The following is a 102,697-nucleotide window of genomic DNA, read 5'->3' on the forward strand; positions in this document are numbered from 1 at the left end:
TTTTTGGATGATTTTTTGATTTATTTTTGCTCATAATATTTTTATCTTTCTACAAAGTTATCCACATTCCTGCAAAAGCATAGTTTCCTATATAAACAAAAAATCAAACCCAAAGAAAAGATAAAATTTAATATCTCTTCTTTGGGTTCGGGGCTTAAAGTGTAAAATATTATATTTTTATAATTGAATCTGAAATTGTTTTCTCAGTAAATAAAATTCAATTCCATGTCTTTTTACTTCAGCTTCTAAATTATATTCACCTTTTAAATCCAAATAATCTATCATTAAATCAGGAAAAGATTTGTTTTTCAAGTATTTAATTTCATGATTATTTAAATCTGAAGGAGCTCCCATTTTAATCCACTGATCAAAGGCTGAACCAGAATCTCTATTTAAATGATAATGACTTAACTTATATTTCCCTTTAAGACCTGAAAATTTAAATTTGAATTTTAAAGAATCCTTATTTTCAAATACATGATATCTATTATACTCATCAATTATACTGTAATCTCCATTACGATAGCTCTGATTTAAATAAGCATAATTATACAATAAAATCTGAATATCGTCTCCTTTACAGGTTATTATATAATTTTCTCCCTGAGCAATAATTTCATCTCCCAGTTCTGAAAGAATGATATAAGCATAATAACCAGATTTTTTAATCCCTTCTGTATTCATCAAACCTCTGCCACCGAAAAAAGGTAATTCGTTAATTGGCCATTCTGAAATCAAATCTGATAAATTTAAATAGCCAAGTCCATCCAATTCTTCTTGAAGTTTTAAAGCATTATCAATGATAAAATCAGCCATAAAGGCAGTATCATGTACCAATTCTTTTGCATTCCAGCTTACATTCCACCTGGTTGCTATTAACTCTGCTTTCGGATAATATTTTGCCAGTAGATTATTTATTTTTTGAGATATCTTAATTGAATAATCTTTTTCTTTGAATTTAAATTTAATATTTTCCAGAGTGCTTTCTTTATAAAACTTACTTAAATCAGGATCCTCCTCCATAATCGGAACTGAATTGTGATAGAGATTAATATTATAAAAGTCTATTGCAGTATCATTCTGCTCAGCATATTCCAGGAATTTTTCAGAAAGAAAATTTTCTTCAAAAAATGTTTCAGAAGCAGGGCCAACCTTTAGTGATTGAGAAATTGCTTTAATCTTTTCGGCAGTTCGAGCATAAAAATTAAAATACTCTGCTTCGGTTCCCGCCCAGTGAAAGCCACGTACTGGGAATTCAGTCCAGACCTGGAAATACCACTGCTGTACCTCTTCAATTCCATACCTATTAATTAAATGAATAATAAAAGCATCAATTAAATCAAGCCAGGCATTAATGTCTTTAGGAGGAGAAAAGTTAGCCTGATAATAAAAAATTGTTTTATCTCTGTCACTTGCCAGTAATTCCGGCATAAAACTTAAAGTTATAAAAGGTTTAAATTTGTTTTTTAATATAAAATCAAAAATATTATCTACCAGTTTCCAGTTGTAATGAATATTTTCCAGGCTATCCCCTTTACAAACTTCAAGGTCATCATTAAATATCCCTTCAAAACGCAAATATTCAAAGTTAATTTCCTGTTGAAGTTCTACAATTTGTTTTCTAAGATTTGAGTCTAAAATACTTTGAGCAGTACCAGCATTAATCAATTTATTCCAGATTGGATTAAGTGATTGATTTTCACCGCCTGAGTCTAGAATCACTTCTTTTTGTAGCTCATCCTCTATTCTCCTTTTATTTTGCTGGTAAGAATTAATAATTTCTGTAAAATAATCATTAAAATATTTAAGATCTCCAAACTCATTAATTAAGTTTTCCTTTTTTAATTCTGGGTAATTATTTTTTAATTCAACCGGGCTCTGCTTAAACTGATCATTAAAGACTCGATAAAAACTCTTGATATTTTTGAATCCTGATTCCAATGCAATCTGACTAATATTTTTATTTGTATACAAAAGTTCAGCCAAAATTTTTTCCAGCCGCAGGCGATCTAAATAACTTTTGAAATTTACACCTGTTAAACTCTTAAATTTCTCTGATAAATAAGAACTGTTATAATGAAATTCCTCTGCTATTTCTTTTAATGTTAAATTTTCTGCAAATTGTGTTTCCAATTTTTCAATTACCTTAATTACTATATTGTCTTTCTGTTTATTATAGAAATCATCCTGGCGCTGATTATGAATACAGTGATTTTTATTAAGAACTGTCAGTAACTTATCTAACTTAGTTTTTATTTTTTTTGCCAGCTGGTAATTTAAGTAAAAATAATCTTTAGCCATTAAAGCTGCTAAATATTTAAATTCATTCAAATTAGCATCATTATTTAAGTTATATACTTTCTCTTCAAAATCAAAGGAAAAATTATTTAAATAATTATATTTAAAATCAAAAACAAGAAATTTACAACCCCTGGATTTTTTTAGGATCCTAAAAGGAGTATAACTGTTTATTATCTTCATTTCTCCTGCTTCCAGGTTAATTTTATTTTTTGATTCTGTTTTTAAATTACTATTTTCATAAGTTATTCTTCCTTCTAAAAGCCAGATCAACTTAAAACTGCGATTAAATTTCTTTTTTTGATTTAGAGAATTCAACGAAATATTCAGGGACAATCCAAATTTGAAATCTACATTTTCGCAAATCATAGCTATAACTCCTCAAATGTTTTATTAATTGATGATAATCTTGATATTATTATACCATCTGAAGAGAAAAATGTATAAAAACAGTGTCCCTACCGTTTGCAGAACCAATTTTTGGAAGCATAAACGGTAGGTGTAGTATATAAAAATGCACTAAATAAGAATTTTTCTAATTTTAGCTGAAAATAATTCCGAAAATAATACTAATGATAAAATCATCATAAATATTATAATTGCATCAGGCCATTTAAGCCCTAAAATAGCTTCATTTAACTGAAGTCCGATTCCACCAGCTCCTACTAACCCAACAACTGTTGATTCGCGAATATTAATATCCCATCTATAAACAGCTGTCCCAACAAATGAAGGAAAAACCTGGGGCACAACAGAGTAAATTAAAGCGGAAAATTTGGAGGCTCCAGTAGCTTCAACTGCTTCTACCTGTTTTCTATCAATTTCTTCTATACTTTCATAAAGGAGTTTGGAGACAAACCCCACTGATCTTAAAGAAATTGCAATTATTCCAGCCAGCACCCCTGGTCCCAAAATAATTACTAAAATTATTGCCCAAATTAAAGAACTAACTGAGCGAGAAATTACAATTATCAAAAGAGCCAGCTGTCTCAAAAGTGGATGAGGTGAAGTGTTTTCTGCAGCCAAAAAAGCTACAAATAGGGAAAGTAATATGGCGGCCAATGTTCCTAATGTGGCAATAGTTATTGTATCCCAGATTGGTCTTAAAAGATCCAAAAAATAAGTCCAGTTTGGAGGGAACATCCTCATTAGTAATTTTGAGCCCTGTTCAGCCCCATCATAAACAAAGGGCCAGATTGTTCGAGCTGAGATAATATTCCAGCAGTAAATAAAAAGCCAGATACCCGCTGCCCAGAACAAAATTTCTTTTAAAATTCTAAGTGTGCTTTTTAGCTGCCAGTTATAATTTTTTTTAGACATTTTAAAACTCCCTTCTATATTAATAACCACTATTTAATCTTTTTTCTAATAAAAGAAGAAAACAATTCTCCTAGAAGTACAATCGCAATCATCACAATCAAAATAGCGGAAGCAGAATCAAATTCGTAGCGATCAAAAGCGGCATTTAAAGTTGTACCAATTCCGCCAGCACCAACAACACCGATTACAGCCGAAGCTCTAAAGTTAATATCAAGTCTGTAAACCGATAGACCAATAAACCGTGGTAAAATTTGAGGCAATATAGCATAAGTCATTAGCTGCGGCCAGGAAGCTCCGGTGGCTTTAACCGCTTCCACCTGAGTCCAGTCAATATCCTCAATTTCTTCTGCCAGTAATTTTGACAGAAAGCCGATACTGCTGAAAGTTAAGGTTAAAACTCCTGCCATTGGACCAAAACCAATAACTACCACAAAAAAAATTGCAATAACTACTTCCTGAAAACTCCTTGAGATAACTATCACTGCTCGTGATAAGTAATAAATCGGCTTTGGAGATATATTCTCTGCTGCTCCAAAAGCAAAAGGAATTGAAATAATTATACCAAATACAGTTGCCACATAAGTCATCGTCAGACTTTCTAAAATCCCATCAACAATCGAATTCCAGCGGGAGATAAAATCCGGTCTTAAAAAATCAGCAAAGTATTTTTGGCTTCTGCTCAGACCAAGTATAATTCGCTGGGAATCAATTTTCAGAGAAATAAAAGTAAATATTATATAAGCCACAGCAAGTAAATAAATTATTGCTCTTTTGTTTTTATTCTTAATTAGATGTGGACGCTGCCAGCTGTAATTTCCGCTGCTCTCTGTCAGCAAGGTCATTACCTCCTTCAGATGCCAAATTTTCTTGATCTTTATCCTTAAAGTTATTCCAGTCTTCTTCTCCGTAAATTGTAGTTAAGGTATCTTTATTTAAATCTGCTGGACTGCCATCAAAAACAATCTTTCCTTTTTTCATTCCAATAATTCTACTTACATATTCTCTCGCCAAAAGTACATCATGAATATTTATTAAAGCAGCAAGCTCTCTTTCCCTGGCCATTTCAGTAATTAAACGCATAATCTGGCGAGCGGTTTTGGGATCAAGGCTGGCTGTTGGCTCATCAACTAAAAGTAAATCTGGATTCTGCATCAATGCTCTTGCAATTCCAACCCGCTGTCGCTGTCCACCTGACAGATGGTCTGATCTTTTATAAATATGATCTTTTAGGCCCAGCCTATCCAAAATCTGATAAGCCTGATTAATATCTTTTTGTGGGAACTTGCGCAGCCAGGCTCTCCAGAAAGATAAATACCCCAGTCTGCCTGAGAGAACATTTTCCATAACAGTTAATCTTTCAACCAGGGCATATTCCTGAAAAATCATACCCATTTTTCTTCTGGCATTTTTTAATTCTTTTTTATTAAGATGATTAATATCCTGATTCTGTAAAATTATTTCTCCCGCTGTTGACTCAACCAGTCGGTTAATACAGCGAATTAAAGTTGATTTCCCAGCTCCTGATGGACCAATAACAGCTGCGATTTCTCCTTTTTTCAATTCCAGATTAATTCCCTGGAGAGCCAAATCACCTCCAGAATATTCTTTATGCAAATTATTTATTTTAAGCAATTTTTTCACCTCTCTATATAGGTACCGGGTACCTGGGAAAAATATCCAGGTACCCGGTACTGTTTTTAAAAGCAAAAGCAGCTCTTTTAACCACCTCTGCCACCCCAGCAATAATACAAAAACTGTGTCAATTTATCTTCAGTTAATTTCTATTTATATTCCACTCCATTGGCTCTATCTATAGTCCTAATAACTTCCCAGTAAGTCTTATAATCAATTGGAATAAACTTATCATCTTCAAATTCTGCTGCTAAACTTGTTCCTGTCCAGTCAAAGGTAAAGAACGCTTTTTTAATTTTTTGAGCCAGACCAGGATGCAGGTTATTTACATAGGAGTAAGCAGTTGTCGGGAATGTCTGAGATTTATAAATTGTTTTGATTTCTGACATATCAATTGCTCCACTGGCATCCATTCTGTGCATTACAGAATTGGCAATGGCAGCAACTTCGTAGTCACCATTATAAACTCCCATAATTGAGTTATCATGACGGCCGCTAAATGTTGTCTGATAATCTTTACCAGCTTCATAACCCATTTCTGATTTTAAAATTGCAGATGGTGCTTTGAAACCAGAGTTAGATGTTTGAGATACAAAAGCAATTGTTTTACCTTCTAAATCTTCTAAAGTTTCAAGCTCACTATCTTTTTGAGTAATAATTTCCATCTCATAACCAAAACTTCCGTCTTCAGCTGCCATCATTGCAAAAGGAACAACTCCGGCAGTATTTACAGCAAAGGGGACACTACCAGTATTGATACCAGCAATATGAATTCTTCCTGCTCTTAAAGCTTCCAACTGAGCAGCATAGTTTTCAACTGCATAAAACATAACTTCTTTACCAGTCACCTCAGCTAAATAGTCCAAAAAATCTGACCAGGCATTCTTATAGACTGAAGGCTCTTCTACAGGTGTATACGAAAAAATAATTGTATCGGGATTGATCCATTCAGATTCTTCAGCAGGTATGTCGGCAACTAAATCTCCATCAAAGTCAACAAATTCTTCTCCTAAATCACCAAAGTCCATCTCGGCTGCCATTACAAATCCACTAAAAAGAAAAACCAAAAGAATTAGTACGGTAAAAGCTTGTCCAATTTTTTTCATTAATTATTACCTCCAGATTATTTTTGTTTTCCTCTTGCAATTAATATAATGACACATCAAAGTTACAGGAATATTTCCGAATTGTTAAAAAATTGTAACTAATTGTTAAGATGATGTTAAGTGCTTTGTGAATTAATTCTTTTGTACCAGGTACAAAACGGCCATTTTGTACCTGGTACCTAAATACCAGATAAACAAACAAAACCGCTCTCAAGACTGCAGGCTTTATCTAGCCTTAAATCTTTAAGAGCGGTTTTTATTTATTCTTCCAGGTTATCTTTTATTACCTGCTCCCAGGCCTGCATATTATCTAAAAACCAGGCAGCCGAATCTTTTTCCCCTTTTGAATTTTTAAAATCAACTTTTAATAATTCTCTTTTTTTTCTTTTTCCTAAGAAAGAATCAACTCTTTCTATATTTTCAATATCATCTAGGGGTATTACTAAACTTTTTTTGGGCATCCATCTTGTAAAATGTAGTTCATCTGGAGTTAAAAGTAAAGAACCATTACCTCTCACTCGAGTTCTACCAGATGATTTTTGTCCAAAAAAATTAACTTCTTTACTAAAATATATAATTCGATCTTTATGATAGTTTGAAAATAGTTCTTCTGCCCTTTTTCTTTTATAATATTTACTCAGCTTATGAACCATATAACAAAGGACTGCTAAGAGAACAGGGATTAACAAAACAAATGTTTTTTGGTTAAAAAACTGCATAATTTACCTCCCTAAAGAGCTTTTAAAAAATATAAATATAGAAAGATTAAACCTTCTCTTTACTAACCTCATTCTCTAAACTTCCTATATCTTCAATCTCAATTACTATCTGATCTCCCTCTTTTAAAAATATCGGATCTTTGCGTGCAAAACCAACACCCTCCGGAGTTCCTGTTAAAATGACTGTACCCGGTAAAAGTGTCATGTTATGTGATAAATAACTAACAATCTGTTTAACATTAAAAATCATATCTGAGGTTCTAGATTGCTGCATAATTTCTCCATTTAAAATAGATTTAATTTTTAAATCAGCAGGATCTAAATCTGTTTCGATCCAGGGACCTAAGGGACAAAAAGTATCAAATGATTTACCTCGGGCCCACTGCTTATCTATTTTTATCTGACAGTCACGGGCACTCACATCATTAGCACAACTGTAACCTAAAATATAATCATCAACTTCTACAGTTTCAATATTTTTAGCCTTTTTTGAGATTATAACTGCTAATTCAGCTTCAAAATCAACTTCATCTGCGGCTATTTTAGGTAAAATAATATCTGAGTTAGGATCAGTTAAACTATTTGTGGCCTTTAAAAATATCACAGGCCTTTCTGGAATTTCAGCACCCGTCTCTACCGCATGCTGCCTGTAATTTAAGCCAATTGCAATAATGTTTGGTGGATTTATAGGTGCTAAAAGTTCAACATCTTTTAAAAGATCAGTCTTTTCAGCAGGAGAAAATTCAGAAAAAATATCTCCTTGAATATTATATATGTGTTCCCCTTTTAAAATTCCATTTTTTATTTTATTATCCTTTTTATATCTAACTATTTTCATTTTAATGCTCACCTACTTATATTTTTATAAATAAACTTCTTCAATAATCTTTCTTAGTTCAGCTACTAATTCTTTACTCCCAGCAATTATCAATGAAGCTCCTTTAATTTCAGTCTCGTAAAACTCTCCTCCAGCTTCTTCAACTAATAATTTTCCTGCAGCATAATCCCATTCTTTTAACTTAAATTCCCAAACTGCATCAATTTTAGCACCTGCCACAGAAACTAAATCAAAGGCAGCACTTCCAGAACGTCTAACACCTCTTATTTCTTTAAGTATTTTATTAAATGGAGCTAAATTATCAATTTTGGATTCCTTTTTATCATAAGGAAATCCAGTTGCAACTAAAGAATGTCTTAAAGCAGTTTTATATGATATAGTTATTGGAGTTCCAGATTTATATGCACCTTTATCTTTAATAGCCGAATATATCTCATCAAATTCTGGAACATAAATAACCCCCAATACAATTTCATTTTTATATTTCAAGGCAATTGATATGCAATAAATAGGATAAGCGCTTGCATAATTATTACTTCCATCTAAAGGATCAATAATCCAAGTATAGTCACTTTGCTTATCTTCAAACTCATTTTCTTCTCCCATAATATTATGGTCCGGATATTTCTGACTAATTTTAGCTCTTATCATGTCTTCACTAATTAAATCAACTTCTGTGACTAAATCGCTTAATGTACTTTTGGTATTAACTTTAAAATTCTTTTTTTTTAACTTTTGTTTCTGCATATCGCCTACATTTATAGCCCATCTTTTTGCTGATACAACAGCATCTGTTAAATTTATCAAATTAAATATCCCTCCAATAATATTTTAATTCAATTTAATTTTATCAAAAAAATCTTTAAATTACAATTTGTAAATCATCTTATAATGTGGAATATTATCTTCTAAGTATCTATCAGATACAATCTTAAAACCAAGGTTCTGATAAAGACTAAGTACATATTCCTGAGCTGAAATTTTTATTATTTTTGAGTTAGAATTTTCTTTAATAAATGAGATAGCTTTTTCCATCATTTTTTTGGCAAGACCTTTTTTTCTATATTCCGGCTTAACCAAAACTCTACCAATAGATATTTCTGGATAAGATATCCCTGCTGGTATTATTCTTAAATAAGTAATAATTTCATTATCTTTTTCATAATATAAATGAAAAGAATTCTGATCTTTATTATCACACTCTTTATATGGACAGTTTTGTTCTACAACAAAAATATTAACTCTTGCTTCAATTATTTTGTATAATTCTAAATTACTTAGTTCGTTAAATTTTTTGATTTTTAGCTGCATAACTAACTCCTTTTTTTAACTAATTTAAATTATCTTTACCAAAATATTTTTCTACCTCCGATGCATTTTTTGGTTTAGAAAAATAGTAACCTTGGAAGTAATCACAATTATTTTTAATTAAAAAATCTAACTCACTTTGGTTTTCTACGCCTTCAGCTACAACTTCCAGATCCAAATTTTTACCCATAACAATAATTGTCTTAACAATATTTAAGTTCATGTTGCTGTGGACAAATGACTTGTCTATTTTTAATTTATCAATTGCAAACCGATTTAAGTATTCTAGAGAAGAATATCCAGTTCCAAAATCATCTATAGAAATTAACACACCTAATTTCTTTAATTCATTTAAGATTCTAACAGTATAATCAACATCTTTGATTACAGTTCTTTCTGTAATTTCTAATTCTAAATATTTTGCTTCAATTTGGTGTTTAGTTAATAAATCCTTTATTTTGGAAACAAATTTATCCTGCTGAAATTGTTCAGGTGCTATATTAACTGAAACAAATAAATTATCATAACCCTTATTCTGCCAAATTTTTAATTGTTTTAAAGCAGTATCTAAAATCCACTGACCTAGTTCTAAAATCATGCCTGTTTCTTCCGCAATTGAAATAAACTCTTCTGGTGAAATATTTATTTCTTTGAATTTATTGCAGCGGATTAAAGCTTCTACACCAACTACCTTATTTGTTTTACATTCTAATTGTGGATGGTAATGAAGTTTAAAATCTCTGTTGGAAATAGCCTTTCTCAATTTGCTTTCCAAATTTAATTTGCCTGATAATTTTCCTAACATTGATTGATCAAAAAATTTTATATTATTTTTTTGATTCACAAAATGAAGTGCAAGTCTTGATTTTCTAATTAATTCCGAACAATTACAATGTTCTTCATTAACAGCAATACCTAATTTCAAGTTTAAATAAACCAAGTTATTTTTAATATCATATGGTTTTAATAAAACTTTTAAAATACTCTCCGAATACTCTTTAATTTCTTCTTTTGTTTTTGTCGATTTAAAATAAAAAATAAATTCATCATTTTTTCGAGCTATTGTAGTATCTTCAGATAAACTTTTATTTAATCTTTGAAAAAGTTCCTGTAAGATTTCATTTCCTTTTTGATAACCATAATTACTATTAACCAAAGTTAAATTTTCAGTAATTAAAGTGAATAGGTAAATATTTTCTGCTTTGATTTCATTTTTCTGTAAAGTTTCAACCAACTGACTTTCTAGAAAATTTAAATTTGGCAGACCTGTCAAAGGATCATTATATGTTAATTTTTTTATTCTACCTATCATCTGATTAAATCCAGCAGCTAAGCTTCCAAATTCATCCTGACTTTTAATATCAAGTCGATAATTAAGCTGCCCTTTTTCTACTCTTTTAAATGAAGAAAGCAGCCTTTTAAAATTTAAATTTATATATCTTGAGATATCATAAATTATTAAAAATATAACCACCATTATAACAATAAAAGAAATTAATAAAAGATAGATAGTTTTATTCCTAATCTCATATATTTCAGTTAACAGCTGATCAACAATGTTATAATAACTACTTTGATAACCACCAGCACCTACAAACATTTCTGTTCCTTCTATTTTTTTCACATACCCATATTTAGTCTCGACCTCATTTGTTATAGGATTCATATAGGGGTAGCTGATTCTACCACCCCCATTCTTTTTTATAACTGTAATCATTTCTTTTAATAATTTTCTTCCTTCTACCTCTAAATTTTTTCTGTTTGTTCCTTCTAATTCTGGTGTAGGTGGTAAGGAGATGGTTTCCCCTTCTAAATCATAAATGAAATAATACATGTCAGATACAGTTTGGCTTTGATTAAGTTCAGATATTGTATTTCTTATTTCTGACTCGGTCACACTTTTATCTTCTGCTGCTTTTTCTTCTAAGTAAAGGTGGTAGCTTTTAGATAATATCTCAGCCCTTTTTTCAACCAATGTTTGATATTTATCGTATTTTCTTTCTAATAATTCTTTTTCAATCAAACTTTGATTTTCAGCTGATAAGTCATTAAATTGGTAAATAACTATTCCAAGCAGGAAAAACATAGATAAGATAAAAGTTAATCCGATTCCTAACATTATTTTATTTTTTATTGAAAGATTTTTAAATAATTTCATATTTTCTCCTAGGAATACATAATTATAAATCTATTATATCAGAAAAACTTTATATATAAAATTTTATAGCAAAAAAGAAAGCTCTTTCTTAATCTGGAATAGAAAGAGCTTCCTTTGAAAACATATAATTATTTAGTTAATCTTTATTTGTTTAGATTTTAAACATCTTCAAGATTAATTGGCCATATTCTTCTAGATAATTCATTATAATCTCTTTATTTAATGGCTCACCCTGATAAGTTTCATTTATAACTCTTTCTTCTTCAATCAGAGAATAAGTTTTAGAAAAACCTATAGTTGGATCTGAGTTATCTTCCATATAATCATAAGGTATTAGATATTGATAAACATCTGAAGTAGCCATAATACTCAAAGTATTGGCAGCAATCATTGACAAAGAGAATGTAAAAATTAAAACTAAAGTTAAAAATACTATTAAATATTGTGATTCTTTATTCATTTTTATGCTTAGAATTTTGTTTGTTTTTTTCTTTTATAGCCTTAGACATAGTTTTCTTCAATGTTTTCATAATATCTTCTTCGCTGTCAACACCCATAACGATAATATCCGGGCTTCCACCAAAGAAATGATTGAAAATTTCAAAGACTAGAAAACCTATTAATAAAGAGACTGCTGCTGACTCAAGGCCAAATTTACTATAAACAACAGCAAAACTCAAAGCAGAAATAAAACCTATTATATATGATAAATGGTTTCTATGCTGGGTAATAAACAGCGAGAGAAGGTCTTTTAAAACAGCTAGTTTTTTATTAATAATATCACTTCTCCTTTTTCTTTTTGATTAAGTAAATAATATCAGTGTTTAATTTAAATGTCAAAAAGCCCTAATCAGCAAAATTGATAAAAAATAAGCCCAGCTTATAAAACAAACTGAGCCTTTGATCGAACTCAAATTAAATTTAATCTTCAATAAAAAAGATATCATTATAATATTCATCTGCAATTTCTCTTTTGTGTGTGATAGAGTTATTTAAATTTTTAGTAAAGACTGACAGCCATTTTGCATATAATTGATGCATTAATTCTAATTCAACATCTGTCTGCTTCCAAAATTCTTGATGAAGCTGACTTTTATGTTTCCAAATGATTTTAGTTTCTTCTTTTATAGCGCCTGATAAGCGATCACAGGGCATTCTTTCTACAAAATGCTCATTAATTATATCAAAAGCATCTTCTAAATTGAATTCCTCCATATCATCACGCTTTTTTGCTTTTTCTGCTAACTGCTCTGCCTGTGTAGAATAGATATCAAAAAGCAGTTCCTGATCATCATATTTATCCATTAAAGAAGCTATAACAGCTGCTTCTCGACTTTGAGCACTGTTTATTGCAGATTCCAACCAAGGATGAATATCATTTCCTGTAATCAATTCCGCCAGCGGTTTATCTTTTTTCAATTGACCATACTGATAACGGTAAGGAAAGATTATGTTTTCCACCTCAGTTTCCGAATATTTTTCGCTAAATTTTTTAACTATTTCTGCTTCTCTTTTTTCAACTATTTGAATCTGATTATATAACCACATGTGGATTGGACCTAAAAATGCACTCATTATCAAATCTCCTTTTTAATTTATATACTTGATTATTCTTCTCAAGTAATTATAGCATCTTCAGAAAGGAGTTTATATGATATGCATCACAAAAGAAAAGCAATGTTAAAATTAAGACTTAGCTTTAGTCAATTTTAATTACATAGGTTGATTCAAAATTATTTCCAGCTTCTAAAGACATAATTCCTTCTTTTTCTTCAAGCTTGCCACTGCTGTCGACTGAATCAGCAATACCATGCCAGGGCTCAATACAGATAAAAGGTGCAGCAGCTGATTGGGACCAGATTCCTAGATAAGGAAATCCCTCAAATTCCATTTCAACTTTTGCTTCAGACTTTCTACTTTTCAAAATAATTTTTTCTGACTTTATATCTTTAAATACTAAAGCATCATCTTTAAAAGTATCTGCTTTAAGCTCTAATTTTTTTGATTTCTCAATTAATTTCTCTTTTTGGTTGTTCAAGAGTCCTGATTCTAGAAGATATCTACTGGCTGTTTCTGTTTTATTAAATTCTAAATAATAATCTTCTTTATTCTCGTTTTTATTTAAAGGCCAGTAAAAAGCAGGGTGAGCTCCGATGGAAAAAAACATTTTCTTTTGATCACAATTTCTTACCTTATAGCTGACCGCCAGCGAATTTCCTTTAATTTTATATTTTATTTCCAGTCTAAATTTAAAAGGATATTTTTTTAAGCTTGCTTTGTCTTCAGTTAAGCTAAATGTTAAATGATTTTCACCCTGATCAATAAGTTCAAATTCTTTATCTCTAGCAAAACCATGCTGTGTCATTTTATATTCCTGATTATTGTAGACATACTTATCAGCTTTAAGACGACCAACAAAAGGAAATAAAACAGGTGCAGATCTTCCCCAATATTTCGAATCACCGTGCCAGAGATAATCTTTGTTATTCTTTTTTAAAACTAATTTCTTTAGTTCGGCTCCTAAACTATCAGCTTTAATTAGAATTTTATCATTTTCCAGCTTAGAAATCATTTTTAACCCTCCAAAATAATGTTGTTATAAGGTTACTCCATCTTTAAAAATAGCTATTTCTCGATAATCATTAATTTCGTTTTTGGTTTTAGCCTTTTTAGAGGCAAGTCCCAGCAAATATTCAAAAAATTCTTCGCTTAAAAACTCCATATCTCTACCTTCCAGCAGTTCCCCTGCATTAAAGTCAATCCAATTTCTTTTTTTATTATATAATCGAGTGTTGGTAGAAACTTTAACTGTAGGAACTGGCCCACCAAATGGTGTACCCCGTCCGGTAGTAAATAAAACCATATGAGCTCCAGCAATTGCAAGTGCAGTTGTTGCTACTAAATCATTACCAGGGCTTTCCAGCAAATTAAGTCCTTTTCCCGTTACCTGTTCCCCATAGAAAAAAACATCATTTACTATCCCTGTTCCACCTTTTTGAGTACAGCCTAATGATTTTTCTTCTAGAGTTGTAATTCCACCTTCTTTATTTCCTGGAGATGGGTTTTCATAAATTTCCTGATCATGTGAAAGAAAATAATCTTTAAAACCATTTATTAATTTAACAACCTTTTTAAATGTTTTTTCATCTTTAGCTCTGTTCATCAAAATAGTTTCAGCACCAAACATCTCTGGAACTTCAGTTAAAATACTAATCCCGCCATAACTACCAAGTTTATCAGAAATTCTACCTAATAATGGATTAGCAGTTACTCCTGAAAATCCATCTGAGCCACCACATTTTAAACCAATTTTCAACTCAGATACCGGAATTTCTTGCTGTTTGAATTTCTCAGCATAATCAACCAGATTATCTAAAATATTATCTGCTGCTTTTTGATCATCTTCCACATCCTGTAGATTAATAAATTTAACGCGATCAGAATTATAATCTCCTATATATTTTTTAAAATCTTCAATTAAATTATTTTCACAACCAAGTCCTGCAATCATTACCGCAGCTGCATTAGGATGATTAACCAGACCCGCTAAGGCTTTTTGTGTCATCTCAAGGTCATCTCCAAGCTGGGAACAGCCATAAGGATGTGGAAAAGCGTGGATGCTGTCGATAACTTCATTTTCAATCAACTCTGAGTACTTCATCTCAGCTTTTAAAGCAATTTTTTCAACTACTTTATTGATACAACCGCCTGTATTAATAATCCAGATATCATTTCTGATACCTACTTTTCCATTTTCACGTTTATAGCCCATAAATGTTGGTATTTCTGCAGACTTTTCTACTTCTGATAGTTTCGGTTGATAATTGTAATTTAATTTCCCTGAAAGAGCTGTTTTTAAATTATGCGTATGAACCCATTCTCCCTGTTTTATCTCTTCAGCAGCTACACCAATTGGAAAACCATATCTAACTACCTTTTCTCCCTCATTAAAATCCTTTAAGGCAATTTTATGTCCAACAGGAATATCACTAATAACTTTGATTTTCTTATTTTTAACCTCAATTAGCTCACCTGCATTTATTTCTTCAACTGCAATCACTATATTGTCATTTTTATTAATTAATAAAACTTGGACTCCCATGAGAACCTCCCTTTTTATTCAAAATAGCCTGGAATAAAAAGTCCCAGGCTATTTAAATTTATATTTGGTTATTTATAACTATTATATATTTTTAAAGAATAATTCTTTTGGTCCATAATAACTTACATGTTTAACTAAATCTGCTGCAGTACTATATGGCATTCTACCGCGATCAACCTGGCGTCCAACTACATTAGCTAGGGTTCTTCTAAACATTTCAGAACGCGAAGAATAGGACATTAGTTTACGAGAATCAGTTACCATGCCGGCTAAATTGTAGAATAAATCAACATTAGTTACCTGCTGCAGCTGCTTTTCCATTCCATGGGGGTTATCTGTCAACCACCAAGCAGCACCTAAAGAAACATTTGGAAAAGCTCTTGAAATTGTGGATACTGTAAACCAATGAGTTGGTTCCATTGTATATAATACAATATCCAGCTCAGAATCAAATTTATTAACAAAATACTTCAAATTCTCTGCAATCTCAATGTCACTATTAGAAATATCTCCACCTGTATCAGGACCTAACTCTTGATAAAGGCTATCTCTATAGTTTCTTACTGCTCCTATATGCAGCTGAGTTACCCAACCACTCTCTTCATTTAATTTTCCAAATTCAATTAAAGTAAAAGCCTTGAAATCTCTGATTTCTTGAGTGGTTAATTCATTCCCGGCAGCTGCTTTATCATAGATTTCAGCAGCAGCTGATTTTTCTACTCCATAAGAAATTGGCTCTACTATTCCATGATCACTGGCAACACAGCCCATTTCTTCAAAATAATCATGAGATTTTTTAAGCGCTTTTAATAGTCCATCTAAATTACTAGTATCTTGTTCATAAGCTTCACCAAGTTTATCAACATATTCAGTCCAATTTTTGTGTTCGATATTCATTATTTTATCAGGTCGCCAGGTTGGAAGAATTTTTACACCTTCAACCTCTTCTTTTGCCCTTTTATGATCTTCCAGTAAAGAATATGGCTCATCAGTTGTACACATAATCTCTACATTCATTTCTTTTAATAAATTCTGAGGCTTCATTTCGTCTTTAGCCAACATATTTTTAGTTTTCTCCCAAATCATTTCAGCAGTATGCTTAGAAATTGGAGCTTCTATTCCAAACCGCCGCTTCAAATCTAAATGAATCCACTCATAAGTTGGATTACCCGCAATTTCTGGGAAAATCTCCGCTAAAGCTAACCATTTTTTTTTATTAGAAGCATCACCTGTAATTTTTTCTTCAGATACTCCTCTTTTACGCATCAATTCCCAAACATAATGGTCAGTAGCAGCTTCTACTTCCCAAATATCATTCCAGCCCTTATTAGCTAAAATTTCAGATACATCTCCATGATTATGAGCATCTAAAATTGGTAAATATTCAATTTCCTTATATAATTTTTTTGCAGTCTCACCTTCAAGTAAATAGTTTTCATCTAAAAAAGACATTTTATTCCTCCTAAAATTTTATTAATTTTTATAAAAACCAAGTTTATTTAAATGTCTGCCAATATGTCTTTCTAAAGCCCTACGGTATTCCTTATCATACTCATCCCAAAATTTGTATAACTTATCTCTGAAAATATATCTTCCATCTTTTTTATCTTGAAGTATAAATCCATAGGTTATATGCAGCAGCTGTCTAACTTCATTGATTTCTAATAATTCTCCCAGCTCCTGATCGCTCATTCTGGCAAGCTCAGGCACTTTATCTAAATCAGTCGTCACATGATAATATTCTTTAGCCGCTTCAAATTTCTTTAAAGCATAAGCATGAATATCCCTGTATAAAGATGGATTATTTTCAGCAACTACTCTGATTGCTTCCAGCCAGTTAGTTCCTGCAGTTTTTACATGAACTCGACCTTGAGTGTGGCGGCCTATGATTGGAAAGACACTAAATTTATCACTACCTGAGTGAATGCTCAATTTATAACCAAAACGATCCGCAATATCAGCATGAACCTTAAATTCTTTTTCAAACTGTTCTAAATCACCAATATAGTCAATACCCTTTTGAAACTCTCCTACAAAACGAGGTGCCAGAGAATTAACTTCAATATTATTTCTTTTTAATTCATTTGCCACAAAAAAGTGAGCTTCTGGTGTTGTTGGAGTGGATGTCTCATCAATTGAAATTTCAAAATCTACATTTCGGGCTGAAGTTTTTATTAAATGTTGAATTTCTTTGGCAAAATCTAGCATCTTATAATAAATTAAAACTATTTCTTTGAAATTATCCTGATTATATTCTAATTGATAACCGGAGTTTAAAACAAAAGTTTTATTTAAATACTGATTTTCCAGACCATCTCTTAAATAGTCCGGCACTTCTGCATAAGCATTTTCAATCTCAGACTCAGACATCTGATCGAGATCATCATTAATGTAATCTGTACAGTCTAAAGTAAGCATAGTATAACCTAAATCTAAAGCTTCTTTTATATCAGGCTTTTCTTTCAAATGATCAGCATCTGCTGCAAAGCCAGCTTGATAACCTTCTTGAAAAACTGCCCAACTAACATCATCTAAAACAGATTTAAATGTTCTGCCGGTTAAATTCAATTCCCTAACCGATTGCTGTGCAAATACAGGCATGGCAGCACTTTCTTTAACAGCTTCTATATGTCCTGGAGTAGCAATTCCTAAACGATCTCCAAGTCCAATACTTGGCTTCTTATTTCCAAGAGCAGATGGTGCTGTAAAAGGAAAAACCTCTCTCAATATTTCAGCATTATAATGACTTAAAGGCCCAATTTTAGCCTTAAAACCAGCTAACTCTTCTATTCTACCCTGGAAGAGTTCAAAATTTTTGCTTTTATTTAAAATCACTAATTTTTTCTTCTGATCAATCTTTGCCAAAAAGTAAAATGATTTGTCTTTTTTAATAATCGAACGAGGATAAATTCTATAATCTTCAGCGTATTCAGCAACCTTCATAACAGCCTCTTTAGAAGTTCCAACTAATTCTTCTGCAAAATCTTTCCAGGACATATTATTACCTCCTTAAGGATTAAAAAAACGTTTATACTGTGCAAAATCTTAAAATTAAGCTATTTAATTAAATTTCAATCTATTTAATTAATTTCTTCAAACCCTGCTTCATTCCTTCTTTTTCGATTATTTTCAGATTAGATATTAAAGAATTTCTTAAACCTTTCTGTTGATTTAAGTTTCTATCCCAGAAATCCTGATTAGCTAAAACATTCTCTGCTAACTCTGGCATCCCAATCTCTTCAGCTTCATAGCGGCTCCAGAGATCTGCAAAATATTCAAGAGCATCCTTATCATCACGAATTAAGTATTTTTTTCCTTCCCTTTCAGCTTTGAGTTTACCTGCTTCTAATTCTGTTCCGTGGTAAAAATGTATTAATGCTGCTAGAGCAAAGCTTAAACGCTCAGGAACTTTATTATATTCTTCAATATGCTGAACTAATGAAGGCAGCACTCTGGTTTTAAATTTAGAAGTTGAGTTTAAAGAAATATCAAGCCATTTGTGATCGATATATGGATTTTTAAACCTTTCAAATATTTTAGAAGCAAAATCTTCTAATTCTTCTTTATCTGTATCTAAGGTTGGAATTATATCTTCAAATACTGCCTGCTTAATAAACTCACCCACCAGCTCATCATTAACTGCATCTCTTACCAGGTCAATACCCGCTAAATAAGAAATGGGAACAGTTGAAGTATGGGCTCCATTTAAAATTCTAACTTTAGTTGTCCTATAAGGCGTTAAATCATCTACCCATTTAACATTAAGGCCTGCTTTATGAAATGGTAGTTTTTCCTTTAAGCTCTCATCACCCTCAATAACCCAGAGGTGAAAAATCTCGCCTGTATCAAGATTTTGATCATGGTAACCAAGCTCTGCTTCCAGTTCCTCTATCTCATTAAAGGGATAACCAGTAACAATCCGATCAACAAGTGTATTCAAGAAATGATTTGATTTCTTAATCCACTCAGAAAATCCAGCTTCCAGATTCCAGTCTTCTGCTAACTGCAGGATAATTCTTTTTAAATTATCACCATTGCGGTCAATTAGCTCTACCGGAAGGATAACCATTCCCTTATCATGAGCTCCATTAAAAGTCTGATAGCGGTGGTAAAGATAAGCTGTTAATTTACCCGGATATGACTCCGGAGGAGTATCACTTAATTGGTCCTTTTCATTGTAGGCAATACCTGCTTCGGTAGTATTTGAGACTACAAATTCTATTTCAGGGTTTTCAGCCAGCTTTAAGAATTCTTTCCACTGAGCATATGATTCAATACCCCTGGATATAGCGGTCATAATTTCTTTTTTATTTACTTCTTCACCATTTTCAATACCTCTTAAGTAAAGAGTATATAAGCCATCCTGATCATTTAAATTAGAAATCCTCCCTTCTCTTATTGGCTGAACAACAACAGTTCTCCCTTTGAAGATTCCTTTTTTATTCATTGTGTGAAACATCCAGTCAACAAAGGCTCTTAAGAAGTTTCCTTCACCAATTTGCAATACTTTTTCTGGATAATCAAGAATTTCAGCTGGAAAATCAGCTAGTTCAGTTCCTAAGAGTTCAGATTCTAGATAATTACGATTTAAGCTCGGTAAATTATTTCCAGACATTATTTGCCTCCTCATATATAAAATTAAATTATATAAAATTTATTTTTTACTCTTCTTATAAAATTATATAAGAAATATACTCTTGATACAATAAAATTACTTGTTATCTTATGAAAAAAATAGCTGTTTTAATTTTAACTTTAGAAATAATTACAATAATAGACATGAAAAAACAGCACAGTTTATCAATAAACAATAAAAGTGCTGTTATCTAATTAGTATGCATATATGTAATTAGATTTAAATAAATTTTAGTATTAACTAAAGTTTGATCAACTTTTAAATAATATCAGTTGATTTATCTCCTTTAATTAAATTCCAGATAAAAGGTCCAAATAATAAAATTAAAGTTAAAATTAAGAAGAATAAACTAATTGGACGAGTTACAAATGTTGACCACTGTCCATCAGCTAAAATTAGTGCTCTTCTTAAGTTGCTTTCAAATATAGGACCTAAAATCAAACCTAAAACTATAGGTGCTGGAGAAAATCCAACTTTTCTTAAGAAAAATCCAATTAAACCACTGATTAATAATATCCAAATATCAAATGTTGAATTATTAATTGCATAAGAACCAACTAAACAAAAAATCATGATTGAAGGTATTAAATATTGTTTTTTAACTGTAATTAATCTAGCAAAATATTTAGCACCAAATAGTCCAAATACAAGCATAAAAATGACTGAAAGTAATAAACTCAAAAATATTGAAGAAACAAAAGGCATCTGCTGCTTGAAAAGAAGAGGGCCTGGTCTTAAACCCTGCATAATTAATCCACCCATTAAGACAGCAGTCATAGGATCTCCTGGTATACCCAAAGTTAACATTGGCATTAAAGCTCCACCAGTACTAGCATTATTGGCAGCTTCCGGAGCTGCTATACCATCAATAATACCTGTTCCTAATAATTCTGGATGTTTAGAAAATCTTTTTTCCTGGCCGTAGGCTACTAAAGCTGCAATTGAACCACCAGCTGCTGGAATCGCACCAATAATCACTCCAATTATTGATGATCTGGTTATTGTAGGCAGCAGTCTTTTAATGTCAGAAAAAGAAGGAATAATATCTTTTACAGCCTGATCAATTACAACTCCATGTTCTTCTTCAGAAATTTGCATTAACATTTCAGAAATTCCATAAAGACCAATCATTACAGGTATCGAACTAACACCTTCTATTAATTCTGGTTGACCAAATAAAAATCTAGGAAAATTGGTGATAGGATCCATACCAATAACACCAATAACCAATCCAAGTAGACCCCCAATCAATCCTTTTAACATTGATCCGGTTGAAATGATTGCAATAATACTCAAGCCAATTAGAGTAATACCTACATACTCTTGAGCACTAAACTTCAGTGCCACACTTGCTACCATAGGCGCTGCTATTGCTAAAACAAAAACACTTAAAATACCACCAATTGCAGAAGATACAGTTGCTATACCAATCGCTTGACCAGCTTTACCCTTTTGACAGAGAGGATAACCATCTAAACCAGTTGCTATAGCATTTGGTGTCCCCGGTATATTTATCAATATAGCAGCTACCGAACCTCCATAAACAGCTCCTGTATATAAACCTAATAAAAAGGCAAATGAAAGGGTAGCATCAATACCAAAAGTAAAAGAAATAAAAACTGCTATAGTCATTGTTGCTGTTAAACCAGGTAAAGATCCAAAAATTATTCCTATCAAAACTCCAAATCCGGAAAATAAAAACATCATTGGATTTGAAAAGTATTTAAGCCCTTCTAAATATATATCCATTGAAAATAATTCCACTTAACTTCACCTCACATATTTAAATTAGTAATCCTCCTGTTGGAAATGGAATATTAATAAATTCATTAAAAACTAAATAAATCACAATTGTAATAATTAAAGAGATAAATCCAAGTTTTTTAATATTTCTTTCTTCTTTTGAAAAAAGACTATATATCATAATTGATATAAAGATAAATGTGGCTGTTGCAAAACCTAAGTAAGTTAACAGATATGGATAAATAATTAGCATTACTAATGTAACTAAAAATAATTTTAGTGATGAAGTGTTTTTCCAAATTTCTACATCACCCTTATCCTTATAATCTTTAATAAAAGCAGCAATTATTAAAGCTACTGCAAGCACAGCCAATATTATTGCCAGCAGTTGAGGATAAAAGCCTGCATTTAAAACTCTTGGTCTTCCTTCTCTAACCGGAAAAGTTCCAGAATAAAAATATAATATTCCCGCAAAAATCAAAAGAAGAGTGCCAAGTATTTTATCATATTTCTTCATTATTTTACCACCCCGTCTAATATTTAAAATTATCTCATTAAATTTATTTTACAACCAAAACTGAAGTTTTAGCATGACGAACGATCTTTTCTGTTGTACTACCTAATAATTTATCTTTTAGTTTTTTGCTGCCTTTATCAGCTATGACTAATAAATCAAAATTGTTTTTATCCGCATATTCAACAATATCTTCAGCTGGATAATTTCCCTCTTTAACAACTCTTTTAGTTTTTAAACCTTGTTCACCAAGCACAAGTTCACACTGTCCATAAACCATACTGCAGATTTCTAAAGCATTTTCAGTTTCAGCCTTTTTCATTTCTAATTTTTTGTTTTCTGCTTCTAATTTTTCTTTTGATGTTACTAATTTGAAGTCAGGACTAACTATAGTTAAAAAAGTCACATTTCCTTTACAGAGCAGAGCCAGCTCCTGGGCTTTTTGAGCAACTTTAGAACAGCTTTCTGAGCCTTCAATTGCAACTAATATTTTAAGCATTTATATCACACCTCTTTATATCAATAATTAAACATTATAACCCAAAAAATAAAGAAAGAGTTTTTCTATTATCTTATCCCAGTTATATATTCTTTAATTTATTAATAGAAAAACCCTTGTTTAAGATTAATATTTTAAACTGAAACTAATTTTTAATCATCAATAAGTTCTACACCAAGTTCATTTACTAAATAATCTAAACGAGCTTCTGCTTCGTCTACAGTTACCTGAAATTCTTTCGCATTTTTATAAATTGGCTGGAATCCAGCTTTAACTAAGAAGTTTCTAATTTCTGGATCTTCCATTGCCTTTTTAATTCCATTCTCTAATATTTCAATTCTTTCTTTTGGTGTTCCTTTTGGTGCTACAAAACCACTGTAGTTACCAATTGAAAGGTTAATACCTTTTTCTTTTAGAGTTGGTACATTTGGAAAATCTGGATGTCTTTCATCAGCCGCGATAGCCAACATTCTTAAATTACCTGCTTCAACTTGTGGCGCAACATCTGGTAAAGGAATATTTGTTGAATCAACATGACCTCCAACTAATGCTGTAATAGCTTCTGCATAACCAGGATAAGGAACATGATTTAATTCAATACCTGCTTCGTTCTCGAATGCTGCTGCATAAATATGTGCACTCGCTCCTGTACCGGAGTTAGAATTTTTAATTTCTTCAGGATTATTTTTAGCATATTCAATATATTCTTCAATTGTCTGCCATGGACTATCTGCATTAACTGTAACAGTTGCAGGAATTGTAATAACCTGAGCAATTAATTCTACGTTTTCCATTTCTGGATACATTGGTGAAACATATTTAGCTGAAACTGTAGACATCGAAGTAGTTCCTATTGTATAACCATCATTTTTCGCATTTTCAATAAGCATGGAACCAACTACTCCACCACCACCTGGTTTATTTTCTACAACAAAAGCTTCACCATAATAATCTTCTAACCAGTTAGTAATGGGTCTTGTCAATACATCAGTCATCCCACCAACAGACCAGGGAATAATAACTCTTACATCTCGGTCAGGATATTCAGCAAAAGAAACTCCAGAAACACTAAGTACTAAAACTACCATAAGAGCTGCTACTAATAAGGATTTGCTTAAATTTCTTCTCATTTGATCTCCTCCATTTTTTTGTTTAAAAAATTATGAAACTATAAACCCCTGCTTGTTTAATTATCACCTCCTTTATTTGATAATCTTTCCTTTCATATATTTATTCCAAACATTTTCAAACCAATTATCATCCTGAGGAATTTCTTTTACTTGATCCCAATTGAATTCACAACTATTGCCTTCATAAAAAACTCTCTGTATTTTATTATTTAGTTGATCATTTCCTGCTTTAAATCTAAACTTTTCATCTAAGTCATCTATCGGCAGTTCACCATCACTATCATAAATTAGATATGACCCTCTACTTATTCCACCTTTTTCTATATAATCCTTTATTGCAGAAAGATAAACATATTGAGTGATCAACATATCATAATTTTGGAATGCTAAAGACAGTTCTCTAAGTGATGATAATTCACTATTCTTAAATAAATTATCTAAGTCATTTTTACTGTCTCTTATTCCTCTTTCAGCAGATTTTAAAGAACGAATATGAGCTCCAATTTTGCTCATTCTTTGACCAATTTTAGTTTTGATTTCTAAAACATTTGAAGAATCACTTAGATTATTAGCAAGTTTTTCTCCCAAATTTACTTTCTTTACTATTTCGGCTTTTGCCGAATCTAAAAACTCTTCTAATTCTAATGGATCTCCCTGGTAGTTAGCAGTTATATACTGTGCTGCTCTAGTGCTTCCTACCTGACCAGAATTCAAAGCACTTCCTCCAGGTCTATATACACCATGGCTGCCGTTAACTTCTCCAACCGGAAAAAAGTTTTTTAGGTTACTTTCCCACCAGAGATTGGCATGTAAACCACCATTATTATGCTGAGCACAAACTGCAATTTCTAGGTACTCTTTAGTGATATCAATTCCGTTATCTTGATATAGATCAATTGCTGGCTGGTTCATTTTAGCAAGCCTTTCAATTGGCATACCAAAAAGAGAATTTGAATTGTCTAAATATTCATAAGTTTCTTGACCTAAAATTGAAAAATCTAAATTACCTTCTTCATCAGAACTCCAGCTTGGATTTTTCATAAAATCTAACCAAACTCTTCGCCCTTTGATAACTGTTTCATTATATACCAAAATATCAATAATTGAAGAGGCATAATCATGAACTTTCTTGGGATCAAAAGGCCACTGATAACCTTTTAGAAAAATAGCATCCAGCATTTTCCCTGGATCTTCAAAATATTTTTCTAAAAATTCTCTCTCATCATTTCCAGATTGATCTGTAGAAACATATCTCGGCAGTACCTGCTGATAGGTTCCGGATAAATTCCATCTAAATTTAATCGAAGCAATACCATACTGTGATTCAGTAAGATTTTTTCCCATTGCCCCTGCTTCCAGAGCAATACCTGTTGCCCCTGTTTGACTGTCCGGATAAACAGAAGTTGCGTACATACCAGCTGGACCACCAGTTGCATAAATTACATTTTTACAGTTAAAAAGTGTATATCTTTTATTTTTGTCTTCTAAGTTATTTAAGTTTAAGGCTAAAATTCCAATAACTTTTTCTTTATTTTCGTCAGTCAAAACTGATATTACCTGGTAGCCATCAAAAATTTTAATATTTTTTTCTTTAACTACTTCTTCTAAGTTTTCTGTCATCAATTTTGAGGTTAATGGTCCGGCAGATGTTGCTCTCTGTCTGGGATCATGATCAGTTTTATAACCAACATATTCTCCAAATCTATTATGAGGGAATGGAACTCCAATATCTACTAGATGATAAAAACTTTGTGCTGAAAGAGCTGCTTCTGTTAAAGCAATGTCTCCGTCCATACTTCCTCCTGCAAAAAAAGTTTTGGCCATTTCTAAAACTGAATCATTTTCTTCTCCAGCAAGAGTTAATTTATAATATGTTTGTTTGTCAGAACCGGTATTTCTAGATGTTCCTTGGTTAATACCTTCTGTTACAATGGCTATATCTTTTTGCCCATAATTATATAAGCGATCTGCAGCATTAAAACCAGCAGCTCCTGAACCCACAACTATTGTATTGAGATTATAAACTTCTACATTTAAGTCTTTAATCTTAGTAATGAAGAACTGCAATTTATAACCTCCTCAAATGGAAACCGCCATCAACATTAATAACCTCAGCTGTTGAAAAATCAAGCATTCCTGAGCAAAAAACTGATACAGCTTTTGCAATGTCTTCTGGATAACCCCAGCGCTTAATTGGAGTAATACCTTCATCTATTAATCTATCATATTTATCTTTGACCACATTTGTCATGTCTGTATAAATTATACCAGGTCTTACCTCATAAACATTGATCCCGTATTCTGCCAGTCTATCAGCAAATAATTTAGTAATCATACTAATACCTGCTTTTGAGATACAATACTCTCCTCTACCCGGAGATGAAGTATATGAGGATGAAGAAGCAATATTTACAATTTTAGGTTCTATTTCAATTTCATTATCTTCTTTTTCTGCTACCATAATATTTGCAATTTTTTGAGTAAAGAAAAAGGTTCCTTTTAAATTGATATCCATTACAAAATCATAGCTTTCTTCAGTAGTTTCAAGAATATCTTTTCTCACTTTTGGTGCTACCCCGGCATTATTTACTAAAAAATCTATACGTCCATATTCTTCCAGAACTTCTTTAACAAAATTGTTTCTATCTTCTTTATTTGTTAAATCACCCTGAAAATATAATACTGGTATGTTCTTTTCCTTTATCTGAACTATGTTTTCTTTGACATCACTAAATTTGAGAATATCAAAAATAGCTACTGCATAACCATCATCAGCTAATTTTTTTGCAATTCCATGCCCAATACCTCGAGCAGCACCTGTAACTATTGCTACTTTTTTTTCAATCATTTTCAAATTCCTCCTTTGAAAAAATTATTTTTTAATTATTTCTCTTAAAAAAGGCACATAAACCTCAGCATCTCTAACTACACAGCCGCTTGCTTTATTATGTGCTTTTAAATAAGCACATTTACTGCAGCTTACACATACTTTGCTTTTATCTAGGCTATTATTTTTAATAATTGACTTGGCAAAATCAGGATAAGCTAAAGCTAATCTCCCAAAACCGATCATATCAGCCCATGATTTTTCGACAACTCCCGCTGCAGTATAAGGGGCATATTCTCTCAGCCAGCTAAAACCGGTTCCAATTACAAGACATTTATCAACTGTTTCTGAAACGAATTTAGTTAATTTAATTAACCGCTCAACTCCCTCAATTGGAGTTTCGTCAGGTTCCATACCCAAACCACTTGAATTATCATAAGGACGATTTATGTATGGTTTTAAATATGGAGTACTTGCAGTAATATTAATAATTTTAACGCCCAAATCTTCTAGCTCTTCAATTAAGCGCTTTGGTTCACTCAAATCCATATTTCCAAATTCATCAGTTCCCCAGCCATATGGATAAGCAATATCATCATAGACATTTAATCTGACAACTATATCTATATCAACATTTTCTTTTACTTTTCTAATAGTATTTTTTAAAAGTCTGGTTCGATTTTCATAACTGCCTCCATATTTTCCTTCTCTGGTGTGAGCTGCCAAAGCTTCTGAAAATAAATATCTATGACAGGCTTTAATATCTACTGCATCAAAACCTGCTTTTTTAACTAATTTGGAAGCTCTTAAAAAATTATCTTCTACCTGCTCTAATTCTGCATCGGTCATAACTTCCTGATCAGGAGAAATCCCTGCTGATTTATCACTTAATTCGTGGTGAAATAAGATATTATTATTAACTCCATATCTCCCCGAATGATTTAACTGTACTGCTAAATATGGATTAAAGTCATCACCATATATATTTTTTGCTTCATCTCGCATTACAACAGCTAAATTCTTAAAAGAATCAAGATTGTTTTCTTTAATTAATAACTGTTTATTATTTGCTCTTCCATCTTCATCAGCCGCTACAGCTTCCAGCCAGATTAACCCTGCTCCACCTGCAGCAAATCTCTTATATCTTCTTATAGTTAATTTGCCGGGACTTCCATCCTGATTGGCATCTGTTCCTTCCAGGGGATGAACTGCTAATCTGTTAGGGATGACCCTATTCCCAAGCTTAATTTTTTCTTTTAAAATATCTAAATTCTTACTAATTGGAATATCCAAACTAAGTTTATCGATCTTCTTTTCCAATTCTTTCAAGGATTTAAATTTAAACTTATCCTTTTCTTTCATAATCATACCCCCAATCCAATAAAATATAACAATTTTAATTAATAGAAAACAATTTCCATAAACATAAAAAAATCTACTTTTAGTAGTTTTTATAGTTAAGGAAAACAGTTTCCTTTTATACAAAAAATTTATGTTAGTTCAATTATAAACAATATCTTGTTAGTTGTCAAACAATTTAGCCAATTTCTTATTTTAAAATTTTTTAAATAAAATTCAATCAATTATAAGGTTTGTTATTTAAAGAACTATCATTTTCAAAAAAATTAATTATTTCAATCTTTTTAATGAATTTCTCATAATTAATTTTATCTTAATATCTTTAAATTGATAATTGCAGTTTTCATTCAATCTATTTAATAGATATTCTCCAATATTTGTTCCAAGCTGATAGATAGGAATTTCAATAGTAGTTAGTGGTGGATAAGAATATTTAGCTTCTGGTAAATTATCAATCCCAACAACAGAAATTTGATCAGGAACCTTTATCGCTTGATGATTAAGTTCCCACATTGCTCCGAGTGCAGTTGAATCATTGGCTGCAACTACTGCAGTTATCGAATTAATTTTTTTTATAATTTCTAAAGCGGCTTTTCTGCCTCCATTAAAACTAAAATCGCCTTTAAAAATTAAATTATCATCTACAGCAATATCGTTTTTTTCTAAAGATTTTTTGAAACCTTTTTTTCTTAAATAGCTTGTATAAAGTTTTTCAGGACCATCAATATAAGCAATTTTACGATGTCCATATTCGATCACTTTATCTGTTATAACTTCTAATGCACGATCATTACCTAAAATGATATTCTTGATATCAAAAGGGTGAGGGGTGATTCCCAATACCAGCGTATTTTGATTCTGCAGCTGATTAATCATAGAATGCATTTTCTGCTCGTATTTTTTATCCATTAAAGCTCCACCAGCTAAAATAATTGCATCAGCTCTATTTGCCTTAAGCAGATTAAATGCATGCAGTTCTTTTTCGACACTTCGACTTGTATTATAAATATTTACTATGTATTCATGCCCTGAAATAAATTCTTCAATTCCCTTAACCATCTGAGCAAAATAAGAATCACAGATATCGTGAACAATTACACCGATTATATTAGAACGATCACTTTTAAGACCCTGCGCAATTCTATTGGGCGAAAAATTCAATTTTTTTATTGCTGCTTCTACTTTTTCAGCAGTTTCTTTACTAACCGGGTGGTCACTATTATTAATAACTCTAGAAACAGTTGTTGGCGAACACTCTGCGAGTTTTGCTACATCCTTGATTGTAATTTCTTTATTAGCCATAATGAGCTCCTTCCAGTACCTTACAATTAAACTATAAAATAATTCTAACACATATTTAGAAGGCTTTCAATTATTATGGAAAACGTTTTTTTAAATAGTTATAATTAAAATTCTGAAAATTTTTTTGACAAAAGCTGATAAATATAATAAAATAATAGTGTTGGTTGTCTGACGTCTAACCAAATAATATTTATCAGTTAAAGGAGAATCAATTATGACTCAAGCACTATTAGCAGCAGTTTCAGGTTTAATTGTTGGAGGTCTATTTTCTTTCTTAAATCTACCGATACCTGCTCCACCAACTTTATCAGGAGTAATGGGAATTGTAGGAATTTATTTAGGTTTCATTATAATTAACTCTATTTTTTAAAATAGAGCTACAGTTTAAAATTTTACTAAAAAATTTTATTTATTTGAAATATAAAATTTTGCAACTTTTATAAATGATTAAACCCCACTCAAAAATTTGAATGGGGTTTTAACTTCTCCATTCTTAAATAATTGGCTTTTATTTAAAATGAAGATTGTCGAGGGAATTTCGACAAGTTTATTTAATTGTTTTTATCCAAAGGCCACGCTCATAACCCTTTTTATTGTCAGTTTCGAGACAGTTAAAACCGAGTCCCTGATAAAAACAAATTAATTTTTCGTTTTCTAAAGAAGAATAAAGTTGAAGATAAAGAGCGTCAATTTTTCTCAATTTTTCTACTGCTTCCTGAAAAAGCATGGTTCCCAAACCCTGGTTTTGATAAGATGGAGAAACTGCAAATCTTTTCAATAAATATCTTTTATTACTAATCTCTTCTAACCTTAATGAAGCAATGATTTTATCTGAATCAGTTAAAACTAAAACGATATTAGCTTCTAAATCTTTTTTAACTTCTGATAGCTGCTCTCTTAAAGCTGAATTAATAACCTCTTTCTTATTCTTATTTTCATTTTTTCTTTTTGCATAATCTGCAAAAGCCAGCTGCATTAAATTATGTATTTCAGCTGCATCTGATAAAATAGCCTGCCTACAATCATATTTAAGATCTTTACTTAATGCTGTCATCATTTAATCACCCCTATATTGTAGCTGTCATAACAGCTTTAATTGTGTGCATTCTATTTTCAGCCTGATCAAAAACTTTAGAATATTTGCTTTCAAAGACTTCTTCTGTAACTTCCATTTCTTTTAAGCTGTACTGCTCATATATTTTTTTTCCATTTTCAGTTTCTGTATTATGATAAGCTGGTAAACAGTGCAAGAATATCAGATTAGGATTTTCTGCATATTTAATCATTTCCATATTCACCTGATAAGGTTTCAATAATTCAATTCGGTTTTCAAATTTATCCTCTTCTCCCATTGAAACCCAGACATCTGTGTAAATTGCATCAGCGTTCTTCACCCCGGACTCAATCTCTGCCGTTACATTAATTTCAGCCCCTGATTTTTCTGCAAGCTCTTTACACTCTTGCAGCAATCCCTGTTCCGGCCATAATTCCTTAGGAGCTACAACTGTGAAATTAACTCCCATAATTGCTGAACCAATCATCAAAGAATTAGCCATATTATTGCGTCCATCACCTGCATAAACTAATTTAAGTCCTTTTAATTTATCAAAATTCTCCTTTAAAGTTAAAAAATCTGCTAATATTTGAGTTGGATGATAAAGATCAGTTAAACCATTCCAGACAGGAACTCCGGCGTACTCTCCTAAAATTTCAACAGTTTGGTGCTCAAACCCTCTAAATTCTATTCCATCGAAAAATCTACCTAAGACTCGAGCTGTATCAGCAACTGATTCCTTTTTTCCAAGTTGAATATCATTTTTACCTAAATACTCAGGCTTTCCGCCTTCATCTCTAGCTGCAACTACAAAAGCACATCTAGTTCTAGTAGAAGGTTTTTCAAAAATTAGAGCAATATTTTTACCTTCTAAATTATTTCCTTTAATCCCTGCTCTTTTTTTAGATTTTAAATCTTCAGCGAGAGTTAATAAATACTCAATTTCTTCTTTTGAAAAATCTTTTAAAGTTAGAAAGTTTCTCCCTTTTAAATTATATGCCATAATTATCTCCTCCTTGAATACTCACTGACTTAAAAACATTAAAACTACTGGCTGCTAAAATCACTCATAAACTACAAAATCCCCGCACTCTTATCCAATAAGAGACGAGGAATTACCCGTGTTACCACTCTAGTTGTCAATCAATAGACCGACCACTCTATAACTTAACGCGTCTAACGTCTCAACCTACTAAATTCAGCTGAGAACCTCCTGAGTGCGTTTCAAAATAATCCACCTGCTGGACTTACAGCTGTTCCAGCTTGCTAAAAGGCAACTTATTTCTACTCTCTCAATCTAAGGATATCATTTATTAAATTAAAAAGTTATTTTTTATTATTATATAGCTCCTTTGAAGATATTGCAAGTTTTTTAAAAAAGTAAAAATATTCTGATAAATTCTAAACTTCTATTAATTTCCAATTTCCTTTTTTAAATCTATAAAACACATAACTACCACGAACGATCCAATCTATTACCATCGCAGTCCAAGCACCAACTAGACCGAATCCCAACGAATGGACTAAAATATAACCTAAAAATAATCTAAAAATCCAGGTTGAAAGAGCGGTAGAATAAAATACTGCCTTAGTATCACCGGCACCACGCAATGCACCTGCAAAAATAAATTGAGTCCCCATTGGTATTTGTGACAGAGCAATAATTCTTAAATTTAATGCGGCGCGCGCAATAATTTCTGAATCAGATGTATATAAACTAATTAACTGTTCCGGAAGTATTAAAAAGACAAGTGCCATAAAGCCCATTATTAAAGAACCAATTTTCCAGGCTTCAAAAGTTCCTTTTTCTGCACCTCGAGGATTTTTGGCGCCTAAATTCTGACCAACTATTGTTGTAGCGGCAACTGCTATTCCAAAACCAGGCATATAAGAAATTGACTCTGCATTTAAAGAAATTTGATGAGCAGCAAAAGCTGTAGTTCCTAAAGAAGCAATCACTCTGACAAATAACAGCTGTGCCAGTCTTCTTACAGACTCTTCTAAAGCAGTTGGAATTCCTACTTTTAAAACTCTTTTTGTAAGGTCCAGATCAATTTTAAAAAATCCTTTAAACTTCATTTTCAAAGCACTGTAATCAGAAAAAGTTACAGCTAATAAAATTATTCCACCAATAGATCTTGAAATAGTGGTTGCTAATGCAGCTCCGTTAACTCCAAGACGCGGGAAGCCAAAATTACCAAATATGAGCAGATAATTGCCTAAAACATTTAAAATATTAACTAAAATATTAACCTTCATCGGTGTTTTTGTTTCTCCAGCCCCTCTTAAAGCTGCAGTAACTATAAAAGCTAAAACCATAAAAATAAATCCCGGGGTCATTACTCTTAAATAACCTGTTCCTAGTTTAACTACTTCGGCTTCCCCTCCCATAAAATTTAATAAACTTGGAGCAAAAAAATAAAAAATAGAGGCAAAAACTATTGAGAATATAATTGACATCAATACAGATTGCTGTAAAACAGAGGCAGCTTTTTTATTTTGATCTGATCCGGTAAATCTTGAAACTAAGGCTGTTGTACCTACACCAAGGGCAGAAGCTAAAGCCATTGAAAAAAATACAGGCTGCATTGTTAAACCAAGTGCAGCCACAGCAGAAGCACCTAAGCGCCCAACCATCATCATGTCAACAATATGAGTAATTGTTGCCAATGACTGCTCTGCTATTACAGGCCAGGCAAGCTTAAATATCACATTTTTAGTTGAACTATCTTCATTTATAATTGCTTTATTATCGGCTGCCACCTAATCACCTTCATTATTTATTAAAATCATTTAAAATTAACTATCATAATAAAATCAATTATGAGTTACTACCCTAGTAATCTGGGGGTGAAAATAACTTTTTGCACCTGCTTTTTTGTCGAAAAATCTCAAAAGAAAAAATGATAAAAAGAATGAAACTACTGAACCAACAATTCCAGCTACTTCGCTATTTTCAATAAAAATTGATAACCAACTGCTGCCAGCAAAATATCCAGCAATAACAGCAGCTAACGGCAGCAAATAAACTACAAAAGCGGAAAATAGAACTGGCTTTGTTCCCATTTCTAATTCAACCATACTCCCAACCTCAGCTCCAATTGGATCATTAACCAGAACTTCCATTTCCTCCATTTCATGTGAATCTTCAGCCAGCATACATTTTTCATCACAATGACTACAGGCAGAAGTTCGAATTATCTGTACCAGACTCTGCCCATCTTCATTTTTTATAACACGGGCCTTTTCTTTCATTTATAACCACTCTTTCCTTATATAAAATTTTATAATTGATGATTATTACTCTTTTTATTTTAACAAATACTCCTACTAAAATAAAGAGCATTTATTGCACTCAGAACATTTTGTAAATAAATAACTATTACAGCGAGGACACTTAATTGATTTAAATTCCTTCATTTCATAGCCACAGGTAGGACAGACGATTTTCTTTTTTTCTTCTTTTTCAGCATTTAGATCACAGTTATCCATCCTAATCCCCTCTTTCTTAATTAAAAACTAAAATATTTTTCGGAGCTGCTTTAAAAAATAAATAAATTAACAATGCCACCGGTAACAAATGCTGTAATCCAGCTTCCGAACCAGATATAAACAGCTTCTTTAAAATTTCTTTCCTTAACCATAATCATCATCGCCGCAATACAAGGCACAAATAAAGTTAGCGTAATTAGAGAAATTGTCACTTCAGCTGGAGTTAAGGCAATAGCAGTTAAACCAGCAGCTCCGAAGTCACGTCTTATAATTCCCATGACAAAAGCTGTTGCTGTTGCTGCTGGAAGACCAAGCCAGTTAACAGTTATTGGTTCTGCAAATCTGGTAATTAAAGCAAGTAAGCCGGTTTTCTGCATCACAGTAATTAAAGCTGCACCGAGCACAAATATTGGACCTGCTTCTTTAACAAAAGCTATGGTTTGCTGATAAGTTTTATTAAATACATTTTTAAGATCTGGCAGTCTTATTGGAGGCAAATCAATCAATAGATCACTTGATTCACCCGGTAAAACTTTATTTAAAAAAGTACCTGCCAGAACATAAACAGCAAAAATAGTAAGTACATAAACCAATATATAAAAAACATCAAGCTGTGAGATTAAACCTGCTATTACTCCAAGCTGAGCAGAACAAGGAATCGCTAAACCTAGAAGAAAAATAGCAATAATTCTTTCTCTTTTTGTTCCCAATAATCTGGTAGTTATGGTAGCCATAGTTACACAGCCAAAACCTAAAAGCATAGGGATAATAGCCCTACCATTAAGTCCAATTTTTTGCAGCAGTCTATCCATTAACACAGCGATTCTTGGCAGATAACCTGAATCCTCTAAAATAGAAAGCAGCAGATAAAAACCAGCAACTAAAGGCAGCAATAAACCAAAAATGTAGGTTACCGCCATTGTTAAAATACCATATTCTCCTGCTAAAAGCTGACCAAAAAAATTTTCAAACCCAATAGAATTGGCAATTAAATTCCTCATAAAAGGCTCATATAGTCCTGCAAAAAGATAGCCTTCTGTAAATTCAACTACTGTTTGAGCAACAAAAACTCCGATAAATTGATACATTAAATATAAAAGTACTAATAACATTGGAATAGCTGTTACAGGTTTTAGCATATAAGAACCAATTTTCCTTGCAACTTGGCTTGAATTCTGATCATAAGTTAATACTTTAGCTGTAATTTCATCTACACGTCGTCTGCGAGCTGTGTATATTTCTTCCCGCAAATCAGGAATATCTTTAAGTTCAGAATATCTACAGCGAATATTTTCATCTTCTTCTAAAAGCATTAATGCTTCAGCTTCATTTTTGCTTTTTGATTTAATTTTTTCAAATTCGGTCTTTAATTCAGAGTTAAATTCAAAAATATCATTACCACAAACTGCTTTTTCAATAGAATTTTTAACCTGATCAAGCCCCCTATTTTTAGCAGCAGTTGTAGGGATTACCAGAACTCCAAGTTCTTTTTCTAAAGCTTCTAAATCAATAGTAATATTATTTTTTTTAACTTCATCCATCATATTTAGAGCAACAATCATCTTTTTATTAAGATCAATTAACTGCTGAGTTAAAAATAAATCGCGCTCTAAATGACTTGCATCAACAACATTTATTATAATATCTGCAGACATAATAAAATCCCTGGCTACTCTCTCTTCATCATTTATGGATCCGACTCCATAAACACCTGGTGTATCAAAGACAGCTGCATCACCCATTTTGCCGCTGCTGATATCAAGGGTAGTCCCGGGATAATTAGAAACACTGACATAAATTCCTGTAAGATAATTGAAAAATATCGATTTACCTACATTTGGATTACCAGCCAGCACAATTTTTTTATCAGCCTGCAGTTCTTGATCTAAATCAATTTGACTGCAGTCGTTCAATTATATCATTCCTTTTTTCTTAACACTTATTTTTTCGGCAGTTCTGCGACCAACAGCAATTTCCTGTAAATTTTTCTTCAAAATAACTGGTCCTCCTGGCATTGAACCTGCACATTCAATCTCAGAACCTTCGCTTATTCCAAATCTTAAAGCCTGTAAACGAGTGCTTTTATCCTCAATTTTATCTATAATAAATTTATTCCCATGTTTCATATCGGCTAGAGTCATTAATTTTTACCTCCTGCTGCAGTAATTAATTTTTGATATATTATCCTTATATAATTATTATACTGAAAACGATTTTCAAAGTCAACAACTTTCCTTAAATATCAGTAAAATTATCAAGTTTATAAGGAATTATTATTATTAATAAGAAAACTCCTGACAAATTAATAATAAAATGCCAGGAGCTGTAATAAATAATTATAATTTAAGCTGTTAATTTAAGCTAGGTTATTTATTGAATTACCAGGTTGACTAATTTTTTTGGAATATAAATAGTCTTGACTAAGTTACCATCTTCAAGATAAGATTTAATCTTTTCTTCTGCCATAACCTGTTCTTTAACTTCTTCTTCGGAGGCGTCTGCAGCAATATTAATTTTATCTCTTACCTTACCATTAACCTGGATTACAATTGTGATTTCATCTTTTTTAAGTGCTTCTTCTAAATATTTCGGCCATTCAGCTGCATGTACATTTTTTTGATGGCCCAAATATTCCCAGAGTTCTTCGGTAATAAAAGGAGCAAATGGGGCTAATAATAATACAATATTTTCGGCCACTTCTCTAATTAGAGGGGCATTAGTATCTTCAACATTGCGATCATTTAAGTAAGAATAAACTTCGTTTGTTAATTCCATAATTGCACTGATTGCTGTGTTGAAGTTTAATCTGTCTTCCACATCTTCTGTTACCTTTTTAATAGCTGCATGCATTGTTCGGTATAGTGATTTTTCAGCTTCAGTAAAGTTTTCTGAGTCTAAGTCAGAATCAGCATCTTTAATTAACACAAGATTTTCAGTTACAAAGCGCCAGACACGATTTAAAAAACGGTCTGCACCTTCAACCCCTTTGTCACTCCACTCTAAGTCTTTTTCCGGTGGTGAAGCAAAGAGAATAAATAAACGGGCTGTATCTGCACCATATTCAGCTAATATATCTTTAGGATCAACAACATTTCCCTTAGATTTTGACATCTTGGCACCATCTTTGAGCACCATTCCCTGGGCCAGCCAGTTTGTAAATGGTTCGACATAGTCAGTCAGACCCATATCGTGTACAACTTTGGTAAAGAAGCGGGCATATAATAAATGAAGAATAGCATGCTCAATTCCACCAATATACTGATCAACCGGGAACCATTCATCAACATTTTCCTTGGCAAAAGGAAGCTCATCATTTTTAGGATCTGCATAGCGCATAAAATACCAAGAAGAATCAACAAAGGTATCCATAGTATCTGTTTCTCGTTTACCAGGTCCACCACATTCAGGGCAGGTAGTATTAACAAAAGCATCTACCTTTTTCAGTGGTGACTCTCCAGTTGGAGAAAATTTTACATCATGGGGTAGTTCAACCGGTAAATCTTCTTCTGGAACTGCTACAGCTCCACAGTCATCACAATAAACAATTGGAATAGGTGCTCCCCAGTAGCGCTGACGGGAAATTAACCAATCACGCAGTCTATAATTAGTTTCAACCTTTAAAAATCCTTTAGCTGAGAAGTCTTCTGCCATTTTATCAAAGGCTTCTTCAACATTTAAACCATTATATTTACCGGAGTTGATTAAGTGACCATCCCCAGCATAAGCTGTTTCCATTTCTGACCCGACAAGTTCTTCTTTCTGGTCATCAGGCTGAATTACAGCTCTAATTTCTATGTCATACTTGCGGGCAAAATCGAAGTCACGCTGGTCATGAGCAGGAACGGCCATAATTGCACCAGTACCATATCCCATCAACACATAATTTGCTATATAAACAGGAATTTCTTCGCCATTAACAGGATTTTCTGCATAAGCACCGGTAAAAATACCTAATTTCTCTGTTTCGGCTGAAGTTCTTTCCTGTTCCTTTTGTTTTTTAACTTTTTTGACAAATTCTTTAACGTCTTTTTCTTTTTCAGTTCCAGCGGTTAATTCAGAAACATATGGATGCTCAGGAGCCAAAACCATATACGTTGCACCAAATAATGTATCTGGACGGGTTGTAAAGACTTCTAATTCTTTATCAAGTTTTGATATTTCAAAAGTAACTCTTGTACCTTCACTACGGCCAATCCAGTTTTTCTGCATAGTTTTTACTTTTTCAGGCCAGCCTTCTAAAAGCTCATGGTCATCTAAGAGTCTCTCTGCATAATCAGTTATTTTTAAGAACCACTGTTCTAAATCACGTTTATCAACTTCAGTGCCACAGCGTTCACAAGCTTCATTAACTACCTGCTCATTAGCAAGTACTGTCTCACAGCTTGGACACCAGTTAACTGTAGATTCTTTTCTGTAGGCTAAATCATCATTAAACATCTGGGTAAAAAACCATTGAGTCCACTTATAATAGTCTTCAGCTGCTGTTGTTACTTCGCGGTCCCAATCATAACTCAAACCCATTGCCTTCATCTGTTCTTTCATATGGGCAATATTATCCCAGGTCCATTCCTTAGGATGAATATTACCATGTTTGATCGCTGCATTTTCTGCAGGCAAACCAAAAGCATCCCATCCCATTGGATGAAGAACATTATAGCCCTTCATTCTTTTATAACGAGCTATAACATCACCAATAGAATAAACTCTCACATGCCCCATATGCAAATTACCTGAAGGATATGGAAACATTTCTAAAACATAATAATTTTCTTTATCGGGATCATCTCCGGTTTTATGTAAATTTAAGTCTTCCCAATTTTTAAGCCACTTTTTCTCTACTTCTTGAAACGGATAATAATCTTGCAAAGATCTTCACTCTCCTCATTTGATTAAAATTTATATATTATTTATTTCTAAATTCTGCTCTATTACTTATATTACTCTTCTTTTTCATCTGTTCGTAGAATTTTTTCAGCATCTGACCATAATCTTTCCAGATCATAATATTCTCTTTCTCTTTTCTGGAAAACATGAACAATTACATCAGCATAGTCAATTAAAATCCATTTGGCATCATTCATACCCGCCATCTTTTTAGGTTCAATTTCTTTTTCGGATAATTTTTCATCAACAGCTCTGGCTATAGCTCTAACCTGCTGATCAGAATTACCACTGCAGAGCACAAAATAATCTGCAATCACCGTTAAACCCTGAACATTTAAAATTTCTATATCTTCTGCTTTTTTATCATCAGCTGCGTCAGCTGCCATTAATGCAATATCTTTAATACTTAAATCTGACATTTATTTATTCCTCCTTATACAGACTTTTTGTAGCCTGAACCAACTATAACTTTAATATTTTTATTTATATGTTCTCCAGAATCTTCAACATATTCAATCTCCCCACTTAATAACTCAGCAATTTGAGAAGCTGTTTCTTCATCATCTTTACTATAGTATTCTATAATCGAATATTCGTAATTATAATTATCTGCATTACCAATTTCATCAATTTTAAAACCATACTTTTCTAATAACTTGGCTGTATTTGAAGCAGCTCCCGAATCTCCTACCCCATTTAGTACAGTTAACTGATAATCTTTGTTTTTAATATATGATTTATTTCTCACCAAATTTTCTACCATTATATTGGCTTCTTTTAAATCTGGAACCCAATAACTAATTCCATTAATATATTTTGGTTCCCCTGGAAGCATCTTAGTTTCTATTTGACTTAAATCAATTTCTTTTGCCATATTAATAAATGGAGTAATATCCTGGATTGGAATATTAGTATTAATAGTATCGTTAACCTCTTTAATGATACCAGGTATTTTAGTCAAAATAGCAGGTGAAAGAACTTTAGCAAAAACAGCATCTACAAATTTTTGTTGACGCTCAATTCTTCCAATATCTCCTCTTTCATCACGGTATCTAACATACTGAAGAGCTTTTTTTCCATTTAAATTTTGCTGACCTGCAGGGATATTAATATACAGACCACCAGCTTTATCAACATAGTTTAAATGACGAGAGACATTAACATTCACTCCACCTAATCGATCAATTATTTTTTCAAAACCTTTAAAATCTGTTTCTAAATAATAATCTATATCAATTTTCAGCATTTCTTCTATTGTTTTTTGTGTTAATTCTATTCCACCATATACATGAGCTGAATTTAATTTAGTAAAATTTCTTTTGCTTGAGTTAATATAAGTATCTCTTGGCAGAAAAATCAACCCCGCCTCTTTGCTGTCGACATCTAAACTTATCAAAATAATTGTATCTGCTCTGGAGGCGCCATTGATATTTGAATCATACCCAACTGCAAGTATATTTACTTTATTTTCTGCAAATGGTCCTTCTGAAGAAATTTTTGTTAGTTCATCATTCCATAAAAATGCCATGATAACACCAATAATGACCAAAAATATAATTAAAGCAATATATTTCCAGTCAGTTAGTTTTTCTAACATTTATTAATCACTTCTCTTTAATAGTTTATTTCGTAAATCATTTGAATAAGGATGAATAAAATTATCCTGTTCAAGCTGATATTTAATAATATTATTGGTTATTAAATATAATCCTAATTCAAAATCTCTTTCAATTTCTTTTCTAATCGTGTTTAAAATAGGAAACTGCCTATCTTCTGAAATAAAGTCGGCAGCATAAATGACCTGAGCTATTTTTCCCATTTTAGGGTGGCCCAGAGTATGAAAACGTATTGCTTCTAATATTTCTTGATCTTCTATCCCAAACTCATTTTTGGCAATTACAGCCCCAGCTGGAGCATGAAGTATTGGAGTTATAGCAGCTTCTAATTCATCAACATTCCACTGAGAATCCTTTAAGAGCAGCTTTAACTCTTTATCAGTTTTAGATTTTGCAATATCATGCAATAAGGCAGCGATTTTAACCTTATCCTGATTAAGATTTAATTTTTCAGCTAATTTAACTGCTGATTTTAAAACATATCTGGTATGTTGATACCTTTCTTTTCCTAAAATATTTTTAATTTTTTTTAAATCAAGTTTTTCTAATAAATCTTTATTAACTAATGACATTTAATCACCTGTAAAGATTATTTTTTTCAATGTACTCTCTAATTTTATCTAATGTTAAATAACGAATAGATTTTCCTTTTTTAATTTCATCTCTAATAAAAGAAGAAGAAATTTCTATATTTAAACTCTGATATGTAAATATATTTTCTAAATAATCTTCATACTTCTGGTCATTTATAATCTCATTTAAATTATAACCAGGTCGACTAAATACTATAAATTTAGCTTTAGTTAATAAGTATTCCGAATCTTTCCAGCCAAAAATTTCTGCTAAAGAATCTGCACCTATAATAAAAAAGACCTGATCAGCATTAATTTGAGGTACAAACTCTGCTAAAGTTTTTGCAGTATAAGAATATCCATCATTTTTCATTTCCCAGTCTGATAAAGAAAATCCTTGATTATTATCTACAGCAAATTTCAGCATTGTTAATCTATCTTTATTTGGTGAAATATCCCTATCTTTTTTATGTGGTGGCTTACCAGCAGGCATAAATATGATCTTAGATAACCCAAAATAATTTTTAATCTGCTCAGCTAAAATAAAATGTCCTTGATGGGGAGGATCAAAAGTCCCTCCAAAAATAGCCATTCTTTTTTTTGACATATTTTTCACCTCTAATTTCATACACCTTTAATTATAAATTATTTTATCAGTGCTTGCAAGTTAAATAACTATTAAAAAAAGGAGTTTTAATCTTTAAATAGAACTTGTATAGTAATAAATAAAAAATATGGAGGTTTTAAAATGTTATATAAATTTAAAAAGAAAAGTCCTAAAATTGCAGAAAACACTTTTATTGCTCCAGGTAGTCACATAATTGGAGATGTAGAAATAGCTGAACACAGCAGTATTTGGTATAATACTGTTCTTAGAGGAGATATTAAAAAAATTAAAATTGGAAAGTATTCTAATATCCAGGAAAACTCTACTGTTCATGTTGAAAACAATTTAGGTGTTGAGATTGGAGATTATGTAACAATTGGCCATAATGCAGTGATCCATGCCTGCAAAATTGGAAATAATTCACTCATTGGAATGAATGCTACTATTTTAAGTGGAGCTGAAATTGGAAAAGGATCAATTGTAGGAGCAGGTGCTGTAGTTCCGGAAAACACAGTCATCCCGCCCGCAAGTCTGGTTTTGGGCATACCGGCTAAGGTGGTACGCAGCATTACTAAAGAGAAAATAATTGAATTAAAACAGCATGCTCTACAGTATGTTGACCTTGCTGCAGAACAAGAAACCATTGAAAAAATCAAATAAATATAAGCAGCAGGCTGAGATTTTTTATAATTCTACAGCCTGCTTTTTCTTTTTGATTTATTTAAAAATTACATTTTAGATGAGTTTCCATTTTTTAAATTTATTATTCAAAAATCTGTTTGGCAATTTCTGCTGCCTCTTTTGCATCTCTGGCATAAAAATCAGCTTCGATCATATCTGCATAATCTGCTGTCAATACTGCCCCACCTACCATAATTTTCGTCTCTGGACATATTTCACGTACTTTTTTAATTGTTTTTTCCATATTTTTTACTGTTGTTGTCATTAGAGCACTTAAACCTAAAAGTTTTATTTTATTTACCTTTACTGTACTAACTATTTCTTTAATATTAACATTTTTACCTAAATCGATTATCTGATATCCATAATTTTCTAAAACAGTTTTGACAATGTTTTTACCAATATCATGGACATCACCTTTTACTGTTGCCATTATAATTTTTCCTTTAGAAATATCTCTACCACCTGTCCGGGCCATCTCTGCTTTTAAAACGGCAAAAGCTTCTTTTACAGTTTCTGCAGATTGAACCAACTGTGGTAAAAATATTTCTCCTTTTTCATAGCGTTCTCCAACGATATCAAGAGCAGGAATTAAATACTCATTTACTACTTCTATAGCTTTCTTTTCTTTTAATACTGCCTCAGTTAATCGAGCAGCTTCACTCTTTAGTCCCTTAATAATTACCGACTGCAGATCTTTTTCTTCACTCTCGTTTTTTATTTCTTTAGCAGAGTTAGCAGAGCCACTTTTATTTTCTGTTTCAGCCATATACTCAATATAGTCAGCGGCCCCCTGATCAATATTATTTAAAACTGCAGCTGCTTTAACATCCGCCATCATTTCATTATCATTTGGATCAATAATTGGCAAATTTAAGCCCTGGTAAAGGGCCATTGATAAAAAAGTCCTATTCAAAACAGGTCGAGCCGGTAAGCCAAACGAAACATTAGAGACTCCGAGAGTTGTTTTAACACCAAGTTTTTCTTTGACCATATTTAAAGCTTTGAGAGTTTCCTTAACACCTTCCTGCTGGGCGGATGCTGTTAAAGTCAGACAGTCAATAATAATCTTATCTCTGCTAATTCCAAATTCAGCTGCTTTATTAACAATTCTTTCAGCAACTGCAAAACGACCTGCAGCAGTATCCGGTATCCCATTATCATCCATGGTCAGACCAATAACAGCTGCTCCATATTTTTTGACCGCCGGCAGAGTTTTCTCCAGCACTTCAGCCTCTCCGTTAACTGAATTGACAATTGCTGTCCCGTTATAATATCTTAAGGCCGCTTCTATTACCTCCGGGTCACTGGAATCAATCTGTAAAGGAACATCTAAGATACCCTGCAGCTCTTTAATTAATCTAACCATTATTTCCTTTTCATCGATATCAGGTAAACCAATGTTAACATCTAAAATATTTGCCCCTGCATCTACTTCTTCTACAGCAACCTTAAGAATATAGTCTAAATCACCATTTCTTAAGGCATCTTTAAAGGCAGCTTTACCGGTTGGATTAATTCTTTCTCCAACCACATTAACTCCAGCCAGATCGACAGACTGAGAGGGAGAACAGACAAGACTTTCTTTTATAACTTCTCGCTCTTTGACTTTTTTGTTTTTTAAATTCTCTGCTATTAAAGATATAAATTCTTCATTAGTACCACAGCAACCTCCAATAACCGCCAGTCCTTTTTCGTAAAGTCGGGCTAACGGTTTAAAATATTCCGCTGGAGAGATCTTAAATACTGTTTCTCCATTCTCCATTACTGGCAAACCAGCATTTGCCTGCATAATAACCGGAAGTTTAGAATATTGAAGCACCTCTTCAACCAGAGGTTCCAATTTTTCCGGTCCCAGAGAGCAGTTGAGTCCAATTCCATCTACTCCCAGTCCTTCCAGTACAGAAATCATGGAGCGGATACTGCCACCGGTAAAAGTTCTACCGTCTTCTTCAAAAGTCAGGGTACAAAATACGGGCAGATTTGAATTTTCTTTAGCTGCCAGGACAGCCGCCCGGGCTTCATAAAGATCAGCTATTGTTTCTATATGTATTAGATCAGCTCCGGCTTCAACTCCGACCAGTACCTGCTGCTGATAAAGATTGTAAGCCTCATCAAAGGTCAGACTGCCCATTGGTTCTAATAGTTCTCCTAAAGGACCCATATCTAAGGCTACAGCTGCCTCGATTCCTGATTCTACAACAGCTCTGCGGGCATTTTCTACTGCAGCTGAAATAACTTCTTCCACAGAATAATCTATTTCTTCCATTTTTAAGGCATTGGCCCCAAAGGTATTGGTAGTTAAAATTTCAGCTCCAGCCTTCAAATAGCTTTTATGGATCTCAACAATTTCCTTACTTTTTTCTATATTTAATTTTTCTGGCACATCTCCAGCTTTTAAACCCCGCTGCTGCAGTACTGTTCCCATGGCTCCATCAAATAAAATAACTTCTTTTCCCAGTCTATCCTTTAGCTCCACAGTAAATCCCCTTTCTTCTCAGCTCACAGTCTTCGTATAGAAGACAGTTTTGACAGTGTCTTGACTCAAATTCAAGATCTCTCTCTTCTAAATTATCATCTTTTCTAACTGAATTTAAATTTTCTTGACTCTGCTGCTCTTCTTCTCCCTTTTCTGCAATAACTCCGATTATTGCTGTTACTGATTTAGTCGGATGTAACATATTATATTTGGAAGCAGTTAAACCAATTTTTTTTGGTGCATTTAAAATTCTTAAAATTTCTTTTTGAATATCAATTCCAAGGTCTCCATAACCCGGACTGTAGCGAAAAGTTATAGCTTCATTTCCTGCTGCCAGTACTTTTTCTTTGATCTCTTTTTCAACCTGATCACAGCCCGCTTCAATGGCCGTGGTGGCACAGGCATCAAAGATCATCGATTTTGTAACTGAAACTTTTTCATAATAGGAAATTTTTTTATCGACTTGTGCTCCCAGGGTAGCAGCCATTATATATATTTCTTTGGAATTACTCAGATGTTTTTTAATACTTTTCCCTTTCAAAGTCAGAGTTGTACCCCTGACCTTTACTCCATCCTCATTTAGTTTAATCGGGAACTTACGGTAAAGATAACGAAAATTAATCAAATCCTTAATTTCAGCTGTCGCTTCTTTAATTAAACGATTAATATTATCATCTTTTAAATCTTTTGAAGTCTGTAAATACCTTAAAACTTCGGTTCTTTCAATTTCTAATTCCATTTTAATCAGCCTTTTTTCCATTTATATGAGTAATCAAAGATCCAACTGCCTCTTTAATTCTACGGGCAACATAGGGGTTGTTCATTGTATAAAGGTGGATTCCATCTACCTCACTAGAAATTAAATCAACTATCTGCTCGACTGCATAGGCAATCCCGGCATCTCGAAGCGCTTCAGGATTATCCTCGTATTTATCTAATATTTTTTGAAATTTCTTTGGAAAATATGCATCAGATAATTCAATAATTCTTCCTACCTGTTTTTTATTAATAACCGGCATAATTCCTGCTTCAATTGGGACATTAATACCTTTTTTTTCTGCTTTATTGCGAAATTTATAAAAAAGTGAGTTATCAAAGAACATCTGTGAAATTAAATAATCAACTCCAAAATCTACCTTTTGTTTTAAATATTCAAGATCCTGTTCTAAACTATCTGTTTCTAAATGTCCTTCCGGATAACAGGCAGCAGCTACTCCAAAATCATTATTTTTATTTATATGTTCAACCAGCTGATAGGCATAATTATAATCACCAATAGCCTCACCATCTACCTGTTTATCTCCTCTTAAAGCCAGAATGTTTTCTATGTTTTTACTCTCCAGACGGGCCAGAATTTTATTTAATGTCTCCTGATCAGAATTGATACAGGTTAAATGGGCTAGAGCTTCTACATCATATTTTTCTTTGATGATTGAAGAAAGCTCACAGGTTCTATTTTTTCTAAGCCCTCCACCAGCTCCATAGGTGACACTGATATAATCCGGGTCAATATCCTTTAATTCTTCTAGGGTTTGGTAAATATTTTCGATTGGTACATCAGGTCTGGGCGGGAAAACTTCCAGCGAAAATACTACTTCTTTTTCCTCAAAAATATTTTTAATCTTCATTTTTATCCTCCTCGAGCTGCTCTACTGCTATTTAAATTATTTAGTTATAGCTCCTGCTAATAATTGCTTTCTTTACTCACTACTTGTTGTTGAAAAATATCATAAAAACAAAAATCCACTTCCTGAGTAGAAGTGGAGTACACAACTACTTATCTTTCAGGCTCAACCTGCTGGATTTAGCACCGGGCAGTATATAACTGCTGGTTGCCGGGTTTCGCAGGGCCAGATCCCTCCACCACTCTTGATAAGACAATATTCTATTTTTAATCACTTTACCATATTAAAAGATTTGTGTCAAGAAATTTAATCCCTGGCCAGCTCAGAATAACCTGCTTCTTTTAAATCATTTAGTATTTCAATTAGATCAATTAAATGAGCTGCTGCTGATTGTTTACCAGCATTTTGATAATATTCTCGGTGTGTTTTTAAAAATTCACTCTTTTCATACTGCCTGATGGAACTTCCGAGATCTTTAAGGGAGGTATGGAGATCAATTAACTGAGAAACAAGCTCTGGAGCCAAATATTCAGAATATTTCATGTTTATGACTTCCCAGATATCTTCAGCTTTTTCATCAAAATAATCATAATTATCTTCAGTAAAAAATACTTCTATATTTAAACGGCTTAACACTTCTTCTTCTGATAAATTTTCCAGCTCATTTAAAAACTCTGCTCTTTTTGTACTTAAAATTTTCGCATTCTGATCATGATCCTGGCTGCTAAAATCAACATCTGCTTCAAAGCTAAAGGCTCTGGTAGCAATTCCATCCCGCAGACGATTAATATTGCGGCTAATTAAATAGTCAATATCGACATGAACAATCTCCCATAATTTATTTTTTGATCTAACCAGGAGGGTATCGATGATAAAGAGAGTAAAGGCTACCCCGACTAATTCCGAAAAAAGATTTAAAGAAAGATCCGGGCTGTATTTCCGCATTCTCCAGACAAAAAATAGACTAAAAACAACTGTTAAAAAAACAATTACCGGAATATCTGATTTTTCCAGCAGCTTTGAATTGAGTTTTTCTCTGAGAGTCTTTTTCTTCTGCACTGTATTAACCTCCTACTAAAATTTTGACCTATCTAGGCCTTACAATTTTCATTTTCACATTCCTCATTTTGATATTCTATTTCTACTGTTACATGATCTATTTTTTCTGCGGCCAGTAATTCTTTAATTTTCGATTTAAGCTCCATTATTTCTTCTTTTGAAAATTGATCTGGAATAATTACATGGGTACTGAGAAAATTCTTTTCTCCATCTAAGGTCCAGATATGGGTATGATGAGCTGCAAGCGCCTGGGTCTCTGCTGCTATTTTCTGCTGCAGTGCTCCGATCTCAATTCCAGGTGGAACTCTCTGTAAAAAAACATTTAAGATTTTTTTCAACTTAGAAATTACATTATATAAAATGTAGATGTTAATTGCTAATGAAAGCAGTGGATCTAAGATTGGAAGATCTTTGTAAATTAAAACAATACTTACTATTAGTACTGCAACCCAGCCTAAAACATCTTCTAAAAGATGCCAGCTGACAACATCTTTATTTAAAGAGCCCCCACCTCTTAATTTAAAAACAGCAATCCCATTAACTATTATCCCTAAAATGGCCAGGTACAACATCCCTTCTGGACGTAAAGCCTGAGGAGCAAAGATTCTGGGAATAACCTTTGTTAAGATAAAGATAGATCCTAAGATTAAAACTATACTATTGATTAAGGCTCCTAAGAGCGAAAAACGAGCATAGCCATAACTGAATTCTTTATCTGCTCCTTTTTGAGAATAATTTTCTAAATACCAGGACATTGCTAAAGAAAGTGAATCTCCTAAATCATGCAGGGCATCAGATAAAATAGCCATACTGTTAGTTAAAAAGCCACCAATAATCTCAATAATGGTAAAGGATAGATTTAAGAAAAAAGCCGTTTTAATATTTGAGACATCTGAATGGTCATGATGATGTTCAGCCATTATTTATCACAATTATTATCATAATTTAATCTCCTTCTGGATTTTTTATCTTCCAGAGATAATTATATCATAAAAAAAATAAGCTGCTGTTAAATTATTAATATTATTCTTTTATTTTAAATTAAAATTTTTAAACAGCTCAGCTTATTGACATTAAAGTCTCATTCTGTTAAAATAATTTAGGTAATGCCCCCGTAGCTCAGTGGATAGAGCAAAGGCCTCCGAAGCCTTGAGCGTAGGTTCGACTCCTACCGGGGGCACCATATATCATTCCTGCTATAACAGCGATTATAGCAGTTTTTCTTTTTCAGTATCTATTCTCATTAAGCTTCCCACCGTGATTTCACCGCAGTACTTTCTATCCACCTCAATCAAGCATCCAGAAATTTAGAAGCTTTTTCAGCAGCTTCAGCCTGTAAAGTCGGAATTAAATGAGAATAAGTATCCATTGTCTGAGTGATTGAGGCATGACCCAATCTCTCCTGAACAATCTTAGGATGTTCATTTAGCTGCAGCAGAATCGAAGCATGTGTATGGCGAAGTGTATGGAGTGTTTTTTCTTTATCTAATCCAGCTTTATCTCTTAATTCAGCATATCTAACATTATATCTGTCTGGATAATATTTTTCACCATCTTCTTTACAGAACACCAGATTATACTCATCGTGATAATTATCTCCCAGGAATTCTTTGAACTCCTTTTGTTTCTCTTTTCTTTTCTTCAGTACTTCTACTATTTCGTCAGTAATATCGATATTCCTGTTACTATTTGCCGTTTTAGTACTTTCTCTTAGAACAGAGCCATTACCCTTTTCACCTACCAGAGCCTGTCTCACCCGAATCTTCTTATTCTCAAAGTCAACATTATCCCATTCCAGGCCTAAAAGCTCACTTTTTCTCATCCCTGTATGGACTGCAAGATAGATAAAATCATGTAATAGCGGATCATCCTCTTTAGCAACATCTAACAGTTTACTTATTTCTTCTTTTGTTAAAGCAACAATGGTATTATTCCTTCTCCGATCAATTTTTGGTGCTTCAACAGGATCAGCCGGGTTAGCTGCAATATATCTGTTTCTGACTGCAAAGCTCAAAGCCTGCTTCAGCTTCTTATAGTGCTTTAATAGAGTTGCTTCTGATAACCCGCCTTCTTTACCGTCTTTTCTCCCGTCTTTCCGCTTCTTCTGCAAATATACTCGAATGTGAGCCGGACTCAGTTCTTTTAACTTAATATGTCCGAGGGCAGGAATCAGGTGAGTTTTAAGTATGATCTCATATCTATCATGAGTAGTCTTTTCTGTCTGAACAACCGCGTACTCCTCAAACCACTTCAGTAACAAATCCTTTACTGTCATGTCCGTCTGTACTACAACTCCCTGATCAGCCTGCAATTCCATTTTTCTAGCCCATTTTTTTGCATCTCTCTTACGGGTAAATGTCTTATACTCTCTCATTGTCTTTCCTGTCTCTGGGTCCTTCCCAATATAAACTTGTGCTTGCCAGTTTCCTGACTTTAACTTTTTAAAGCTTCCCATATTAATTCCTCCTATTATTTTATATATTGTCTTCCTACAAAAACTACTAATCCTTTAACTTCAATTTCTGTCTTATCAATTTCACCATAGTTCTCAAAATCTGGTTCTAGCCTCACCTTATCTTTATTAATAATGTAGTATCTTTTTATTGTTCTGTTGCAATCACCACCTTTTCTGATAATCACTAATATTGTAGAGCCATTCTCAGGCTCATCATTCATGGGTCTAATTAGAATGTAATCACCTCTGACAATTCCCCAATCCTTAAATTTATTATCTGTCATCTTTAAAGCATAAGAGGAATCTGTAACATACCCTTCTGGAAAAGTGAAATAGTCTTCTTTAACACATTCTTGCTTCTCATCCCAAAAAGCTTCATTATTATAATTGTAACTTGTAACCATTTCTCTAGGGTTCTTCTTTTCTACCTGCTCAAGATAAGTTGAAAGTAACCCTTTTGCTCCTTGAGTGTCTTTTTTTTCCTCATATTGCCCCTCGTCATCCTTATCCATAACTAAAAGATACTTCTCATCCAGATAACCTGCGGCTACCATTAATTCAATATAACGAACTTTATCATTATTCTCGGCTATTTTTTCTAAAATATCTGGCTTAGGATCAAACTCAAGCGACCCGTTTTTGAGTTTAGATAAATAAGATCTGTGTATGTCTGCTTCTTTAGCAAACTTCGTGACTGATTTATCACCAATTGCTCTACTTACTAAATTCATTAATTTCACTTTATCTTTTTTCACTTTCTCTCACCTCTAAATAGATTGTAACACATTTTCGGGATTATTACAAACACTTTTTTAATTATTTTAGGATTATACTTTACAAAAAGAAGGCTTCATGCTATAATATTATTGTAATAAAGCAAATAAGCAGCAATTGATTGTTGTTCAATATTTGCACACACTAATATTTTAGGAGGATTTAAGATGAAAGATACTAAAACAGATCTGATAATTTATTTTAAGAATGCAGTAAAAGAACAGATCAACTTTGACTTTGAGCAGATACCTTTTTCTTTAGGTGTGAGCGACTTAAAAGAGCTTTTACCCCTATCTGATTCTAAAATTTATATGATGCTGGAAGCAGGAGAAATTCCTGCAAGAAAGATGGGAGGTAAATGGACAGTCTCAAGGGCAGAGTTCCTTGCCTGGTTTTACGGATCTGAAGAAAATCTAGATTTGGAAGAACAGGTAATCGTTTAATTATAATAGTAGGGGGAGAAAGAAGAGTCTCCTCTCCCCCGAAATTATCACACTCAGAATAGTGAAGTAATAATCTGAAAATCCTCCAACAGATCCAGGTCTTAACGGGCCTGGGTCTTTTTTTATTTACTAATATTTTAACTTTCATTCTAAATGAACATATGCTCTTTTAGTGAGCTTGAGTAATTTTATTATCAAAATTTGAATTTCACTGTCAAAAACGGCCTTTTAATCGGTATTATATATATAGAAGCACTTTTTAAAATGGGGGGATGAAGGTAGAGGATCCCAAGCAAGGTTCTCTGCCTTCAGCCATAAAAAAAGACCTGCTGTTAAGTTCTTTTAAATAACTACTTAAGTACTTACGAAATCCTGTGATCGGATTAAGGAGGCTTCTAAAACAGTGAAAGTAGACGAAATCTTAAAGTTAAAGAAATCTAAACTCAGTAACATTCAAATACTTAGTTTGCTTAAAGAAGATATATTCCAGAGCAGAAAGAAACAGGAAAACAATAACGGAGGTAATAACAATGACAGTGACAGCTCAAAATCTCAGAACTACCATGAAAAAGAATGAGGATAAGGCGGAAGGCAGAAATGTAGCAACATTAAACTCTATCGAAAGGGATATTAAAGGAGTATGGTACTCGAGAAAGCTAGATCTATACGGTAATATTCTCGATGAAATAAGTTATGAAGATGAAATATACAGGGGCGGAGAAAAGGAAAATAAATGGAAGTCTAAGACAAATGATAACAAACCATCAAGAAGTAAAAGTACCTATACTCCAACTCCAGAAGAAAGAATAGCTTCTAATATCAATCAACTGAAAAAGAAGACCTGGAAATTGACCATTGCTAATATTGAAGACATGAATACTTTTACCACAGTAACTATGGGAGATGTAGACTTCTACAACCTCTTTTCTTCAAAAAGAAGCGATAAAGATAAAAATGAACTCTACCTTGCTGATCAGTTGAGTGAAAGTGAATTGCAGCTTCTTAAAGGTAAGACCAACCTGAAGTATAAAAAGGAGAAAGATAGAAGATACTTAAATAACAGTGAGGAAGAAAATTATCTACGTAAAAAAATTATAAACATCTTAATCAAGCAGGCTTCATCTATGATTTCCAAAATAGAAGAATCTTTTGTAAAGGATGAAAAAACATTCAAAAGTGTCAGTGCTCGTAATCAAGCTATTAAAAGAGAACTTGCTTCAAGAATCAACTCTCTTCTGTCTGGTAAGTCTCCGTATAATATTGAAAATGCCTACTCTGCTTTCAGTAAATTCATTGAGAATCTGAAGAATTTATCAGAAGCCTATGAAGGTGACTTCAAATACATAGCAGTGTTAGAATTCCAGGAAAATGGTAGACCACACTTTCACATGCTGTCTAATCTAAAGTACCTGGAGCAATCTAAACTTCAGGATAAGTGGGGTCACGGAATAGCTCATATTAGCTCTCTTAATTCGATTAGTAGACCTGGCCTACACATCAGTAAAAAAGATAATTTAAAGGCAAAAGCGACTAAGTTGTCAAATTATCTCTGCGAAGAAATTAGTGAAACTAGAAAAGATTCTAGAACTAAAAATAGAAAAATACTTTTGAGAAGTAATAACTTACTAAAACAGCCACTGGAGGTAATTACTCCTGAATTACAACGACAGGTGGACCAATATGTGTTTAGTAATTCTGTTGGGGTAGACTGGGAAAGTGGGTTAATCGAAGGTAAGGGAGAGTATTCAAAAAGCTCCAACATAAAAAGAAGAGTTATGGAAGATTCTAATCTCTACTCAATGATAGAACAAAGAGCAGGCCAGTTACTGGATAAGATTCTAGAAATAGCAGAGAAACTTAATAGTGACATTATAACCAAAGATATATACTATCAGGCCAAGCATGAACTTTTCTACAATGATCAGGAATATATGCCGGCTACTGTTGCAGCATAGGGTCTCTCCTGCTTGAACATTGACAACTAAATATTTTACTCTTACTCCCTATTAGATAACACCTGGATGCGCGCCGCAGGACTTTAAATGCCAGGTCATAATCACAGGGAGATCTATGTCTAAAACTTATATAAAAGTGGTCCAGCCGCCCAGAGAAAGAAAAGGTCCATTTCTTGCTATACTTAACTTTTATTCAAATACATCAAATACCACTGATTCAGGTATCCACATGCATTCTACACCCTCATCATTTAAAGGAAACTCAAAATAGTACCAATTACCTTCCAGATCAGTCTTGTATTGATCAGTTCCCTCTAAGCCTTCCAGCCACTGTTCTTCAGCAATGACTAGTTCTTCTTCATCATTAACTGGCTTTTCAGGAAATCCTTCCTGGATAATTTTAAGGTGATACTCTCCTTTAGGAAAGTTATAGCCACTGTCTCTATAATTCTTTGCCTGGTAACTTGCGCCGACTTCAAATTGCTTTGTCACGGTTATCAGCTCCTAATTTTAATATTTTGTCTCAAATATAATTTATAAATCTTATCATCATGCTGATTCATCTTATTATCTTTATAGGAATCGATAATATTGTAATCGATATGCTACCCAAACTTATACCATAAGATGATGTATCTTAAAAAATTAATCTCTTACTTCAACACGATCATAATATTCATAAAATGCTTCTCTATAAATGTATGATTTACTTTGACCAGATCTCTCACTTAGTTCATTAGCTTTATCATCTTGATCCTGAGTTACATAAATACTAACTTGTTTCATTTCACTAATTTTTTTCTTCTTTTTTAAGATGAAACGACAATCAGATTTCTTTTCCTTCTTCCCCACTATAATCACCTCCTTCAAGAAATTTGCCAGTAATGAAGGAATTAATGAGTTTTAGGCATTCTCAACATCAGAAGCTAATTCTTCTGGATCCATGTTTATCATTTCTACACCATATCTGTGCAACTCTAACAGAAATGCGGCTCGATCCATCCCAACCATTTCTGCAGCCATACCCGAAGATATTCGTTTAAGTTCAAATAGTTTGACCGCCATTGCCAATTTAGCTTCTCGTTCAAATTCTTCAGGACTTTCTTGAAGTAAATCAGGCAAAGTGTCAGGATATTCTATCTCCATTTTTCTAGGCATGTCATTATCCTCCTACTGGACTTATTATACTCAGATGCGTATTACTAACTCTATTATAGCACATATCTGCAGTAGAAAAAAAGCTTAACAACCAATATACTACTGGGAGCACACAAAGGCTATTTAAAGCTGTTTCTAACCGTTCTACATAAAGAATACCCAGCATAAACACAAGGCTCCAAACTGCTATTCTCAACCCTCCTCAGCCCTTTCTACATAAGAGCTTAGAGCACTATCGCTTTTCTAACTTACAGTTCGAAGTCTTTCATTGATTCATCCATCAAATCCTGATTTACCCCTATATAATCTAGAGTAATACTCGGAGCAGAATGGTTAAAAAGTTTCTGCAGCATTGCTACATCTTTGTACTGCTGATAATGGTGGTAACCGAAGGTTTTACGGGTAGAATGGCAGCCAATGGATTCCAGACCAACTTCTTTACCTACAGAACTTAGCACTCTATATGCCTGACTTCTAGTTATCGGTTTGTTGGTCCCGTTCCTACTCTGAAAGAGGTACTCATGATCAGCCATGTTTTTAATGTATTGATCTAAAGCATCTCGCAAAACACCATTAATAAAGAACTTCTTTGACTTTTGAGTCTTCTGTTCTTTGATCTGGATATGTGTCTTATTCCTTACATCAGAAACTTTTAGTTGCAGCATGTCTCCAATTCTAAGGCCAGTATTAATTCCGAGCACAAAAAGTAGATAATTCCTGTAATTATCCATCAACAATAAGCGTTTAATCTCCTCAATCAATTCCTTGTCTCTGATCGGCTCAACTTTTTTCATTAGTTTAATCCCCTTTCTAATTTGTTTAAGATACATAAAAGCTCATTTAACACAGAATAGACATCTATTGAAGTGAGTTCATAAGCAAAATATTGGGCCTTCACCGCCGCTAAGGTTGCTATAACAGCAATAAAGACCACAAATGTCAACTCACCTTATTAACTATTGTGGTGAATTAAAGATTATTAGAAATTGTATCAGCTATTTATCAAAAAGGTACGTCAAAATCTTCTTCATTAAATTCCTCATCAAAATCTTCATCCCAATCATCTGAAGTTTCATCTTCAAAGTTATCTTCTTTATGTTCTTCTAAAGAATATTTCTGTAATAAAAAAAGAATGATGCTACTAGATAGATTTAGAGCTAATTCTGCATATTCAACTGAAACAGATATTCTATCATTTCCTTGACCATGTCCCCCTAACTTATTTCTTAAAAAAGGAACAGCCATTAAAACTTGACTAGTAAATCCACCTCTATATTCCTCTGCTAAGTCTTCAATAAATCTTGAGTCTTTTAGTTTGCTCAACAGATAACTAGCATTACCTTCATCAATATCTAAAATTGTTTTTAATATACTCTCCATACTTTTACAAGAATTCAAAATAGAACTCTTATAATTATGTTCCTTAAAATCTTTTTTTGCTTGGGTATATTCATCACAAGCCCCCTCAAATCCATTCTCTTTTAATATACTATATGTTTTTTCAGTAACATCTCTAATAAAAAAATCATAATCTATCTGATAAAATTTCCCCTCACTTAATCTCCACGAAATTCGTTCATCTTCAAATGCTTTATTAACAGTTTTAGTCACTTCCGCTTTTTTACAGAACAAATCTATATCTGCTTGATTCATTACATAATAATATATTTCTACTACATCTAATACCTTTGAAGGATAAGTGGTTTCTATAAATTGTTGAAGTTCTGTTTTGTTTTTTTCAACATTGGTGACCAAACTATCTTTACCATAAACTTCTTTAATCAACTCTACCGTTTTGCTTAAAGTATTCTCATAATAATTTGCACCAGTGTCTGTATATTCTACCCATTCAGAATCAAGTCTTTCTAAAATCATCCATATTCTTTTGTTAAGGCGTTTAGGGAAAGAAACTTTAAGTTTTTTATTATAGATTACCTCTTGATGCCTTATTGAAAAGGGGCTTATCATTATTAACCTCCTCAAGATTTATTAACTATTGTGGTGAATTAATCATCTAATTGTTTTTTAGTTTTAATTCTACTTCATCATTAATCTTTTTAATATTTTCTCCATTTGCCCTCCACTGCAAGAGGTAATCACCTGGCTTTGCCTCCAATTTTATTGACACAATTCGTTTTGTTTCTGGTTTGAGATTTTTAAAAGAATAATTAAAAGAATTATTATCAAAAGCTACACTTGGAGCACCGAATATATCCGATGCGTCTTGGACGGGATTAACTTTAATAAGACCAATACCCTCTGTTTCCACAACTACTATTCCATTCTTAGCAATCAAGCTTTCTTCTCCATTACAAAAAGCAAAACTGATATCCCACCTATCTTCATCATCCAAAGAGGTAATTTCTTCAACTTTAACCCTTAAATCCTTAACTTTTCTAGGCCTGGATTTGAATGAATAATAAGCAGCAATAATTGCAGCAATTGTTCCTATTATAGAAGAAATAGTTCCTACAACTGGTACCAAATCTTTCATAAAAACCTCCTCAAATTATGAACTACTGCGGTTATCCCTTTACTTTCAGTGCTTTTATTACCTTTCTCCCCAGTGATCTAGTATTTCTTTTATTCCCTGAGTCAAAATATAGACTGACATCTAAATCTTTATCCCTTATTATCTTTCTCAATAATGGTTTTGCTACCTCATATTCCTGTTCATTTAGATTGTAGACTTTAATTGAGCTGCTCTCGTACTTTTCAATTCTATATTTTCCATCTCTTAGCTCTACAGTTACAGACTCTTTAATATCACCCAAATCATCAGCTACTCGCTCTGGAGAAGTGAATTTAATATTCGTCTCAATAATATGTCTAATAAAGGCCTTAAGGGTGTTTCTAACATAATCTGAAATAGGATCAATCTCAAAGTTGGCTTCACTCTTAAGTAATGACTTTAATAATCCTGCAAGTGTACCTGAATCATCCGCCGCATCCCACTTTAACCAAACCTTATCATCATTTGATTCCTGATCAATTATTAAATTATCAAACTCTTTTTTAAGTGAGTTAAAATCACCAGAAGGGGTTAGAAAAACCATTAAAACTTTTGTTTCCTTATCTTCAGTTCTATTAATTTCTGATCTAATAGCCTTATACTCCTGTTTAAACTGATCATTTTGAGCAGAAGAAGGCTTTATCTTGTTTTCAACAGCTATTTTTAGAATTTCTTTAGTTTCATATTCAGCTGTCACTGGATCAAACATATCATCATAAATCTGAATCTCAATATCTAAATATCGTTTTTGTCCTTTGTAATTATATGGAGACTCAAGAGTAACTTCTACTTCAAGGCTATTTTTATTTTTCAGCAGGTCACTGTTATTTTCAAATAGTTCTTTTGCAGTAAGTTCATCTAAAAGCTTAAGGAATTCTTTTAAAAAAGTGTCTTTTAATCCATGTTCCTGATAGGGGTTAATGAGAAACGAAAGCATAGCACTCATGTTATTCTCATTTAAGCTTCCTTTACCCTGACTTAAAGCAGTAAAAATATTCATCAAGTATCATCCACCCTTTAAATTATTTGCTGATAGTAAAATATTCATATTGTGGTTTTGCTTCACTCCAGGGAAATACATCAGCAGAAACAACAGTCTGTAAAGTCCAACGATAATCATTTCCAGCCTCCAAAATAGTATCTTTAATCTTATATTCCTGAGCATTATTAATAGTAATCCAGTCTAATCTTTCCCACTCATCATTATCTAACTTCTTTTCAATTCTAAGATAAGCTTTGTCTGTTTCTGGGATATAATCAAATTCAAAAGTAGGAGCTACTGTATCGATAACCTGATTAGCAACAGGGTAATTTAAATTCGGAAAGTCTATCTGAAAGTCTGAAAGTTTAATCTCAGCCTTAAATTCTTCTTGAGTTCCATCAGCAAATTCAACTATATAGGTATAGTATCCTGCTAAAGGTTCAGTTAGATTCCAGTATTGATGCCATTGAGAACCAAAGTGAGGCTCCAGAGTATATTCTTTCCCATCTGGATCAATTACTTTACCAGACTTAATTTCTTTCCCAGATAAAGGATTAGCATAAAATGCTATTTGCCAAACTCCTTTATTATGAAACTCAGAGTAATATTTAAGCACACTTGCTATTGTGTTTACAGGTATATCAACTATATTTTCTCCTGCATCTATATTAATAGTATTCTCCCATAAAACTATTTGATCTTCATTTGATTGTGAAACAACTTTCGAACTAACATTTGAAGCTCCTTTTAGTACTCTTACTGTTGCTTTTCCACTATCTAAATCCTCAATCTTATAACTTCCATTCTCACTTGTCACTTCCTGCTTATTATCTATTTCTATAACAACATTACTTAAATTGCTGCTAACTCCATCCTTTAACACAGTTACATTTCCAGTAACAAAAGAATCTTCAGTATTAGTTAGGCCATTTCCACTATTACAAGCAGTAAGTGTTACAGCAAGTACCATAATTAAAATAATTAGTAAGTATTTCTTCACAAAGCTTCCCCCCTTTATAGGTTTATCACTAACTTGTCTTTTTATTTTGGATAGCAGCAAGCTCTAACTCTTATTTCTGCATCTCCATAAGGCTTCTCTTTTTTCATTCTTCTTTTTATTGCCCTTCTCCGTTGACGTGATAATTTATATATTGGGCTGTCAACCATGCTGTAACCATTTTCACTTAAATTGTTGATTAAATCTTCCTTATTTATTTCATTTTTGTCACAATATATAGATACTGCTTCTTTGCTAACTATTTTTGAGTTCTTTACATTTTCAGCAATCTCACTCACATCATCTTCGGGAGGTATAAGTTTATTAAAATCATCATGACAGAATAACCTGTTAATCATTTTATTGTATTTTGGTTTTTGCTTGAATAATACTTTATTAGACATATTAGAAAAATCTTCATTGTGATCTAGTTTTATCCCAAAGGCACATTGAACACCAGGCCGTTTAAACGGCTGTAATCCAATTAGCTTCATATTATTTAGATCATTAGCTATAAGTTCTTGGTCCATATAACTTCTAATGCAACCTACTCCTTCAGTCCTTGGAGTAAATCTACTTTCCTCACTGTTATAAACATGTGTTGCAAAAAATGCTGCAACAGCAATATCAGAGCTTAGATCCAACAAATCGGTCTTAAGTTCATAATGTTGAGCTAATGCATCATAATGAATATCCATACCGTCATTCTCTGCAAATATAACTTTGGGATGAGTCTTTAATATTAAGGAGAAGTCAATAATTTTGAGCCGATTTATCATTACATCTTTTCTAGTAGGATTACCTCTGAAAATACTGGGTTTACAGGGATATCTTGAATCATAATTATCATTCTCTCCCCTATAAAAAGTAAAAAACATGTTTTTAGGTAAAGCAGACATTTTACCGTTTGGCATTTGCATGAGATTAAAAGACAGCTTTCTTCTAATATAACCAAGACGTTTTGATTTCAAATTTAGTAAAGGACTATTTGATTCAAAATGACGTATAGCTTCAAATATATCACTATATATTTTGGGACTCATAAATTATCTCCTCAATCTTTTAAAAGTCTAATCGCTTACCATTCACTTTAAGCCACTCTTTTTTCTCTTTAATGTTAGGTATAACAGAAGCTACTGTTGCCCAGAAATCTCTAGAATGATTGTCATGTATTAGGTGGGTAAGCTCATGTACCACCAAATAATCCACAATAGACATTGGTGCCATGATGATCTTCCAGTTAAAGTTAAGGTTGTTTTTACTGCTGCAGCTGCCCCAGCGCTTCTTCTGTTTTTTCACAACCACATTGTTTGGTTCAACATCAAGCTTAACCTTATACTTATCCACTCGCTCATTAATCTTTTCTTTAGCATGTTCACGATACCATTCAATTAAACGGGTCCGAATCTCTTCTCGTCGCTTTTCTTTCTTATCTGCAAGCTCCACTGGATAGTCAATAATGAATTTCCCCTGGTAGAGCTTTACTTCCACTTTTGAAATTTCTGCCGGATTAACCTCCAACCTATATCTTCGATCTAAATAAGGAAGTTTCTCTCCAGTCATGAATTCTTTTTCTTTTGGTGCAGGCTTAATCTTATCCATTTCCCTTAATTTGGAAAGAATCCAGTTAGTTTTTTTCTTTAGTACATCTTCTATTTTAGTTTCTGCTGTATTTTTTGGAGATCTAACTATTAAATTCCTCTCATGATCAACAATGATCCCCATAGTTTTACGTCTAGTGCGTATTATTTCATAATTTATTAGTTTATTTCCCAGTTTGATCTGCTGCATTCTTACCTCCGATTAAAACATAAATATATTCTGAGAGAGCTTAATTATCTTGTTAGTTAAACTCTCATATTTCTGCTTGAACTCGTCATATTTGATCAGATGAACCTTGGTTGTTTTTCGCATCTTCTGAAGAACTTCAGTCTTCTGACGCCAGAGATCAATTTTAGTGTACTCACTTAAGTCATTAAAGATATTCTGAGTAACTTCCTTCACTGTCTTATTTACATAAGGCTCATCACTACCTTCTCCTGCAGTATATTCACCAGGCTCTTCTGCAACTTTGCCCTTTTCTTCTTTATCTCTCTCATTTAAAAGAAGTTCATAAAGGGCAAACTCTTTCTTGTTTAACCCCAGTTTTTCTGCTTTCGACTGGACTGTTCTCATATCATTAATAATATCCTTCATCTCACCAATCTGTTCTAAAAGACTCATCTGATTATTTTTTCTCTTTTCGATGATCTCTTCCAGTCGCTCACTTAGTTTTTTATAATAGACAGGGTTTTCTTCCATCTGTACATTAATTTCTTTCTTTATCGCATGCTCCATCTCACTGGCTTTAGCTTTATCAGATTTTAAGTCATCTAGAGTTTCTTCAAACTTTTTCTCATCAAGTATAGATACTGGCTCATGCAAGACTCTGACACTGCTTGCTCTGATATGATCATCTATCAGTTTTTTAACCTTTTCTCCCATACCCTTAATATCAATACTATCATCACGATATCTATTTCTCACTGCTGTATAAATTTTACTCAACTTGTATAAATCCTTACGGTAAGGATCAGCTATCGGGTGAGGCATGATGATATCCATACTCTTAGCAAAGTCCTTAAAGTCATTTTTGAAGTCATTTCTCTTCTCTTCGTCTTCAAAGATCTCAATACAGGCTTCCAGGTCATCCATATCTGTATTTCTAAAATATTTCATTACCTCTCTGTGATTGGCTTCCAGTCTTGGCTTCTCATCTTCAATTGGAGTTACAGCATTTTCCACATCAGAAGGATTAAAGATAGCCAGTGCCTTTTTAAGGTTATCAAAGACTCCATAATAATCTACTACCAGACCATAATTCTTCTCAGGATAAACTCTGTTAACTCGGGCAATAGCCTGCAGCAAGTTATGTTCTTTCAGAGACTTATCCAAATACATAACCTGCTCAACTGGAGCATCAAAACCAGTCAAGAGCATATCACAAACGATGATTATTTTAAGTGAAGAGTGAGGATTCTTAAACCTCTCAACTATTCTAGATTTCTGATCATTATCAACACTGTATTTTTTAAGCAAGCCCTCATCATTGTGCCCGCCAGAGATTAATACAGCTGTTTCTGGACCGTCTAACTCATCAATCGCCTCTTTATACCTAACTGCTGCCTGTCTGCTTACGGCCACTATTTGAGCCTTAAAAGGGGCAATCTTTTCCGTATAATGTTTAATAATATCCAGGGCAATAGTTTTAATCCTGGAACTTGCTTCAGCTATATCATTTTCAGTAGCATATTTTTCTTTTATCTTCTGTTTTTCTTCATCTGAATATCTGTGGAAGGTTTGATCAAAGACTTCATCTAAAGTTCTATCCTCCACATGTAACTCAGCCAGTCTGCTCTCATATTTAATTGGCAGGGTAGCATTATCGGCAACTGATTCTTCTATCGTGTAAGTATCAATATAGTCACCGAAGGTTCTTAAGGTGCTTCTTGATTCTTTATCAATTGGTGTTCCTGTAAAACCTATGTAAGCTGCATTTGGTAGAGCTCTCCTCATATTAGAGGCTAAATCTTTAAACTGAGTTCTGTGAGCCTCATCAGCCATTACAAATACATTCTCTCTTTCGGTTAAAACAGGATATTTTTCATCTTCATATTCCTGAAACTTATGGATAGTAGTCATAATAGTTCTGCCTGCTTCTGAGGACAAAAGCTCTTTTAAGTCTTTTACACTACCTGCTCTTTCTGGATTAGGAAAACCACATTTTTTGAAAGTACCACTGATCTGTTCATCAAGGTCAACTCTATCTGTTACAATTAGCATTGTAGGATTGCCAATATCCTTCATCCTTCTCAGTTTAAGGGCTAAAAAGAGCATGGTTAAAGATTTGCCTGAGCCCTGAGTATGCCAGACAGTTCCGTTTCTGTCTTCTAAACTCTTAGCATTCTTTATTCTTTCTACTGCTTTCTGCACAGCTCTGTACTGCTGATAGCGGCAGGCCATTTTAACTTTAGCATTACCCTTATCTTCAAAAACAGTAAAGTTCCTGATAATATCTAAAAATCTGTTCTTTTTAAAAAGTGAGAAAAGAAGTATATCCTGTCCTGTAGGCACTTTTCCCAGTAGTTCTGCCAAAGAGTCTTTAGTATAAGGATAAGGATCTTTCCAGCCTTTAAATGCCTGTGCTGGAGCACCTACTGTAGCAGAGGTAGCTGAGTCACCCCAGGCTGCAACAAGCAGTTGATTGGGGTAAAATAATTCTTCTGCTCCTTCTTCAGTATCATCACTTCTTATGTTTTGATATCTTCTCAGCTGATTTATTGCCTCTTCTTCTGGTTCATTACAGGTAGTATTATTTTTGCATTCTATTACAGCCAGAGGTAAACCATTAACAAACAGAGTTATGTCAGGTTTAATTGGATCTTTTCCTTTGACTCGAAATTGGTTGATTGCTATAAAAGAATTATTATCAAGATTCTCATAATCTATGTACTTTACAGTCTGGTTTTTCTTGCCATGACCTATATCCTGCTGTAAACTTATGTGATTAATCAGTTTATCATAGATCATCTCATTGGCTGCCATCAAGGAATTAGCTTTTAGACGGGCTGGTCTGATCTCATTAACTGCCTTATTCAAGTTGTTCTCATTGATCCAGGGATTGATTCTTTTAAGAGCACTCTTAAGCTCCTCAATTAAAATCACCTGGTGTTCTGATTCTCTTGCCGGCAGCTCTACAAAATCCTTATCCAGCTGATCATAGACTTTATAGCCCAAAGTTTTAAATAAATCTAAAGCAGGTTTTTCTGATTGCTGATATTCATCCCAATTTCCAGTCATTTTCTAAACCTCCATCTCTGTATTTACTCTAATCTCTCCTGTTAATAGTTTCTGCATTAAACCTTTTTTAAGTTGCTCGAGTTTTACTTTATATTCTTCTTCCTTCTGTATCTTAGCATCTACCGATGATAGGATTGATGCTATTTTCTTTTGTTCTTGTATTGGTGGGGTTGGAACATCAACAGACTTTAAGTTTTTAGCATTTATATTTGCTTGACTTGCACCCCTTGTTGCAATCGAATCAAGTATGCTACCTGCATTATAAGAATTCAAATAATAATTAAGATAATAACTATCACATTTATCATTAGTTCTAAGTCTTATTAAATATGAAGCAAACACATAATCCCCTTCAAGAGTAAATATACCGTTTTTCCCAACCAGATCAACACTGTTAGTCCTATTAAAAAGTATATCTCCCTTTTTTACCTTATATTTCTCAAATTCAGTATCATCTAAATCTATATATTTCATAGGCTCATCAATCATATATCCCCTGTAAAAATTATTCATTCTAAAAATAGGGTATTGTCCTTCTAAATACATTTTGTCTGAAATTCCATATTGTACTTTTGAAGTCAATTCATTAACTGTTGATATTTCCCAGTGCTTTGGTATCTCAATTCTCTTTGCACCTATTCGCACTTCCTTAAACTCACTATGCCCAATCCCTTTAGTAAGTAATTCCTGCATTAATCCTTTTTTCATTTCTTTTGTTTCTTCTATTACTTTATCAGTTTTTTCTATTGATTTATCTACTGATGATAGAATTGATGCTATTTTTTTCTGTTCTCTTTTTGGGGGCGTTGGTATATTTAAGTTTTCAAATATTTTGCCAGCAACATGAGGAACAGATGTACCAATTGTTGTACTCTGAAATATTTTAAAATTATTTCTAAGTTGATAAAATAAATATTGATTGTTTATATCATCTTCACATTTCAATCTCGCCATAGTCGAAGATAATGCACCATTAAACCCCATAAAAACATTCCCTGAATAAGAACCATCCCAAATCATTAATATTTCATTTTCTTTTACTTCTACTTTATTATCATCATTTTTTGAACACCACTCGGGAAAATCATTTCCTCTTAAATAATTAACACTCAAATATGGAATTGAATTTTCACCGTTTTTGGAATCAAATAACTTATTTGGTCTTTTGCCTTTCCGTTTTTTAATGACTTTTTTAAGCTTTTTAACTTTCCATTCTTCAGGGATCAACTTAGTTTTAGGTCCAACCCTTACTTCCTTATATCCCTCTTTAACCATTATAACCAAGCTCCTTAAGATAGCCCATCATCTCTGATTCTATCTCATCTCTTTCCTTTTCCAACTGATCAAGCTCAGTTAATACTTCTTCAACATCCACCGGTTCTTCCTCTTCTGTTGTATCCACATAGCGAGGGACATTTAGGTTAAAATCGTTTCTCTCTATTTCTTCCATATCAGCAACTCTACAATATTTCTCTATATCATCAAAGTTGTGATAGGCATCTAATATCTTTTCTAAGTCTTTCTCTCTTAAAAAGTTCTGGTTGCTTCCTTCTTCATAATCTTCCTCACCATAAATAAAGATAACCTTATCTTTTCTCTCAGCAGGTTTATTCTTATTCAGCATTAAGATGCAGCCAGGTGAAGAGGTGTTGTAGAATAAATTGGAAGGTAGCGCAATCACAGCTTCAATTAAATCTTCTTTTAAAACTTTCTTTCTGATCTTACCCTCAGAACGGCTGCGGAAAAGCACTCCATTATCTAAGACTACCCCAACCTTACCATCACGATTGGCACTTGCTAACATATGCTGAACCCAGGCCCAGTCAGCAGAGTTCTTAGGTGGAAAACCATAGTTAAATCTATTATATGCCTGAGACTCCTTAATATCACCCTTAGCATAGCTCTGATTCCACATTGGATTGGCAATCACTCTGTCAAACTGCTGCAGCTTACCACCATCTTCTAAAAATAGTGGTTCTGTAAAAGTATCGCCTCTTTTAATCTGAGCATCATAAAGATCATGTAAAAACATATTCATCTTAGCAATAGACCAGGTATTTAAGTTTCTTTCCTGACCAAAAAGTGAAATATTCTCCATTCTATCCTGATCTTCTTTTCTAATATGTTCAGCAGAATAAATAAGCATCCCGCCAGAACCGCAGGCCGGGTCATACACTCGATCTCCAGACTGAGGATCTAAAATTCTTACTAAAAGCTGAACCACCTCACGAGGGGTATAGAACTCTCCACCTTTTTTACCAGCATCATCAGCAAACTGTCTGATTAAGTACTCATAGGCTCTACCTAAAAGATCAGCATCCTCTAAGTTTTCATTACCTAGTTTTAAATCAGTATAATGCTGGATTAACTTTTCTAACACACTGTCAGGTAGTCTATCCTTATCATTAAAATCAACAGTTGTCAGAACTCCTTCTAAAACAGAGTTTTCCTGTTCTAAAACTACAAAGGCTTTATTGATAGCTGCTCCAATATCTTCAGTCTGTTCCTTAATTGCAGACCAGCGAGCTCTTTCAGGAATAAATACCTTTGACTCAGTGTAAAAGTCTGGATCATCCACAACCTCTTCACCGTATTCTTCAATAATATGCTCTCTGTTCTCCATAAATACATCGTTCATTCTTTTTAGAAATAATAGTCCAAATATGTAGTTCTTATAATCTGCAGAATCAATACTGCCTCTTAGTATATTGGCTGATTCCCAGAGATGTGATTCTAATTCTTCTAATGTTAACTTCGACATTTACAATTCCTCCTAGAATAGTTAAGTTCTCATTTATTAATATATTATAAAGTTTAATTTATACTCTCATAAGCTTCTACCTGATTTTCATATTCATATTTGACCATTTCATAGTCAAGTCCCCATTTTTCTTTTGCAGCAGCCATAATTTCTGGATGTTCGTCTTGAGATTTAACCCAGTTATAGGCAGCTACCTGGTTTTCATATTCGTACTTAATCATTTCATAATCGGTGTCCCATTTTTCTTTAGCCAGTTTCAATAAGTCAATATGATCCTCTACTTTTATAAGCCAGTTATAGGCTGCAGTCTGGTTATCAATCTGGTATTTAACCATTTCAAAATCATCTTCCCAGTCTTCTGTTGCTTGCTCCTTTATAACCTCTTGAGCAGCTTCAGAATCAAGGAATATATCTTCTGGTCCAGCAGCCTGAATTGAAAAAGTAAAGACCAACACAAATATTAAAGCAAGACTTAATCCCAGTTTTCTTCTCATTATTTTTCATCCCCTTTAATTAATTGTAGCTCACTACTCTGACACCATATTGTCACCAGCAAGAAAATATTTTACCTATTACTATTTATACTTCAAGAAATTCTTTAATTTTCCTTTATTGCTGCAGCAGTTATTATTGTCGTAAATTGTAGAAAAAGAGCGGTATAACCAACTATATTCACTTTATCTTACACATACACCAACACACTGGAATAGTCCCCTCTAAAGGATATCAGAGAGCCATATACACTTGTTTTTACCTTATCTGACTATTTGTATGTTAACAGATAAACGCCCTCAAAACAAGCATTTAAAGCCATATAGACTGAATTAAAATATAAGCAGCCTCCATCGTGATTTAGCTTTATTCACAATGAAGACTGCAGGATTATTTTTGAAGATTAGTCGCTCCAGTGATATTATTAAATCATAGTTTTGAATCAGAAAAGATTTCTGAGAGATTCAACCCGTTCTTAGTCTACTTTTCTGGAATCACAATCTTCTGATTAACTCTGATCATTGTCTCAATCTCATTGACCTTTTTAATGGCTGCTACAATCAGCCGCGGGTCAAGGTCAGAGTTAATCGCTTCTGCTATCTCCCAGAGGGTATCACCTCGCTTTACCACATAAACCTCATTCCAGCTGTAACTATCAATAATATCATCTGGACCTGTCTGAGCTAAAATTGCCGCTGTCAGAAGCAGTACTGCCATCAATACAGCGGATATGGTTAGTTTATTCATGAGATTTCCTTCCTTTCCTGAGCACTTAACCTGCTAAATGTATTTAAGATAGACTTCAACTGCTCAAACTGATCCTTACTCAAGCTGTTGATCGATATTTTCTTGCCGCTGCCTATACCTTTTTCTCTTTTGACATGTCTGAGGTAATTATAAAGATCCTCTTTCAGCTTAGGATCATCACCAACTATTTCTTTGATAGCAAGCTCTCTTTCAGTTAGAGAGGTAACTTGATCGTTTTTCAAAGTTTCATCTTTTTGAGTCTTACCTTTATTCTTCTTGCCCTGTACCTGGCTGAATGGAATATCATCAAAGTTATAATCATTCTGCTGCTGTACAGCCATTTCTTCCCTGGAAACAAGCCCAGAAACACTAAAAGCTCTCTTTAAAGCCATTGATTCAGCTACTTTAAGAATCATAGCTGAAGGATACTGCTTCCAGACCTTAGTATCTGACCTGTATTCTTCAAAGGGAGCAAAGACATAAACGGGATAGCTTCTGTCCTTTCTATAAACTAAAGCGTAACTACCGACAATTTGTCCGCGGTTGGTCCCATATTGATGATTAATTCCAATTTCTTTTCGTCTAAACTTATCATTTTCTCTAACTACATCTGAAACCAGCCCATCATACTGGGGATGCCTATCAGCTATCTTTAGATAACCATCTCTAGAAGTCATAATTGTTGGCTTACCATCTTTCTTCCAGAAAAATATTTCCTTATTGAAAGGATCAAGTCCATAGTTTTTAGCCAGATAGATAAACATCTTAAACTCATCACTGGTTGCATCTCCGGCAACAGTTCGTCTCAGAGTTTCTAACTCCTCTTCAGTAAAAGTAATCAGTTCCTTTTTCTTTCTATTAATATCAACAACTTTACTATTTGCACTCATTTTTATTCCTCCTCTTAATTTAAGGAGACCCAGATTTAATCCAGGCCTCCCATTATATTTAGTCTTCTTTTGGTCTTTGAGCTTCTTCAACACTTAGATCATGGTCACAGTGAGGACAGTTCCATTCACTCTTTTTACAGGAGCTGTAGGACTTCTTCTTACACTCAGGACATTGCTTTACATACATCTTAATCACCTCCTTTATCTGCTTTTTAGACATAAAAAAATCCCGGCGCCGGCCAGGTTAATTAACTATTATTAACTTTTGCTGATTCAGTCTTTCATCAGATTCTCTTCCTGCATACTGATAAAGTTATCTCTACTGCCGATAATAATGTGGTCCACAACATTGATCCCCATTATCTTACCGGCCTTCTGCAGCTTTTTAGTAATTGAGATATCATCACTACTTGCATCCGCCACACCAGAAGGATGATTGTGAGCCAAAACTATACCCGCTCCATTCTGCAATATTGCCCGTTTAAAGACCTCTCTGGGAGTAACTAGACTTGAGGTCAATGTACCTGTAGAAACCTCAAATACCCCTGTTACCTTGTTCTTAACGTCAAGGGTAGCGATAGCAAAGACTTCTTCTGCTCTCCTATCAAGTTCAACTACTTCTACAAAGAGATCCCTTGCCTGAAAAGGGTTTCTCACGTACTTATCAATGTCATACCTTCCACCTGACTCCTTGACAATTCTTAGACTAAACTTCTGAATATTTACCATTACTCTCATCTCCTTTATGTTTTTAGTATTCATCTAAAACGGCATCTTAAATTCCTGATCATCACTGCTTAAAACTGCAGCTCTTTTTTTCTTTTCCTGCAGCAGTCTTGTTGCTCTCTCCAGCTCATCCTCATCCATTGGCTCAGCATAGGGTCCTAAAGCTCTTTTTATCCTCCACTCATCACTCGGCACACCATTTATCTGCATAATTTTCACCTCCAAATAAAAAAAGAGACCATCAGCTCTCACTGACAGTCCCCTGAGTTTAATTCTAAGCATTATTCCAGCCTTCCATAAATGCATCCTTTAATCCTGATAAAACACTCTCCGATTTAAGCCGGGTAGAATTGGCGCCGATAACCGACTTCTCAATCGCCTTCAGGGCAGCTCTATCGACCTTTGAAGCAGCCATCCCAGTGACTTTAGCAACATTCCTGGTTCCAGTAGATGCCAGTCCAGCTGCCTTTTTAACGCCATTCTCAGCCGTCTGAGCAAGCTTCTTAATTGCATTATCACCACTTTTAGAATCAATAATCTTCCCAGCATGTTTGAGCTCATCTTTTCTCTTGAGATCCAGCTCTTCCAGCTTACTTAAGACCAGCTCCTGCATTACATCATTCTCCGCCATCATTGCTCTTACCAGCATTTCTCTCAATCTTAGAACAGTCTCAACATTATTTTCTTCTTTAAACATAGTTATTACCTCCATATTGTAGTTTTATTTTGACTTTCATCTTAAACAGCTGTTACTCAGATATTAGGTAAAGATCAAAGAGAATAAAGAACAAAGCCATAAGAACATTTCCACTAAACAAACTCTGCCAGGCTAAAGCACCAAGCAGTAGGATAACAAGTGTCTTAGAAGCCATCTGATTCACCTCCCTTTCCTTATTTTGGACTAACCCACTCCCTTATCTACTCTCACCTCCTTAAATTTAGACATAAAAAAAGAGCTGCCTGAACAGCCTCAGTTAAGAGACTGTCCAGACAGCTCAATGTCTTTAAGTATTCAGTTATGCTCTAGGGGGTGGGGCGTCGAACGTCGATTTGAAATTCATAATTAAGACGTGGTCCCGCTAGAAATTGTGTGTAATTTTTGAGATTGCTAATAGGGAAAAACCCTTTTAAAATGCTAAAGATCTTCAAAAACAAGGTGTAAATTACTATATCTATTTAAGGAGTTACTTCCCTGCTTAATAAACTCCCAAGTTTCTTCATATTCACCTTCGACAGCAAAACTATTAGTTCTAATAAAATCCAAAAACTCAAATTTCTTTTCAAAATAGCTATCACTAAACTCTTCAGCTTTTTCTACTTTTAGATTATCATCAATATTTGCATCATTGTGAAGCACATGTTCTAAATTACAGGATAAGTAGTAAGCGTTATATGGAATACCATTTATTTTAAAATGCCTACTCAGTCTATCCATGATGCTGCTTTTTTTATCATTTCTTTTCTTTGTGTTTTCAGGATGTCTGGTACATAACTTATCAACATAATAGTAATTCTTATCCCTATCATGTTTTTCGATCAAATCTTCACTGATATATGCTCCGTCAGTATCCAATAAATGAATAATTTCTAAAATATCCCCTTTATTATAATGTTCTTTGTCCAAAAAAGATAATACTTCTTCATTGATTACTTCTATCACATTACGAGAATTAACTCCATTCCTGGTAGTTATATCTCCACGAGCAATTTGAAATTCAATCTCTTTATCCTCAAATATCTCAGAAAAAATAAGACCAAAAGATATTTCCTCCGTTATACCTTCTACTAAGAATAGAATTAATTTTCTAGTCATCAGCATCAACTCTACCAGCAGCCCTAAAAGCTCTGGCTATTTTGTATTCATTTGTTCTCTCATAAACTTCCTCGTCCTGTCCACCTAACTTAATTCCACGATAATAGAAGCTTCTTAGATTATTGGTTTCCTTAACATTAGTAAATCTAATATATCGATTCTGAGGATTAGTAGTTGTAAAAATAAGTGACTCTTTATTAAGTTTCTCCAGTGGTCTTAGGTTATGAGAAGTAAAGACCAACTGCCCCTTAGCTCTATCCTGTATGATCTCCAGAATTTCACCTAAAAGATATTCAAATATACCAGCATCAAGCTCATCAACAGCCAGACAAATACCCGGCTTATTGTACATCGCAATCATTGCACTCAAGATAGATATGATCTTTTTAATACCATCTGATTCATATCTAAGAGGGATCTTAATCTCTCCTCTTTCTGCCAGCAGCTCTACTTTTATTACTGGATCACCGTTCTCATCCAATTCTTCTCCATACTCTTTAATTTTAATTGTTAGCTCTGGAATTATCTCTTTTAAGACAATGTTTAAGTTCTCGATAACATTTTTAACAGTAGAGAGGACCCGCTCAGGAACTGTTGTCGGCTCAGACAGAGCTATTGCCAGATCTCCACCTTCTATTCTCTCTGAATCACTAAATTGAAAACAAAAAGGTATAATTAGATTGGCATTGATCATACCTGAACGAGAATTTCTGATCACAAACAGGTTCATTCGAGCATACTGTTTAATCTCCATAATAATCTCAGCAAATTCGTTAAAGGCTTCATTACCCTTATAAATATGATCCATCTCACTAGAAAAAATAAAAGATGTTTCATCCTTCTTCGCAAGCTCCTTGGCCACTTTAAGGTCCACTTTAGCATCTTTATTGTTCTTAGTGAGCAAATTGTAATTCTTCTGGGGACTTAACAACTGCTCTTTCTCATCAAGGTTATGAGTTATTATCCCTCTCTTATATGTCCAGCCATCTTCTTCAAGCTTTTTATATGATAGATCTTCTTTGATAATTACTGGAACAGCATTTTCTCTTCTTTCAATTACCATTTCATAAAAGAGTTGGTATTTATCTTCCCCCAAAGACATAGAAAAAACAGTATTAATAGCAGCTTCTTTCTCGCCCTGGTATATATAATCTTTAATATCTCCAGGCAGAGATTCTCCAAGCAGGACCAGTTTCAGTATCCACAAAGCTTCAATAAAAGCGGTTTTACCAGAACCATTCTGGCCGTATATTCCCAGCACATCTGATGTTTTAGAAAAAAAGTCTTCACTTTTATAACTGTTGAAATCAATCTGACCCTGCCTAACATTCTTAAAATTATTCAGTTGTACCTGCTGCAGACGCAGCATTCTCTCCTTCATTTGATCACCTCCACTGATTAAATTATACAACTATTAGTGATAAAAAGCAACATTTTCAGTAAAATCGATATAAAAAATATCGTATTAGACAAAAATTTTGGATTATGAGCAAAAAATAGTCTGTCAGGTGATTATTTTATAAAAGGTAAGACTTAACATGAAGAACTATTTTACAATGTTAAATAAACCGTAATCAAATTGATTACGGTCTGCTTTTAGATTAATTTATAGTTTTACTTATAATCTGCTGCTCCAGGTATCTTCATTTTCTAATACATCCTTCATACAAGTACCTCCAGATATCTTTTCACGATATTCTTTACCTCTGTAACTTCTGCATACCTAAATAGTTTGGAGATGTTCTTATCTTTCCTCTCTAAATAGTTCTGCATAGCCTCTTTTACAACATCAGTACCTACTTTATTTCTCAGTCTGATACAGTCACAGATTGTTTTTTCTTTATCATATATTTTAACCCTACTTCCCTCAATATTAACCTCTTTAATCCCGGTATTGAACTGTTTATCAGCAAAATAAAAAATAGAGATCGGCGGATAATCAGGCAGTTTTGGCCTGTGCTCATCTCGGTGAATGGCAATATAACACCTCCGTTATAATTATCCGCACTTATAGATATGTGCAGAGGTTTTTAACACTTTTTCTATTTTCAATATCCTTTATTTAATAAGTTTTTAATTTGTAGTTAATTAAGGTCTAATATCTTCCTGTTATTATTATAAATAGAATAATTAAGTGAATTAAAGTCCCCCATTTTGGAGCTGTGACAAAGACAGATACTATATAAATTATTGAACTAGATAATTTCCTCCTTTGGTATTTTTATCCCTCTCCCCAGAGGGGTTTTTTATTTAAAAATAGTTTATTTTTTCAGATGTCAAAACGACCAGTACTTATTCAGAAATTAATTAAAATATAAGCATAAATTTATCATTTTTTAAAGTTTTATTCCTATAATTAAACTATGAGGTTCCCCCATTAAATTAGACACATAGTTTAGATAGTTTTCTCTCGTTTTCGTAGTCTTCTGGACTTTTATAATTTAATGTAGAATGCATTCTGATTCTGTTGTAATAAACAGCTATATATTCGAAAATATCTTGTCTTGCTTGTTGTCTAGTTCTATAATTATTTTGATAAATTAATTCTGTTTTTATTGTGGAGAAGAAACTTTCTGCCACTGCATTATCCCAGCAGTCTCCTTTGCGGCTCATTGATGATCTTATACCATTTTTCCATAGCTCTTTCTGGAAATCATGACTTGCATACTGGCTGCCTCTATCAGAATGAAATATCAAGCCTTTTTTAGGATTTCTATTTTTAATTCCCATGTTTAAAGTATCTATCACAAGCTGTCTGGTCATTCGTTTATTGATGGACCAGCCAACTACTTTTCGTGAATAAAGATCTATTACTACAGCTAGGTAAAGCCAGCCTTCAGCTGTGGGTATATACGTAATATCTGAAGCCCAAACTTTGTTAGGCTTAGATACATCAAAATTTCTATTAAGCAAATTCTCTTTTAGCGGTAAGTTATGATTTGAATCAGTTGTCTTTTTGAATTTCTTTTTCTGAATTGCTCTAAGACCCATTAATTTCATCAGTCTCACAACTCTTTTTATATTACAGTTATGGCCTTCTTTTACCAGCTGACGATGTATTCTTGGACTTCCATAGCGGCCGCTATGCTGCCAGTATATTTTAGCTATTTCTAGTTTCAGTTTCTTATTTTCAATTTCTCTTTGACTGAATTCTCTATCTAGCCAATCATAGAAACCTGACCGGGAAACTGCTAATACCTGGCACATTTTCGTCACAGGAAATTGATCTCTGTGGTCCCGGATAAAACCGTATATTACTTCGGTTTTTTCGAAAAGATGCCCACTGCTTTTTTTAATATATCACGTTCTAATTTAGTTTCTCTAAGTTCATCTTCAAGCTCTTTTATTTTTTGCTGTTCGGGTGTTAATTTCTGGTTACCGTTACCAGGAAAGGCATGTTTTCCTTTATTTCTATATTCTCTACGCCAGCGATTGAGATTACCATAATTAATACCTAGATCTTCAGCAATTTCTTTAACAGATTTATCAGAGTTGAGACTGAGTTCAACAGCGTCTCTTTTGAATTCTTCAGTGTAACTTCTTCTTTTTCCCATTTTGGGCACCTCCTGAGTTTATTATATATCTTAACTCAGTGTCCTACAAATTGGGGGAGGCTCACTATGATTTAAAAAATTAAAGTAAATTAGGAGGGATATCAAATGAAAGAAATATTAAAAGTTTCATTGTTCATTGGCTTTATAACAGTAATTTTGACTGGAGTTAGTTTTGCCCAAGGACTTAGAATAAATTCTGATGTCAAAAACCATAATTCTCAAGCAACAAGTGAAGGTGTTGGTTATAAATCAGTTGAATTAACTGATTATCAAATAGAAAAAATATTAGAGTCTTTAACTGATGATCAAGTAAAAAAAATAGTTAAGTTACTTGATCATCAAGTAGAAAAAACAATAGAATTGTTAACTGATTACCAAATAGAAAAAATAATGGGATTTAAAGATGAATTTTATAATGATACTGAAGAGTTAAGAAATGAATTGAAAAGTTTAATTCGTGAGATTAGAGATCTTGAGTTTCGTGGAGCAAGTGATTCAGAGATTAGAGAAGTTGAAGATAAACTAGAACAGGTTTTAAGCAAAATAAATGAAAAAAGAATTGAGTATCAAAAAAATATTGAGTCTATATTAACTGATAGTCAATTAGAAACAATCGAAGAAAATCATTTTAATTTCCAAGGAACATTCAATAATTCAGACACCTCTAAAGGTATAAGAAATTGAAATAACAGATCAAATAATAGAAAATAGTCTAAGTTAGGACTTTCTGCAGGACCATAAATCTAATTTTCTTTTAATTTTGCTTTAAAAGAGTTTTAATAATTTGCTGATATTATTATAGATAGAATGAAAGCATAAATTTGATCCCCTTTTTGAAGCTGCATAAAATGCAGCTATAATATAGATTTTTGTACTTGATAATTCTCTCCTCTTTTTGTACCCACTCCTTTTATGGAGTGGGTTTTTAGTTTTTCTCATAAGTCCAGTAAGTTTTGGATACAAGTCTACTAATAATGTTATTACTAAATCACATTCAGTCCCAACTGAAAAAGAAGATAAACACCTGCAAAATAAACTGCTGCAGCTGCAATCGCATCCCAGCCCATCCACATAAAAGAACGCCGTGAGCGATAAAATAAACCAATTAAAATAATTGTAGCCATTACTATACCTACTGTTGCAGTTAAAATATGAACTATCTTAGCATCCTGCAAAAGAACTCCCTGACGGTAAAATAGATCGGCAAAGAAAATTACTGTCATATTGAAAATGTTGCTGCCAAAGACATTTCCAACTGCCATATTATAGGCACCAATCTTAATAGCCGAAATTGTTGCAACAAGCTCCGGCAGTGAAGTTGCCGCCGCTACCATAATTGAACCAATAAAACTCTGATCGATTCCGGTCAGCGTTGATATTTGATCAGCAGTAATGGTTAATCGATAGCCGCTAAAAACAATTACAACTGCACAAATTGCAAAACCCATTAAGGCTTTATTTAAAGTATAATCAGGATTGGGGTCTTCTTTTACAGGGTCATCTGGATCAAGTGGATTTTTCTGATCATAACGATAGATCATTCTCACACTAATAATATATGTAATAAGTAATGTTATACTATCTACTCCCACACCAAAAATACTCAAATTGAAATTCATAAAATGGGATAAGATAAGGCTGAAAACTACTAAAGCTGAAAGTAAAACACCTACCAGACCAGAAAGAATGTGGCTGTAGTTAACTCGAAGTAGTAATGGGCCTTTTCCCTGAAGTAGATCAGCAAAGGCTAAGATGACAAGATTAAATGTGTTACTGTCAAAAGCGTTACCAACTGCAATATCTGGAGCTCCAACAAGAGCTGAACTGATACTAGTCACCAGTTCCGGTAGTGAAGTTGCCATTGCAATTAAAATTCCACCGATAAAAGCCTGCCCCAGACCACTTTTATCAGCAATTATATCTCCAAATTTTGATAAATAAGTTCCTGAAATTATAATAAAAATTGCCATTAAAATAAACTCTAAAAATAGCTGTTTCAACTAAATCCTCCTCAGATAATATACTTAATTTAATTAATAATCTTTTTTAAGCTGTATAATTTTATAATAAAGTTCTTCGGCCTCTTCAGCCATTTTTTCAATCGAATAACTTTTTGCTGTTTTAAATGCATTTTGAGAAAACTCATCATGTTTTTGTCTGTCAGTTAGTAACTCTTCTATTCGGCTGGTCCACTTATCAAGTTTTTCTTCAGTTTTATAACCATTAACCCCATTTTCAATAACATCATCAATACCACTTGATTTAACAGCAACCACAGGATTTTTAGCAGCCATAGCTTCCAGCAGAACCATCCCCTGAGTTTCAGTAGTTGAGGCAAAGACAAATAAATCTGAAGCCAGATAATACTTAGCCATTTCTCTAAAGTCAACCGCACCAATCAGTTCAATATAATTTTCTAAACTGTTATTCTGAATAAACTGCACAATATTTTCTTTTTCTGAGCCACTGCCGATAATAATTAGTTTAAATTTCAGCTCAGTTCTTTCTTTTAATCTTTTTATCCCATCTAACAAGAAATATAAGTTTTTCTCCTTCGACAATCTAGAAACTGAAATTAATAAGTGTTCAGAATCTCCAATAAGTTTTTCTCTAAGTTTCTCTATTTTATCCTCATCACAATTATAATAGTCAAAATCAATACCGGTTGGCATCACCTTAATATATCTACTGACCCCAACATTGCGCAAATATTCTTTTGTTGATTCAGTTGGAGCAAATACTGCATCTGTTTTGTTCGAAAAATTCTTAATTAGAAAATGAGATAATCGATTTGCAAAAAATTTACGCATAAACAATATATTAGGAACATAATGAGCGTATTTCTCCAAACGGGTGTGGTAAGTAAAAGCCAGCGGTAGACTAAACTTCTCTGCTAATTTTCTACCTTTATTTCCCAGCCAAAAAGGATGATGGGCATGAACTAAATCAAAATCTTCAGCCTGGAAATCTTTCTTTATCTGTGGTGAATAAATATTAGTGACCGGAAATTCGAGCCCTGCTTCTTCGTAATAATAAATAGAATTACAGCGGATAATATCTTCTTCATCTTCATTTTGACTTTTATTCTTATATTCTGGAGCAAAAATTTTAACTTCATGGCCTCTTTTTCTCAATGATTTAGACAAGCGCTGAATTGAAATCGGGACTCCACCAATCACCGGAAAATAATTATTGGTAAACATCGCGATTTTTAAATTTTCATTTTTGTATTCATTCTCAGCATAAGCAAAATCACGGTAGTAATTGACTTCTTTGTTAATTTCTCTATGAATTATATAAAATACTGTTAACGCAATGAATAATACTAATAAAATATTGATATAATTAGCATAAAAGAAAGACTGCACTGCAACCCAAATATTTACTAATAACTTTGAGGGTAAACCCGGGTTGTTTTCTAAACGCTCTACCTTAACTTTTATCCCATCTTGATTTACATTTACTAAAAGATAGTGATAAAAACTCTTATCGTTATCAAAGATAAGTTCGCCTCCAGCACCACCACTTATATAATAATCAACTCCCTTAATTTCTTGCTGATGAAAAATTTCCAGATTAGAAGAAAAAACAGCATCAATATCATATTCTGCAAAGATATCTTGATAAAAATTCCTTAATTGTTGATCACCTATATATTTTATACTGTCATCTATTAAATATTCTGTATCAACTTTAATTGGTGTTTTATTCATTATTACAAACTTTTTCTGATAAGCTGCAGCTTCTTTAAGTTCATTCCTTAACCACTGCTGCTGCCAGTTTAAATTGGTATTCTCTGTAGTATCCAAAAATATAAAATATGAATCATCTATTTGAAAAGAATAATAAAAAGGACCAAAATACTTATAAAAATTATCACTTCCTCCATCAGTTATTTCTCTTTTGCCAACTGCAGTTAAAAAAGGTGTTTTTAGTTTTTCTAAGGTTCTATAAAAAACTCTATATTTACTTTCATCACCATCTCGAACGTTATTTCCTGAAGAAATTATAAAATCAATGTTATTTTGCTTTGTTTTTTCCAGGATTCGATTATCAAAAATTGCAATTGAATTTTCTATATTTCCAACTACTGCAAAACTATACCCATTATTTTTTATTTTCTCTCTAATAGTATTCATGTTTCTAACATTAACTGACTTAAAATCCTGAATAGTAAAAGGTGCATATATTTTATAGCTAATTAAAACTAATATAATTATAATGAAAATTAATATATATAGTTTACCTCTACTCTTCAACTTCTATCCCACCTCTAATGATTAAATAAAAAAATACAAAGACACCTATTAAAATGCCAACATATTTACTAAAGAATCTCCAGTAAAATAATAAGGGGAAAAGATCACTTTGATTGACAAATCTAGAAAAAAGAAGTGAATAACCGCCCTCTGCAATTCCGGCAGCTCCTGGTGTAGGAGCAAAATACATAATAAAAACAACCAAAATCTGAAAGATTAGTATCTGGAAAAAAGATGTGTCGTTATAGCCCAGCCCTTGAAGTATCAAAAATGAAAATGAGAATTCAGTTAATAAAAATATAACTGTAAATAATAAAGATAAAAATACAAAAATTTTCTTACCCTGAATAAAAAAAGCAAGGTCTTCTGAAAAGAGTTCAAGGTGTTTAAAAATGTATCTTACAATTCTCCTAAATCTTTTTTTATTAAGAAGATGTTTAGATTTTAGAAAATATAAGAACTTATAGATGATTTTCATGATTAATCTAACTTTGAAAATCAAAAGATAAAAAACAAAAACATAAAGAGCTAAAAAAATTACCAAATAAATAAAAACATAGTTTGAAGGAAGCAAATTAAGCATTGACTTATTCCTGATGATTATAAAAGGAACACTCAAAAAAAGCATGGTTGCTGATAATAAGGTTCTAATTAAAGCAGCTGCTGAAGATTTCCCCAATGGTATACCTTTTTTTTGCAAAAAATATACCTGAGCAAAACCACCACCGGTAGCCAGTGGAGTAATATTTGAGATGAAGAAATTGATAAATACTAACTTATAAACATTCCAAAAAGAAATTTCAGCATTTAAAGTTTTTAAAACAAAATATAACCTCGAAGCATCAAAAATATAATAAAAAAATAGTAATCCAATTAATGATGTAATGACTGCTGCAGGAAAAGAAAAAAATACATCAAGATTACTGCCTTGGGAATAGATTCTATTAATATAATACATTGAAAAAATTGAAATTGAAACAAATAACGCAAAATAAAGAAGCAAATTCTTAAGGTTAAAATATAATTTTTTATCTTTTTTTGCCATTAAATTTTTCATCCTTTCGATATATGTTTGTTAGCGTAACTAGTTCTTTAGTTAGCTTGAATATATTTTTTCCTATCATAAGTAATTTTTTACACCACGATTTTAACACTTACGAAAGTAATCATAACAAATAAAGTAATTTAATTCAATAAACATCTATAAGTGAGTTTCCCCATTTTTTAATCTAATAATTATTTCGTTTTAACCAAATTTTAATAACCAATTATTATACTTTTAATAGAAAAGATGAAGTTAGTATTTATCAGTTAAAAGTGGCAAACTAATATTTTGGTCAATGACTTTGAAATTCTTATCCTATTTTATAATTTTAAAAGGAGTTGTTTGAATATGAAAAAGAGAATTTTATCTTCTTTGCTAATCATTGTTCTTATTCTACCAGTCACAGTTTTTGCTCAAGATGTAAATCTGAATTCTAAACAGCCAGCAGATCCAAATTTGAAAGATAAAATGGAATCAAATATTGTTGCTAAAGTTAATGGGGAAAAAATAACTAGTAAAGAATTAGCTCAAAAAGCAAGTACAAATCAGCTGCTAATGAAAATAAATCAGATTGATCAACAATTTCTTAAGACTTTAACAAGCACTGAAAGTGGTAAAAAAGTTCTTAAAGAATATCAGAAGCAGCAGCTTGATAACTTAATTAATAACATTTTATTACAGCAAAAAGCTGAAAATGTAGGTATTACGCTCAGTCAGAAGGAAAAAGAGGAGCTTTATCAGCAGCAGAAGAAAAGAATTATAAAAAATAATAACTTAAATCAGGAAAAGTACCTATCAATTCTTAAAAATCAAGGCTATAAAAATGAAAAAGATTACAAACAGCAGTTTTTAAAGAATCCACAGTTAAAGGTAAATAAACTAATTGAAGAAAAAGTAGTTTCTGATGTTAATGTCACTTCAAGTGAAATTAAGCAGTTTTATGAAAAAAATAAAGATCAATTTACTAAAGGTGACAACACACAACCTTTAGAAAAAGTTAAATCTCAAATAGAAGAACTGTTAAAACAACAAAAAAGAAATAAAAAGATTAGTCAATATGTGAAAAACATTAGAGAAAAAGCAGAGATTAATAAAAATATTTAATCCTCCTTGATCATAGATCTTATAAAGAACAGGTCCTATTTTGGGATCTGTTTTATTTTTTTGCAAATATACATTAGCATTGCTTTTGAAACTCATATTATCGGAATATTCATCTCTAAAATCTTCCCAATCTATTTTTAAATCCTCCACTTATTACTTTCTATTTCTATTAAATCACAAAGCCATAGTTATAAAAACAAAAACCCCCAGAAAAGCTCCATCATTGACTGAACAAAATGAAGTTTCCCTGAGGGTGAACCATCCAACCCAAATTTCTAGTTCAATAATAAAATGCATTGTTTCTGAAAAATCCAGTAAGTTTAATTTTTATAAACTACATCTAAAGATAAAAATATTAATCCTCTAAAACGTGATTCAAACCCTGTCCAAACAAACATAAAACATGATTATCATCCAGAGAGTAATAAACAGACCTACCTTCCTTTCGATATTTAACTAGGTTATTGTTCCTAAGAACTCTTAATTGATGAGATATTGCAGAAGAACTCATTTCCAGTATTTCAGACAAATCACAAACACATAACTCCCTATCTTTTAAAGCATATAAAATATTTATCCGTGTTGGATCTCCTATGGTCTTAAATAGTTCTGAAAGCTGATAAACAATATTTTCTTGAAGTTTACGGTCTTTCATTAAATTTACAACCTGCTCATCCGGGTCAAACACTTCACACATATCACAAAAATTTTTGTCTTTTGCCATTAAATCATCTCCCCCAAATCAAAACTAGCACCTTATATTTATTTTAACATAGATTAATTTCTAATAGAAGGCATTTACTTTAATCTAAATTATACAGCAGCAATTATTGGGGTTAAACTTTATATCCTGAAGCAACAAAGACACCGCCATTTTTAAAACTGTGATTTAAATTAAAATCTTTCACTTCTTTTCTGCTTTTTAAATACTCCCAGGTTGGTCTAGTAACATCAGCATTACCAATTAAGTCTATAAAACGGCCCCATAAATTGAGTTCTTCCATATACCAATCCATAATAACAATTTTACCGCCAACCCTTACAAGCGAAAGACTTTTATCAATAACTTTTTGCCATTCAGGCATAGCTGATAAACCCAATTCGAGATAGATAGCATCAATATTTAATTCTTCTTCTGAAATAGATGCAATATCAGATTTATTAAATCTAGCAGCATCTTCATGTAAAGTTATTATATTATCCCAACCTTTTTTTCTAATTTTTTTTCTGGCTTTTGTCAACATTCCTTCAGAATAATCAATACCAATTATTAAACCATTACTTTTCAACTGATTTTTAAGATATTTAAAACTTTGTCCAGTTCCACAGGGTAAAACTATTATATTACTGTTTTTTTAAAATCCAGTTTTTCAATAGCAAATTTTCGCGGCTTGTGATAATACCAGTCAGGTGCTAGTAGATCATATAGATAAGAAAAGATATCATAATATTTCATTATAATCCCCCCACAGCCTTATAAATGATTTCCCCCTGAAGATTTTATCCAAACATATTTCTGATGAAATTATTTTTAAGCTTCAGAGGGATTTTTTACTTGCTTAATTAAACATTACGGCTAATTCTCATAGCATTAAAGACAGCAATTAATGCCACACCTACATCGGCAAAGACTGCTCCCCACATGGTTGCTAAACCCACAGCACCCATTATAAGTACTATACCTTTTACACCTAAGGCCAGAATAATGTTCTGCCAGACAATTTTTCTTGTTCTCCGGGCAGTATTAATAGCAGTAATTAATTTTGAAGGCTCATCTGTCATTAAGACAACATCTGCCGCCTCAATAGCTGCATCTGAACCAAGTCCTCCCATAGCAACACCTATATCAGAGCGAGCCAGAACAGGTGCATCATTGATTCCATCTCCTACAAAGATAAGTTTATCATTTTCTTTCTGTCTGCCAAGTAATTCTTCAATTTCATCTACCTTCTGATCCGGTAGAAGTTCAGAATAATAATTATCTAAGCCAAGCCGCTGGGCTACTCTCCCGGCAACTGCCTCCCGATCACCAGTTAACATAGTTAATTGCTTAATACCTAATTCTTTTAAACCCTTAATTGCCTTTATCGAATCCTCTTTTAATTCATCCGTAATTGTTATATAACCTGCGTATTTATTTTCAATCGCTAGATAAACAATTGTTCCATCTGCATCAACTTCCTGATATTCAATGTTATTTTTATTCATTAATTTGATATTACCTGCCAGAATTTCTTTGTCATCAACCACAGCTTTAATCCCGTGTCCAGAAATTTCCTGATAATCTTTTATTCTTTGATTATCAATTTTCTGGTCAAACGCTTCGACAATGGACTTTGCTATCGGGTGGGTGGAATGACTTTCAGCATAAGCAGCCATAGTTAAAATCCGCTCATTATTAAAGCCGTTATATGATTCCACCTTACTTACAGCAAATTCTCCTTTAGTTAAAGTTCCAGTTTTATCAAATACTATTTGACTGACATTATTCAGTGCTTCCAGATAATTACCACCTTTAACCAGAACACCCTGTCGCGATGCTCGACCTATTCCTCCAAAAAATCCTAACGGAATGGATACTACAAGTGCACAGGGGCAGGAAATAACTAAAAAGATAAGAGCTCGATAAAACCAGTCTGCAAAGGCTGCTCCCTGTAAAAATAGTGGCGGTAAGACCGCAATAGCCAGAGCCGAATAGACTACAACCGGTGTATAATAACGGGCAAATTTAGTAATAAACTTCTCAGTTGGTGCTTTTTTCCCACTGGCATTTTCCACAAGTTCCAAAATCTTAGATACTGTTGACTGACCATATTCTTTTGTCACTTCTACTGTTAATAAACCATCTTTGTTAATTGTTCCACTCAAAATTTCATCACCAGTTTCAACTTTACGCGGAACAGATTCCCCGGTAAGAGCTGAAGTATCCACCATAGAACTTCCTTCAAGCACTTCTCCATCAAGTGGTACTTTTTCACCAGGTTTTATAATTATTATATCACCTATTTGAACATCTTCAGGGTCAACCTCTTTTGTTGTATCTTCAAGTTTTAAATTAGCATAATCAGGTCTTATATCCATTAATTTTTTAATTGAGCGTCTGGAACGGTCAACTGCTCTTTCCTGGAAAATCTCACCAACCATGTAGAAAAGCATTACTGCTACACCTTCAGGAAACTCCTGAATAGAAAAAGCTCCAATTGTTGCTATACTCATTAAGAAGTTCTCATCAAAGACCTGGCCTCGCTTTATATTTTTGAAAGCTGCCATTAATACTGGTCCACCGATAAGCAGGTAACTGGAACCAAAAAGTAGCCATTCCAGATATATTGATAAACTTCCCAATTCTACTTCCAAAAATGGTAGTTCGAATAGAATTATTGCCAGAGCAAAAATTATTGTTCCCGGCCAGAATCGTTTTTTAAGATAAGAATTTTCATCGTCAACCCCATGATCGCGATCATGTCCGTGACTCTCTTCGTGATCATTTACACGACCGTCCTCGTGATTATGTTCATGGACCTGGTTGTGATCAGACTTTTGATTAGCTCTTTTTCGTCTATTTCTAGACTCCTTAACAGTTAAGCCAGGTTCTATTCTATCTGCAATTTCTTGCAATTCATTTTCAAATGAATTATCAGCACCCTCTCCTTCAACAGTAATCGTGCTGGTAGCAAAATTCAAACTCACCTTTTCTATATCCTCTAAATTATTAACTTCTTTCTCAATCTTACCTGCACAATTAGTACAGGCCAAACCTTCTAGTTCAAATTTCTTTTTCTTATTTTCTGCTTTTTCTGGCATAATAATCCTCCCTAGTTATAATTTAATATATGATTAATTGAATAATTGTTCATATATAGTATACCATTGAATTCGATTTTTGTCAACAATGATTGAGCAATTATTCATATATTGTTTAAATAAAAAGATTTACCCTTAGGTAAACCTTTTAAATATATGATAAAGGATCAACTGGTCTTCCATTAACCTGAACCTCAAAATGCACATTTGGTCCTGTTGTATTACCGGTATTACCGGATTTTGCTATTAAATCACCTTTTGAAACTCTATCTCCAGTATTGACTATCAACTTAGAATTGTGTGCATAAAGTGTTCTCATTCCTTTTTGGTGTTCAATAATAATAGTTTTACCATAACCTCTAGCCCAACCACTATATACAACTCTACCTTCACCTGATGCTTTCACTTTCGAACCTGAAGGAGCTGCATAATCAATACCTTCATGCATTCTACCCCATCTCCTACCAAAATAAGACGAGATTCTTGCATATACTGGTTTAGTAAATACTTTTTCAAGGCGATCACGATAACCAAATTCAGGTTTTGCTCCAGGTAAGATTAATGTATCACCAGGTTGAACCCTATTTGGATTATTAATTAAATTACTGGCAATAATTTTGTTTAAACTTATATTAAACTTATCAGTAATAGATGAAAGATTCTCCCCCGGACTTATTTTATATAAGATCCCTTTTACTGGAAGAACCTTAATCGTTTGACCGGGTTTTATTTTATTAATATTATTAATATCGTTTGCCCCAATTAAAGTATCTAAATCCACATTGTGCTTTTGAGCAATATCCCAAAGAGTTTCACCGTTTTCTACTCTGTGCTTTTTTATTTGATTAATTAAGCCAATTCTACTGCCCGGCTTTCGACTATTTTCTTTAACTAATTCTTCAGTAAAACCCTGACTGGAGCTTTCAATATTATACTTTGTGTCTTTATCTTTATATAATTTTTCTATGTATTCTAATTTATTATTAAATTCTAACTGATTTTCTGCAAAATTAAGATCTGAATTCTCTGAGAGGTTAAATTCGTCTTTGATTTTAACAAAATCGGTCTTTCTCTCCAGTGCATTTTTTCGCTTTTCCGTTATAATCAAACTAAAATCTGAATTTTCTTTTGAGTTTCGCTTAAGATCAAGTTCTTTTTTTACAGAAATAGATCCTCTGGGAACTCTTGTGCTTTCCAAATGCCGCTCTCCCAGAACAAAGTTTTTGTAAATTATTGTAAATGCAATTAATAAAAGAATAGCTGTAAATCTTTTTTTCATATTTCAGATTGCCCCCTGTTTTCATTAGTATTGTATAAAAATAGTAAAGAATAGAATAAACTTTTAATGTATGAGTAGATGTTCAAATATATTATACTATATTTCTTCCCTAGCGTCAAAAAAATCTTTCACCCTACTATTCACCGGACTTAATTAAATTATTGAAACAGGAGTAAAAGTTAGTGTAAAATAAAAGTGGGATTAAAGAATTGATTTATGTAAATAGGCAGGAATTTTAAAATAAATAAAGAAGGAGCCTCACAAGGACAAAAAATTAAAGAAAGGAGTGAGGCCCCTTGGAACTTGAATTAAGAATATTACAAAATAAAACTAATTTCAAGGATTTAGAGAAAGAAATTTTTCGAATTGTATGTAAAGAGGCTAGAATAAGATTTAAAAAGATCTTAGAGAAAATTGATCAGGCTATCATGGATAGCCGAGATAAAGATAAATTTAAACTTAAAGATATCAAAAAGAGAACTATTGACACCCTCTTTGGTGATGTGACTATCGAAAGAAGATACTACAAAGATTCCAATGATAAGTTCAGATTTCTTCTGGATGAGTATCTAAATATTCCTGCCAATGAAAGACAGTCTCCTGCTTTAAAAGAGATAGCGCTGGACCTGGTCCAGGAACTTCCATATAGAAAGGCTGCAGATAAAATAGATAATATTTTAGAAGCTTCAGCCAGTCATACAGCCATTTTTAACTGGGTCCAGAGAGAAGGAGAAAAACTTAGTAAAGAAGCTGAAACAAAACAGCTTGATTTCTTTAGAGATGGACTGATACCAGATGATAAAAATGGAGACAGAAAAGAAATAGACCACCTTTTTGTAGAAGCAGATGGTATTCATATACCACTTCAAAATGATGATAAACAAAAAGGTGAATTAAAGCTTGGGATGAGCTATCAGGGATGGGAAAAAAGACACCCTATGAGTGACGAATATAATTTAACTGGTAAAAAATATTATGGCGGAGTATTTAGCAGTGAAGAGTTCTGGAAAGAAACTGCAGCAGAGATGTATGAAGACTACTCTTTCAGTGATGGCAGTATTTCAGTTTTATGTGGAGATGGAGCTGAATGGATAACAACAGGTAGTGAATATATACCTCAGATAAAGGTGAGATTTTTAGATGAATATCACCTGAACAAAAAGTTTTTTAGAAAGCTTGGTAGATCAGAGTTTGTTCCTAAATTACTGGAAAATATAGAAGAAAGTGATATAGATAAGCTAAGAGAAAATCTAAAGAAAGCAAGACAGTACAGGCATAAAAAGAAAGATAAAAAGAAGGTAGACCAACTCAAAAAATATCTCCTAAAAAACTGGGGGTTTATCCGAGATAAAAAGCAAGAGCAAAAGAAAAAGAATTTAGGTTTACCTGATGAGATAAGAGGTCTGGGAGCAATGGAATCCAATATAGACAAAGTATTAGCTAATAGATTTAAAAAACGAGGTATGAGATGGTCTAGAAAAGGTGCCAGGAATTTAGCAAAGATAATAATAGCAGATAGAAATGACAGCCTAGAAAAGCATTTAAACAAGATTAACTGGGAGTTTAAAACAGATGACTTAAGAAAAGTATATAATAATGTGCAGAAAAAATATTCCAGATCAGAATCTGAAGTGCTAAAAGCTAAAATGCCTGCTCTTAAAGGTCCCAAATCAGGCCAGGACTGGGTTAAAGGATTAAAAAATATATCAGATCCAATGACAAATAACCCGATAAATTAAGCTGTTTAAATAGATTTTGATATTTACAGGAGAAGTATGTCTAAAAATAGTTAAATTTAAAGTTAAAAACTAAAAGCTGATATTAACTAAGATTTAAGCTCAAAAAATGGGTTTAAATAAAGAAAATATAAGATTTTGTCTTTGTGAGGAAAAAGTCTCCCACAAAAGCTTGACACAAACTAATCTGATTTATTTGTTTTATTTTCCATAAGCTCAGGTATATAATAGACAATATTATTACATAAGTATTTTCTAGCATAAAATCACTCCTTATATTGAAGAACTTCAGGGTAAGTAGCTTTTACCCTGAAGATTCTACTCATACTACAACAATACATCCGAAGGAACCCTACATTGATTGAAGTTATATGGAACCTACACGGTCTACACTATCTTTCTAATGATCAATTTTTAAAATATTTCTAAGGGTCACTTAATTATACATTACGACTTATCCTCATGGCGTTAAGTACAGCCAGTAAAGCAACACCTACATCGGCAAATACTGCTTCCCATATAGTTGCCATACCCAAAGCTCCCAGGACTACAAAAAATCCTTTTACAGCTAATGAAACAATAATATTTTGCCAGACAATTCTCCTTGTTTTTCGAGCAGTTTCAATAGCAGTTATCAGTTTAGATGGTTCATCTGTCATTAGAACTACATCAGCAGCTTCAATTGCTGCATCTGAACCTAAACCGCCCATTGCTACACCAATATCAGAACGAGCCAAAACAGGTGCATCATTAATTCCATCACCTACAAAAATTAATTTATCTTTCTCATCTTTATTAGTTAATAATTCTTCAACCTTCTCAACCTTCTGATCAGGTAATAACTCAGCATAGTAATTATCAAGTCCCAGTCTAGCTGCAACACTCTCAGCAACAGCCTTGCGATCACCTGTTAGCATTGTTAAATTCCGAATACCTAATTTTTTCAAACCTTTAATAGCTTCCGCTGTATCAGCTTTTATCTCATCAGTTATAGTAATATAGCCGGCATATTTTTTATCAATTGCTAAATAAACAATGGTACCATCTTCATCTGCTTCCTGGCAGTCAATATTCTCTTTATTCATCAATTTAATATTACCTGCAAGTACTTCCTGGTCATCAATTACTGCCCTAATACCATGACCAGATATTTCCTGATAATCATCTATCTTGTCAGTTTCTATATCCTGTTCGTAGGCCTCCAGAATAGATTTTGCAATAGGATGTGTGGAATGGCTTTCAGCATAAGCAGCCTTAGCGAGGATCTCATTTTTTTTAAATCCATTATATGACTCTACTTTGCTAACAGAGAATTCTCCCTTTGTTAAAGTACCGGTTTTATCAAAGACAATTTCTGTCACATTATTCAAAGCCTCTAGGTAGTTTCCGCCTTTAACCAGTATTCCCTGACGAGAAGCCCTTCCGATTCCCCCAAAAAAGCCTAGAGGTATAGATACCACAAGTGCACAGGGACATGAAATAACCAGGAATATTAGGGCACGATAGAACCAATCCACAAAGACTGCTCCTGGTAGAAATAGTGGTGGTAATACTGCTATAGCCAGGGCAGCATAAACTACTACTGGTGTATAGTAACGGGCAAATTTTGTAATAAACTGTTCAGTTGGAGCTTTTTTCCCACTGGCATTCTCTACCAGATCAAGTATCTTAGCTACAGTTGACTGCCCGTATTCTTTATTTACTTTGACAGTTAATAAGCCATCTTTATTTATCATTCCTCCCAAAACATCTTCACCTGGTTCTACCTTACGGGGAACTGATTCCCCTGTCAGGGCAGATGTATCAAGCATTGAACTGCCGTCCAGCACTTCTCCGTCAAGTGGAACCTTTTCACCAGGTTTAATTAAAATAACATCACCAATTTGAACACCTTCTGGATCAACTTTTTGGATTCCATCATCAGTTTTTAAATTAGCGTAATCAGGTCGAATATCCATTAACCTGAATTATTCATAGCAACCACAAAATAAATTTTTCCTTTTATTTAACTCTAAAATCATCTGATTTAAGAACTTAAAAATATTTTTTTGAGTTGAATTCTTAAAAAAGATCTGTTTTTGGTATTATGGTAAAAATTACTATTAAAATCGGGTATAGATATCCCCTGTTCTTCCTTTTTGTCTTTAAAACTTTACAGGCCCTATATGTTAAGGTAGTTTAGTATTCAGGTTCAGATAAATCCCAAACCCTGTATATTATCCAGTACCTTAAAGAATAATTCTTTGTTGGGACAGCCTTCTGCCAGTTTGTAATAAATATATCTGCCTGTTTTTACTATTCTGGCTGCTATTTTAATTAATTTTGTTCTGATAGTCCCGATTCTGTCTGATTGGTTAGCTTTCGGAAAACAGAGGCGCCGCAGCCAGTTGTTTAGATTATAAGCCAGCATCATCTGCTGTAATTTATTAGCGTTTGCCTGATATTCACTGCTGCTCATTTTACCAAAGGCAAAACCTCTTTTTCCTTCTTTGATAAAGTTTTCCATGGTTCCCCGCTGACAGTAAAACTTAACTATTTCTCGGGGAGATTTATCTTTTATACCGGTAACAATAAATGTATGGTTGTAGACTAATTGACCTGCCGGTTTTTCAATTTTAACTACAACTCTTCGGCTTTTGTCCCAGCTGCCGGCCTGATAGTTAAATTCACCATAAATGACCTGTTTTTCAGATGTTTCAGAGTTCCGGTTTAGTTTTTCTAAAAGTGGCTCTGCTAAATCATATAGTTTTGCATTGGCTTTTAATCTTATGGCATAGGAGATATTATGTTCTTCAGCCATCCGATAAATACCCGGTGTGGCAAAACCGCTGTCAGCTCTTAAACAAAGAGGGATTTCTTTAAACTTTTTGCTGTATTTTTTAAATACCGGACCTATAAATCTTACAGCACCTCTTGATGTATATACATTACCGGATCTGAGTTCAGCTTTAATCAGGTCTCCGGTAACTCCATCAAACATTAACAGTGGATGATATCCATTTGCTTTATAGTGATGGTTGTAGTCAGAACCGTACTGCTTTCCATAGGTTTCACAGCCGGTTGAATCAAGATCAAAGATTATTTCTTCGGGAGCTTCATATTCATAAATTTTATCGAGCAGGTTAAAATTAACCTGCTGCAGCTGTTTCATATTTTCTTTATTAACACAGCTATTTAATCTTGAAATGGTTGGCTGTGAAGCCAGTATTTCTTTGTTCAGAACAGTCTGGAATAGAGAGTCAGATCTAAGATCGTCTGCATCATCATCAGCGTGATAGCCGGCGGTATTCTGATAAATACGCTGCAAAACAACATCCTCATTTTCATGTAATCTATGATCAACATCATCATCAAATTCTAAAACGTTCTTTATTTCCTGACTGAAGCCAATTTGATTATCAAATTCTTTAAAAATTAGCAGACCGGAATCGGAAGTTAAATCACCACCATTAAAATTTATTCTTATATTCGACTTGAAATTCACCTTTTTTTCAGATATAGTAACCACATGGAGTCCCTCCTTTTAATTTTGGTGTAGTTACTATTATTATAAAGGAAAGGGGCTCCCTTTTCTATGCTTTTAGAGAAAAATTTTAATAAAACTCTTTCACCCACTGGGTGAAAACAATATTTTAATAGATTATTGATATACTGGGCCTGACAATTTATTTCGTGGTTGCTATGAATAATTCAGGATTAAGCTTTTAATTGAACGGCGGGACCTATCGACTGCCTTCTCCTGAAACATCTCTCCGACCATATAAAATAGCATAACAGCTACACCTTCAGGAAACTCCTGAATTGCAAAAGCACCAATGGTAGCAATTCCCATTAGGAAATTTTCATCAAAAACCTGGCCTCTTTTAATATTTTTGTAAGCAGCCATTAATACCGGACCACCTATCAAGAGATAACTGGAACCATATAAAATCCATTCAATAAAAGCTGGCAACTCAGCTACTTTGCTCCTAATAGCTGGTATCTCAAATAGAATAATAGCGATAGCAAAAAGTACTACTCCAGGCCAGAAACGTCTTTTCATATAGCTATTTTCTTCTTCAGTGCCATGGTTATAATCTTGAGCATGACTGTTATCATTACTATTTTCCTTATTTGCCTTACTTTCTGCTTCCCTGATAGTAAGACCAGGCTCAATTCTATCTGCAATCTCCTGTAATTTTCCCCTAAAGGATGAGTTATCAATATTTTCACCTTGAATAGATATTTTACTGGTAGCAAAGTTTAGTTCTGCCTTTTCTACCTGAGGCAGGTCATTTACTGCTTTCTCAATTTTTCCAGCACAATTAGAACAGGTTAATCCTTCAAGAATATATTTTTGACTATATTCTCTTATCTTTCCGCTTCCCTGTTCTACAGTAATACCACTTTCAATTTGATCAACTAACTCTTGTAACTCTTTAGTCATATTTTCAACCTTATCACTATTACCTTCAATTAAGATTTTACTTACTGCGAAATTCATCTCTGCTTCCAGAACATATGGAAGCTCCTGAACCGCCTTTTCAATCTTGGCAGCACAATTAGAACATGATAAACCATTGAGTATATATTTCGCCTTATATTTACTTTTTACTAATGTTGCTTCTGTCATCCTTACCCCTCCATTTCAACATATCATAATATAGTATAAGTATATGTTCATTTGAATGATTGTTCATATATAGTATATAAACAATATTTAATTTTGTCAAGAGATTTATCAGATTTTTTTCATTTTTTTAGATCAAAAAAACAGTAACATTGGCCTGACTTAATATAATTGACCTTTTACTCAATTAATCAGGTTATTACTGTTTTATATTGTTTAATACCTTAAATTTTGTTACCTCAAGCTTAATTATCTTAAATATGATAATGGATTAGTTGGTCTACCATTTACCTGTACTTCAAAATGCATATTAGGACCAGTGGTTGTCCCTGTATTCCCTGATTTAGAAATTAACTCTCCTCTACTGACCCACTCTCCACTTCCAACCAGTAGTTTTGAATTATGACCATATAATGTTCTTAGTCCCTTTTGGTGCTCGATAATTATAGTCTGTCCATATCCGCGAGCCCAGCCACTATAGACAACCTTTCCATCACCGGCTGCTCTAACTTGAGTGCCTATATTAGTAGCATAATCCAAACCTTCATGCATCCTACCCCATCTTCGGCCAAAATAAGATGATATGCGGGCATTTATTGGTTTTATGAATAGTTTTTCCAGGCGATCCCGATAACCAAATTCAGGTTTTGCTCCAGGTAAAATAAGCATCTTACCGGGATAAACCCTCTCAGGGTCAGCAATTTGATTACTATCAATTACCCTTTTGATACTGATTTCAAATTTATCTGCTATAATGGAGAGATTTTCACCAGGTCCTATTTTATAGATAATTCCTTTAACAGGAAGAATCTTAATTACTTCTCCTGGCTTAATTCTATTCATATCATTTATATCATTTGCTCCAATTAAGGTACGGTGTTTGTCAAGAAAGTTGTCGCATTTAGTTAAAAATTTCTTTGAATACCACTCCTGCAGTAGATCATTTAAGAACTCTGCTGGTTGAGATAATTTTCTACTTCAGCAATATCCATTGGATTTAAAGTTACATATTCTGGCAGGCTCCAATCTCTAATATCCCCTGACCATCTTTCAGGATGTTCTGCTTTAGCCTTTAAATATGTTTCTTTTCTCTTTTTCATGATCTCTATATCAAGCCCGTAATGTCTCTGATAGGGAGATAAAAACTTAATTCCGCTATGTAAATGCTGGTGATTATACCAGCGAACAAACTCTGCTACCCATTCTCTGGCTTCATTTAGGTCCTTAAAGCCTTTATTGGGATAAACTGGTCTGTATTTCATTGTCTTAAATAATGACTCAGAATAAGGATTATCATTACTTACTCTTGGTCTTGAAAATGAGCTCTGTACTCCCAGTTTTTCAAGTGTTGCTAAAAATGTTGCTGCTTTCATTGGACTGCCATTATCAGAGTGTAGTACCAGGGGGTTATCTTTTGCTGCTATACCCTGAGACAGGGAAGCTTTTCTGATCAGTCTTTTAGAATACTCAGCATTTTCTGTTTCCCAGACTTCATAAGCTACTATCATTCTGCTGAACATATCAACGATTAAATAGAGCTTAAAGAAGCTGCCTTTAATCATCGCATTCAGCCAGGTGATATCCCAGGTCCAGACCTGATTGGGAGCAGTAGCAATATGAGTAGGAGTTTCTCGTTTGACAGGTTCTTTACTTTTAGCTCGATGAGTATTCATTTTTTCCTCATCTAAGACTCGATAAAAGGTGGATTCTGAAGCTATATATTTACCCTGACTGGCAAGTTTAGGAACAATTTGAGAAACTGGTAAGTCTGCAAATTCTTTGCTGTTTGAAACTTCAATTATTTCTTTTCTTTCAGCCTCAGTTAATTTATTTTTGGGTTCTGGTCTTTCTACCAGAGGCCGCTGGTCTTCTTTAACAGTACCACCTTTTGACCATCGTTGGTAGGTTCTCTGTGATATATTAAGTTCCTCACATGCTTTAAATTTTCTACAGCCGTTTGCATGTGCTTCATCAATTAGTTCTACTGCTTTTTTGCGATCTGAAATTTCTATTAATCGTCCTCTGGGTCCCCCCAGATCGCTCGGGCCTTTTTTCTGAGCACCAGTAATGCTGCAGTTTCAGCAAGAGCTTTTTCCTTTTCACGAAGTTCTTTTTCTAATTCTTTAGCTTTCTTTTGTTCTTTTTTTAGATTATCTTTAAGTTCTTTAGGATCTTCAAATTTATTTTCGTTGGCGTTCTGACACTGCTTAATCCAGCTTTTTAGTTCTTCGACATGAATGCCTTTTTCACGGCAGTATTTAGCTGTTTCAAGTTCTGAGAGGCTTGCTGTTTCTAAAACAGCCTGGAATTTATCATTTGAAGACCAATTCTTTGCCTTTTTATTGCTGGTTGTATATGATAATTTAAAAGTGACCCAGGATAATAATTTAAAATTGACCCGTTTAAATAGATAATATAAACTGTCCATAATAAAATATAAATTATGGGCAGGTGAAAAAGGTGATAAAATTGAATGATAAAGCCAATATTCTAATTAAACATTTTGTCGAGGGTCAATCAATTAGAAAAATATCTAGAGAGTCAGAATTTTCAAGAAATACTATCCGAAAATATATCCGAGATCATGATGAAAAACTTCAGGATCTGGATAAAGCAAAATCCAGAGATGAAATTCTAACCTTAATTGAATCCCTGGTAGAAACTCCTGAGTATGACAGCTCTAATCGTAATAAATATAAAATGAATGAAGCTATCAAAAAAGACATCGCTTACTGTATTAAAGAAAACAAAAAACGGCGAGCAACAGGTAGGCGTAAGCTGCAGCGTAAAAAGATTGATATTCATGAATATTTGCTTGGTAAAGGTCATGATATTAGCTACTCAACAGTCTGCAACTACATCAGAAACACCTACGAAAATGCAGCCAAAGAAGCATATATAAAACAGCTCTATCATGAAGGAGAATCACTTCAGTTCGACTATGGTGAAGCTAATTTAGAAATTGCAGGTAAAAATAAAACTCTTAATATGGCTCTATTCACAACTGGTTTTGGTTTTCATCACTATGGTAAATTCTATGCCAATAAAAAGATGACTTCATTTTTAGATGCCCATGTTAAAGCATTTGAGAACTTCAATGGAGTATATCATGAAGTAGTCTATGATAATTTAAAACAGGCTGTAAAAAGATTTGTTGGTCCTTCGGAAAAGGAAGCTACTGAGGATTTAGTTAAGCTTTCCCTCTACTATGGCTTTAAATACCGCTTTTGTAACGCATATCGCGGGAACGAAAAAGGCAAAGTTGAGAAAGGTGTTGATTTCGTCAGGCGGCGGATCTTCTCTCAGAAAACAAGTTTTGAATCCATAGAAGAAGCTAATGCATATCTTGCTGCAGGACTAAAAAGACTTAACTCAATGAAAAAAGCTAAATTAGATAACAGATCACCATATGAGCTCTGGCAGCAGGAAATACCATATCTACTACCTTTAAAGCCTCCGTATGAGGCCTGTAGAGAAAAAGAATGTAGAGTCAATAAATACAGCTTTGTAACCTTTGAACAGAATAAATATTCTGTACCCGATCATCTTGTTGGAAGATTTGTTAACAGCAGAATTTACTCAGATTATATAAAAATATACTACAACGATGAACTGGTGGCAAAACATCAGAGAATATATGAAGTTCATAAATGCAGTATTGAAATTGAACATTATCTTCTAACTCTAAAAAGAAAGCCTGGTGCATTGAAAAACTCCCTAGCTTTTCATCAAATGGCACCAGACCTCAAAGAGATATATGAATTATACTACGATAATTATACCAGAAAAACTAAAGAATTCATAGAGCTTTTAGAACTGGTAAGTGAGAAAGGTCTGGACGAAATTAAGGGTGCTATAGAAACTCTTTCTAAAAACAAAAAGTCAATGGTAACAACTGCTAATATCAAAGTGTTAGTTCAAAAAGAGAATACTCCTGATTTTACAATTTCCAGTGAAATAAATGAGAATTCTCTGGAACTATTAAAAAAATGGGATACCATGTTTAGTCTCCAAAATCATCAGGAGGTGATCCAGTAATGGATAAAGAAATTATCTTAGAAACTAAAAATTATATCAAAGAGCTAAAGATTGCTGGTATTAGAAACGATTTAAATCAAAAGCTGGCGGAAGCCTATCGTGACAATACACCTTACGAAGAATTATTAAGAGATCTTTTTAGAGATGCATATGATATGCGAAAAGAAAACGGCCGCAAAAATAGAATTAAAAATGCTAAATTTCCCTACAAAAAGTATCTGGATACGCTGATTGTAGATTATCTACCTGAAAGTGCTCAAGCTAAGTTTAAAGAATTAAAGTCGCTTAAATTCATTGAAGAAAACAGAAACATAATTTTCTCTGGAAACCCAGGAACTGGTAATTATCGAAAGTTTTTGTTTATGGAAAGTTTTCAGATGTAAACCTTGAAAAATCAGAATAATTTCTCTGAAAACTTCCCATAACTAATTACTTGCAGAAATTATGCAACCAGCTTAATAATTCCTGATCTTCAGTCCAGTTAGGTATATCATCAGGTACAACCTCGATATATGCTGCTTCTAAAGCTTTTCTCTTTAGTTGAGAATTAACTTTTGCGTAATGCTCGGTAGTTGTCACACTTGTATGACCTAACAAATCTCGAATATAGATTAGATTTACTCCTGCTTCTAGCAAATGAATTGCCTTAGTATGCCTCATCATATGAGGTTTTAATCTATCTGGAAATAATATTTTAGGATTTTTATCTTTTGCATTTTTTAAATATTTTTCAAGTATATAGGTAATACCAGGTCTTGTAAATGGTCGATGGTTACTGTTAAAAAACAAAGGGTGATCCTCTTTACCATTTTTTAATAGTTTGTCCTCTATCATATAATTTTCAAGAAGACCTTTTGTTTTTTCCATTATGGGAACATACCGTTGTTTTCTTCCTTTACCAGATAATAATAGAGTTGCTGGAGCTGTCAGTCTCACATTACGAACTTTTAAATCAATTAATTCCTGAACTCTGGCACCACTATCGTAAAGAGTAACCATCATTGTTAAATCTCTTCTACCTTTAAAAGTATTAAGATCTGGTTGCTGGAAAATATATTCTAAAGATTCTTTTGTCAAAAACTCTATTGATTTAATTTCTCGTTTCTTAAAAGGAATACCCAATATTCTCTGACACTCAAATAATACTTCGGGATTTTCTGATTGAACATACCTAAAAAAGCTGTGTATTGCTGCCAGTCTCTGATTTCTGGTGTTAATACTAACTTTTTTGTTTTTTTCAAGCCAGTAAAGAAAATCTTCAATTTTTTCTTTACTCAATTCATTAAATGTTAAATATTCTGGAGATATATTAGCTTCATCCTTTAAATATAACAGTAATTGCTTAAATGTATCTCGATATGATTTAATAGTATTGGTACTTAAATTTCTCTGACCTGCCAAATATTTGGTAAGAAAATCAGTTATTGCTTTTGCAAAATCAGTCTGTCTCATGGAAAATCACCTCAGGAATTAAATATGAGAAATGATTTTCCACATTAGCAACTATTGCTGGATATAAATCTGCTGTAAGTTTCAAATAGTGTTGAGTACCTCTTAAATCATTGTGACCTAAATAAACTGAGAGATAAGGAAGAAGGTTGGTTAAATCTTCACCCTTTAATACCCAATTTTTTAAACAGTGAACAGCAAAAGTATGACGAAAATCGTGAATCCTGGGGCCTTTACCACTATGGGAAATCCCCACTTCCCAGATTAAATCTCTAAAATATCTATAGATTGTAGAACTACCATAATGCCCACCATATGGTGATGGGAAAAAATATTCTCCAGAATAATCAGATTGCTGTATAGCATTAAGATAATTATGACATCTGACTAATAATGAATCAGATAAAGGCACCAATCTTTCTTTACCAAATTTAGTATTTCTAATATATAGAATTCCTTTTTTAAAATCAACATCAATAATTTTTAAATTAAGTGCTTCTGAAATTCTTAAGCCAGTTCCATAAAGCAATCTAAAAATTAAAGACATAACTAAATGCCTGTTAGGAGTTAATTCAGAAACAGGACAACTATCTGCTGCTAAAAAAATATTTTTTAATTCTTTTTTTGAAAAGATGTAAGGAGTATATGAATATCTGGAAATCTTTAAAATTTTACCAGGCACTATATAAGCTTCATAGCCTATTCTAACTAAATATCTGGCGAAACCTCGAATGTTTGAAATTCTACCGTTTCGAGTGCTATCACTTTCATTTTGATTTTTGGTGGTCCATAATAATACTAACTCTTTAGATAATATTTTTTCAGTGAGCTTATGCTTGACTAAAAACAAATCAAATCTTTCTTGTCATCTTGCAATTTAATCCAGTAAAATTTATCAGTTTAAATCAGTATAAAATAGCTAAAAATACAGCTTGATTTTCACATTAAATTAGTAAAAGTAAAATAGTTTAGCAAATTAAATCAGCCAGGGACTTAAAAAAAGCCCCTGTAATCTGATAAATATTTTTCACTTTAAAAAGTGTCTTTTTCACAGGCTTTGAAGACAATTTCCTGGTTTATCTGCTCTGCTTTAAGCTGAAAGCCTAAAAGCAGTGAATCAACTGCAATATTGTTAATTAATCTGGGCAGTCCTCTCGATCTTAAGGTAATTGCCTCCAGAGCCTGAGGTGTAAAAACTGGATGATTTGCTCCAGCTAGTTTAAGCTGGTGTTCAACATATGCTCTAACTTCATCCTTGTTTAAAGGTGTCAGCTGATACTTCATGATTACTCTCTGATTTAAGGACTGGTTCTGATTTAAATTGAGTTTTGTCATAAAGTGTGAAAGTCCTGAAAGAATAAGGATAAATGGATTTTGAGAATCCATAGCAAAATTAAATAATATCCCGAGATCATTTAGAAATTTGTTGGGAGCAAGCTGCATCTCATCTAAGATAATGATCGGTGTAATCTTTTTCTCATTGTAGAATTTTAAGATAGCATCCTGAACCTGATTAAAGAGATCAACCTTTCTGAATTTAGGTTCTTCACCCAGGCCATTGGCTATGCCTCGGTAAAAATCCATTACAGAACCTGTAGATAAAGGAAAATAGATAACCTTAAATAAAGAAGGATTAAGATCATCGGCCATTGCTCTCAGAGCAGAAGTTTTGCCGCTTCCAGGTTCACCAACAATCACAGCAATACCTCTTGTTTTTTTAAGATAATTAAGTCTGGCAGTAAGCTCTTTTAGATTTTGAGACTGGTAAAGATTTTTAGTTTCAATCTCTTTTCTAAAAGGATTATGAGATAAAGAATAAAAAGATTTATACATCTTCTTTACCTCCTTTGCTCATTGCAGCAAAAGAGAGGTGATTTCCTCTTTTAGCATGGGCATTATCAACCATAATCACAGGCTCAGCTTCAGCAATGCAGCTGCCATTTTCATAAAGATAAATATGTTCATATGTTTCTGGATCAAAACGAATCTTAACCTTTTTACCAATATAGACTGGTGGTACCTGATAGAGATTTGAATCAACAGAAATAGTTCCATCATGTCTGACTTTTCTCTGTGCTCTTTTGAGAAAAAGCATCTTAAGTTTTTCAGGATTATCATATGTTTTAACCTGACTTATCTGGGACATGTATTTATCCAGAGGAGTCATGTTTAAAGAAGAATGCACTTTACGGTGATAATCCTTTTCCAGCCAACTGAAAAAATGATGATTGAGTTTTTCTAGTGATGATAAATCTTCATCAGTTAAAAGAGGTAAAAACCTTTTTCTGACAGTGAGAAAAAACCTTTCAATTTTGCCCTTGTTATGTGAAGCTTCGCATAACAAGGGTTATGCAAAGTATATGATTATGTAAAGTAAACTCTTAAACTGTTGTAATTGCTTCATAGTCTCCAAATTCACTTTACATAATTTGAGTTAATCTATTGATTAAATTTTTTCAGCCAAGATAATAAATTGTCATTATCCTGCCATTGTGGTTTTTCTTGAGGAGAAACATCAGTATAGGCTTTTTCAATTGCCTCGCGTTTCTGTCTGGAATCAGCTCTGGCATAGACTTCAGTTACCTGAACCGAGCTATGACCAAGAATATCTCTAATATAAACAAGATTAACTCCTGCCTGAAGTAAGTGCATAGCCTTTGAATGCCTCAATGAATGGCATGAAATTTGATCAGGTATTAAAGCAGGTACTTTTTCTTTAGCCGAGTTGCTGTATTTTTTTAGAATATAATTCACTCCAGCTCTTGTGAGCTTTTCTTTACGACTATTAAAAAATAATGGATATTCATTTGCATAATCTTTCAATAGAGCATTTGCTTCCATATATTTTTTTAAAATTTTAGCTGTTGGCTCCATTAAGGGAACTATTCTTGCTTTTTTTCCTTTGCCAATTAGTTTAACTGTATACGGTTTATCGAAGCGAATACTTGATGGTGTTAAATCAATGATTTCCTGCACTCTGGCTGCTGTATCATACATTAAGCTTAACAAAGCCAGGTTGCGTTGCCCTGATTTTAAACTTTGATCAGGCATTTCCAGTAACAATTTAATCCCATCTAAGCTTAAATAATTAATTGTTTTCTTTTCTGATTTTTTAATAGGTATTGATAATATTCTCTGCCATTCCTGTAGATTTTCAGGGTTTTGGTATTGAAGATATCTAAAGAAAGAATGTATAGCTGCCAGCCGAATATTTCTGGTTGTTATGCTGCACTGTCGCTGATTTTCTATCCAATCTAAAAAATCAACAATAATATCTTTTCTGATAATTTCTAAAGTAATACTTTCTGCAGGAATGTTTTTGCTATCCTTAAGAAAGTTAAGAAAAAGAATAAAGGTATCCCTGTAAGATAAAATAGTATTTTCGCTGACTCCTTTTTCCCCAGGTAAATAAACTTTTAAAAAAGAAGTTAAATAATAGGAAAAGCCAACTGTTTTCACGGAAGCTTCACCTCTGGAAAAATATATGAGCAGAGATTATTAACTTCCTTAATTAATTCTGGATACATATCAGATGTCAGTCTAACATATCTATCTGTTGCTTCCAGTGATTGATGCCCCAAATATTTAGACAGAATAGGTAAAGAATAATATAGATCAAGATCAGATTCTGCCATTTTAATCAGTGAATGAACACTAAAGGTATGTCGAAAATCATGGACTCGTGGACCTTTCCCTTTACCTCCATGAGAAATATTGGCTTCCCATAATATTTTTCTGAACCAGCGATAAACAGTATTAGAGGCATAACTGCTTCCATCTTGCTGAGTGAAAAAATACTTTGTGATTAGATTTTTTGATAGACATTTTTCCCTGTATATCAGGCAGATGTCAGTTAATGAATCAGATAAAGGTAAAATTCTATCTCTATCATTTTTAGAATCTCTAATAATAATATATTTCTCTGATAAATTAACATCTTCAGTTTTTAAAGCAAGGGCCTCACTAACTCTTAAACCACAGCCATATATCATGCGAAATACAATGGGAATAACATATCTTGTATTTGATCTTTTATGGAATTTTAAATTATCACAGGCATCAAAAAAACTTTTAATTTCTTCTTTAGAGAAGATATATGGTGTAAAGGTAGTTTTTTTGAATTTAATCTGCTCTGGAATATATGATTGATATCCAAGCTTGTTTAAATAAATCGAGAAATTTTTAATATCATTAACTCTTGTATATCTTGTAGTATCAGCTTCATTTTTTCGTTTTTTAGCCCATTTATCAGATATATCTTTAGTTAAACCTATCTCAGTAAATTCATTTTTAATAATAAATCGATCAAATGTTTTAAAACTAGAAATCTCTTTGTAGTCATAACCAATATTTCTTTTGAACTCTATATACTGTTTTAAAAGCACTGCATATATGCTCTTAAATTCCATTTTAGTTCACCTCCTGAATATAATAAGGTGAATTTAGATCTGGAACTTCAAGTGAGCACTGTCTTAAAGAATCTAAATCTATTCTTAGATATGTTTTTGTGCTTTCTGTACTGCTATGACCCAACACTTCTGAAATAACTGGAAGTGGAGTTTTTTGCTCCAGTAAAGAACAGGCAAGGCTGTGGCGATTATGGAGAGCTCTCCATAATCGCCATTATGTAGAGGAAAAGATTATGGTGAGTAGCTGTTAATTTCATTAAGATACTTGTATTTTTAATTAAAACACTCACCATAATTATCATTTAAC

The 102,697-nt window shown here is 33.0% G+C and carries 96 protein-coding genes, 1 tRNA gene, 4 pseudogenes, 1 riboswitch and 1 other annotated feature; of the genes and pseudogenes, 11 read left to right on the plus strand and 90 right to left on the minus strand.

All coding sequences use genetic code 11. The features are described 5' to 3' along the window. Positions 1-177 precede the first annotated feature (177 nt). From C7954_RS02815 to C7954_RS02940, 26 genes are all read right to left on the minus strand, one after another. Positions 178-2,667, minus strand: a complete 2,490-nt coding sequence (locus C7954_RS02815) for a GH39 family glycosyl hydrolase (RefSeq protein WP_110300885.1) — start codon at positions 2,665-2,667, stop codon at positions 178-180. A 150-nt stretch (positions 2,668-2,817) separates the two neighbouring features. Next, positions 2,818-3,618, minus strand: coding sequence for a phosphonate ABC transporter, permease protein PhnE (gene phnE, locus C7954_RS02820; protein WP_089720319.1), 801 nt, complete (start codon positions 3,616-3,618; stop codon positions 2,818-2,820). A gap of 29 nt (positions 3,619-3,647) precedes the next feature. Beyond that, on the minus strand, positions 3,648-4,460 hold the full coding sequence (phnE, locus tag C7954_RS02825) for a phosphonate ABC transporter, permease protein PhnE (protein ID WP_073160601.1): 813 nt from the start codon (positions 4,458-4,460) through the stop codon (positions 3,648-3,650). Beyond that, complete coding sequence (gene phnC / locus C7954_RS02830; RefSeq protein ID WP_073160615.1) at positions 4,402-5,250, minus strand: phosphonate ABC transporter ATP-binding protein; 849 nt, start codon at positions 5,248-5,250, stop codon at positions 4,402-4,404. The genes phnE (C7954_RS02825) and phnC overlap by 59 nt, the downstream gene beginning before the upstream one ends. A 149-nt stretch (positions 5,251-5,399) precedes the next feature. Next, positions 5,400-6,356 carry a phosphate/phosphite/phosphonate ABC transporter substrate-binding protein gene (gene phnD, locus C7954_RS02835; protein WP_089655522.1) on the minus strand — a complete coding sequence of 319 codons (957 nt, stop codon included), beginning with the start codon at positions 6,354-6,356 and terminating at the stop codon, positions 5,400-5,402. A 260-nt stretch (positions 6,357-6,616) separates the two neighbouring features. Continuing rightward, positions 6,617-7,075: a hypothetical protein gene (locus tag C7954_RS02840; RefSeq protein ID WP_073160603.1), complete on the minus strand. Its 459-nt coding sequence runs from the start codon at positions 7,073-7,075 to the stop codon at positions 6,617-6,619. 46 nt (positions 7,076-7,121) lie between these two features. Continuing rightward, positions 7,122-7,913 carry a fumarylacetoacetate hydrolase family protein gene (locus C7954_RS02845; RefSeq protein WP_089655525.1) on the minus strand — a complete coding sequence of 264 codons (792 nt, stop codon included), beginning with the start codon at positions 7,911-7,913 and terminating at the stop codon, positions 7,122-7,124. 24 nt (positions 7,914-7,937) lie between these two features. After that, complete coding sequence (locus C7954_RS02850) at positions 7,938-8,720, minus strand: inositol monophosphatase family protein (protein WP_073160607.1); 783 nt, start codon at positions 8,718-8,720, stop codon at positions 7,938-7,940. A 60-nt stretch (positions 8,721-8,780) separates the two neighbouring features. Beyond that, a complete protein-coding gene (locus C7954_RS02855) occupies positions 8,781-9,224 on the minus strand; it encodes a GNAT family N-acetyltransferase (protein WP_134058625.1) in 444 nt (147 codons plus the stop codon). A 19-nt stretch (positions 9,225-9,243) separates the two neighbouring features. Beyond that, positions 9,244-11,379, minus strand: a complete 2,136-nt coding sequence (locus C7954_RS02860; RefSeq protein WP_134058628.1) for an EAL domain-containing protein — start codon at positions 11,377-11,379, stop codon at positions 9,244-9,246. 151 nt (positions 11,380-11,530) lie between these two features. Continuing rightward, positions 11,531-11,839, minus strand: coding sequence for a hypothetical protein (locus C7954_RS02865; RefSeq protein ID WP_073158159.1), 309 nt, complete (start codon positions 11,837-11,839; stop codon positions 11,531-11,533). After that, positions 11,832-12,059, minus strand: coding sequence for a hypothetical protein (locus C7954_RS02870; RefSeq protein WP_223174482.1), 228 nt, complete (start codon positions 12,057-12,059; stop codon positions 11,832-11,834). Before C7954_RS02870 ends, C7954_RS02865 begins: the two co-directional genes overlap by 8 nt. Positions 12,060-12,300: 241 nt before the next feature. After that, positions 12,301-12,954 (minus strand): hypothetical protein, encoded by a 654-nt coding sequence (locus tag C7954_RS02875; protein WP_073158165.1) that lies wholly within the window; start codon positions 12,952-12,954, stop codon positions 12,301-12,303. Positions 12,955-13,078: 124 nt separating this feature from the next. Beyond that, positions 13,079-13,951, minus strand: a complete 873-nt coding sequence (locus tag C7954_RS02880) for an aldose 1-epimerase family protein (protein WP_073158169.1) — start codon at positions 13,949-13,951, stop codon at positions 13,079-13,081. A 24-nt stretch (positions 13,952-13,975) separates the two neighbouring features. Next, positions 13,976-15,481, minus strand: coding sequence for a UxaA family hydrolase (locus C7954_RS02885; RefSeq protein WP_134058631.1), 1,506 nt, complete (start codon positions 15,479-15,481; stop codon positions 13,976-13,978). A gap of 81 nt (positions 15,482-15,562) precedes the next feature. Next, entirely contained in the window at positions 15,563-16,933 is a 1,371-nt protein-coding gene (gene uxaC, locus C7954_RS02890) for a glucuronate isomerase (protein WP_073158174.1), read from the minus strand. 21 nt (positions 16,934-16,954) lie between these two features. Beyond that, positions 16,955-18,478 (minus strand): tagaturonate epimerase family protein, encoded by a 1,524-nt coding sequence (locus C7954_RS02895; RefSeq protein WP_089655529.1) that lies wholly within the window; start codon positions 18,476-18,478, stop codon positions 16,955-16,957. A 79-nt stretch (positions 18,479-18,557) separates the two neighbouring features. After that, positions 18,558-20,096: a tagaturonate reductase gene (locus C7954_RS02900; protein WP_073158177.1), complete on the minus strand. Its 1,539-nt coding sequence runs from the start codon at positions 20,094-20,096 to the stop codon at positions 18,558-18,560. Positions 20,097-20,375: 279 nt separating this feature from the next. After that, positions 20,376-21,866: a tripartite tricarboxylate transporter permease gene (locus C7954_RS02905; RefSeq protein ID WP_073158417.1), complete on the minus strand. Its 1,491-nt coding sequence runs from the start codon at positions 21,864-21,866 to the stop codon at positions 20,376-20,378. A 34-nt stretch (positions 21,867-21,900) separates the two neighbouring features. Next, positions 21,901-22,377, minus strand: a complete 477-nt coding sequence (locus tag C7954_RS02910; RefSeq protein WP_073158179.1) for a tripartite tricarboxylate transporter TctB family protein — start codon at positions 22,375-22,377, stop codon at positions 21,901-21,903. A gap of 43 nt (positions 22,378-22,420) precedes the next feature. Continuing rightward, positions 22,421-22,873 (minus strand): universal stress protein, encoded by a 453-nt coding sequence (locus tag C7954_RS02915; RefSeq protein ID WP_089716854.1) that lies wholly within the window; start codon positions 22,871-22,873, stop codon positions 22,421-22,423. A 152-nt stretch (positions 22,874-23,025) separates the two neighbouring features. Next, positions 23,026-24,003, minus strand: coding sequence for a tripartite tricarboxylate transporter substrate binding protein (locus C7954_RS02920; RefSeq protein WP_073158184.1), 978 nt, complete (start codon positions 24,001-24,003; stop codon positions 23,026-23,028). 72 nt (positions 24,004-24,075) lie between these two features. After that, a complete protein-coding gene (locus C7954_RS02925) occupies positions 24,076-26,070 on the minus strand; it encodes an FAD-dependent oxidoreductase (protein ID WP_089716853.1) in 1,995 nt (664 codons plus the stop codon). A 1-nt stretch (position 26,071) separates the two neighbouring features. Next, positions 26,072-26,851, minus strand: coding sequence for a 3-ketoacyl-ACP reductase (locus tag C7954_RS02930; RefSeq protein WP_073158189.1), 780 nt, complete (start codon positions 26,849-26,851; stop codon positions 26,072-26,074). A gap of 24 nt (positions 26,852-26,875) precedes the next feature. Next, positions 26,876-28,192 carry an oxidoreductase gene (locus C7954_RS02935; RefSeq protein WP_073158192.1) on the minus strand — a complete coding sequence of 439 codons (1,317 nt, stop codon included), beginning with the start codon at positions 28,190-28,192 and terminating at the stop codon, positions 26,876-26,878. A 267-nt stretch (positions 28,193-28,459) separates the two neighbouring features. Continuing rightward, the gene (locus C7954_RS02940) at positions 28,460-29,491 is read right to left on the minus strand and encodes a LacI family DNA-binding transcriptional regulator (protein ID WP_089716852.1); all 1,032 of its coding nucleotides are present in this window, start codon (positions 29,489-29,491) and stop codon (positions 28,460-28,462) included. A gap of 214 nt (positions 29,492-29,705) precedes the next feature. Here C7954_RS02940 and C7954_RS02945 point away from each other — a divergent pair, with 214 nt between their 5' ends. Further along, positions 29,706-29,861 carry a XapX domain-containing protein gene (locus tag C7954_RS02945; RefSeq protein WP_073158197.1) on the plus strand — a complete coding sequence of 52 codons (156 nt, stop codon included), beginning with the start codon at positions 29,706-29,708 and terminating at the stop codon, positions 29,859-29,861. A 177-nt stretch (positions 29,862-30,038) separates the two neighbouring features. On the opposite strand, the gene C7954_RS02950 is transcribed toward C7954_RS02945, so the two are convergent. From C7954_RS02950 to nadD, 12 genes are all read right to left on the minus strand, one after another. Next, complete coding sequence (locus C7954_RS02950; protein ID WP_073158199.1) at positions 30,039-30,548, minus strand: GNAT family N-acetyltransferase; 510 nt, start codon at positions 30,546-30,548, stop codon at positions 30,039-30,041. Between the two features lie 10 nt (positions 30,549-30,558). Beyond that, the gene (gene argF / locus C7954_RS02955; RefSeq protein WP_371807013.1) at positions 30,559-31,554 is read right to left on the minus strand and encodes an ornithine carbamoyltransferase; all 996 of its coding nucleotides are present in this window, start codon (positions 31,552-31,554) and stop codon (positions 30,559-30,561) included. A gap of 91 nt (positions 31,555-31,645) precedes the next feature. Continuing rightward, positions 31,646-31,854, minus strand: a binding site (T-box leader). A gap of 92 nt (positions 31,855-31,946) precedes the next feature. Beyond that, complete coding sequence (locus tag C7954_RS02960) at positions 31,947-33,308, minus strand: MATE family efflux transporter (RefSeq protein ID WP_073158205.1); 1,362 nt, start codon at positions 33,306-33,308, stop codon at positions 31,947-31,949. Positions 33,309-33,362: 54 nt separating this feature from the next. Then, positions 33,363-33,800, minus strand: a complete 438-nt coding sequence (locus tag C7954_RS02965) for a SoxR reducing system RseC family protein (RefSeq protein WP_073158207.1) — start codon at positions 33,798-33,800, stop codon at positions 33,363-33,365. Positions 33,801-33,875: 75 nt separating this feature from the next. After that, on the minus strand, positions 33,876-34,037 hold the full coding sequence (locus tag C7954_RS13585; RefSeq protein ID WP_166635213.1) for a hypothetical protein: 162 nt from the start codon (positions 34,035-34,037) through the stop codon (positions 33,876-33,878). Between the two features lie 50 nt (positions 34,038-34,087). After that, complete coding sequence (gene feoB, locus C7954_RS02970; protein ID WP_073158210.1) at positions 34,088-35,950, minus strand: ferrous iron transport protein B; 1,863 nt, start codon at positions 35,948-35,950, stop codon at positions 34,088-34,090. Continuing rightward, entirely contained in the window at positions 35,951-36,178 is a 228-nt protein-coding gene (locus tag C7954_RS02975; protein WP_073158212.1) for a FeoA family protein, read from the minus strand. It abuts the gene before it with no gap. A gap of 229 nt (positions 36,179-36,407) precedes the next feature. Then, positions 36,408-38,903 (minus strand): leucine--tRNA ligase, encoded by a 2,496-nt coding sequence (gene leuS, locus C7954_RS02980; RefSeq protein ID WP_089716851.1) that lies wholly within the window; start codon positions 38,901-38,903, stop codon positions 36,408-36,410. A gap of 71 nt (positions 38,904-38,974) precedes the next feature. Then, positions 38,975-39,340: a ribosome silencing factor gene (gene rsfS, locus C7954_RS02985; protein ID WP_073158218.1), complete on the minus strand. Its 366-nt coding sequence runs from the start codon at positions 39,338-39,340 to the stop codon at positions 38,975-38,977. A 14-nt stretch (positions 39,341-39,354) separates the two neighbouring features. Further along, the gene (locus tag C7954_RS02990; RefSeq protein ID WP_089716850.1) at positions 39,355-40,518 is read right to left on the minus strand and encodes an LCP family protein; all 1,164 of its coding nucleotides are present in this window, start codon (positions 40,516-40,518) and stop codon (positions 39,355-39,357) included. A 3-nt stretch (positions 40,519-40,521) separates the two neighbouring features. After that, complete coding sequence (yqeK, locus tag C7954_RS02995) at positions 40,522-41,109, minus strand: bis(5'-nucleosyl)-tetraphosphatase (symmetrical) YqeK (RefSeq protein ID WP_089716849.1); 588 nt, start codon at positions 41,107-41,109, stop codon at positions 40,522-40,524. Positions 41,110-41,113: 4 nt separating this feature from the next. Continuing rightward, complete coding sequence (nadD, locus tag C7954_RS03000; RefSeq protein ID WP_073158226.1) at positions 41,114-41,716, minus strand: nicotinate-nucleotide adenylyltransferase; 603 nt, start codon at positions 41,714-41,716, stop codon at positions 41,114-41,116. 141 nt (positions 41,717-41,857) lie between these two features. Here nadD and C7954_RS03005 point away from each other — a divergent pair, with 141 nt between their 5' ends. Further along, positions 41,858-42,376 (plus strand): gamma carbonic anhydrase family protein, encoded by a 519-nt coding sequence (locus C7954_RS03005; protein ID WP_073158229.1) that lies wholly within the window; start codon positions 41,858-41,860, stop codon positions 42,374-42,376. 103 nt (positions 42,377-42,479) lie between these two features. Here C7954_RS03005 and C7954_RS03010 read toward each other — a convergent pair whose 3' ends face one another. The 5 genes from C7954_RS03010 to C7954_RS03030 form a co-directional block, all read right to left on the minus strand. Next, a complete protein-coding gene (locus C7954_RS03010; RefSeq protein ID WP_134058634.1) occupies positions 42,480-44,876 on the minus strand; it encodes a homocysteine S-methyltransferase family protein in 2,397 nt (798 codons plus the stop codon). After that, positions 44,860-45,615: a Vitamin B12 dependent methionine synthase activation subunit gene (locus C7954_RS03015; RefSeq protein ID WP_176760727.1), complete on the minus strand. Its 756-nt coding sequence runs from the start codon at positions 45,613-45,615 to the stop codon at positions 44,860-44,862. Before C7954_RS03015 ends, C7954_RS03010 begins: the two co-directional genes overlap by 17 nt. Position 45,616: 1 nt before the next feature. Next, positions 45,617-46,504: a methylenetetrahydrofolate reductase [NAD(P)H] gene (gene metF, locus C7954_RS03020; RefSeq protein WP_134058637.1), complete on the minus strand. Its 888-nt coding sequence runs from the start codon at positions 46,502-46,504 to the stop codon at positions 45,617-45,619. Between the two features lie 146 nt (positions 46,505-46,650). Next, a riboswitch (SAM riboswitch) is annotated at positions 46,651-46,755 on the minus strand. A 52-nt stretch (positions 46,756-46,807) separates the two neighbouring features. After that, on the minus strand, positions 46,808-47,560 hold the full coding sequence (locus C7954_RS03025) for a hypothetical protein (protein ID WP_089716846.1): 753 nt from the start codon (positions 47,558-47,560) through the stop codon (positions 46,808-46,810). 32 nt (positions 47,561-47,592) lie between these two features. Continuing rightward, positions 47,593-48,480 (minus strand): cation diffusion facilitator family transporter, encoded by an 888-nt coding sequence (locus C7954_RS03030; protein WP_073158243.1) that lies wholly within the window; start codon positions 48,478-48,480, stop codon positions 47,593-47,595. Positions 48,481-48,668: 188 nt separating this feature from the next. Between C7954_RS03030 and C7954_RS03035 the strand changes: the two genes are divergently transcribed. Then, positions 48,669-48,743: transfer RNA gene (locus tag C7954_RS03035), tRNA-Arg, on the plus strand. A gap of 108 nt (positions 48,744-48,851) precedes the next feature. On the opposite strand, the gene C7954_RS03040 is transcribed toward C7954_RS03035, so the two are convergent. Together C7954_RS03040 and C7954_RS03045 are read right to left on the minus strand one after the other, a co-directional pair. Then, complete coding sequence (locus C7954_RS03040) at positions 48,852-50,015, minus strand: site-specific integrase (protein WP_089716845.1); 1,164 nt, start codon at positions 50,013-50,015, stop codon at positions 48,852-48,854. 14 nt (positions 50,016-50,029) lie between these two features. After that, positions 50,030-50,770: a LexA family transcriptional regulator gene (locus C7954_RS03045; RefSeq protein ID WP_076544535.1), complete on the minus strand. Its 741-nt coding sequence runs from the start codon at positions 50,768-50,770 to the stop codon at positions 50,030-50,032. A 186-nt stretch (positions 50,771-50,956) separates the two neighbouring features. Here C7954_RS03045 and C7954_RS03050 point away from each other — a divergent pair, with 186 nt between their 5' ends. From C7954_RS03050 to C7954_RS03055, 3 genes are all read left to right on the plus strand, one after another. After that, positions 50,957-51,232 carry a helix-turn-helix domain-containing protein gene (locus C7954_RS03050; RefSeq protein WP_076544534.1) on the plus strand — a complete coding sequence of 92 codons (276 nt, stop codon included), beginning with the start codon at positions 50,957-50,959 and terminating at the stop codon, positions 51,230-51,232. Between the two features lie 403 nt (positions 51,233-51,635). Next, positions 51,636-51,809: a hypothetical protein gene (locus tag C7954_RS13590; RefSeq protein WP_158531783.1), complete on the plus strand. Its 174-nt coding sequence runs from the start codon at positions 51,636-51,638 to the stop codon at positions 51,807-51,809. Further along, a complete protein-coding gene (locus tag C7954_RS03055; RefSeq protein WP_134058640.1) occupies positions 51,796-53,187 on the plus strand; it encodes a rolling circle replication-associated protein in 1,392 nt (463 codons plus the stop codon). Before C7954_RS13590 ends, C7954_RS03055 begins: the two co-directional genes overlap by 14 nt. A gap of 189 nt (positions 53,188-53,376) precedes the next feature. Here C7954_RS03055 and C7954_RS03060 read toward each other — a convergent pair whose 3' ends face one another. The 24 genes from C7954_RS03060 to C7954_RS03165 all read right to left on the minus strand — a co-directional run bounded on the left by C7954_RS03060 (position 53,377) and on the right by C7954_RS03165 (position 74,658). Next, complete coding sequence (locus C7954_RS03060) at positions 53,377-53,679, minus strand: hypothetical protein (RefSeq protein WP_089716843.1); 303 nt, start codon at positions 53,677-53,679, stop codon at positions 53,377-53,379. Positions 53,680-53,832: 153 nt separating this feature from the next. Next, the gene (locus C7954_RS03065) at positions 53,833-54,039 is read right to left on the minus strand and encodes a ribbon-helix-helix domain-containing protein (RefSeq protein ID WP_089716842.1); all 207 of its coding nucleotides are present in this window, start codon (positions 54,037-54,039) and stop codon (positions 53,833-53,835) included. Positions 54,040-54,090: 51 nt separating this feature from the next. Beyond that, positions 54,091-54,345, minus strand: coding sequence for a UPF0175 family protein (locus C7954_RS03070; RefSeq protein WP_076544530.1), 255 nt, complete (start codon positions 54,343-54,345; stop codon positions 54,091-54,093). Between the two features lie 248 nt (positions 54,346-54,593). Then, entirely contained in the window at positions 54,594-55,139 is a 546-nt protein-coding gene (locus C7954_RS03075; RefSeq protein WP_089716841.1) for a site-specific integrase, read from the minus strand. A 208-nt stretch (positions 55,140-55,347) separates the two neighbouring features. Further along, a complete protein-coding gene (locus C7954_RS03080; RefSeq protein ID WP_133505657.1) occupies positions 55,348-56,313 on the minus strand; it encodes an AbiJ-NTD4 domain-containing protein in 966 nt (321 codons plus the stop codon). 46 nt (positions 56,314-56,359) lie between these two features. Further along, entirely contained in the window at positions 56,360-56,839 is a 480-nt protein-coding gene (locus C7954_RS03085) for a hypothetical protein (protein ID WP_133505656.1), read from the minus strand. 31 nt (positions 56,840-56,870) lie between these two features. Then, positions 56,871-57,857 carry a PD-(D/E)XK nuclease family protein gene (locus C7954_RS03090; protein WP_133505655.1) on the minus strand — a complete coding sequence of 329 codons (987 nt, stop codon included), beginning with the start codon at positions 57,855-57,857 and terminating at the stop codon, positions 56,871-56,873. A 22-nt stretch (positions 57,858-57,879) separates the two neighbouring features. After that, positions 57,880-58,839, minus strand: a complete 960-nt coding sequence (locus C7954_RS03095; protein ID WP_133505654.1) for a hypothetical protein — start codon at positions 58,837-58,839, stop codon at positions 57,880-57,882. A 41-nt stretch (positions 58,840-58,880) separates the two neighbouring features. Continuing rightward, positions 58,881-59,879 (minus strand): FRG domain-containing protein, encoded by a 999-nt coding sequence (locus C7954_RS03100; RefSeq protein WP_133505653.1) that lies wholly within the window; start codon positions 59,877-59,879, stop codon positions 58,881-58,883. A gap of 19 nt (positions 59,880-59,898) precedes the next feature. Further along, the gene (locus tag C7954_RS03105) at positions 59,899-60,627 is read right to left on the minus strand and encodes a M48 family metallopeptidase (protein ID WP_133505652.1); all 729 of its coding nucleotides are present in this window, start codon (positions 60,625-60,627) and stop codon (positions 59,899-59,901) included. A 12-nt stretch (positions 60,628-60,639) separates the two neighbouring features. Continuing rightward, positions 60,640-63,675: a type I restriction endonuclease subunit R gene (locus C7954_RS03110; RefSeq protein WP_133505651.1), complete on the minus strand. Its 3,036-nt coding sequence runs from the start codon at positions 63,673-63,675 to the stop codon at positions 60,640-60,642. Between the two features lie 3 nt (positions 63,676-63,678). Then, positions 63,679-64,950, minus strand: coding sequence for a restriction endonuclease subunit S (locus tag C7954_RS03115; protein WP_133505650.1), 1,272 nt, complete (start codon positions 64,948-64,950; stop codon positions 63,679-63,681). Further along, positions 64,943-66,436 (minus strand): type I restriction-modification system subunit M, encoded by a 1,494-nt coding sequence (locus C7954_RS03120; RefSeq protein WP_133505649.1) that lies wholly within the window; start codon positions 66,434-66,436, stop codon positions 64,943-64,945. Before C7954_RS03120 ends, C7954_RS03115 begins: the two co-directional genes overlap by 8 nt. Before the next feature lie 53 nt (positions 66,437-66,489). Beyond that, the gene (locus tag C7954_RS03125; protein ID WP_134058643.1) at positions 66,490-66,930 is read right to left on the minus strand and encodes a hypothetical protein; all 441 of its coding nucleotides are present in this window, start codon (positions 66,928-66,930) and stop codon (positions 66,490-66,492) included. Positions 66,931-67,408: 478 nt separating this feature from the next. Beyond that, positions 67,409-67,675 carry a LysM peptidoglycan-binding domain-containing protein gene (locus C7954_RS03130; protein WP_089716836.1) on the minus strand — a complete coding sequence of 89 codons (267 nt, stop codon included), beginning with the start codon at positions 67,673-67,675 and terminating at the stop codon, positions 67,409-67,411. Next, a complete protein-coding gene (gene bet / locus C7954_RS03135; RefSeq protein WP_134058646.1) occupies positions 67,672-68,565 on the minus strand; it encodes a phage recombination protein Bet in 894 nt (297 codons plus the stop codon). The genes C7954_RS03130 and bet overlap by 4 nt, the downstream gene beginning before the upstream one ends. A 58-nt stretch (positions 68,566-68,623) precedes the next feature. Next, complete coding sequence (locus tag C7954_RS14000; RefSeq protein ID WP_276330785.1) at positions 68,624-68,752, minus strand: hypothetical protein; 129 nt, start codon at positions 68,750-68,752, stop codon at positions 68,624-68,626. Positions 68,753-68,838: 86 nt separating this feature from the next. Further along, the gene (locus tag C7954_RS03140; protein WP_243833632.1) at positions 68,839-69,222 is read right to left on the minus strand and encodes a JAB domain-containing protein; all 384 of its coding nucleotides are present in this window, start codon (positions 69,220-69,222) and stop codon (positions 68,839-68,841) included. A gap of 105 nt (positions 69,223-69,327) precedes the next feature. Then, on the minus strand, positions 69,328-69,501 hold the full coding sequence (locus C7954_RS13595; protein ID WP_158531705.1) for a hypothetical protein: 174 nt from the start codon (positions 69,499-69,501) through the stop codon (positions 69,328-69,330). Between the two features lie 64 nt (positions 69,502-69,565). Next, on the minus strand, positions 69,566-69,988 hold the full coding sequence (locus tag C7954_RS03145) for a hypothetical protein (RefSeq protein WP_114457529.1): 423 nt from the start codon (positions 69,986-69,988) through the stop codon (positions 69,566-69,568). Positions 69,989-70,040: 52 nt separating this feature from the next. Continuing rightward, positions 70,041-70,163: a hypothetical protein gene (locus C7954_RS14005; protein WP_255416516.1), complete on the minus strand. Its 123-nt coding sequence runs from the start codon at positions 70,161-70,163 to the stop codon at positions 70,041-70,043. Between the two features lie 263 nt (positions 70,164-70,426). Further along, positions 70,427-71,104: a hypothetical protein gene (locus tag C7954_RS03150; protein ID WP_134058649.1), complete on the minus strand. Its 678-nt coding sequence runs from the start codon at positions 71,102-71,104 to the stop codon at positions 70,427-70,429. After that, positions 71,097-72,485: an AAA family ATPase gene (locus tag C7954_RS03155; protein ID WP_134058652.1), complete on the minus strand. Its 1,389-nt coding sequence runs from the start codon at positions 72,483-72,485 to the stop codon at positions 71,097-71,099. The genes C7954_RS03150 and C7954_RS03155 overlap by 8 nt, the downstream gene beginning before the upstream one ends. A gap of 1,001 nt (positions 72,486-73,486) precedes the next feature. Beyond that, a protein-coding gene (locus C7954_RS03165) for an IS3 family transposase (RefSeq protein ID WP_133505642.1) occupies positions 73,487-74,658 on the minus strand; the annotation gives its coding sequence in 2 pieces (ribosomal slippage) (positions 73,487-74,400 and positions 74,400-74,658; 1,173 coding nt in all). A gap of 105 nt (positions 74,659-74,763) precedes the next feature. Here C7954_RS03165 and C7954_RS03170 point away from each other — a divergent pair. Further along, entirely contained in the window at positions 74,764-75,342 is a 579-nt protein-coding gene (locus C7954_RS03170; protein WP_133505641.1) for a Spy/CpxP family protein refolding chaperone, read from the plus strand. Positions 75,343-75,641: 299 nt separating this feature from the next. On the opposite strand, the gene C7954_RS03175 is transcribed toward C7954_RS03170, so the two are convergent. The 3 genes from C7954_RS03175 to C7954_RS03185 are packed head-to-tail and all read right to left on the minus strand — an operon-like array spanning position 75,642 to position 79,962. Then, a complete protein-coding gene (locus C7954_RS03175; RefSeq protein WP_134058655.1) occupies positions 75,642-76,658 on the minus strand; it encodes a sodium:calcium antiporter in 1,017 nt (338 codons plus the stop codon). 33 nt (positions 76,659-76,691) lie between these two features. Then, the gene (locus C7954_RS03180) at positions 76,692-78,917 is read right to left on the minus strand and encodes a glycosyltransferase (RefSeq protein WP_133505639.1); all 2,226 of its coding nucleotides are present in this window, start codon (positions 78,915-78,917) and stop codon (positions 76,692-76,694) included. Then, positions 78,907-79,962, minus strand: coding sequence for a lysylphosphatidylglycerol synthase transmembrane domain-containing protein (locus tag C7954_RS03185; protein WP_133505638.1), 1,056 nt, complete (start codon positions 79,960-79,962; stop codon positions 78,907-78,909). The genes C7954_RS03180 and C7954_RS03185 overlap by 11 nt, the downstream gene beginning before the upstream one ends. Before the next feature lie 348 nt (positions 79,963-80,310). On the opposite strand from C7954_RS03185, the gene C7954_RS03190 reads away from it, so the two are divergent. Then, positions 80,311-81,066 (plus strand): SurA N-terminal domain-containing protein, encoded by a 756-nt coding sequence (locus C7954_RS03190; RefSeq protein ID WP_133505637.1) that lies wholly within the window; start codon positions 80,311-80,313, stop codon positions 81,064-81,066. A gap of 355 nt (positions 81,067-81,421) precedes the next feature. Here C7954_RS03190 and C7954_RS03195 read toward each other — a convergent pair whose 3' ends face one another. The 4 genes from C7954_RS03195 to C7954_RS03210 all read right to left on the minus strand — a co-directional run bounded on the left by C7954_RS03195 (position 81,422) and on the right by C7954_RS03210 (position 86,149). Further along, a complete protein-coding gene (locus C7954_RS03195) occupies positions 81,422-81,790 on the minus strand; it encodes an ArsR/SmtB family transcription factor (protein ID WP_089655555.1) in 369 nt (122 codons plus the stop codon). Positions 81,791-81,902: 112 nt separating this feature from the next. Further along, positions 81,903-82,409: a class I SAM-dependent methyltransferase gene (locus C7954_RS03200; RefSeq protein WP_081374546.1), complete on the minus strand. Its 507-nt coding sequence runs from the start codon at positions 82,407-82,409 to the stop codon at positions 81,903-81,905. A 220-nt stretch (positions 82,410-82,629) separates the two neighbouring features. Beyond that, the gene (locus C7954_RS03205) at positions 82,630-84,870 is read right to left on the minus strand and encodes a heavy metal translocating P-type ATPase (protein ID WP_133505636.1); all 2,241 of its coding nucleotides are present in this window, start codon (positions 84,868-84,870) and stop codon (positions 82,630-82,632) included. A 148-nt stretch (positions 84,871-85,018) separates the two neighbouring features. After that, complete coding sequence (locus C7954_RS03210) at positions 85,019-86,149, minus strand: M23 family metallopeptidase (protein ID WP_089717708.1); 1,131 nt, start codon at positions 86,147-86,149, stop codon at positions 85,019-85,021. A 296-nt stretch (positions 86,150-86,445) separates the two neighbouring features. On the opposite strand from C7954_RS03210, the gene C7954_RS03215 reads away from it, so the two are divergent. After that, positions 86,446-87,888: an ISLre2 family transposase gene (locus C7954_RS03215; RefSeq protein ID WP_134058659.1), complete on the plus strand. Its 1,443-nt coding sequence runs from the start codon at positions 86,446-86,448 to the stop codon at positions 87,886-87,888. A 437-nt stretch (positions 87,889-88,325) separates the two neighbouring features. On the opposite strand, the pseudogene C7954_RS03220 reads toward C7954_RS03215, so the two are convergent. The 7 genes and pseudogenes from C7954_RS03220 to C7954_RS13790 form a co-directional block, all read right to left on the minus strand. Next, a pseudogene (locus tag C7954_RS03220) lies at positions 88,326-89,846 on the minus strand (heavy metal translocating P-type ATPase); the annotation flags it as partial. A gap of 230 nt (positions 89,847-90,076) precedes the next feature. After that, positions 90,077-91,393: an IS1380 family transposase gene (locus C7954_RS03225; RefSeq protein ID WP_076546278.1), complete on the minus strand. Its 1,317-nt coding sequence runs from the start codon at positions 91,391-91,393 to the stop codon at positions 90,077-90,079. Between the two features lie 186 nt (positions 91,394-91,579). Further along, a pseudogene (locus C7954_RS14220) lies at positions 91,580-91,822 on the minus strand (heavy metal translocating P-type ATPase); the annotation flags it as partial. Positions 91,823-92,146: 324 nt separating this feature from the next. Beyond that, positions 92,147-92,497 (minus strand): annotated as a pseudogene (locus tag C7954_RS14225) (cation transporter); the annotation flags it as partial. 246 nt (positions 92,498-92,743) lie between these two features. Further along, complete coding sequence (locus C7954_RS03235) at positions 92,744-93,337, minus strand: peptidoglycan DD-metalloendopeptidase family protein (protein ID WP_134058668.1); 594 nt, start codon at positions 93,335-93,337, stop codon at positions 92,744-92,746. 101 nt (positions 93,338-93,438) lie between these two features. Beyond that, the gene (locus C7954_RS03240; RefSeq protein WP_134058671.1) at positions 93,439-94,563 is read right to left on the minus strand and encodes an IS3 family transposase; all 1,125 of its coding nucleotides are present in this window, start codon (positions 94,561-94,563) and stop codon (positions 93,439-93,441) included. Next, complete coding sequence (locus tag C7954_RS13790) at positions 94,506-94,922, minus strand: transposase (protein WP_208320666.1); 417 nt, start codon at positions 94,920-94,922, stop codon at positions 94,506-94,508. Before C7954_RS13790 ends, C7954_RS03240 begins: the two co-directional genes overlap by 58 nt. A gap of 32 nt (positions 94,923-94,954) precedes the next feature. Between C7954_RS13790 and istA the strand changes: the two genes are divergently transcribed. After that, positions 94,955-96,532 carry an IS21 family transposase gene (istA, locus tag C7954_RS03250; RefSeq protein ID WP_134058675.1) on the plus strand — a complete coding sequence of 526 codons (1,578 nt, stop codon included), beginning with the start codon at positions 94,955-94,957 and terminating at the stop codon, positions 96,530-96,532. After that, entirely contained in the window at positions 96,532-96,915 is a 384-nt protein-coding gene (locus C7954_RS03255; protein ID WP_243833633.1) for an ATP-binding protein, read from the plus strand. The genes istA and C7954_RS03255 overlap by 1 nt, the downstream gene beginning before the upstream one ends. 46 nt (positions 96,916-96,961) lie before the next feature. Here C7954_RS03255 and C7954_RS03260 read toward each other — a convergent pair whose 3' ends face one another. The 7 genes and pseudogenes from C7954_RS03260 to C7954_RS03290 form a co-directional block, all read right to left on the minus strand. Continuing rightward, complete coding sequence (locus tag C7954_RS03260) at positions 96,962-97,984, minus strand: tyrosine-type recombinase/integrase (RefSeq protein ID WP_134058678.1); 1,023 nt, start codon at positions 97,982-97,984, stop codon at positions 96,962-96,964. After that, on the minus strand, positions 97,971-98,831 hold the full coding sequence (locus tag C7954_RS03265) for a tyrosine-type recombinase/integrase (protein WP_134058681.1): 861 nt from the start codon (positions 98,829-98,831) through the stop codon (positions 97,971-97,973). The genes C7954_RS03260 and C7954_RS03265 overlap by 14 nt, the downstream gene beginning before the upstream one ends. Positions 98,832-99,013: 182 nt before the next feature. Then, a complete protein-coding gene (locus C7954_RS03270; RefSeq protein ID WP_134058684.1) occupies positions 99,014-99,814 on the minus strand; it encodes an ExeA family protein in 801 nt (266 codons plus the stop codon). Beyond that, positions 99,807-100,325: a Mu transposase C-terminal domain-containing protein gene (locus C7954_RS03275; protein ID WP_134058688.1), complete on the minus strand. Its 519-nt coding sequence runs from the start codon at positions 100,323-100,325 to the stop codon at positions 99,807-99,809. The genes C7954_RS03270 and C7954_RS03275 overlap by 8 nt, the downstream gene beginning before the upstream one ends. A gap of 95 nt (positions 100,326-100,420) precedes the next feature. Then, positions 100,421-101,440: a site-specific integrase gene (locus tag C7954_RS03280; RefSeq protein ID WP_134058691.1), complete on the minus strand. Its 1,020-nt coding sequence runs from the start codon at positions 101,438-101,440 to the stop codon at positions 100,421-100,423. Then, the gene (locus tag C7954_RS03285) at positions 101,437-102,390 is read right to left on the minus strand and encodes a tyrosine-type recombinase/integrase (protein WP_134058693.1); all 954 of its coding nucleotides are present in this window, start codon (positions 102,388-102,390) and stop codon (positions 101,437-101,439) included. Before C7954_RS03285 ends, C7954_RS03280 begins: the two co-directional genes overlap by 4 nt. Before the next feature lies 1 nt (position 102,391). Then, positions 102,392-102,565, minus strand: a pseudogene (locus C7954_RS03290) (integrase); the annotation flags it as partial. Positions 102,566-102,697 lie beyond the last annotated feature (132 nt).

This window comes from Halanaerobium congolense (assembly GCF_004366375.1).
GTDB lineage: Bacteria > Bacillota > Halanaerobiia > Halanaerobiales > Halanaerobiaceae > Halanaerobium > Halanaerobium congolense.

Excerpts from the sequence above, each read along its gene's own strand:
- C7954_RS03050 (WP_076544534.1), top strand. The coding sequence starts at position 50,957 with ATGAAAGATACTAAAACAGATCTGATAATTTATTTTAAGAATGCAGTA.
- C7954_RS03170 (WP_133505641.1), top strand. The coding sequence starts at position 74,764 with ATGAAAGAAATATTAAAAGTTTCATTGTTCATTGGCTTTATAACAGTA.
- C7954_RS03040 (WP_089716845.1), bottom strand. The coding sequence starts at position 50,015 with ATGGGAAGCTTTAAAAAGTTAAAGTCAGGAAACTGGCAAGCACAAGTT.
- C7954_RS02815 (WP_110300885.1), bottom strand. The coding sequence starts at position 2,667 with ATGATTTGCGAAAATGTAGATTTCAAATTTGGATTGTCCCTGAATATT.
- C7954_RS02895 (WP_089655529.1), bottom strand. The coding sequence starts at position 18,478 with ATGTCCTGGAAAGATTTTGCAGAAGAATTAGTTGGAACTTCTAAAGAG.
- nadD (WP_073158226.1), bottom strand. The coding sequence starts at position 41,716 with ATGTCAAAAAAAAGAATGGCTATTTTTGGAGGGACTTTTGATCCTCCC.
- C7954_RS03235 (WP_134058668.1), bottom strand. The coding sequence starts at position 93,337 with ATGAATAGAATTAAGCCAGGAGAAGTAATTAAGATTCTTCCTGTTAAA.
- C7954_RS03285 (WP_134058693.1), bottom strand. The coding sequence starts at position 102,390 with ATGGAATTTAAGAGCATATATGCAGTGCTTTTAAAACAGTATATAGAG.
- C7954_RS13790 (WP_208320666.1), bottom strand. The coding sequence starts at position 94,922 with ATGGACAGTTTATATTATCTATTTAAACGGGTCAATTTTAAATTATTA.
- C7954_RS02840 (WP_073160603.1), bottom strand. The coding sequence starts at position 7,075 with ATGCAGTTTTTTAACCAAAAAACATTTGTTTTGTTAATCCCTGTTCTC.
- C7954_RS02920 (WP_073158184.1), bottom strand. The coding sequence starts at position 24,003 with ATGAGAAGAAATTTAAGCAAATCCTTATTAGTAGCAGCTCTTATGGTA.
- C7954_RS02930 (WP_073158189.1), bottom strand. The coding sequence starts at position 26,851 with ATGATTGAAAAAAAAGTAGCAATAGTTACAGGTGCTGCTCGAGGTATT.
- C7954_RS02935 (WP_073158192.1), bottom strand. The coding sequence starts at position 28,192 with ATGAAAGAAAAGGATAAGTTTAAATTTAAATCCTTGAAAGAATTGGAA.
- C7954_RS03080 (WP_133505657.1), bottom strand. The coding sequence starts at position 56,313 with ATGATAAGCCCCTTTTCAATAAGGCATCAAGAGGTAATCTATAATAAA.
- yqeK (WP_089716849.1), bottom strand. The coding sequence starts at position 41,109 with ATGTCATTAGTTAATAAAGATTTATTAGAAAAACTTGATTTAAAAAAA.
- C7954_RS03070 (WP_076544530.1), bottom strand. The coding sequence starts at position 54,345 with ATGCCTAGAAAAATGGAGATAGAATATCCTGACACTTTGCCTGATTTA.
- C7954_RS02910 (WP_073158179.1), bottom strand. The coding sequence starts at position 22,377 with ATGAAGAAATATGATAAAATACTTGGCACTCTTCTTTTGATTTTTGCG.
- C7954_RS02860 (WP_134058628.1), bottom strand. The coding sequence starts at position 11,379 with ATGAAATTATTTAAAAATCTTTCAATAAAAAATAAAATAATGTTAGGA.
- metF (WP_134058637.1), bottom strand. The coding sequence starts at position 46,504 with ATGAAGATTAAAAATATTTTTGAGGAAAAAGAAGTAGTATTTTCGCTG.
- C7954_RS03015 (WP_176760727.1), bottom strand. The coding sequence starts at position 45,615 with ATGGAATTAGAAATTGAAAGAACCGAAGTTTTAAGGTATTTACAGACT.
- C7954_RS02950 (WP_073158199.1), bottom strand. The coding sequence starts at position 30,548 with ATGATGACAGCATTAAGTAAAGATCTTAAATATGATTGTAGGCAGGCT.
- C7954_RS02865 (WP_073158159.1), bottom strand. The coding sequence starts at position 11,839 with ATGAATAAAGAATCACAATATTTAATAGTATTTTTAACTTTAGTTTTA.
- C7954_RS02845 (WP_089655525.1), bottom strand. The coding sequence starts at position 7,913 with ATGAAAATAGTTAGATATAAAAAGGATAATAAAATAAAAAATGGAATT.
- C7954_RS03105 (WP_133505652.1), bottom strand. The coding sequence starts at position 60,627 with ATGCAGCAGATCAAACTGGGAAATAAACTAATAAATTATGAAATAATA.
- C7954_RS03150 (WP_134058649.1), bottom strand. The coding sequence starts at position 71,104 with ATGACTAGAAAATTAATTCTATTCTTAGTAGAAGGTATAACGGAGGAA.
- C7954_RS03075 (WP_089716841.1), bottom strand. The coding sequence starts at position 55,139 with ATGAAAAAAGTTGAGCCGATCAGAGACAAGGAATTGATTGAGGAGATT.
- C7954_RS02945 (WP_073158197.1), top strand. The coding sequence starts at position 29,706 with ATGACTCAAGCACTATTAGCAGCAGTTTCAGGTTTAATTGTTGGAGGT.
- C7954_RS14000 (WP_276330785.1), bottom strand. The coding sequence starts at position 68,752 with ATGTATGTAAAGCAATGTCCTGAGTGTAAGAAGAAGTCCTACAGCTCC.
- C7954_RS03270 (WP_134058684.1), bottom strand. The coding sequence starts at position 99,814 with ATGTATAAATCTTTTTATTCTTTATCTCATAATCCTTTTAGAAAAGAG.
- C7954_RS02875 (WP_073158165.1), bottom strand. The coding sequence starts at position 12,954 with ATGAGTGCATTTTTAGGTCCAATCCACATGTGGTTATATAATCAGATT.
- uxaC (WP_073158174.1), bottom strand. The coding sequence starts at position 16,933 with ATGTCTTTTTTAGATGAAAACTATTTACTTGAAGGTGAGACTGCAAAA.
- C7954_RS03190 (WP_133505637.1), top strand. The coding sequence starts at position 80,311 with ATGAAAAAGAGAATTTTATCTTCTTTGCTAATCATTGTTCTTATTCTA.
- C7954_RS03100 (WP_133505653.1), bottom strand. The coding sequence starts at position 59,879 with ATGAGTCCCAAAATATATAGTGATATATTTGAAGCTATACGTCATTTT.
- C7954_RS02940 (WP_089716852.1), bottom strand. The coding sequence starts at position 29,491 with ATGGCTAATAAAGAAATTACAATCAAGGATGTAGCAAAACTCGCAGAG.
- C7954_RS03120 (WP_133505649.1), bottom strand. The coding sequence starts at position 66,436 with ATGTCGAAGTTAACATTAGAAGAATTAGAATCACATCTCTGGGAATCA.
- C7954_RS03145 (WP_114457529.1), bottom strand. The coding sequence starts at position 69,988 with ATGTTTAAAGAAGAAAATAATGTTGAGACTGTTCTAAGATTGAGAGAA.
- C7954_RS03155 (WP_134058652.1), bottom strand. The coding sequence starts at position 72,485 with ATGAAGGAGAGAATGCTGCGTCTGCAGCAGGTACAACTGAATAATTTT.
- C7954_RS03085 (WP_133505656.1), bottom strand. The coding sequence starts at position 56,839 with ATGAAAGATTTGGTACCAGTTGTAGGAACTATTTCTTCTATAATAGGA.
- C7954_RS02905 (WP_073158417.1), bottom strand. The coding sequence starts at position 21,866 with ATGGATATATATTTAGAAGGGCTTAAATACTTTTCAAATCCAATGATG.
- C7954_RS02900 (WP_073158177.1), bottom strand. The coding sequence starts at position 20,096 with ATGTCTGGAAATAATTTACCGAGCTTAAATCGTAATTATCTAGAATCT.
- C7954_RS13595 (WP_158531705.1), bottom strand. The coding sequence starts at position 69,501 with ATGCAGATAAATGGTGTGCCGAGTGATGAGTGGAGGATAAAAAGAGCT.
- C7954_RS02855 (WP_134058625.1), bottom strand. The coding sequence starts at position 9,224 with ATGCAGCTAAAAATCAAAAAATTTAACGAACTAAGTAATTTAGAATTA.
- C7954_RS03125 (WP_134058643.1), bottom strand. The coding sequence starts at position 66,930 with ATGAGAAGAAAACTGGGATTAAGTCTTGCTTTAATATTTGTGTTGGTC.
- C7954_RS02975 (WP_073158212.1), bottom strand. The coding sequence starts at position 36,178 with ATGACTCTAGCCGATATGAAACATGGGAATAAATTTATTATAGATAAA.
- C7954_RS03090 (WP_133505655.1), bottom strand. The coding sequence starts at position 57,857 with ATGAATATTTTTACTGCTTTAAGTCAGGGTAAAGGAAGCTTAAATGAG.
- phnE (WP_073160601.1), bottom strand. The coding sequence starts at position 4,460 with ATGACCTTGCTGACAGAGAGCAGCGGAAATTACAGCTGGCAGCGTCCA.
- C7954_RS02880 (WP_073158169.1), bottom strand. The coding sequence starts at position 13,951 with ATGATTTCTAAGCTGGAAAATGATAAAATTCTAATTAAAGCTGATAGT.
- rsfS (WP_073158218.1), bottom strand. The coding sequence starts at position 39,340 with ATGTCAGATTTAAGTATTAAAGATATTGCATTAATGGCAGCTGACGCA.
- C7954_RS14005 (WP_255416516.1), bottom strand. The coding sequence starts at position 70,163 with ATGGCTTCTAAGACACTTGTTATCCTACTGCTTGGTGCTTTAGCCTGG.
- C7954_RS03110 (WP_133505651.1), bottom strand. The coding sequence starts at position 63,675 with ATGACTGGAAATTGGGATGAATATCAGCAATCAGAAAAACCTGCTTTA.
- phnE (WP_089720319.1), bottom strand. The coding sequence starts at position 3,618 with ATGTCTAAAAAAAATTATAACTGGCAGCTAAAAAGCACACTTAGAATT.
- C7954_RS03115 (WP_133505650.1), bottom strand. The coding sequence starts at position 64,950 with ATGGTTAAAGAGGGATATAAGGAAGTAAGGGTTGGACCTAAAACTAAG.
- C7954_RS03195 (WP_089655555.1), bottom strand. The coding sequence starts at position 81,790 with ATGGCAAAAGACAAAAATTTTTGTGATATGTGTGAAGTGTTTGACCCG.
- phnD (WP_089655522.1), bottom strand. The coding sequence starts at position 6,356 with ATGAAAAAAATTGGACAAGCTTTTACCGTACTAATTCTTTTGGTTTTT.
- C7954_RS02965 (WP_073158207.1), bottom strand. The coding sequence starts at position 33,800 with ATGAAAGAAAAGGCCCGTGTTATAAAAAATGAAGATGGGCAGAGTCTG.
- C7954_RS02915 (WP_089716854.1), bottom strand. The coding sequence starts at position 22,873 with ATGCTTAAAATATTAGTTGCAATTGAAGGCTCAGAAAGCTGTTCTAAA.
- C7954_RS03030 (WP_073158243.1), bottom strand. The coding sequence starts at position 48,480 with ATGGCTGAACATCATCATGACCATTCAGATGTCTCAAATATTAAAACG.
- C7954_RS02990 (WP_089716850.1), bottom strand. The coding sequence starts at position 40,518 with ATGTTAGAAAAACTAACTGACTGGAAATATATTGCTTTAATTATATTT.
- C7954_RS13585 (WP_166635213.1), bottom strand. The coding sequence starts at position 34,037 with ATGGATAACTGTGATCTAAATGCTGAAAAAGAAGAAAAAAAGAAAATC.
- C7954_RS03210 (WP_089717708.1), bottom strand. The coding sequence starts at position 86,149 with ATGAAAAAAAGATTTACAGCTATTCTTTTATTAATTGCATTTACAATA.
- C7954_RS03255 (WP_243833633.1), top strand. The coding sequence starts at position 96,532 with ATGGATAAAGAAATTATCTTAGAAACTAAAAATTATATCAAAGAGCTA.
- C7954_RS03185 (WP_133505638.1), bottom strand. The coding sequence starts at position 79,962 with ATGGCAAAAAAAGATAAAAAATTATATTTTAACCTTAAGAATTTGCTT.
- C7954_RS03055 (WP_134058640.1), top strand. The coding sequence starts at position 51,796 with ATGAAAAAGAATGAGGATAAGGCGGAAGGCAGAAATGTAGCAACATTA.
- C7954_RS02885 (WP_134058631.1), bottom strand. The coding sequence starts at position 15,481 with ATGGGAGTCCAAGTTTTATTAATTAATAAAAATGACAATATAGTGATT.
- bet (WP_134058646.1), bottom strand. The coding sequence starts at position 68,565 with ATGAGTGCAAATAGTAAAGTTGTTGATATTAATAGAAAGAAAAAGGAA.
- C7954_RS03130 (WP_089716836.1), bottom strand. The coding sequence starts at position 67,675 with ATGAATAAACTAACCATATCCGCTGTATTGATGGCAGTACTGCTTCTG.
- C7954_RS03260 (WP_134058678.1), bottom strand. The coding sequence starts at position 97,984 with ATGAGACAGACTGATTTTGCAAAAGCAATAACTGATTTTCTTACCAAA.
- C7954_RS03205 (WP_133505636.1), bottom strand. The coding sequence starts at position 84,870 with ATGCCAGAAAAAGCAGAAAATAAGAAAAAGAAATTTGAACTAGAAGGT.
- C7954_RS03005 (WP_073158229.1), top strand. The coding sequence starts at position 41,858 with ATGTTATATAAATTTAAAAAGAAAAGTCCTAAAATTGCAGAAAACACT.